Here is a 115,343-nt window from a genome sequence, read left to right as displayed (position 1 = left end):
AGCCGACAAGCACAACCACATCACGGCAAGCAGGATGCTCAATTGCGCGGCGATTCCCGACAAGCTGGCCGTATGCAGCAGTAATCCCGGCGTAGCCAAGCCGTGCAGCACGAATACCTCCGCAAGGGATAAGTAGGCCAGAGCCAAAAATTCGACTTTAATATTCCGCAGACGATAGCCGGTAATGCCGACGGCGATCGCCAGCATTATGGCAAGCCCTGCAATGATACTGACAAGGTAGAAATGGCCGGTAGGTGAAGTAACCGCGATGTCAGCCTGCTGCGAGGTGCGAAGCAGCTCGTAGCCAATAATGGGCAATGTCGTTATCAGGACCGGTCCAAGCAGCGACCTTCCTTTTCCCAGCATGGAAGTTCCTCCTGTTCGAAAATATGAATCTGAGATGACTGACACCAATTCAACACCATATCGATCATCAACCAACGCAAGTATGACGAATCTCATTCTTTTTATCGGCGGAGGCAGAGGGAATATTTAGTGCTAAAGTAGCGTATTCGACAGGAACTGCTAAGAAATATGAAGCATTATTTGGGTACACGGTCAAAGTTCTATCTGCGCGAAAAAGAGGGTGCCTACCCGTTATTAGGTTTGGCACCCTCTGTCTATATGTCGTTTCCGGACGGCATTAACGCCGGTCAAGCGATAGATTGCCGGATCCGGTCTCTACCTCGACGATCGTCTTGCCGTCGCCGAATACGATCGTCTCGTTGTCGTCCCCGTCTCTAGAGGACGGATTATCCCGCCAGCTGTTCTTCAGATCGCCGGATCCCGAATTGTAACGGATCTGCGCGGAGTCCGGCTGCCGATCGGTCTCGATCGTCACATTGCCGCTTCCGGTGCTCAGCGTCATGGGATGCGCGATAGCTGCAAGACTGACCGTAATATTGCCGCTGCTCGTATCGGCCTTCAGCTTCGCATCGGCATCCATCAGTTCGATATTGCCGCTGGCGACATCGACCGACAGCTCATCCGCCTTCGACTTATCCAGTTCAATGTCGCCCGAGCTTGCTTTAAGCTTGATTTGCTTCCCGGTCAGCTTGCCGAGCGTGATGTTGCCGGAAGAAGTTGAGATGGACATCTCGTCTCCGGTCAATTCTTTCAAGTTCAGATCGCCCGACTTCGCCTCAATAACCATTGTACCCGCCAGCATATCCCGCATTTCGATATTGCCGCTGCCCGAATTCAGCGCGAGCTCACGGAACGCCCGCTCGGGCAGCTCGATCTTCAGATCCAGGTTCATAATGCTGATCCCGAAGGAGAAGCCCGAACCCGCTTCCGCCTTGATCGTCACCTCATCTCCGTCCCGATCGAGGCTCAGTTTAATATTATCTACAAACTTCTGGCTCACGTTCCCGCTCAATTCCGCCTTGATCTTGCCGGAGGAGCTCGGTACGATCGTGACATCGGCACTTTCGTTCTCGATGCGGACAAACTCCACGCCTTCGCCTTCCGTCTCCTTCTGCTGCTTCTCAATATCGACCGTATTGAACGTGAAGTTAGTCCCTTTGAACGTTACGCCTACTCCGATTAATCCGACAACCAAAAGTATCAATCCAACGATGATCCAATTTCTCATTAATTTCTCTCCTTATTCATGATCACTCTCGTGTTAAACCGCAAATATTTCAACGTCATCTTGAAAACGCCCCTCGTCAGCTTATGCGTGCCTGCACCTAGCAGCATCCCGACCCCTATCGCAGATATGGCGATAAATGAGGCTTGCATGCGCGTTACCGCATCCCCGAAAAATCCCTCGTACATCGCGCCGATTGCCAGGATGCCGCATGCTCCGGAAACCACCCAAAGCGACAACAGCACGCTAAGGAGAGCGATATAAGGCCCGAGTACGAAGACGAGGTTGAAAAATCCTAGACCGGCGGTTGCGAGCACAGCCTTCGAGAGACGAACGACTCCGCCGCTGTTCTCCGCTTCTTCAACCCGGTAGCCAAGAAGCATCTCTCTGGCGATCATCTGCGGATCGCCAAGCTCCCTGGCTGCCTCTTCCTCACTGCGTCCAAGCTCAGCTGCGATTCGAAAGTGATCCTCATAATCGAACATGATCTCCCGCCGCTTCGGCTCCGGGATCTTATCCAGATGCTTCCACAGCTGCTGCAGGTATTGCTCTTTGATCATTTTCCTACACCATCCTTAATCAATTCATTAACCGCATGCGTGAACGTATTCCATTCACTAACCAGCTCCATAAGATGCGTATGCCCCTTCGGGGTCAGCTTATAATACTTGCGCGGAGGCCCCTCCGGTGATTCACGCAAATAAGTTGAGAAGTAGCCTTCCAAGGTAAGCCTGTTGAGCAGCGGATAAACACTGCCGACAGCCACTTCAAATTTGGAGGAAATCGCCACAGCCAGTTCATACCCGTATCGATCCTCCCAAGCCGTTAACGCCAGGACGCATAAGTCCAGCACGCCTTTCTTAAACTGCACATTCATCAAGCAGCTCTCCCTATACCCTATCGTTTAGTATTCAACAATACAGAATAGCTTGTTAAAAAAAATGAACCTTGCAGCTATAGTATATGACTTACTATTCATTTATGCAATATAGTGATGAAAAAAATTACATTTCCCCCACTCTCGGCGTGTCCGGCTCCTGCTCGGAGGCCCTGCCCACGGAGTGGCCGTGATTGTGCAGCGCGAGCGGGGAGCCCACCGTAAACGCAGTCAGTTTCATCGCTAACCTCCCTTCACTTCATCGCGATCACGCCACCGCTATATGCTGTCTTGCCGTCATGGACAAACTCCCCCCGCTATTCGACTCGGACAAGTCATCTCTCTTCTGCATATGCTGTTATACCAACATAAGAATGGGGTGATCTATATGAACCAGCAGCGACTCACTATTGCGCTTCTGGGCAGCGGCGGCGGCGTCGCGAAAGCCGTTCTGGCGCTTCTGAACCGTTCGGCCGGCGATTCAAGCAGTCCCCTGCACAGGCATCTGGCCCATTGCCGCATCCATTGCGTCGACCTTAAGCAGCGCCCAAAAGCCTACTACCGCGAGCATTGTCCTCTTCTGTCCCGGGACATGTCCTTGCATACTCTTGATGCGAACGATACAAGTCTGCTGAAAAAATTATTGAAGCGAATCGGCGCCAGCCTTGTCATTGACTTATCCTGGGCCGATACGGTATCCGTTTTGTCGGTCTGCGACGAGCTGGGCATTGCCTACGCCAATACGGCGCTGGAGAATAAGGAAGTCGATGAAATGCAGGAGCTCGAAGGATTTACGCTGATCGAACGTTTCATCCGGTTCGAAGAAGCGCGCGGCGGGTTTACGCGAGCGAAGGCTATAATCAGCTCCGGTATGAATCCCGGGGTCGTCCAGTGGATGGCCTTGAAGCTGAGGAACGCGTACCCTGACGAACAACCGATTGGCTGTTATATTGTCGAGTCGGACGATACCTTCTATGCCGATCCTAAGCTTGCTGAAGAGCGGACGATTTACAGCACATGGGCCCCCGAATGCTTTCTCGATGAAGCGTTATTGAATTATCCGATGCTCGCCTCAGGCGGAGTCCCGTTATTTCTATACAATCATGTCTATGATCTCAGATTCCGGGTCAAGCTGGGCGCCCATCTGTTTCACGGCTGCCTGATGCCCCATGAGGAAGCCTTGACCCTCAGCCGTCTCCTCGGCGTAGAATCCGGATTTTTATACAAGGTGAGCAACCCGGTAACCGCCATTCTTCGTCAGCATAGAGAAGATTCCGACGAGCTGTGGTCATGGAAGCATCAATTACTCGATCCGAACGATGCACCGCTAGACGGAGCTGATCTGGTCGGTGTTCTGCTTGTCTATCCCGACAAGGAACGCTATATGTATAACGTTATGCGCAGCGATGAAGTCGCCCCTGTATACGGTACGAATGCGACCTACTTGCAGGTTGCGTGCGGCGTTTACGGCGCAGTATGCGCGCTGCTGCTTGACGAAATCAATACCGGCGTTTATTGGGTAGACGAGCTGCTTCTGAACCAAGAGAGCCGATATGGGGACTATCTCTCGTATTATATGGCCGAATTCGTAACCGGCGAGAACGACACCTCCGACGGGCTGCTGCTGCAGCGGATGCGCGATTGGCCGGAGGGGTGGAGAACCAGTGAAAGCGAGTAACGGCAGTCGATCATCCGCACCGCTTTCGAGCTGCCGGGCTTTATCCAATCCTCCTATCCACGCAAAAAAGAGATCGGGTCTGACCAATGCCAGACGCGGTCTCTTCCTGTGAGAGCGAAAAAGTCGTTTTTTATAGACGAATGTCTACATTCCCGCCGAGATGCGGCTGCACGCTTTGCTCCATCAGCTGTGCCAGCATTTGACCCTGCAGCTGCAGGTTATCCAGCGATTTGCCTAGAACGGCAATACCCGCCGCCTGCTTCAGATTCGCCATTGCCATGCCGGAAGCCATTGCGCCAATGCTTTGAATATCCATCGTATTTACGTCCTCCTCTGCCTTTGTCTCTTTCATCGGTTGTTCACAGGCCGCACTTTAGAGCTGCGGACGAATATGATATGCTGGCCTTGAGTAACTAAATGGACAACCATCGTTGGAGGTAGGATATGAAGCAGTATGAAGTGCTTAAGCACGATTCGACGTATACCCTTTATACATTAACGGAAGCGGCGACGGATTCCTCCGTTACCATCTGTCCGGAACGCGGCGCCATCGCGATCAGCTGCCGTCTGAACGGCGAGGAGCTGTTCTATTTGGATGAAGCGACGTTCATCGACCCGGAGGCGAATATACGCGGCGGCAATCCCATCCTATTCCCTATCTCCGGCCAGCTGGTGGACGGACGCTACGAATGGGACGGCGTGACCTATTCGATGCGCAACCATGGCGTCGCGCGCAACCGGCCGTGGGAGGTCGTCTCCCTGTCCGAAGAGGGCGAGGCTGCTCTGACACTGCGTCTGCGCAGCAGCGAAGACACCCGGATCGAATATCCATTCGACTTCGAGCTGCTCTTCACCTATGCCCTTAAGGACGGCTCGCTGCAGATCCGGCAATCGTACCGGAATCGATCCGAGAGCAGCATGCCGATTTATGCCGGTTTTCATCCCTATTTCCGCATAGGCTCCAAACGTATCGCGTATGGAACGGATGCTTCCCGGTTCTTGGACTATAACGATCATGTCATCAAACCGATCCATGACGAAATCGACTTGGAAGGGCTGAAGGAATCCGTTGCCCTGCTTGATGCCTCCGAGAGGGCGATCTCATTCCCAGGGCCTGAGGGGCAAGGCGTCGTGCAAATGACATACAGCGACGTGTTCAAATATGTCGTGCTGTGGCAGGTGGACGGCAAGCCCTTCATCTGCGTCGAGCCATGGATGGCATTGAATGCGGAGCTGAACCGCAAGGAAGAGCTGCAGCTGATTCCTGCCGGAGAATCTTTGGAGGCGGAGCTCGCCATTCGCTACAGCCGCGCGTAGATGGCTGACCGGTACGGGCTGCTCTTGGCAGCTCCCCGTTCATACGAAAGACGCCTGCTCGTTAAACGAGCAGGCGTCTTTTTGTATGAACAATATAAGAAATGGTGGTCTTATTGCTGAACTTCGTAAATATCGTACAATTCGTCGAGCATCAGATTGGCCGCTTTAATGCCGCCGGCCGTATTCCAGATCGCGTCGTCGACCTTGTAGGCTTTGCCTGCCTTAACGGCGCCGAGGCTGGTCCACAGCGGGTCGCTTGTCCATGCTTCCTCGGTCTCGTTCGCCTTGCCGTCGCCTGTATCGTAAGTGAAGTAGAACAGACGGTCCGCATCCGCTTCCGGCAGGCGCTCCTTCGTAATTTCATCGACGAACTGCTCCTTGGCATTAAGCGTCATCGGGTTGCGCGCAATACCGATTTGGTCGAAGATGATGCCGGAGAACGTATCCGTGTGATAGACGCGCGTTTTGTCAGCCATGAAGCGAACGACCGATACCGTCTCCTTCAGCTTGTCGCCGGCCTTCGTCTTGAAATCCTCGATCCGCTTGTCGAAAGCGGCGATCAGCTCGTCGCCCTCCGCTTGCTTGTTCAGCGCCTCGGCATACAGCTTGAAATTAATTTTCCATTCGCCGCGCAGCGTCTCGGATTCCACCGTTGGGGCGATGCTCTTCAGCGTTTCGTAAATTTTCTCGTGACGCATCTTGTTGGCGATGATCAGGTCCGGCTTCAGTCCGGCAATCAGCTCCAGATTCGGCTGGCCTTCTTCGCCCAGCTCCGTCACGCCTTCCATGTCCGCCTTCAGGTGATCGTACCACGGGTCGCCCGTCCAAGACTTCACCGCGCCGACCGGCTTCACGCCCAAGGCGAGCACCGCTTCCGTGCCCTCGTTCGTCAGAACGACGACGCGCTGCGGCGTACCCTTGATATCGGTAGTGCCCATAGCGTGCTTGACCGTACGCACCTGCTCGTTATCCGCGGCTTCCTGGCCGCCGTTAGCCGCGTTCCCCTCCGTATTCCCGCTATCGTTCGACGACTTATCGGTATTCGCATTGCCGTTGCCGCAAGCGGACAAAACCATAACCAGCACCAGAGCCAACATGCCCCATGTCAGCGTTCGTTTGTTTCGTTTTCCTGTGTTCACCTTTAACTTCCTCCCGAATGATCGGACCGCATCGTGCCGATTCTTAAGTAGTCAATTGAAAATAATTATCACTTCCGTTAAAAAACTATACGTGATAGGCACCGAAGCTGTCAATGAAAATTATGAGAACGATTCTCAAAATCATTGACACTCCCGCTTCATTCCTCTAAAATTCATAGCGTACTTTCCTTATTATTCGAACGGAATCAGTCCATCTTGCAAAGGCAGGCTATTATGAAACTATTAGGTCTTCTGCTCTCCACATGCGTACTCGTACTCGCTATGGTCTGCAGCATCGTGTTTGGCGTGACGGATATCCCCCTGCCGACGGTATGGGATTCCTTCTTTCATTATGACGGCTCGCGAGAGCATCTCGTGATTCAGACGACCCGACTGCCCCGCGCGCTTATCGCGGCATCCGTCGGTGCCTGCCTCGCGGTTGCCGGCGCGATTATGCAGGTCATAACACGTAATCCGATCGCTTCGCCAAGCACGTTCGGCGTCAATTCCGGGGCCGCCTTCGCGATCATCATGGCTTCGGTGCTGCTCGGCATCAGCGGCTTGCAGGCATACTCCATCGCTGCCTTGATCGGAGCCGCCGTCAGCGGCGGAATCGTATTTCTGCTTGGCAGCATCGGACGCGACGGCATGACCCCGATCAAGATTACATTGGCCGGCGCTTCGATGACCGCCTTCTTCTCCGCCTTGACGCAGGGGATTATGCTGTCCAACGGCAAGATGTTCGACCAGCTGCTCTTCTGGCTTGTCGGTTCGGTAGCGGGCCGGGATCTTGGCATGCTCGTGACGGCCATTCCTTATATGATTGCCGGTATGGTTCTGGCGCTGCTGGTCTCCCGCCATCTCAACGTCTTGGCTATGGGGGACGATGTCGCGCAAGGTCTCGGCCAGCGCACCGCAACCATCAAATGGATCGCAGCCGCAGCCGTCATCCTGCTGGCCGGCGGCTCCGTTGCGGTAGCGGGCCCGATCGCTTTCGTCGGCATCATCGTTCCTCATATCGTGCGTTATTTGATCGGCATCGATAATCGCTGGGTACTGCCATACAGCGCGTTGTTGGGGGCCATCCTGCTCGTATCGGCGGATATCGGCTCGCGTTATATCGCAATGCCCAAGGAAGTTCCCGTAGGCGTCATGACCGCCGTGATCGGCGTCCCATTCTTCGTCTACATCGCACGGAAAGGAAAGCGTCTTACATGAGCAAATTCATATCCTTACGTTTCGATAAAGCCAAACTGTCACTGCTGCTGGAGAAGCGGCACGCGTGGATCACACTTGCCCTGCTGGCGGCGACGATACTCATTATGATCGTCAGCACCGGCATCGGAAGCCAGTATATCTCCCCGGTCAATGTCGTTCGGGCAGTGTTTGGCCATGGCAGTCCGATGAATGATGTGATCGTGAATCAGCTCCGTCTCCCGCGCATCGTCATTGCCGTTCTTATCGGCGCTTCACTGGCCGTTGCGGGAGCCGTTCTGCAGGGAATCGTCCGCAATCCGCTCGCCTCGCCCGACGTGACCGGCATAACGGAGGGCGCCTCGCTAGGCGCCGTCTTGTTCATGTTCCTGTTCTCGGATACGGTATCGATTCATTGGATGCCGCTCATGTCGATCGCCTGCGCGTTTGCCGTAACCTTCCTGCTCTATATTCTGGCTTGGAAGGAGGGCGTATCGCCGCTAAGGCTCGTCTTGATCGGTACCGGGTTATCCGCCGCGTTCAAGTCCATCTCGTATATGCTCATCATCTCCGGCCCGCTCATTCTGGCGAGCAAATCGCTTACCTTCATGACGGGCAGCATATACGGCGCTTCTTGGAGCAATGATGTCATGAACCTGATGCCTTGGGTAGCGGTGCTGCTGCCGCTGACATGGCTGCAAGCGCGCCATGTGAACGTGCTGGCGCTGGGCGACGAAATCGCAACCAGCGCCGGAGCCCGCGTACAGCGCCACCGGTTGATCCTGCTGCTATTGAGCGTCGCCCTCGCAGGGGCTGCGGTCGCCATCGGCGGAGCGATATCCTTCATCGGCCTGATGGCGCCGCATATGGCACGCAAGCTGGTCGGCCCGTCCTTCGGGAATCTGCTTCCCGTAAGCGCGCTGATCGGAGCCATACTTCTCCTGCTGGCCGATCTGATCGCCCGCACCGCCTTTCTGCCGCTGGATGTACCGGCGGGCGTCTTCACCGCCGCAATCGGCGCCCCGTTCTTCTTATACATGCTGTACCGGTTCCGAAATCAAGCCTAAACTGGGAGGGAATATAGATGAGCACACTTAAAGCGAATAAGCTGACTTTGTCCTACGGAGGAGCGAATATATTCGAGGACTTGAACCTGACGATACCTGAGGGCAAGATTTCGGTATTCATCGGGAGCAATGGATGCGGGAAATCGACGCTGCTGCGGTCGATGGCCAGGCTGCTGAAGCCCCAAAGCGGCTCCGTCATCCTCAATGGCGCAGATATCGCCCGTCTCTCGACCAAAGAAGTGGCCAAACAGCTGGCGATTCTTCCCCAAGGGCCGACGGCGCCCGAAGGACTTACCGTACTTCAGCTTGTGAAGCAGGGGCGCTACCCGTACCAGAGCTGGCTCCAGCAATGGTCGAAGGAGGATGAGCGCTGCGTACAGCAGGCGCTGCATGCAACGGGAATGACGGAGCTGGCTGAGCGGACGGTAGACTCGCTCTCCGGGGGACAGCGCCAGCGCGCTTGGATTGCAATGACGCTCGCACAAGATACCGATACGATACTGCTTGATGAGCCCACGACCTATCTCGACCTGACGCACCAGATTGAAGTGCTCGATCTGCTGTTCGAGCTGAATCAGAGCGAGCGGCGGACGATCGTAATGGTACTGCACGATATCAACCTGGCCTGCCGTTATGCCCATAATATCGTCGCTATACGTAACCAGGCTGTATATGCTCAGGGACAGCCGGAACATATCATCAACGCCGAGTTGATCGAAAAGGTGTTCCACCTGAAGTCGCACATCATTCCCGATCCGATATACGGAACGCCGCTCTGCATCCCGCATGGCAAAGGACATCGGGCTGGCGAAGCGCCTCTCGAGGCGGTAGCGCTCTAGTCGGCAGCCTGCCGGCAGTCGTTCATGCCCAGGTCATCGTCCTGCCCGAAGTCGTTCGCGGCTTGGTCTTCAGCCCTTTTCGCGCTGCCGTGCACCAGGACATGGAAGCCATTATTGGAGCTTAAACAAGCTATATCGCTCACCTATCACGCTATAAGCGAAATGCAATCAAGGTCGCATTTGTCATGCGGCCTTTTCTTTCGTTATGATGAGAAGAGATCCGATTCATTGATGCTGGAAAGTGAGGGAAGATCATGAAGAACGGTATTCAGCTTCGCCGGCTTGGCAATTCTGATTTACAGCTTTCACCGCTCGGATTAGGCTGCTGGCAGTTCAGCAAAGGCAGCGGGATCGTAGGCAAATTCTGGCCTGTGCTCGGAGACGATGCGATTCAGGATATTGTCCGCACCAGCCTTGCGGGCGGTATCAATTGGTTCGATACCGCCGAGATCTATGGCGGCGGACAGTCGGAGCGGATGCTTGCCGATGCGCTGAACGCGGCCGGAGAGCTGGCCAAGAGCGCCCATGTCGCGACAAAATGGTGGCCGATCATGCGTTCCGCACCCAGCATATCGGGAACGATCGAGGATCGACTGCGCTGTCTAAAGGGCTGGCCGATCGATCTCCATCAAGTGCACCAGCCATATTCGTTCTCGACCGCGGCAAGCGAAATGCGCGAGATGGCCAAGCTGGTGAAAGCCGGTAAGATCAAGCATGTGGGCGTCAGCAACTTCTCCGCTGCCAAAATGCGCGAAGCCGACCGGACGCTGCGCGAGTTTGGACTCCGCCTGACGTCGAACCAGGTGAAATACAGCTTGCTCGACAGGCGTATCGAGCGCAACGGCGTTATGGAGACCGCCAAGGAGCTTGGGGTCGCGATTATTGCGTACTCCCCGCTCGAGCAGGGACTATTGACGGGCAAATTCCATGGCAATCCGGAGCTGGTCAAGCAGCTTTCCGGCCCCCGCAAATGGGCCGCGGCATTCAAGCCGGAGAGACTGAAGCGGACACAGCCCCTTATCGATCTCCTGCACCAGCTGGCTGCGAAATATGATGCGTCGCCAGGCCAAGTCGCGCTGAATTGGCTTATAAACGCACATGGAGAAACGGTATTCGCTATACCGGGCGCATCCAAGCCCCATCAAGCGCTGGAGAATGTGAAGGCGATGCGCTTCGCGTTGGATGCGGACGAAATCGCAAAGCTCTCTTCCATCTCCAGCCTATACGCCCGTTAGGCAATATCTGGCCATACGATGGCTATGCCTCGGAAGGAGAGCATACGAGCACCTGACGTTCGAACCGGCCTTTGCGGACCGCACAGCGGTCGCGGATAACCAATCCGGCTTGATCGACATCATCGTCTATGACTTCTGTCGTTATGATGACGATACGTCGGGCGAGACGTCTCGCGCTGCTGAGCATGTCCAACCTCTCCTCCGGCGGCATAACCGAGCATAGATTGTACGGCAGGTCTACGATAGCCGTATCGTAATTCCCCTCAAGCGACCGTATATCCGCAATGCGGACAACGTCCGGCATACCATAATGAGCGAGATTGACCCTTGCCCCGCGCACCGCTAACGGATTCAGATCGAACCCTTCGATATTCATTCCCATCGACAAGGCTTCGATAATAACCGTTCCAATCCCGCAGCATGGGTCGACGACCCGCACCCCCTCCGGCTCCGGCACGGCAATATTGACGACTGCCCGCGCCACACGCGTACCGAGCGCTGTCGAGTAGGGCTGCGGCTTCTGTTTATGCTTCAGCCATACCGCCTCGCCCTGCCGGCACTCGCCGAACACCCATCTCCCTCTGATGCGCGCGATGCCGAACACGGCCTCCGGCTTCCGCATTTCCGCTTTACCGGGTATTTGCATGCCGATTCGCCTTTCAATCCCTCGCTGTTCACCATATGGAATGCCACCGTCCGTTTCGACAAATACAACCTTAAACGTCCGTCCGCCGAGCTCGATGGCGCCTGCCTGTTCGGCAAGCTCCTCCGTCGTTGCTCCTTCGTAACGGATGGCGATTTTGTATTTGATGAACGGACTCCGGCTTGGGTCGACATTCTTCCCGCTTATGACGCCGTTCTCCTCCGGCTCGCTGCCCAGCATCGTCCTCATCTCCAGCCGGCACAGCTCAAATTCATCCTCGTGACATGCAACCGTGTACAAATAAGAGGGCGTCTGTCCGTATTCTTGGAATGCGCTCATTAAGCCTTGCCCCCTCCCATCCGCTTCCCCGGTTGATCACGATCATTGGACCGCCGGTATGTACGGAAGACGATGTCCTGATTATAATTGCCGAACCCTTCCCCGTATAACGTGACGCCGCCGACATGTTCCGCATCCTTCGGGACTCCGATCCTTAATGTCCAGTCGTTGCGCGTTACGGCAATATCGGCAAGCCGCACATCCGACAGCCGCTGGCCGTCAATGAACGTGCCTGAATCGGTTACGCGCAGCATTTTGAGCCATCCGTATTGATTAACGGTCCACCAGGAGGGTGTCAGCAGGCCCCGCCCGTCTCCGGGATCGCCCGGGCTCGTCCATACGCCAAGCAGCGTATCGTTCAAGTAAAAATGAATATCGGACGGCCAAGTCTCGGAGGTTCCCGGCGCCTCTGAGCCCGCCTCGAGCGAGATTTCGATTTCCTCCAAGATTTGGCCTGGCAGGACGTAGTTCGGAATCCGGTATTCCACGAATCCGCTGCCGAACCACAAGATCCGGGCATGCATCCGCTCCGGCTCGAAGAAGTAACGCGGATCGTCGAATTGTCCAATGATACGCTCCGTTGTTGCCAGACCGCATGTGGGGTGAATGTCAAACCGGGTGTAGTGACCCACCGGAATCGATACCTCATGAAATTCGCGGGGCTTATCGGCTTCCACCGGAATCGTGAGCTCGACGCGGCTTACGGCAAGCGAGCATATTTTGTGCGTGCCGCCGTTACGGCGGATCAGCTCCGTCCGGATGAGGCCGCCTGTCTCCAGCTTCTTCGTATGCATCGTCACAATCGCACTGCTCAGCCCGAGCGCGGACGCCAGATCCTTCACATTCATCGGCTGCGCGGCCAGCAGCTCCAGAATATGCAGCCGCACCTCGCTGGCCAGCGCCTCGTATAAGGGAAGCCATTGGCGTTCCGTATTCGCTTTGATCATCATTGTGTCGATCTCCCCTGCCGATTCATCATTAACAATTATATTAATTCAAGATAGCCGATAAGAAAAGCTTGCCAGAATGATGCTTATCATGTTTACTATTCTTGAAAACGTTATCTCATTAACCAGTTAATACTATTATTAATTTAAGGGAGAGATGCGCTTTATGTCAAATCAGGCAGCCATGATCGTGGATAAGGATTTTCGGATCGGGGAAGTCGATAAACGCATATACGGCTCGTTCATTGAGCATCTTGGACGGGCGGTTTACGGCGGTATCTATGAGAAGGAGCATCCTGAAGCGGATGAGCAGGGGTTCCGCACCGATGTGCTCCAATTGGTCAAAGAGATTGACGTGCCGATTGTCCGCTATCCCGGCGGAAACTTCGTCTCCGGTTACAACTGGGAGGACGGTGTCGGACCGGTTGAACGGCGCCCGCGCCGGCAGGAGCTTGCATGGCGCACCATCGAGCCGAACTGGGTCGGCTTGAACGAGTTTGTCGACTGGTGCCGCAAGGCAGGCTCCGAAGCGATGATGGCCGTCAATCTCGGCACCCGGGGACCGGAGGAAGCGCGAAACTTGGTTGAATATGCGAATTTCCGCTCCGGGACGCAGTGGAGCGACCTGCGTATTCAGCATGGGTACCGACAGCCGCACGGCATCCGGACCTGGTGCCTTGGCAACGAAATGGACGGCCCTTGGCAGATCGGCGCCAAAACCGCGGTTGAATACGGGCGCATCGCGGCGGAAGCTGCCAAAGTGATGAAGTGGACCGACCCTTCCATCGAGCTGGTCGCCTGCGGCAGCTCCGGTATCGGCATGCCGACCTTCCCGGAATGGGAAGCCACCGTGCTCGATTTGACCTATGATCATGTCGATTATATCTCCCTCCACACTTATTACGGGAACCGCAATAATGACTCCGGAAACTTCCTCGCCCAATCGATGGGGATGGACAAATTCATTCACACGGTCATCGCGACGGCCGATTATGTGCAAGCGAAGAAACGGAGCAAGAAGAAGATCAACCTGTCTTTCGACGAATGGAACGTCTGGTACCACTCTAACGAGGCGGACGGCAAAATCAAACCGTGGCAGATCGCCCCGCCGCAGCTGGAGGACGTCTATACGCATGAAGACGCGCTCGTCGTAGGCTGTATGCTGATCAGCTTGCTGAAGCGGGCCGATCGGGTACGAATGGCTTGCATGGCCCAGCTCGTCAACGTCATTGCGCCCATTATGACCGTTAACGGAGGCGCGGCTTGGAGACAGACCATCTTCTACCCGTACATGCATGCGAGCGCGTACGGCCGCGGGACAGCGCTCGTACCGCTCATTCAATCGCCGAAATACGATTCGAAGGATTATACCGATGTGCCTTATTTGGAGGCGGTCGCCGTACACAACGAAGAACAAGGCGAAGTTACGATATTCGCCGTCAATCGCGATTTGAACGGAGCACTGCCGCTCAGTATCGATCTGCGCAGCTTCGGCCCCTGCCGCATTCTGGAGCATATCGTGCTCGAGCATTCCGATCTGAAGGCGGCCAATACCGCTGACGCGCCGGACCGGGTCAAGCCGCATAACGGAGGTAACGCGACGGTAACGGACGGCAGCCGTATTGAAGCGGCGCTCGCGCAAGCCTCGTGGAACGTCATCCGCGTCAAGCTGGGATAATGATGCTCTGCCTGGCAGCAAACGAAAGAACACCGAAATGATATTTGGTTAGCCATTCGAGATACGGCGCCCTCCCTTCCCCTCGGGTAACGGGTTCCGTTTTAAGCTGCAAATACTCGAAATGAAAGTAAAAATGACAAGTCAATTGCAATATAATTGGCTTGTCATTTTTCATTAGTCTACGTTATACGGAGGTTACCATCTAGAACATAACTCTACAGTTTTTGAAATCATTCTTTCAATCTCCCCATAATTATGGTGTTATAGTATTCAAAACCAAAGTTTTATTGGATATGGTTAAGGCTTTGTAATCATGTATGTTATACAACACTGGTCGGATAAAAACGCTGATGATGCAGAAATTGTTGCACATTCTACAAGAATTCCCCCTGCATAGCGGCTAATCCATGATTTCATAACCACATTCCTGTATCAAGTACAACAATTCGGCCAATGGCGGATAAATGATGAATTGATGTTGCACATTGTACAACATCAACATCCATACATCTGTATCGATCGAATGATAGAAAAGATAGCATGCAAGGTAATCCGGCAACAGCCAGCTGGTCGGAGAAATACGCTAGCTCCTCCGGGCTAAGCTCCAGCAAAGTGATGCGATCGTATGGGTCCCAATCAGATAGACACCGTGCTGGAACAGCGTGCGGCGATAGCCAAGGGCTGTCCCGCTGCCAGTCGAAAGACTGGCTAAGCGCAGCTAATCCTTCCTATCGCAGCCCGGCCGACCGTCACGCGAAAATCAACCGATTCTTGAAGCGTCTTCCAGGAAGGGGCCAGCGGATGATCATCTCATAACGCTTCTCACGATCACTCGCTAACTTCCCGCATCGTATAATCCACAGGCACGTATTCCCGGTCCCGCAGGTCAAACCGGACGGATATCTCCGCAATTACGGTACCCGGCGACACGAAGCCTGCCATATCCGCCCATAATCGGTTCTCTTCATCCAATCGATACGAAATCACCGAACCGAGGCCGAGCTTGTCGAACCAAATTCCCGCATCGGATTCCTTGAATTGTTTGGTGATCGTCTGCCCATCCAGCGTAACCATGGCGTCCACCTGGCCATTGCTGACCTTCACCTCGGACACTGCAACACCGAGCGTCTCTTTGATCGGATTGCGCACAGGAATTTCCGTCATATTGTTCCGGATAATATGCGGTTCCGTCACATGGACGCCGCTTCCGTATGCCGTAGTCAGCACGATGACCGCATCCTTGGCCTTGTCTTGATCCATATCGGCGAAGTACACCTCCGGCGCATAGGTCTCATTCGTTACCGAGCGCCAATAGAACTCGCGGCTTCGATCGCCCCATACCACCTTGATCCGTTGATACAGGCCTGTGTCTAGGCTTCCCTCCGGCTTAGCTGCAAGAAGACGAAGATCGTCTTTATTGTAGAGCTCCACCCAATCCGTATCTTGCTCAGGAGCCGTCTTCGTATAGCCGACTGCTTTGCCCAGAATCATCGATCGATCGATACCGCCGGCCGCCTGGCTGTCATTGTAGCTGTGCCCCCACATGTCGCCCAGCAGAAAATATTGCCCTTCCCCAAGCTTCACCTCCTCTGCCATGCTCGTATTCCAGCTCTCCAAGTCCTCCCTGCCTCTAGGCGCCGAGCCATAGAAGGCTTCGAGCTTCCGTCCGTTAATGTACACCTGCCCGTCACGAAGACGAACCGTTTCGCCCGGCATCCCGATTACCCGTGAGAGATCGTAGGGTTCATAGACGGAATTACTGCCGCCAGGCTGAGTCTTGAAATAAACCACATCGCCTCTCGCAGGCTCCCGGGAGTCGTAATAATCCGGATCGATCACGATCGGCGTCGGCATGACCATTGTAGATGACCGAGCCATGCCATCATTAGCCGCCACATGGATAATCTGCGAGAACGTAGGCTCCCCGGCAAGCGGGAGGTCCTCCGGCGTAAGCTTGTCTACGATCGGCGACCGGTCTTCGAACAAGCTGGCCAATTGGCCGCTGCCATAGGGCCGCAGAGCAGGCACATCCAAGAAGCCGACAAGCAGAACCAAGCCGGCAATAAGTGCCGCACATCCGGCGTATAACCCCTTCCGTACGGATCGTCTGCGGGAGTTAGCCGGCGACTGAAGCCGCTTCTCCACCTGATCCCACATCTGCGCCGTAAACATCCGCTCGCCATAAGGCCGCTTCCGAAGCAGCCGGTTCCAGTCCGGTTCAGCTTTCTTCATCGCTTGTCTCCCCTTCCTTCAGCGCGGCGGCCGCCATCCTTCTTGCCCGGCGCAGACGCGACTTCACCGCCGTCACCGACAGATGGAGCAGGTTAGCCATCTCTTCCATCGTCAGCTCGTAATGGGCCTGCAGAATAAGCACCTCTCTATATTTGACCGGCAGCGCCAGAACGATTTGCCATACGTGATCCGCCTGCATTCTCTTCATATAATCCGCCTCTGCCGACGGCATGGCTTGCTTCGTACTATTAAAACCGACCAAAACAACTTTCCGCACAAATGCTGTCCGCCGGTGGGTGTACCACGTATTTCGCACAATTGTCATCAGCCATGTCCGCACGGAGGCTTCCCCTCGGAACGAGTCCAGCCGCCTGAACGCCTTCACGAATGTTTCCTGGGCCAGGTCATCGGCAGCTTCCTTCTTCTTCGTCAAAAAATAAGCATAATGCCACACATCCTCCGCGTACTCTTCCATCACTCTGCGGAAATCCGGCGGACTTAAGGCGGTCAAATGAATCAAGCCATCATCCGGCAATGCGCTCCCCCCTTCTTCACGTGAAATAGACTAAATGAATTCGAAAAAGTTGCAAGCTTCCCAGAAAAACAAAAAACCGGCTTCCATCTAAGGAAACCGGCCGATCCGATCTATGATCCTCTGTCATGCCTTTGAATCTTATATTAACGGCCTTTATCTTCAAGCACCATAATCATTAACCATGCACTAAGCGCGAGGCTGCTTCACCAGTTCTTCCTGAGCCAGACGGATCATCTCGCGGACCATCGTTCCGCCGATGCGCCCCCCGACATGCCCGACGGATTCCGTCGTCAGCTCTCCGTTATCGCCGCCTGGTTTAAGCGGCACGCCCAACGAGCGGGCGACCTCATATTTCACGTCGTCCGGCCGACTTGGATCGACCGTAAACCCTTCCCGGCGCATCACTTCCGCCTTGAATGCGCTCATTCCCTGTTCCGCGCCCGGAACGACCAGCCTTCTCCGTCCTCTTCTTGCCATCTTCGCTCTGCCTCCTTATGCTCCTGCTGCGTTATTGTTGTTCATAACGTACCCCATCGATCCGGGATTATGCAGGTTGGAAGCGTGAAGGCGAAGGATGCTGTCCGCCTGTCTGTCACTCGAACCAGCCTTTGCGTTTGAACCAGATAAACATGCCGCCACCGAGCACGGCCATCAGGATCAATACGCCGAAATAACCGTAATGCCACTCCAGCTCCGGCATGTTCGTGAAGTTCATCCCATAGATGCCGGCCAGGAACGTCAGCGGCATGAAGATCGTCGTAATGACGGTCAATGTCTTCATAATCGTATTCATCCGGTTCGAGCTTAACGACATATAATGGTCCCGCATATCCGAGGTCATATCGCGGTTGGAATCCAGCATCTCGGACAGCTTGAGCAGATGGTCATGAATATCGGCATAGAAAATATGGTAATGGCTCAATCCGTCAATACGCTGGGAGCTTATGATCCGGTATAAGAGATCCCGCATGGGCACGATGGTTTTCCGCAGCTTCAGAAGCTTGTTACGGATTTCGAAGACGCGGCTCATCATTTTGGACGCCGTATGGCTCCCCGGACCGGTTTCATAATCGAGCAGTTGATCTTCAATCGCATGCAGCGCCGGAAAATAATAATCAACCAGCTTGTCGATCACATTATGCGCGGCCTTCACATAACCGTATTGTTCGAATCGCGGCATCGCCGTCGTTTTGACCCAGGCTTCATCCAGCTCCTGCAGCCGCTTCTGATGGAAGGTCACCACAAACCCCGGCCCAATAAACAGGTCGACTTCTTCGGATTTGAGCGTATGCTCATGAAGCGCATGTAGGACGAAGAAGTGCACATTCTCGTAATGATCCAGCTTAGGGCGCTGCAGAAACATCAGGCAATCCTCGATAGCGAGCGGGTGAAAATGAAAGTAAGTCTCCAGCAGCTTCGATTCTTCATCGGAAGGCTCGCAGAAATCGGCCCAGAACCACAGCGTCTGCTCCCGATCGATTGTCTCAAGCGGACAATCGGTCATCACCTGATGATCTTTGGTCACAACAAGCGTACGAATCATGCTAGGGTGCTCCCATCCATTTTATAAATATTGAAATGTGATTGTAATGACGCCGTCACTGCCCAGCGAATACGAATAGCAGTTCACCAACGGGTAACGAAAGACGATTGCGCTAAGGCCTTCAACGCCATCTCCGTCCGTATACATCCGCTTTACCGTAACGGAATCCGCTCGCATCTCGATCGCTTTGGCGATACGGTCTTCAAACTCGGCCAAGCTCCCTACGGTCAATCCATTGAACACATAATAATTATACTTGTCCGCTGTCGCTAAGGGCAGCTCGTCCTGCCAGCTGTGATCGATGCGAAGCTGCTTGTCCGTTACGTTGAAATAGCCGTAAGAGACCTGCCCCGGCACGTCGGGCACCGGATCATCCCATGTAACGTCGAGATTATAATACTCCCCGCCGATACGGACTTTATTCCAGGTGTGCAGCTCGCCCTTCACTTTTCCCGTTACGATATGAGCTTCAATGCCAGCCATATTCAGCAGCAGCTTGGCGGTGTTCGCATAGCCTTGGCAGACGGCGATGCCGTCTATAAGCGTACCATAAGCGCTGTAAGATGCATCCGGTACTTTCCCCATACTGTAGTTATCGTAATCGTAAGCGACATGGAGCACCAGATAGTCGTGAATGGCCAGCTCTTTCTCATAATCGCTCATGCCGGGCTTAATAATATCCGTCAGTACCGACTGCGCCTTGGCATAGATCTGCTTCGTCTGCTCGTCAAGAATGACGAATGACACGCCCGTCTCGACGGCTTCCAGCAAATCATACTCATTCTTGACGAAGAACGTCCCATACTGCTTATTGATCCGGTTGACCAGAACAATGGCCTGCTCGATGGATGTCGTCTGCTTCGGCATGAACCAGACGTTGTTCTTATATTCGCTGCCCTGCATGAGACCGCTTGCGGCGAGAATCCCGACCGCATCCTCGGACCATGCGGCGATCTTCTTGCTGTCGGCGAACGTCGGAATGCCGCTGGTCTGCAGCTTATCCCGGAATCCGGCTTTAATTAGCATATTATAGACCATGACCGCCAGCTGTTCCCGCGATATCGGAGCGCTGGGAGAAAAGGTGTTCCGGCTCGTTCCTTTGATCACCCCGAGCTCATAGGCCTGACCTACATAGTAGTTCCGGGTATCGCGAAACGGGTTACTGCCGGGATCCGGCAGCTCCCGGCCCGTCACGGCTTCATAGAGCAGGACGATCATCTCGGAGAATTGCGCTCTCGTAATGGCCCCTCGGTAATGGCCCTCGACCCAGCCCGGAGCGATACGGCTTTCTTTCGCCTCTTGAATATCTTTAACGGCCCAATAGCTAGGAGGCTCGTTTGCTGCGTACGTACTGCCAGGGAAGGCAAAGATAACAATAATAGCTATGCTGATGGTTAAGCAAAGACTCCCTTTCATTCCTCTCATCTCGCTATGTATCCTCCTATCGACTGCGGATAATCTGCTAGATTATAGCATGAACCAGCCTCCCTTTTACAAATTTTGCTGAAATCTAAGAGTTACCGTCCGCAGCGTTAATCCAACCACCCGTTTTTGCCGGCAATCGCGATCGCGTCGATGCGGTTCTTCGCCTCCAGCTTCTGGAACGCTTCGGACAGATAGTTCCGCACTGTACCCGCGGTCAGATGCAGACGCTGCGCGATTTCGCCCGCCGGAAGCCCTTCCGCCGCCAGCTTCAATACTTCGCGCTCCCGTTCCGTCAGCGGGTTCTCCGCTTCCCAGAACGTCAAGGCGAGCGCGGGGCTAACCGCACGTCCGCCTCCCTGAACGGTGCGCAGCGCGTCCGCAAGCTCCCCGATCGGCGAGTCCTTGAGCAGGAAGCCGCGGACACCCGCTCTCATGGCGCGCTGGAAATATCCGACGCGCGAGAATGTCGTCAGGATCACGATTTTGCATGGCGAGCCTTGATTCTTCAATTGTTCCGCTACTTCCAAGCCGCTCATGTGAGGCATCTCGATATCGAGCAGGCATAGATCGGGCTGTAAGTCCCGCGTCATCGCAAGCGCCTGCTCCCCATTCTCCGCTTCCCCGATCACCTCGATGTCGTCCTCCATATCGAGCAAGGCGCTCATCGCGCTTCTGAGCATCGCCTGATCTTCAGCCAGTAAGATTCTCATCCCTCACGTTCCCTCCTTCACGATCGATTTGGCCACCAACGGCACGATGAACGTCAGCCGGGTGCCGCCGCGGCCGCCGTCCTGCGCGAATTGAAGCTCGCCCTCCACGAGCTTGAGTCTGTCGCTCATCCCTTTAATCCCGTTGCAGCCCGTACGGTCCTCCCCGGCAGCCGAGGCGTTTCCGATCCCGTTATCGGATACGGACAGCAGCATCCGTCCGGGCTCTTCGGCCAGCTCTACCGTGCATGTTTCCGCCCGGCTGTGCTTGACCACGTTCGTGACGGCTTCGCGCAGGCACATGCCCAGAATATTATCGATCACCGACGAAACCGCCGGCTTGCCGAAATCCCCTTTCGTCTCCAACACGATCCCCGCAGCGGCAAGAATCTGCTTCGCATGATCGATCTCATCGCGAACTGTGACGGCATTCATGCCCGATACGAGCTCCCGCACCTGATTGAGCGCGGCTCGCGATGTAGCTTGAATATCTCTCACTTCCTTGGCTGCCCGCTCCGGATTCTTCACGATCAATCTCTCCGCCAGCTCGCTCTTAAGCGTGATGAGCGACAGCGTATGACCGAGCGTATCGTGCAGATCTCTCGAAATACGCTGCCTCTCCTCGTTCTTCGACAGCCGTGCAATTTCTTCATTAGCCAAGGTCAGCTTGCCGCGCAGCTCGCGCGACTTCCAGCCGAAACGCATCGCTACAGGCATCAAAAGCATGACGAGCATGGCCGGCAGCAGTGACAGCAGTTGATCGCTATCGTTGAAGATATCATAATACAGGAAGACCGAACCGAATAAGAGCAGCATTCCGCCCATTGCAAGAAGCATACGTTTTACCGAAGGCAATGTTCCGATAACAGGCGACGGATAGAAGGCCATATAGAGAAAATTCACATGATAGCGGAGACTAAAAACCGCCACGATAAGAAGCTGTACGATAATAAGAGCAAATCTTCCCTTATAATACCGGAAGCTGACGATATAGCTGGCCGTGAAGACGAGTATTAGAATAAAGTCGACCGCCATTTCGCCGATCGGCTGCTGAAGGATGGTATGCAAAGGGAAAACCAAATAAAAGAGCCAGACGAACGTAAAGACAAAAGGCGGCCCTTCCCGCGGCCGCGTTTGTTTATTCTTCATTCTCGTTACACCGCTTCCTGCTTACGCATAATATACGTAGATAGTATCATAAACACGGCGACATAAGCAGCCAAAATTGCCACGCCTAACCATTCGACCGTCCTTCCGCCAACGATGCTCCATGCACCCTGGCCAAGCTGGTAAGTCGGCATTAGCTTCGCTATCTTCTGCATCAGATCGGGCATTGTAGCCGTCGGCATCCACAATCCCCCCACGATGGACATCGCCATATAGACCAGATTGCCGACAACCTGAACCACTTCTACATTGCGAATCGTGCCAAGAAGCGTGCCGAGCGACATGAACGCGAATGCGCCCAGCCATATCCACAAGCCGCTCTCAATCCATTGCAGCGCAGACAGCCGCACGTCCTTGACCAAGGCGCCCATCAGGAACATGAACAGGATCACGCCTAAATTCAACAGCCCTTGCCCGGCTACTTTGGCCGTGATCTGCGCCCATCCGGGGAGCGGGGTAATCCGCATCAGCCTGTTCCAGCCCTGCGAGCGTTCCCGCGCGAAACGGATCGCGAGTGAGGTGACGCTCGCCCCGATAACGCCGTAGGTCGTCATGGACATTAAGTAATAGGCTTTCCAGTCCGTCCCTCCAACCTGCGTGTTATCCCCCACCGTGCTGGTGAAAATGAAATAGAATACTGCAGGCATGACAATCGTGAAGATAACAAACCGCTTGTTCCGGATCGTTCGTAAAATTTCCGCCTTGATCTGAGCCCATGTGGCTCTTATCGTCTTATTCATTAAATATCGCCTCTCTTCAATAGATTATTTATTTACGAGTGCTTGGAAGGCTTCCTCAAGCCCGCCGCTTACGATTTCAATGTCTCTCATCTCAATCCCATGGTGGATGAGGCTGGCGATCAGCCGGTCCGTATCCGCGCTCTTCAGCTTCACCCGGTTATGGTTCCACTCGATCTCGCCCACTCCGGGGATCGTCCGCAGCAGCTCAGTCGTCACGGATGACCCGGCTGTGAAGGAGATGACCCTTCCGTTCGTGCCGGCTTTAATTTCGCTCGGCGTGCCGTCAGCGACCAGCTGGCCATTGTTGATCACGACGATGCGGTCGGCGACGCTGTCGGCTTCCTCCAAGTAATGGGTCGTCAGCACGATCGTACGGCCCCGGCCGGCCATAGCCCGGACGGTCTCCCAGAACAGCTGCCGGCTTGTAACATCCATGCCAACCGTCGGCTCATCGAGAAACAGCACGTCCGGATCGCCGGCCAGCGCAAGAGCGAAGCCGAGTCTGCGCTGCTGGCCGCCTGAGAGCGCGGACGCCAGCTTATTGCGTTCCGCCTCCAAATTGGATACCTGCAGCAGCCGCTCAAGCGGCAGAGGATGATCGTAATAGCTGCGGAACAGATTAATCGTCTCGGCCACCTTCAGACTATCGACCACGCTGACTTCCTGGAGCATGGCGCCGATGCGATTGCGTACGCCCGCATCCTGCGGGTCGCCGCCGAGCAGCTTCACCGTGCCCTCCGTCGGCTGCTGCAGCCCCAGGATCATCGATACGGTCGTTGTTTTGCCCGCGCCGTTGGGGCCAAGCAGCGCGACCACACTTCCCTGCTCGATGGTAAGCGACAAGCGGTCCACCGCTTTCTTGCTTCTGAACGATTTGCTCACGTTATCCAATTGAATGGCTGCCGCCATGGTTCCTCACTCCTTGATTCGATGTGTCCTAATCGTACCGGAACGAAGCCTCCTCCAGTACACATGAATAACACCTCTTTGAGATGACAAACGTCATACTCACGATTAACTTGATCGATCATTTGACAAATTGGGCGTATTCATGTAATATATTTGTTTGAAGTAGATGTAACCCCTTGTTTTTTCCTCATATTTGGTAAGGATTTACTCTCCCATCCAACCACATTGATTTCCTTTATCCGGCTGCTTGAAGGAACACGGGATCATTCTGGCGCGGCCTCGGAGCCGCAAGGACGATTGAGAGGTTAGGGCTTTCGTTGTTTTCGTGTATTATTTTCATGAATGAAAATTTGGAATACATGAGCGGTTACACGCTACCACATATACGCGCGAGACATGCGCGACACACAAAGACCCTCGTTTCGATTACGAAACGAGGGTCGTCCAATTTTATACGAACCGATTCCATTCACCTACGCGGCGTTCCCGCTACTTCTTCTTACCCGCCAGCTCGAGCAGCTTCTGAACGCCTTCCGCCACCTGCTTCGGGGTTCCGCCGTGATCCGCCTGCGCGCGAATCTGCTTGATCGTCTTTACCGCCTCTGCGCTTGTAACCTTCAGCACCCGCACTTCGCCCCCCATGAACGACTTCATCCGGCCTTCCGCCTGATCCAAATTATCGTCCATCGTGTTCCCCGTTCCATACGTGCCCGGTTTGCTGCCAGGCTGTTTGCCATGGCCCGAGAATCCGGCGGTTCCGCTAAGCACTTTCTCCTGCATGGGATCGTATTGCATCGCCGTTGTCTCACGCTTCTCCGTCGCGAGCACGACCATATCGTCGATGACGAAAACCGTCACCCCATCGATTCCGGCGTCGCTCAGCCTCGACTCCAGATGCGATGAGAATCCGCCGCTGTTCAGTCCCGAGCTGCCAATCATGCTGTATACCGTCGTTCCCATCCCCGAGGTCGTATGCCCGTGTACATTGGTCGTCCGGATCTTCATTCGATTGACGCTCGGGATAACGCTGGCATCGCTCAAATTGGCGGTATGACCGCGATACGGGTCCTGGTTTTGGCGGACAGTCTGAACCTTCACCTTCGCTTTCGCTTGACCATTATTTGCCGCACAGCCGGTTAACGCCATCGAGCCGATCACAATCGCTGTTAAGACTAAGGTTGTCCTCATGACGATTCCTCCACATCGCTTCAGATAGAACGAACTTGTCGCTATTTCGTCTATCGCTGTCGCATTCAAATTTGCCTTTATCTTCTCCCTCTCTTGATAAATGTATAAACGTCTATTATTGGAAAAATAATAACAGGGATTGATCTACAGGAGGTGAATGATTTGGATAACAACGGCGAGCATAAAAATCCCGATAAAGGAAATCACGATGTCCAGGAGCCTTCCCGCAGAAAATTCCTCGTCAATACCGGGTTTGCGTTAGGCGGCGTCGTCGTCGGCGGCGCCTTGGGCGGCCTCCTCGGGAGGAAGTCCAAAGAACCTGCGGCCCCCGCACCTGCCCCGGAGGCAGGCAAGCCTGCCGGTCCGGCCAACTATAACCGTGCGCTGATGTTTCTCACCCCGGACCAGTTCGCGATCGTGGATGCCGCGACCGAGCGGATCTTCCCTAAGGATGACAACGGGCCCGGCGCGAAGGAACTGGGAGTCGCTTTCTTTATCGATCACCAATTAGCCGGCGACTGGGGCTTCAACGCCAGAGAATATATGTCTCCCCCTTATTTCAAGGGCGAGAAGGTACAGGGCTACCAAGGCCATCTGAAGCGGCGCGAAATGTACGATATCGCCCTGCAGGAGATGGAGAATTACAGCCAGTCCCAGTACCAGAAGGGCTTCGTACAGCTGACGGGCGAGCAGCAGGACGAAATATTGAAGGCATTCGAAGACAATGCGGTCGAGCTTGGAACGATATCCCCAAGCGGATTTTTCAGAGTATTGCGGAGCAACACGCTGGAAGGGGTATACAGCGATCCGCTGTACGGCGGCAATGCCAATATGGACGGGTGGCGCATGCGCAATTACCCCGGCAACCAAATGAGCTATACGTCGATTATCGATAAAGATTTCCAAACCATCGCCCCAAGCAGCCTGCAAGATCACATGGCAGCTCATTAGCGAAACGAGGGATTCCACACATGGCCACCAAGCTACCGAAAACAGATGTTGTCATCGTAGGCGTCGGCTGGGCCGGCGGCATTATCGCTTCCGAATTGACCAAGGACGGCTTGAAGGTCGTTGGCTTGGAGAAAGGCAAGTCGCGCAAGACGGAAGATTACTTTATGGTCCATGATGAGCTTCGCTACGGAGTTCGCTACGACCTGATGCAGGATCTATCCAAGGAAACGGTCACCTTCCGCAGCAATGAGAAAATGCGCGCGCTGCCCATGAGGCAGTACGGTTCGTTCCTGATCGGCGACGGCTTGGGGGGCGCCGGCGTGCATTGGAACGGGCAGACCTACCGGTTTCTTCCGTATGACTTCGAAATCCGCAGCAAAACGATCGAACGTTACGGCAAGAACAAAATCCCGTCCGATATGACCATCCAGGACTGGGGGATCACGTACGATAAGCTGGAGCCCTATTACGACAAATTCGAGAAAATGGCGGGCATATCCGGCGATGAGAATCCCCTCGGCGGCAAACGGTCCAGTCCCTATCCAACGCCGCCGATGACCAAATCGCCTGCCATGGTCAAGTTCGTCAATGCCGCGACGAAGATGAAGCTTCATCCGTATATGATGCCGTCCGCCAACCTGTCCGAGACCTATACGAATCCGGACGGCATCTCCCGCGCCGGCTGCCAATATTGCGGCTACTGCGAGCGCTTCGGCTGCGAATACGGAGCGAAGGCCGATCCGGTCGTAACGGTCATCCCGGTCGCCAAGAAAACCGGCAATTTCGAAATTCGGACCCACTCGCAGGTGCGGCGCATCCTGCGCAGCGGGAACAAGGTGACGGGGGTCATGTACACCGACGTCACGACGGGCAAAGAATATGAGCAGCCCGCCGATATCGTCGTCCTGACGGGTTATGTATTCAATAACGTCCGCCTGCTCCTCATGTCCGGCATCGGCAAGCCTTACAACCCGAGCACGGGCGCGGGCGTCATCGGCAAGAACTATGCCTATCAGGTGATCAAGGGCGCTTCGGTCGGCTTTTTCGAGAACGAGCAGTTCAACAATTTCGCCGGAGCCGGCTCACTAGGCGTCAACCTGGACGATTACAACGGCGATAACTTCGACCATTCGGACCTGAAGTTCATCCATGGCGGCTCGATCTCGCTCAGCCAAACCGGTCAGCGTCCGATCTTGAATAACCCGGTTCCCGGCGGGACTCCTACATGGGGGCCTGATTTCAAGAAAAATTCGCTCAAATACGCGAACCGCGCGCTCTCCGTCGGCGGCCAGGGATCGTCCATGTCGTTCCGGCATCACTTTCTCGACCTGGATCCGACCTACAAGGATGCGTTCGGCGATCCGCTCATGCGCCTGACCTTCGACTTTGAAGAGCAGGACCGCGAGTTGGCCAAGTTCCTGGCCGGGAAGTGCGGCGAAATTCTGAAGGAAATGGGCGCCAATCACGTCGATTCCTTGAAGGAGCTCGGGCCCTACGATATCGTCACGTATCAATCGACGCACAATACGGGAGGCGCCATCATGGGTACATCCCCCGACATATCGGCGGTAAACTCTTACTCCCAAATGTGGGATGCGGAGAATCTGTTCGTCGTCGGCGCCAGCTCCTTTCCGCAGAATGCCGGCTATAACCCGACGGGAACGGTAGGCGCGCTTGCCTACAGAGCCGCGGAAGGCATACTGAAATACCGCACCAAAGGCGGACTGGTGGAATAGCACCCGACAAAGTGGCAGCCCTGAACGTGAGAACGATGTTCCGGACTGCCACTTTTCATGTTTTTTCACAGGGATTGGAAATCTTGTTCTTTATTAATCAAGCGGCACTAGCTTGGCTTCGATTTCTGTCCGCCGATCTTCTAAGAACGGCGGCAAATCCAAAGCTTTGCCAAGCTCTTCGACCGTTGAATCTGCGGTGAAGCCTGGCCCGTCCGTCGCGATTTCAAATAAAATACCGTTCGATTCACGGAAATATAAGCTATGGAAGTAAAAACGGTCGACAATCCCCGTCGACCGGAAGCCGCGGTTCTTAACGACCTCATCCCAATAACGGAGCTCGTCTTCATTTCTAACCCGGATTGCTAAATGATGAATGCTTCCTTTGCCGGGCTTCTCGCTCGGCCCTTCTTCTTCTTTGACGGCGATCTCTCCAAACGATTGTCCGGCAACCGACTGGTAAACGGCTTCCGTACCGGAACGAGACGCTTCGACATAACCGAACAAATCCGTAAGCGTACTCGCTAAGCTCTCCAAGTTCCGCACCGTCATTTCGACTGTTCCCATTCCTAGAATACGATGCTGCGATTCAACGACGGAGTCTTCCCAAGCCGACCAATTGCCCGGAACCGCTTCGCCATTATTATTGAGCAAAATCATGCGCAAGCCTTCGGAATCTTCAAAATGCAAAGCATCCCGGCCGGCATAGCTTGTGAGCTCGCCATGCTGCACGGCTAACGATTCGAAGCGTTTTTTCCAAAATACCAGACTTTCATAGGACGGAACAAGCAGCCCGATTCCCGTGATTGCATTTGTACCCCGAACCGTACTACCCGCTCTGGGCATTTCGAAAAACGACAGCTCCGTTCCCGCACTGCCTGTTAAATCTCCATAAAAAAGGTGGTACATCGAGGGATCATCTTGATTAACCGTTTTTTTCACTCTGCGCAGCCCTAAGACATGTTGATAAAATTGATTATTCGATTGAGCGTTTTTGGTAAGCATCGAAATATGATGGTGTCCGGGAATGGTATGCATGGTTCCTCCCATTTACTTGATTCATCACTCGATTCATCAGAGAATATAGTGTTTGTTGTTCATCTGCAGGTCATACATCGTCAAAATCTGCTAAAAAAGAGGCCGCCCGGCTCGGGGTTGATGGTTCCCATGCCGGACGGCCTCTTTAGTTCCATATGCAACAGCCAGCCCCTTAGAGCAGCTTCTTCTGCTCTTCCTTCTGGACTTCGATAAGATCCTCTTCGACAATGCCTTTCGTCGAATTGCGGAATTCCCGCAGCGTATCGCCGAACGCTCGCCCCAGCTGGGGCAGCTTGGCCGGACCGAACACGATCAGCGCAATCAGCAAAATAATCACGAGCCCCGATATTCCGATATTATTGAACATCGTACATTCTCCTTTCGTTAGCCGCCCGACGGCAAGGGAGCGGCAATTCTGCGGTTGTAATACCTCACGGATATGAGGACGCTCAATTCGAACAGCAAGATCAGCGGTATGGTAACGGACAGATGCGAGACAAAGTCCGGCGGCGAGATGCAGGAGCCGACGATCGCGAGTCCGACATAAGCATACTTTCTCGTATGGCGAAGCCTGCTTGGCGTAAGCAGTCCGAGACGTGTCAGAAACAAAATGACGAGCGGCATCTCGAAGGCAATCCCCAGCGGAAAGACGACGTTGAACAAAAAGCTGAAGTACCTATCGATACCGTAGGTTTCGGCAGCGCCGATACTTTGATTCATCCGCATCATGAAACGCAGCATCATCGGGAAAACAAGCAAGTAGCTGAATGAGATACCGGTTAAGAACAGCAGGAACGAGGCCGGAACGTATGCTAGCGTTCCCTTCGCCTCCCTCTCCGTCAAGCCGGGACGGATGAACGCCCACGTATGGAACAGCAGCACGGGAAGCGTGAACAGCACCGCGAAGACGAAGGCGCAGCGGAGGTAGACGAACAGCCCGTCGGTGAAGGAGAAGACGTTCCATTCGATCGGCACGGCCGCAGGCTGCGATTTGATGTAGAGCAGAATTTGCGGCGAGACGTACAGGCCGCCACCGAGCGTAAGCCCGAACCAGCACAGGACGATAATCAATCGCTTGCGGAGCTCCGTTAGATGCCGGATCAGCTCGTCATTGTTTTCCATGCCAGGCAAGCCTCCCGTGATGAATAATATAATGCGGTAATCCCAACATTTTCATGAAGGTTACGCTTATTTTATCCAATGGGCCCCCTCTTATACGCGTTCTGGAGGTTATGTATTGACGTGTGCATGCCAGTAAAAAAAAGGGGGAATCTAATATCGAAATCACTTTGAAGGGAGTTGCTGATACGTGAAGAGAAGAATGTTGTTTATCATGATTGGCGCGGTCTTGCTTCTGGTTCTTGCCGCTGCTTGCGGCACCAATGCCAATAAGAACGCTCCTGCGAACAATACCGCGGGGAATGCCGGCACCGCGGGCAATGCCGGGAATGCAGGCAATCAAGGAACGGTTAATGCCGCCGCAGAGACGGTCTATAAGCAAAATTGCGTCGGCTGCCATGCAGCAGATCTCGCAGGAGGAGTCGGGCCTAATCTGCAGAAGGTCGGCGGCAGTATGAGCACAGAGCAAATTCATGCCAAAATCGCCAACGGCGGCGGCGGTATGCCCGGCTTTAAGAGCAGTCTAAGCGAAGCCGATATCACCGCTTTGACCGAATGGCTGGCTTCGCATAAGTAAGCGGCTGACAAAAAAGGCTGAATCCGTGCAATGCGCGGATCCAGCCTTCTTTAATGGGTTCGATTCATTCCGAATTGCGAGCGGCCGCCTTGTTCGGGCGGATTTCAGCTCATCCTTGTTCCGTCAGGAGCTCCTCCACTAACCGGTGGCTGCGGAGCACCTGATCGGCACGAACCGTACACTGCTGCGGATCGTTCAGCGATGCGAGCACATGATCCACGATTCCGGCGAATCCCCGCCGCTGCAGATGGGAATCCCATCCTCCGAAGGCCAAGGTATGGCCCCCGCTGCCAGGCTCCGACAGCACAGCCTGCTCCAGATTGTGCACGATAGCCGTCCGGCCGCTGCCGTGCCATTCAAGCCGCTCGACGTCGGCACCCGAGCGCCGTTCCATGGAGAATGCGGATACCGCCCTCTCCCCCCGGAGCATGCCGAACACGGATAGCAGCTGCCCCTTCTCATTGCTGCGGACCGCACCTGCCGATAGCTCCAGCTGGTCATCCGCCCCGCAGGCAAGCCACCCGGCCAAATCAATCGCATGGATCGCATCGTCATACAAGGATTCCTTGGCGGAATGCCCCTGCAGCTTGATCCGGTTTTTCTGAACGAGTATCGTTCCTCCGCCCCCGGCCTCTGTGATCCATTCCTTGGCACGGAGCACCATGGGAGCAAATCTTCGGTTGAAGCCTACCGCGAGCAGCTTGCCCTGCCGCGCCGCTTCCGCCGCCATTTCTTCGGATTGCACGATATCGTAAGAAAGCGGTTTGTCCACATAAACATGGAGTCCGCGCGCCAAACAGCGCATGACGATATCATAGTGCGCTTCCGTCGCGCTATGTACGAATACCGCTTGAATATCCTGCTCCAACAGCTCTTCCATTCGAGTAAACCGTCCGTCAATCCGGTATTGCTCCGCCACCTGGCTGACCTTGTCCGGGTTGCGGCTCATCAAGCCTGCTATATGGATATCACGGTGCACGGCCAAGAGCGGCAAATAAGCTTTCTGAGCGATATCGCCTATACCAATTACGCCGATCCTTATTCTGCTCATAGCGGGGTTCTCCTCTCGTTATCTTAGCTGCGCAGACCTTTCCCATCGTTCCATCATCTGCACATACAGCTCCCCAAGCGGCATGGTTACCCCTTGCTGGCTAATATTGACCGGCGCCTTCACCATGCCCCGATTCAGCTTTATCAGTACTTTCTTCAGACCGCTCTGCTGCGTCAAGAACGCCTGCGTATCCACCAGCTTCAGCCCGATGAACCGCTGGCCCATGAAATCGTACAGCATGATCTCTTCGATCTGATCCCACCGCAGCAAGCCTCCGCCGATGTAAGACGAATCGTCCATAATTCCCTGATCATCCAGCACAATAGACGGCTTCTTGTTCAACAAGCGATAGAGCACATAGATAAGACATAGCCCAAAAAAAAGGATGCTTATGAGCCCGATCACCAGGATCGGAACGGACGAATCCTCCTCGCTCAAACTGATGGCAATCATTCCTCCGCCAATAAGGACGAAAATAATCGAAGCTGCGCATAATCCGAGCAGCTTCCGCGGCGACGGATAAACAACCAGCTCTTCATCCCTTGTAACCATCTTCGATTCATCACCCTTTCTTCCCTTTACTCTAAATAGAAATGAGCTTCCCGGCAAGGAGATGCAGCAATTTTACCGAAACACCCGGACGCAATAAAAAAAGCCCATTCCCCATCTATGCCAGGGAACAAGCTCGATGTTCTATTCCGCTTCCGGAAGGCCGCGCTTTGCCGTAAACCAGGCACGCTGCGTTTTTTCCAGCCAGTCCACGGCCATGAGCAGCAGCGTCAGCCCGGCAAGCGATGCGCCGACAAACAGCGGAATATGCCATGCAGCGGCTCCGCCTTCTCCGGCGAAGAACGGGATGAACGAGACGCCGAGCACGGGAGGCGCATTCAGCCGGAATTTCTGAATCAATCGTATATTAACAAGCGTGTTGATGAACAGAGCAAGAATGCCCGGTATGAACGTATAGATGATGGTGCCGATGATCGAGGCGCCGAAGGCACCCAGTGATATTTTCCCGATCCCCTTATAATCCGTGCGCGACATGAATAAGAAGCAGAATGCGCCTAACGTGGGGTAGAAGAGCATCTTCAACGGAGATATGTGAAGAGAAATCCAGTAAACAAAAGCAACATAACAGCAAATAGCCCATAATCGCATGTTCATAGCGGTTCAGCAGCACACTCCATGACCTAGTATATACATGTGAAAAGAAACCTTTGTTCATTCTACTCCCCGCTCGAATTGGCGTCAATTTGTTTTTCGCTATATTCACCTTTAATCTGGTAAACACAAAAAAAGCCAGGGCATTATCCCCGGCTTCTTCATCACCTATTCTCGTCCCAGCACCTGCATTGCCACGGGCGTCAACCGCCGCTTTCACTTCAGATAGCTAGCCTCTGGCAGCCGGAGCCGCCGCGGGAATCCCCTTCTGCTTCTCCAGCGTGATCCATACAAGACCTGCGGCCATGAAGAAGGTACCGAGCAGCTGCCAGCCCGTAATGGACTCATCGAACATCAGGTAACCCGCTGCGACGGCGGCGGCGGGAACGACATAGCGGAAGAAATTCGCGCGAGCGGCCCCGACCTTGAACATCGATGCGTTCCACACGATGAAGGCGAATACGGTGCAGATCAGCACGTTATAGGCGATAGCCATATAACTGCCGGCCGATAACCCGCTCCAGTCCACCTTGCCCCAGGAACCGAGCGTAAGCGGATACATGAATAAACTGCCGAACAAAGCAAGCCACGTGCTGACCCGCAGCGCGGAATAGCGTTTCATCAGCGGCATGCAGGCAACATTGTACAGGGCGCCGACAATACTGATGCCGAAAGCAAGCAGGTTGCCGATCATGTTGTCCGAAGAGAGATTAAGACCCTCCCCGCCACCGAGAATAATGAAGCAGACCCCTACGATAGCGGCCCCGCCGCCGCCGATCAGCCGGGGAGAGATCGGCTCCCGCATGAATAATGGAGCGAATAACGCCGCGAATATCGGCCAAGGCGCCACATTAAGCAGCGAAGCATTCGCTAATGTCGTCATTTTGATGGAATACATGCATGCGATCTCGAGTCCCGTCACGCCGACCAGACCGATGACGGCCAGTTGGAGCGCGGCTTTGAGCGGTATTCCGACGCTTCCCTCCTTCAACTTTAGCAGCAGGAAGAAGAACGGTACAGCCAGGCCGAATCTCAGGAAGGTGAACAAAATCGGGTCGAACGTATCCATGGCGAGACGTGACACGCCGAAATTGGCCCCCCATATGACCGCAACTGCAACGAGGCCTGCGTAATAAATCCACTTTTTGTCCATAGCGACCTATAATCCCCTATCGGATGCATCTTTTTCTATAATCCGGCATCATCATATCATGAAATCGATGCAAGCGGTTAGATGAAAATATTCGCCATTATTTCACCTCGACGAACGCCCCGTCCTTCCAGCTCAGCGCCTTATGAACGTACTTTCCCTCATCCTGCGAATAAAAGGAATAACGGAGCAAGCCGTCTCCGTCCGGTTTCAGCTTAATGGAGTATTTATCTCCTTCCCCGCCGCTAACATAAAGTCCCGAGCCGGGGACGGGAAGCTCTGCAATGCTGAAATTCTGCTGCACGCTGAAGATCCGGTACTCATTCCCGCTGCTGTTCGAATGCTGACCCAGCGTAAAATCGGGCAGGCCATCCCCGTTATAATCGGCCATGGCTAGAGGGAAGAGGCGCGTAAAGGTAAGCGGGCCGTCATAAAATCGGCTTAATTCCGTCGTTTCAATCACATTGCCCACCTCGTCCTGTACCTCAAAGACGAATGCCCCCTCGTATACCGTCCCCCGATAAGCGCCCGGCTGCCAATCCTCATAGTAGCTGCCTTCCACGAGCCGAAGCTTAAGCGTGCTGTTCGAGCCAGGAATCGGCGTATTGGAAACCGTCATCGGCGACTTCACCGACAATAGGCCTGCCGCAGGGGCTAGGCCGGCTTCCGCTTCCGAATCGGTATCTTCCCGTCCGGCCATAGCCTCGCTCGCTGCATCTGGTTGAGCATTCTGCAGCGTGTACGTACGGCCGTACCCTCTCCGGCCATAAGCTGCAAAATATTCGCTTCCCACCTCCAGCAGGCTCCACGCCGCTTTGTCCTCGACCTTGATTCGGAATGCTTGCTCCTTCTTCTGATTATTCGAATCGTACACTTCGATCCAGCGCGCTTTTCCATCCCGGTCCGTACCTTTGTTCACGATATGTATCGTTGATGCCGTTAAGGATTCCGACATGAGCGCGAGGCTGATCACGACCGCAGCCATAATGCCGCACAGGATGAGGGGAATCCCAATTTTTCGGTTTCTCATGGAGGCTCCTTTCGAACGGTCATGGTTCGACCAGAATCAATTATGCCTGCTCCGCTTGTTGCTTACGTACCTTCTTTCATGCCATCCAGCAGTGGAATCAGCTCGCTTAGCTTGTCCACACGCCCGATCGGCCGGACGCCCCGCTCATGCATGATATCCAGCGGCGTCCTGTAGCTGATAAAGGGAATGCCCGCATCGGCTGACGCTTTCCCGTCGATCCACGCGTCTCCCACTGACAGCCATTGATCCGCGCCGATCGTATGCAGCCTCTCTTTCACGACGAGAAAACCAGCCGGCGTCGGCTTCATGGATGTCATCTGCTCCCTGCCGACGATCAGGTCGAAGTAATGGACAATACCCGTGCGTTCCAGCGCGGTACGGGCCGCTGCAATCGAATTGTTCGTTACGACCGCAAGGCAATACCGGCGGTGCAGCGCTGCAAGAAGCTCGCCCGCTCCCGGCTCGAGACCCGCACCCTCCATGCCTCTTACCTCATGCTCCGCGGCGATCTTCATAACCGCTTCGTATAACGAACCGGTTAACTTGCCCGTTTGCCTGATATGCTCGATCAAGGTGGCGGTTGTATGCTCCTCCACCGGAAAGCCTTCTTCCAATACGGCGCTTCGGACCAAATAGCGGTATATGCCTGCTTTCATCATACCGAAGTCGATACGCGATTGGAGCAGCGTATTGTCCATATCAAATATAATCCCTCTAATGCCGCTAACGCGCATGTGCTTCCCTCCCCGTCCCATCCTTCATGCCATAAATCTAACTTATAATGCCAGCGGTTTACAACCTGAAGCGCAAAAAAGCGGCCGGAGCGAATATTCACCCTAGCCGCTTTCTCCGGACATGCCTATTATCCATGCAATGCCCGCTATTCGGATTTGAACTTAAAGCTTCTCGCAATATAAAGAATCGGCGTCGATGCCGCGGTAATAACGAATTTAATGGCATACGTCGTCAGGAAAATTTCAAACCAAACCTGCCACGTATAGCCCGCTCCCCCGAAAGCGATCGTACAGAAGATAAGGGAGTCGACGAGCTGGCTAATCCCTGTGCTGCCGTTATTGCGGATCCATAGCTGGCCTGGTTCGGGAAACACTTTCTTGAGGAAGGTGTAGATCTTCACATCGAGGAACTGGCTGACAAAGTAGGCCGTCAGGCTGCCGAGCGCGATCCACGGCATCAGACCGAAAATAACCTCCATCGGCTGCTGGCCGATGTCCGACGACTGCGGCTGAAACTTCAAAGCCATCTGCATGATGATGATCGTCATGAGGAGCGTGAAGAAGCCGAACCACACCGCCTTCTTGGCATCCTTCTCGCCGTACTTCTCGTTCAGCAGGTCGGTGGTCAAATAAATCGTACCGTACATCGTATTGCCGAGGGTCATGACGAAGCCGAACATCTCGATCGTCTTCACCACTTGAATATTGGCCAGCACGGTGGCGATCCCTACCCACGCGTACAGCCCTTGCTTCCCGAATGCGCGATAGCACACGAGAAATAGCGCAAAGTTCACCATAACGAACAATACGCCCCATACAAAATTAGACATATTAAATAAGCCTCCTAGTTTTGATAACGCGGGAGTTTTCGAACCGCGGCCCCTTTGCGGAGCTCGTTGCATTATAGCATAGACAACCTGGCATGTTAACCGCCTTATTCTTCCGCCGGGCCGGCACCGCTTAGGCGCCGGCCCTATTCAATGCGGCGGCCTTATGGCTGCCGGATTAATTAGCGCGTTCCGAGCAGCTTTACAATCCGATCCTCGAATTTCATCGGCCGGGTTGTCGGCGAGAACCGTTTCACGACATTCCCGCTGCGGTCGATGAGAAATTTCGTGAAATTCCACTTGATCTTCGAGCCGAGCAATCCGGATGCTTCATTCTTGAGATAGACATACAAGGGATCGGCATCCTTCCCGTTCACGTCGATCTTCGCAAACAGCGGGAAGCCGACGCCGAAGTTCAGCTGGCAGGACTGCTCGACCTGACTGTTCGTTCCGGGCTCCTGCTCGCGGAATTGGTTGCAAGGAAAGCCCAGTACGGTGAACCCCTGCTCCTTGTATTTCTCATAAAGCTGCTGCAGCTCTTTGAATTGCGGAGCAAAGCCGCATTTGGTCGCCGTATTCACAATCAGGAGCACCTGGCCGCGGTAATCGGATAAGGATAATTCATCGCCCCGTATCGTTCGGACACTAAAATCGTGCACGTTCATCTGGATTCACCTCTCTATTGTTCTACATCATTCCTATTTCTATTGTAAACAAGTCCTTCCTATTTGAACATTCATCCCATGAAACTCGCCTTGCCATGAATTCGCTTTCTTGTTAAGATGAACACAATACAAGGTTCCCGCCGTATGACACGGGACAGTGCTCCTGTCACCGGTTATGCGGATAATGAGGTCATGCAATGATGAACAAGCTTGAAGCCGAATTTTGCAACCTGGTCAAGGCGTACCGTAAGCGCCATATGGGCAAAGGCCCTGCACGGATTACAGCCACCTTCTGCAAGAACTGGGCCATCTGCGAGATGGAAGGCAACCTCTCTCCCGTAGAGAAGTTCATTGCCTCCGCGAATGAAGGCAAGCAGATGCTTCGCGAAGCGCGAACGCAGATGGTGAAAGACATGTACCGCACCCACCCGCCGGTCGAGCTGGAGGAATTGCTCGGAGCGAAGTTTGTCGATCTGTTCGTCGATATCGATATCGACAAGGATCTCGGCATGTCCATCTTCGTATTCGACCGGATTATTCAGACGCCTTCACTTACCGAAGAATCATGAGCGTTTGCAATCATACCTGTTGGAACTTGGCAGCGTACCTGCGAGAGACTAACCGTTTGGAGACGATAATTTTTCCTTGATGAGAAATTATTGCTGCCGGACGGTTTTTTTATTTGGAATAGAGGAGGCTCTTACCATGGGCACAACCAAGCATTCCGGGCGCATTAAGCTGCCCGGCAAGCCTGATCCGAAGCTGTGGGTCAGCAAAGTACCGTTCGGCCTGGGACGCATTAAACCGCATCATATCCGCGATACGCTGAAGGTGGTGGCTGAGAATCGCGATAATCTGCCCTACGCCTACCGCATCCTGACCCAAGGCGTCTGCGACGGCTGCGCGCTTGGCGTATCCGGGCTCTACGACCAGACGCTGGAAGGTCCGCATCTGTGCACCACCCGCCTGAACCTGCTGCGGCTGAATACGATGCCTGCGATCAAGCCGGAGGTCCTCCATGCCGATATCGATGAGCTGCAGAAGATGAACAGCTCTCAGCTGCGACAGCTTGGCCGCCTTCCTTATCCGCTTCTCCGCCGCAAGGGGGAACGCCGGTTTAGCCGCGTATCCTGGGATGAGGCCTTGAATCTGGTCGCATCGAAGATCCGCGGCATCGCCCCCAAGCAGCTTGCGTTCTATTTGACGGCGCGCGGGATTACGAATGAATCGTATTACGTGGCAGCCAAGACCGCCCGTTTTCTCGGCACGAACAACATCGACAACGCTTCGCGCATTTGCCACTCGCCCTCCAAGACCGGGCTGAAGCGTTCGGTCGGCATCGGCGCCTCCAGCTGCAGCTACAAGGATTGGATCGGCACCGACGTCCTCGTCTTCTGGGGCAGCGTGGCCGCCAACAATCAGCCGGTATCCACCAAATATATGTACGCGGCCAAACGCAAAGGAACCCGCATCCTTGTTATTAATCCGTACCGCGAGCCGGCGATGGACGGGTACTGGGTTCCGTCCATTCCGGAATCGGCCCTATTCGGAACGCGCATCGCCGATGACTTCTATCAAGTGAACATAGGCGGCGATATCGCGTTCATGCATGGCGTCATGAAGCACTGGTTCGCAATGGAAGCCGAGCGGCCCGGCTCAGCCGTGGATCATGCGTTCGTCGAGGCGCACGTGAACGGCTACGAGGCGCTTAAAGCGCATGTGGAGCGGCAGGAATGGGAGCAGCTGGAGATGTCCTCCGGCCTGTCCAGAGCGCGGATCGCCGAATTCGCCGAGATACTTGCCCATGCAAAGTCGGCGGTATTCGTCTGGAGCATGGGGCTGACGCAGCATCGTTTCGGGACGGACAATATTTCGCAGGTCGCGAACTTGGCACTGCTGCGGGGTTTTCTCGGCCGCGAATATTGCGGGCTCATGCCCATCCGCGGGCACAGCGGCGTACAGGGCTCAGGCGAGATGGGCGCCGATCCGTTCAGCTTGCCCGGCGGCGAATTCAAGGGAGACGACATCCCCCGCATCGAGAAGGAATGGGGCTTCGAGCTGCCGCGGTGGCAGGGCGACATTATCGGGGTATCGCTGGAGAATGCGCTCCTTCCGGACGATCATGAACGGAAGCTGAAGCTCTTCTATACGTCCGGCGGCAACTTTCTTGAGACGATGCCGGAGCCTGATTTCGTCCGCAGCTGTCTGGAATCCGTCGATATTCGGGTGCACCAGGATATCGTCCTCAATACATCTACGCTCGCCGATGCCCGCGAAGCCGTCCTTGTCCTGCCGGCCATGACGCGCTACGAGCAGCCGGGCGGCGGCACGTCCACCTCGACGGAGCGGATGGTCTATTTCTCTCCGGAGATCGACGGTCCGCGCATGCCCGAAGCGCGGGCAGAATGGGAGATCTACATCGATCTGGCCGCCCGCGTCTTTCCGGAGCGCAGCGAGCTGGTCGCCTTTCCGGATGCGCAGGCGATCCGGGACGAAATCGCCCGGGCGGCGCCGAATTACGACGGCATCCAGCAGCTGCGCGGCAAGGGTGACGTGTTCCAGTGGGGCGGGGCTTGGCTGTGCGAGGATGGCCAGTGCCCGACACCGGATGGGCGCGGTACGCTAATCCCCGTCGAGGTGCCCGATCTGCGCAAGCCGGAGGGCCACTTCTATGCCACGACGCGCAGGGGCAAGCAGTTCAACTCCATGATCTACAGCGATACCGATCCCTTCACGGACGCGGACCGCTACGATGTGATCGTCAGCGAAGCGGATACCCGGGCGCTCGGAATCGCCGATGGCGATGCCATTGTCGTCTATAACCGCAACGGCGTGTTCCACGGCAGAGCGAGGACCGGCGAAGTTGCGCCGGGCAACCTGGAATTGTTCTGGCCGGAGGGCAACGTCCTCTTCAAGAAGGGGGTCTACGAGCCGATGGCCGGCATACCGGAATATAACTCTGCCGTCGTCCTCGAGAAAGCCGAAGCGTTCCATGCGCTGAAGGACAAACGATACGTAGAGAAAAGGATCGATGAACTCGAGACGGATTTGATCGGAGGGTAACCGATGAGCTTAGAATCGACGACCAACTGGCGCACATGGAAAATAGACGGCGATGCCGCGGCAGAGACCGATGACGATATTGCGGCCGAATATCCGCTGACCTTCCAGCTGGACGGCGAAGAATTCGCCACGATCGTATGCTCGCCATCCGCACTGGAAGAGATGGCGGTCGGCTTTCTCGCTTCGGAGGGCGTCATCCGTACGATCGACGACATCGCATCGCTGCGGATCGATGAGGATCGCGGCTACATCTATGCGGAGCTGCGGCATAAGCAGTCGACGGCGAAGACGAATGTATCCAAACGCTTCATCGGCTCCTGCTGCGGGAAGAGCCGCCAATTCTACTTCATGAACGATGTCCAAACCGCCCGTACCTCCACATCCCGGATACAGGTAACCGCGGGCGAAGCCATTCGATTAATGCGGATGCTGCAGCAGAGCTCAGCGGAATTCCAAGCTACCGGCGGCCTGCATAACGCAGCGATCTGCACGGCGGATTCCCTGCTGGCCGTTCGCGCCGATATTGGGCGGCACAACGCGCTCGACAAGCTGCTCGGTTATTGCCTGCATAACCGGGTTCGCACAGCCGATCTTATCATCGCCTTCAGCGGCCGCCTCTCCTCCGAGGTTATCCTGAAAGCGGCCAAGATCGGCGTCGGCATGATTCTCTCGAAATCGGCGCCGACCGATCTTGCCCTCCAGCTTGCGCATGATCTGGGCATTACCAGCGCCGGCTTCATTCGGGGAGAGAAAATGAATGTGTATACCCATCCGCAGCGGATTATGGGTTCATCAGCAAGCTCATCTTAGAGATCCGCAAGCAAGTTAAGCGGCGCCGTTCAATCGCGAAAGCCCGCTCCTCGATCCGAGGGCGGGCTTTCACACCATATGCGTCCGTATCATGTTCAGTCTCTCTCCACCAGATCCCGTTGCAGGTAATGCTCCAATGTGTTCGTAATATCGAATACCGTGTGCGCCAGATCATAATTCTCAAACGCATGCTCGCATGACGATTGATACGCCATTGCCATCTCGTAATACTCCAGATGATCGGCAATGACCGCTTCTTCGATTCCCTGCTTCCGTTCACGGCTCTCAACGGTTGCGCGGTCGGCATAGATAAAGATCCGGATGACATGATCACCGTACATCTGTTTCAAGATCTCTGCGCCCTCGGGATTCACGACCAGGTAGATGCACCCTTCCTTCTGGAAGCTCTGCTCGATGTCGCTCCCCTTCAGCCCGTACCGGTTGTTCTGAAGCGCAACGCTCTCAATAAACTCGCCGCCGTTATCCATAAGTTCGTACAATTCCGGAGTGATGAAGTGATAATCCTGCCCATTCACTTCCCCGGGTCTTGGCATCCTCGTCGCATAAGAAAGCACCTTCGGCATTCCGAAGGTCGTGCCGACGCTGTCCGCTACCGTCTTGCGGCCGGAGCCGTCCGGTCCGGTAAACACGAAGATCAGTTCTCGATCGTTAAGCTCAACCATTCTCACAACCTCCTAGAGCGTTCCGCTAAGCTAGAGGAAAGGTATAGATGGGAACACGAGTATGCAATTATTATACTTAAAAAATAGCAAAATCGTCAATATTCGTTCATATTTATGAGTAAAAATAAATAAATCCATCACTACCGCCTATTTTCGTCAATTATCGCCCAATACCGATCAATTTCATAGTTTAAAAGCGTCTTCTTGATGGATTGAGGCAGCAGTAATCATTTCAATTTTAGCCCGGTCGGCTCCTTTCGAACTCCGCTTTGATCGGATTGCGATTTCGATATCCTCTCAGTAGTTTAGGTTCAAGTCATCCGCTCATTGACATCTTATTCAAGCATCACTTATGATGTTTATACGATTATGATAATCATTCTCAATTTGTAGCGGGGCTGCTCTTCAGCCTACTGATAAGGAGGCTTACCTCTTTTGGATCACTCCATGGACTTATCGCTTTTGGAATCCTTCTGCAGCATGTCTGCCAGCGGCGCGGCTAATCCGGCCTATTCCATACCGGCTGCAGACCTGCTCTTGCCCGAGCGTATGGAACAGACCCTTATACGGAGCAACGAGCTGCTGAAGGCCACCTCCCCCGAGCTTCCGGCCTCCTTCATGGGCTTGTCGATCTATAATCTAGGTGCGGCGGTACAATTGGTTCTTGCCCAGCATAACCGGCTGCTCGATCTGTCCCTCTCCAACCTGACGTTCCAGATCGTGCCTTACGGCAATTACGCGCTGGCCCATTCTCACATTCATGAAATACGGTGGACCGATGTGCCGGACCTGAATGAGCAGCGGGAGGCATTTTTAAAGCGTGAGCTGACCGCTCTCTATAAGACGGTTATCGGCCCCCTGATCCGCACCGCCGCCCAATGCGCCGGGGTCATGCCAAGCTTGATGTGGAACCAGTTTGGATCCCGAACGCTATCCATGCGGGAATATCTGCTGCAGCGCGATACCCGGCCGATCGTCAGGGAGCGATTCGACCATGATTACAAGGTGCTGACCGAGCTCGACGGTCCGGACGTATTCGAGCGCCGAAGAAATCCGTACGTTCATCGCCCCCGCTATGCCGCAAGTCCTTACGAACCGGGGAAAGAGGTCCTTATCCGATCCTCCTGCTGCATGTATTACTGCCGGGTCGACGGCGAATACTGCTACACCTGCCCGAAGCTGACCGCAGAACAGCGGAACGCGAAATTCGACGAGCTGCAGAAGAAAGCCACCTAAATCATCAGGGAAGGCGCATCGCTATCGTCGTGCAATCGAGAAAGGCTGCATCCCGGCGGTCCATCGCGGACTGCTGCTGCAGCCTTTTTCTGTCGCCAACACCCCCTTAGGCATGACCGGCGCGCTATGCCCATCTGTCCAAAGTCCCGAGTTTCTAATCCCTTCCATAATAAACCAGTTCGCTCTTCCCCTTCACACGGGGCCACCCCCCGGTTCATTCGTCATGGCAGCGGCGCTATAATGGCCTGCATATTCGGGTCTTCCTTGGTTTGCGCGTGCTTTTGGACCTAAATGATCATGACTGACTTCCCCATTTTACAATAGTCATCAGGACCGTTCTCAATGGGCAGGAATTGTGGTTATCTAGACAATGTCGTACTTATATCGCCATGACTAACAGGGGGAAACATATGAAGCGATTGGTTAGTTTTGCAACTATTGTCATGCTGCTCTGTACCGGGTCCGGGATTGCATCCGCATCCGCATCCGCTTCAACAGCAGCATCATCAGCAACAGCATCCGCGGAGCGCGCGCAAGTCCGAACCTTTAAAGACATTAACGGCCATTGGGCGGAGAAAACGATCGTCCGTATGGTCGAGCGGGGAATTTTGGACGGCTATCCGGATGGCAGCTTCCGCCCGGAAGCGCCGGTGAAGGTCGATGAATTTATCAAAATGCTCATTCTGTCCTACACCGACCTTCATCAGAACGGGGAGCGCAGCTGGAACGCACCTTTCCTGGCATCGCTCAGCAGCGAGAATCAAACGATTCTGAAGCAGGATTACCGCTATTTCACGTTCAAGCCGAGCACCACGGGATACTGGGCCAAGCCTTATATCGACGTGTCCAGCGATCTTCATTTTCTGAATAAAAGCCGGTTTACCGATTATCAGGCCGACATGACGCGCGAGAACGTCGCGGAGGTCCTCTACTATACGCTGCAGGAGACCGAGTTTCTGGAAGACGCCCCGTTCAGCCTTAGCGTGGCCGGAGCTTACGGCGATCTGATGAGCGCTACGGAGCGGGAGCAGCGGTTTATTGCGGAAGTGCTTGTGAAGGGAATCATGCAGGGCTATCCGAACGGCTATTTCGGCGTCGGCGATCCTGTCACCCGCTCGGAGGCGCTCGTAATTCTGAACCGGTTGACGGATAAACTGCAGCGGATTCCCGTGAAAGCCTCGCCGGATAAGCTCCAGCGAACCGTCCAGGCGGGAACCCCGGTCAGCAACAAGCAAGCGACCGTCGGCAGCGACAAGATTACGATTATGATCGATTCGGCAAACAAAACCGTCATGTTCTCCATCGCCAAAAAAATATAATCCCCGTGTCGCGCACCGTCCGCGTACAGGGAAACAAGCATAGAACCGTCAAGGCAGTTTCAATGAGCCTGGACGGTTTTTTCATGGCTTCATGCCGGCCATCCTTCCCCTCACATCCGCAGGGATGATGTGGCAGTTTCTGCTGAAGGGCGATGGCGGCTTCGTCAATAAGATTCTGGAGCTGATGGGACGGGCTGCAAATCGCCAAATCTACGCCCGTGGTCTGAGGTCGTACCCATTCCCCGCCTTAAGCCTAGCGTCAAGAACAGTCGCGGGACCGTTTCGACAACGATCGTGCCCCTGTACAATAAAGTCATAAGCAAGGGCGAGAACGCACCCGAGAAAATTCAAATCAAACATCTGCATATAAAGGAGAGAGTGGTTATGAATAAATTATATCGCTCAAGAACGGATAGCAAACTGACTGGTTTGTGCGGAGGATTGGCCGCTTACTTCGGTATCGATGCGACGATCATCCGATTGGCAATGGTCCTTGGCGGATTCTTCAGCCTTGGCACGGTATTGTTGATCTACATCATTGCCGCGGTCGTTGTTCCGAAGGAGCCTGGAATAGAAGAGTATTACTCCGACAATCCTTATCGCTATTAACCTTCGCCATCGCTGGATGATCAACGGATTGATATGCACAACGAACAAAAATAACCTATCGAGGAGATGTCCAATATGAGTATTTTAAACAGAATGATGAACATTACGAAAGCTGCCGCGCATGAGCTGCTGGAGAAGCTGGAAGATCCGGTTATGATGATGAATCAATACGTTCGCAACATGCAGGAAGAGATTGAAGGATTGCAGCAGGAAATCGTCAAGCAGGATGCGGCGGTAAGAGGATTGAAGCTGCAGTCCGAGGAAAGCGCAAGAATGGCCGCGCTATACGAAACGAAGGCGTTCGAGGCGTTGAATGCCGGCCGTGAAGCCGAAGCCCGCGAAGCCTTGGCGGTCAAGCTGCATCACGCAGAGAAAGCCGCCGCTCACCAGGAATGGTACAACAGCGCCGTTATCCGCTCCGCCGAGCTGGCAAGCAAGCTCGAGGCAGCTAAGGCCGAGTTCGAGATCATGCAGAAGAAACGCAACGATCTGGTTAATCGCGCACAGCAAGCCCAAGCGAAATTGAGAAACGCCATGCCAAGCTTCTCGAGCGATCATACGCTCGACGGCGGATTGGCTGCACGCGGATTTCAGCGGATGGAAGAGAAAATCATGCAGTGGGAAGCCCGCCTCGATCTTGCGGGACAAGGCCAGCCTTACGCTTCTTCGTCGGCATACCCTTCCTACGGGACGACGTCTCCGGCTGCCGCACCTGTCGATCCGGCGAAGGAAAAGCTGATTGCCGAGCAGATGGAAGAGCTGCGCAAACGGATGCCATCGGAATAATCAGAAGTACAGCCTCACTGCAGCCTATGAGCTGCAGTGAGGCTTTTTGTTTACGCAATAACGTACAAAAATGGAGCCGCCTTATTTAAGGCCGGCTCCATTCTTGGCTCGCGTTCAAACCGTTACTTTACGCTGTATCCTTGATCCTCGATCGCTTCTTTAATGGCATCAAGAGATACTTTGGAAGAATCATAATCAACGGCTACCTGCTTGCCGGCCAGGTCGACCTTGGCGGAAGCGCCAAGCTTCTTGACCGCTCCTTCAACCGATGCTACGCAATGCCCGCAGGACATGCCTTCTACCTTCAATGTTTGCTTCTCCATTGTTCATCATCCTCCTGATCATTTCATTAATTTCTTGACTGTTATGAGCAGTTCGTCGATGACTTCTTGATCGCCCGATTGAATGCGCTCTATGACACAGCTCTTCATGTGGCCTTCCAACAGCAGCTTGCCTACGCCGTTAAGAGCGGATTGAATCGCGGAAATTTGGTTGAGCACGTCATCGCAGTAGGTATCCTTCTCGATAAGCCCCTTTACCCCTCTGATCTGCCCTTCAATCCGATTCAACCGCGAAACGAGATTGCTCTTCATCTTATCGGTATGATGGCTCATTCTAACACCGGCACCGGCATCAGAGCTGTCGCAGCAAGCGGGTTCGGTTCGTTCGCTGACGTGATCTGTTACCATAAGTTGCTCACCTCATGCATTAAATATACAATACCCCCGGTGGGTATGTCAACTAGGTATTCATCTTATTATTTCCGTCCTCCGCTTGATGTTGAAAGCCTCGCAATTCTGATACAGTATATCCCTCGCCATAGTCGGTCATGCAGATTTCCCCGTTTGCCGGGAGAACGCTGCCGCTTGTGCGGCGGTATTGCATCCATTCAACCATTCAACCATTCAATTGATATATTGACAGCATAATTTGATGGATGGTAGAATTCACTAATCATTTCATACATATTCACTTGGAATTAGAACATTTTCATTTATGGAGGGACTGCTTATGTTTAAAATGATTTCCGCGCCAAAAGGACTGCTCGCAGCCGCTTTATCCGTTTCCCTGCTGCTCGCAGCGCCGGCTCCGGCCGTATTGGGCGCTGCCGGACAACCATCCGTCTCTTCCGCTGTGCTTGATCAGACGACGAATGAATATGCGCTGTTTCTTCAGGAGAAGTTCGGCGTTCAATTGAAGGATTCGCCAACGCGTGGGGACTTCATCCAAGCGGTTGCGCGCATGCTGGTCTTTCCGCCGGATGGCGGGAAAGCGGAGGTTGCCTTCAGCGACCTGAAGCCTTCCAGCCCGTCCTATACGGCGGCTGCCACGCTGTTCCAGCAAGGCATTCTTACCTCTTCAAGCGTTGCTGCGGACCAGCCGCTCACCTCTCTGCAGGCTGTCTTTATTGCCGTTAAAGCGGCGGATCTGAAGGAGCTGGCCTACTCCTATCCGAAGGAGAAGGTCGCACAATCCCTGTCCGCGATTGCCCTGCGCATCGAGGATTTCACATCGCTTACGGCCGCTCAGGAAATCGCCGCCGCCAAAGACGCGGGACTTATCGACCCGGCGTTCTATGCGGAGCTGAAGCCGAACAAGCCCGCCTCGAAGGCATTTGCCGAGCAGCTGCTCGGCCGTGTGCTGGAAGCCAAGGGGCAATACAAACATTTTATCGCAGCGACCTCGGATCCCGCGATTTATGCCAAGCTAACCGATGCGTACCGGACCTCCGACATCATCGCGGCGCCTGAGCTGGAAGCGGTCGTGAACGGCGCATTGGAGCAAGGGCTTGTCACCGGCTACAACTTGAAGGACAGCCGTTACGACCCCAATTTCGTGGACTCGCTGACGATCACCTACGGCCATTCCGATCTGAAGCATGCCATTCAATTGATCGGGCTGCTCCGCAGCGAAGGCATCGAAGCTAACGTACAGTTCGAGCCCAAGACGTCAGCCTTCGTTCATCTTCGCGAATGGGGCGAGCCGACGCCGTCCAGCGACTACCAATACAAGAAGCTGGCGAACGGCAATTATATCGCTTCTGCGAGAGAGTATGACATCGCCTTCGAATTCAAGAGCGCGGCCGATAAAGAGCGGTTCCAGCCAATTGTTCTGAAATATGCGAAGAAGAACAGCGACGACGTATCCGGACTCATCGCCGGCTCCTGGTGGCAGCCGCTGTACTACTCGCTTACCGAGCTGAAGGAATACGACGTCATTACCAACAACAAGATTACCGGCAGCGGATCGTATTACGCGCAGTCGTTCTCGCTGAATAAGGATTCGGAGGCGATCGTCGCCGGCTTCAAGAAACTGGATCCGGAGGTCAAAATCAGTACGTACACATTCTGGGTCGACCGTCCTTTCCACAATTACTTGGCGGGCGACGACTTCAAATAATAGTTGAGTATACTAGAAAACCCGGCCATCGCTTGGCCGGGTTATTTCATTGAGCGTCTGGATGATCTAACTCTTCGATAATAGCAGAGATAAATCTCGGCCATGCGAGTGGATGATGTAATTCGCGCCGAGCCCTTTGTAGACGAGCCGCGGCTGCATGCTGTGCGTAACGACGTAGACCGGATCCGATGTCCAGCTCCGGCAAATTTGAAGGTAGCGGCAGCATAAATTCAGGCTTTTCTCGAATAGGTAGATGCTCCCGATCGCTATTTCCGGTACGATCCACGTTTTCTCCTCGTTCGTGTTTACCGTTACGATCTGCGACACCCCAAGCTCCAGCATGCGATCATATTCATTGCGATTATTGACGATCGCCACAAACGGAATTCCCCTGCATTGCAGCAGCTTAATAAACGCTTCACCGGCCGCATTAGGCGCCGATACAAGTATCGCTTCACGACTATTCATATTCTGTCCGCCTCTCTTCATACGCTTACGAGGTTAGCTGACGGATTCGGGCGCGAGAGTCGCCCTATCCGAAGACGCACGCTGCATATGCGCATCTTCGGAATTCACCCCTCATGAGAATCGGCCGTGCCGCCACGGCCATTCCCACTGTATCGGTTCCCCCGTTTCCCTGTACGGAAACTCAGCGATTTGAAACTTATCATTTATTGATGGATACTCAATACTCGTATCGTACGCCCGGCGAATATCGTTGTAAAGATGCGGTTAAATGATTCTTATTGGAATTTTCCATCTCTACGATTGCTTTCTTTCGATTTCTCTCAATATCTCGGTCATTCTCTTATTTTCTTATTATGTCAACTTATTGAATTAAGCTGCGCCTGAGGGAGAACGGTCCCGCTGCGGTCGAGATAAACCTTCTTTTTCCCCCTTCCATCCGCATTAATCGCCTTTAATTGGCTTAAATCAACGGCAAAGTTATTTTACAAACCTTGCACGGTAGCGTATCATTCGGAATATGCTACCACCCGGACTGGCATTGACCCGGGTATACAAGAATGAGGAGAGAATGACCTGATGGACGATCGATTGTATGGGATTGAGCTGTTTCAATTCGATATTCAGCGCTGCTATCATCAAGAGAGAGGCGAGCTCGAGAACTGCCGCTACGGCCTGCTAAAGATCACTTGCGGCGGTCAAAGCGGCTGGGGCGAGGGCATCATGTCGGTCGGCAGCCCCCGATTCGATTTCATGCATTGGGCTTCTTTTCTGTTTACGCTAAGAAGGATGCCGATTCAAGATGCGCTGGCGATGCTCAGCTCCCCTCACTTGTCATGGGAAGCGTCTCAACTCGAGCTGGCGGCGCGGACGCTATCGGAATTGGGCGCCCGGCTGCAGATGCGGCAGCTGGCGGGGATGGCTCAAGACAAGGTCTCCTACCCCATTGCCATCGGCTCAGGCATTCTCCCTGACGCCGGCTTACAGGAATTTTATCGCGACAATTATCCGCCGGGCGGATACGAATCGGACATTCAGACGCGGCCGACGATACTCAGCAAGCACTTGGGCTGCAAATACGGCACTGGCTCTCAGGAGGATGTGGACCGTCTGTTTCATGTCTCGCGTGCTTATCTAGCCGTGCTGTAACGGTCAGCTGTGTCTATACATAGACGTTAGCGGCAAAGAAGAAGAGGAATCCGGGCGATCGGATTCCTCTTCTTCTTCCTTGCCGCATCTCACCTTAGGCTTCTTCAAAATCCAAATTCACCGGATGCAGCGGGAGGGACTCTTCAGCCTCGCTGTCCGTGGTCGGCACCCGTTCATCTACGATGTCGAACCGGAAGCCGTCCACCCATACGCTTCCGCCTCCATGGAGCAGAACGCCGAATGCTATCGCGCCGCTCTCAGCGGGAACATCCAGGATCACTTCATACTGATTCCAATCCAGCGTTCCTTTGATCGGACGGTTCCCCATATTATCGAAGCGCAGCATGTCTCCGTTCTCATGATCGATACGCATCCACAAGCCCGCCCACCCGCTCACTTGATCCGATTTGACGAATGCCGTGCATTTGAGCCGCTTGCTTCTATATTCCTGGGCCTTGAACATCTGCATTAAAGTAACGAAACCTAGGCTGCTGCCCGTCTTCGAACGCAAGCGTCCGGCAGCGCGGCCTTGATGCACGACCCCACGATCGGCAGTCACCTCGTATTCTTCGATATTCTGTCCGGTTACGGTCCAGCCTTGGGGTACTGATTTCATGAACATGCGGGTTCCTCCTTCGCGAATTAAGGTTGCCGAATACTTCCGGTATTCACCGGGCGCCATGGCAAACATTTTTTTGAACGCCCGGGTGAATGCTTCTTGAGACTGAAAGCGGTACTGAAGCGCGATATCGAGTATCCGCTTGTCCGTATAAATAAGATCCAGCGCGGCACGCGTCAATCTTCTCCGGCGCGTATAGTCCGCGACCGTAAATCCCACCATGGTGTTGAAGATGCGGTAAAAATGGGCGCTGGAAAATACGGCCTGCTTCGATAGCTCCTTCACTGTGATCCGCTCGGTCATGTGCCGCTCGATATAATCGAGGGACTTGCGGACCATGCTGACGTATTGGCTGTAGCTCACTTCCGCTCTCCCCTCCGCTTGTTTCGGCTTGTTATAAGCATAACAGGCCTGTTTTCGTCTGTTTTGATCTTTTTTATCGTCTTATCCATACCCATCCGATCGTCGGCTCACTGTATGTTCTACGTTCCGGCTTCATTATGGACGCATTTAATACGGTCGGTATGCTTAAGAAGCAACCATGGCGAAGAGGCCGCCCGAATGATCGGCGCGGCCTTCTTGGTCATTTTTATCGAAGATGGAGTCCCTTGAAAACGGCTTAGATGGTATAGCTGGCGTACGGACTCTCTGCATCTGCCCGCGTCGTCAGGACGCGGTCGAGAATAAGCTTCTTGTAGCGGGCAAAGCCGCTGTCATGCTCTCGCGGGCGTGCCAGCGCGATGCCGGTATCCAGCGTAATCCCGCCTTGCTCCACGAGAAATAACCCAGTCAGCCAACGTTACGGCTTCGCTGACGTCGTGCGTGACCAGCACTGCGGTAATCCCTCGCTCCCGCCACAGCCGTTCGATGAGCTGCTGCATCTCGATCCTGGTCAGCGCATCCAGCGCGCCAAGCGGCTCATCCAGCAGCAGCTTCGGGCTTTAGTGCGAGCTAGGCTGGGAAGCTTCTAGACCGATAAGGCGAAGTGAGGTGCGCCATCTGCTTCACCCTTGTCTATCACGAGCTAATGGGCCTTCGGGCTTCCTGAGATAATCACTGCTCTCGGCATACTTATCACCTTCCATGAATCGGATCTATAAATAAAAAGAGACCTCCCGCCGCTCCGTGTTAAGGAATGGGGGAATATCTCCGGTTATCCAGTCGTCCATCCTGCCTATTGTGTCGCTGTGTATGAGAAGATCGCGCTTAAACGCGTGTCTCTTGAGGTTGTTGGGGGTTATGCTTCATAGATGCGGAATGCGGAGGAAGCCGCCATGTACAATCTTCCTTGCGGAAGTATCGGTATAACGGCCTCCTTCTCATCGGTCAAGACCGTGGTCCGCATGCCGGACTGTTGATGAACTGAGTATATAATAAGTATTCATATCTGTCAACTATGAATTGATGTGGAGCTGCATCCAGCTGCCGCATGCCGCGTGCCGAATTCCAGGGCGCTCGCTTCTTTTTCCATGCCGCAAGCGTTTCAGGCTCTAGTCTCTAATTAAATCGGTTAGGGCGGAGCGTAATGCAGCCGTTCATTGTCACAGTTGCACAGGCAGCACTGTCCCATGATATGACAAACAGGAATGGGGTAAAATAGAGTTAATTGATTCCGTTCGCCAGCACTGCACGATGCGAGAAGAAGGAGCGTGTCTATTCTGTCTATAACGTCCGATGCAACCCAACGTCTGTTTGTCGCCGTTCCATTGTCAGCCGAATTCAAAGCCGCCGTGTCTGTATGGTGCGACACTAAAGTACGGGAGCTGCCGTTCAAGAAATGGGCTCATCCCGACGATCTTCATATTACGCTGCATTTTCTGGGCGACACCCCAGGCGAGCGTATCGCGGCAATCGAGCAGGCGGTTCGACATGCTGCATGCTCAACGGAGCCTTTTTCGCTTGCCATAGAATCACCCGGCACTTTCGGACGCCCTGACAAGCCCTCCGTCCTATGGGCCGGAATCGGCGGCGAGCTTGATGCGCTGCATCAACTGAACAAGCGGATCTTAAGCAGACTTGCTCCACTCGGATACGAGCCAGAGAACCGCCCCTACCATCCCCATCTGACGCTGGCCCGCGATTACAGGAGTCCTGTTCCTTTCGAGCCATCCATGCTGGAAAGCTGCAGAATACCCCTTACGGAAGACGGCGCTCCGCTCCGCTGGGCCGTTAACGATATCGTGCTGTACCGGAGCCGACTGCAGCGTCAGCCATTATATGAAGTTGTATCCCGCTTTCCTCTTGATTGCGATGCTGATGATATCACTTAACAGCCTCTCTAGATCACGGAAGCCAATAACGGCATAATCGCCGCGCCAACGTTAACAAGGCCGATCGTAATCCATAGAATGACGAACCGGCCCCGAATGACCTTCTTATCCGCGCAATAAAGCACGCAGCCTAGAAACAAACTACTACCGACAAGAAAAGCTCCCTGCAGCATGATAGGTTTCCCCCATTCGTAAGTACATGTACTAGATATTATTACTGTACGCGGGAGTCCTTAATCATTTGACTCTATTATTCTTATCATTTTCTTAAAAAAGATGGCTCAGGCCTAGTCGCGGACTAGGCCTGGGCGAAGGCGCTCCGCACAGGAGGGCGTTCGCGCGGGGCGTGCGGGGGCGCTGTAACGCCGTTTTTCGGTCTTACAGACGGAGCGCTAACTTGCGGTGTATCTCTGTCAAGAAAGTGGACACAGTTTTTAAGCGATCTGGAGTTGCTCATAGTACCTTTTCTCGGACTGATGCGGGGTCAGGTAGTGAATGGACGAATGGATCCGGATACGGTTGTACTCGAGTTCAATGTACTCGTAAATCGCATCGTATGCTTGCTTGCGGGTCTTGAAGGTGGTTTGGTAGATGAGTTCTTTCTTAAGGACACTGTGAAAGGCCTCGATGCAGGCGTTATCGTAACAATTTCCTTTTCGACTCATGCTTCCAATCATCTCATTCGCCGCCAGTCGCTCGCAGTATTCCGTCGAGGCATACTGTGAACCTCGGTCCGAGTGGTGGATTAACCCTTTCGGCGGCTTTCGATGTAAGACAGCCTTGTCAAAGGCGTCTAGCACCAGCTCCTTGGTCATGCGTTCGCCAAGTGACCAGCCCACGATCTTGCGAGAGTAAAGATCCATAATACTCGCTAGATATACCCAGCCTTGCCGCGTGGCAATGTAGGTGATGTCGGCTACCCAAACTCGATTGGGTGCATCCGGTTTAAACGCACGATTCAGCACGTTTTCAAACACCGCCATGTTGTGCTTCGAGTTCGTTGTTGCTTTTTGCTTCTTCACTGTAATCGAGCGAAGTCCCATGTCCTTCATGTAACGACTCACCGTTTTGGTGGAGACTGTCCAGCCTTCTTCGCGCAGCTTTTCAGCGATCTTATCGCTCCCATAACGTTGCTTGAAGCCATCGAAGTGGTGCCTGATGCGTTTCTTCAGCTTCTGACGGCGTTTCTCCTGCTCGCTTGGTTTTCGCGTGACCCACTTGTAATAACCGCTTCGGGATACATTCATGACACTGCACATCTTCTCAACACGAAACTGGAAGCGGTGTTTATGAATAAATGAGTAAATCAGTCTCGGTTTTTCGTGAAGAAGTGCATTGCCTTTTTTAGGATTTCATTCTCTTCTTGCAACTCGCGATTCATTTGTTCAAGTTTATTCAAACGCTCGTAGTCGACGAATAACTGGGACTTCTCCCCAGTATCGGCAAACTTCTTTCTCCAGGCGCGGATGGTACTTACCGGGATATCCAGCTCCTTTGAAACTTCAGACGGGGATTTCCCTGTTTCTTGCATGTGCTTTACGGTTTGACGTTTGAACTCATCATCAAAATGTTGGCGAATATCTCCCATGACACACCTCGACCCTTATTGTTAGTTTTATTGTAACAGGTCGCTACTACAGTGTGTCCACTTTCTAGTCTAGCTGCAGCGGCGCTCCTGTAAGACCCTTTTTGGGCGTTACAGGCTCCCAGGCGCCCAGGCACCGTCTCGGGCTGCGCGGTATGCGCTGTAACGCCGTTTTTCGGTCTTACAGACGGAGCGCTAACTTGCGGCGCTCCTGTAAGACCCTTTTTGGGCGTTACAGGCGCCCAGGCGCCCAGGTGCCGTCTCGGGCCGGGCGGGGCGCGCTGTAGCCGTTTTTCGGTCTTACAGACGGAGCGCTAACTTGCGGCGCTCCTGTAAGACCCTTTTTGGGCGTTACAGACGCCCAAGCTCCGTCTCGGGCCGCGCGGTATGCGCTGTAACGCCGTTTTTCGGTCTTACAGACGGAGCGCTAACTTGCGACGCTCCTGTAAGTCCCTTTTTGGGCGTTACAGACGCCCAGCCCAGGCATTCGCGTGAACCGCGTGGGCCGCGCTGTAACGCCGTTTATCGGCGTTACAGTCCGCCCCCCTGCACTGCTGCGGCGGCATCACCCGCCGCGCCAGCTTACGAAGGCTCCTCGCCCTTGTCCGCCTTCGGGAAGCGGGTCACGAACTCCGTCTGGCGCTTGTTGCTCGTGACGGTAATCGTGCCGCCGTGCAGCTCCACGATGCTCTTGGTGATGGCAAGCCCGAGCCCGCTTCCGCCCGTATCCTTCGAGCGGGACTTGTCCACGCGATAGAACCGCTCGAATACATACGGCAAATCCATAGCCGGTATCGGAGCTCCGTAGTTGCGGAAGGTTACGACGACATCCTGCTCGTCGGACGCGATCTCAATATCCAGCCGTTTCCCTTCCTTTGCATAGCGGATCGTATTCGTGAATAAATTCTCATACACCCGGACCAGCTCGTCCGAATCGGCCTGAATGTAGAGCGGCTCCGCTCCCGCTTTAATATGATAGGTCATGCCCGCCCGCTCGAACATCGGCACGAATTCATCGGCCAGCTGGCGCAAGACGCTGCCCACATCCAGCCGTTCGAAATGCAGCGGAATCTCATTACTTGTCACCCTTGTATATTCGAACAAGTCGTCGATCAGCTTCTTCAAGCTGAGCGCTTTCCCGTAGACGATATTCACGTAGAACCGGTATTCCACCTCATCCCGGCACCGGTCGTTCTCCATATATTCCAGGAAGCCGATGATCGACGTAAGCGGCGTCCGCAGATCGTGGGATACGCCGGTGATCAGGTCGTTCTTGGCCTTTACCGCGCTCCGTTCCTCTTCGATCGATTGCCTCAAGCGCTCCGCCATATGGTTGATAATATCCGCGACGACGCCGAGCTCGTCCGCGGATTTCACCGGAATCCGGTGCGTCAGCTTGCCGTCCGCGATCTCCCGCAAGCCATACGTGATCTCCTCGATGTAAGCGATGATGCTTCTCGAAAAGTAAAAGAAGAGAACCAAGAACAAGATCACGCCCGTGACCGACATCACCGGGATCGACCCGATATTATGAATCACCCAGCGCAGCAGGGTGGTTAAGAACCACGATGAAGTCGGATCAAAGTACAGCAGCAGTCCCGCCGCGTAATAGCCGATCAGCAGCACGAGACCGAGCGCCGACAAGCTGGCCAAGAAGGCAAACAGCACTTTCCACAGAAAGGTGCGCGCCAGTTTTCTATTCAAAACCTAAAACCCCTTCCGCAACCTAAGATAACTTATCGATTTTGTACCCGACGCCCCAGACGGTCTTAATATATCGCGGCTTTCGGGGATCCATCTCGATTTTTTCGCGTATTTTGCGGATATGCACCATTACGGTGTTGTTCGAATCCATGAACGTATCCTTCCAAATCTTCTCGTAGATATGCTCCATGCTCATTACGATCCCTTGATTCCGAGCAAGCAGCAGCAGGATCGCGAACTCGCGTGGCGTTAGTTTGACCGGCCGCTCGTCGACCGTCACCTCATGCGTCGAGACATTAATGACCAAATCGTCGATCTCCACGATATCTTCGCCCTGCGTTCGGTCCGATGGCGCATATTTGTGATACCGGCGCAAATGGGATTTGATCCGCGCGACCAGCTCCAGCGGGCTGAACGGCTTGGTGACGTAATCGTCGGCTCCGATGCTCAGCCCTTTGATTTTATCGACCTCCTGTCCTTTGGCGGACAGAAAAATAATCGGCATCTGGTTGCACTCCCTGATCTTCATGCAAGCGTCGAAGCCGTCCATCTCCGGCATCATGATATCCATCACGATCAGATCGACCGCTTCCTTGTCCAGAATGCTAAGTGCTTCTACACCGCTGCTCGCCGTATGCAAGGTATAGCCCTCGTTCAGTAAATAAATTTTCATCAATTGGATAATTTCCGGCTCATCGTCCACCAACAGGATGGTTTCGTGACTCATTATGCTGTCCCTTCCCTTACTCGTTCTTCTATCGGCCATCCCGGCCTCTCGTTCGCCTATTGCGACACTCTCTCTATTGTATATCGTCAAGCCAAAACAGCCTAGCCGCCTTCCAAGTGAAAAAAATACCGATATGCGGTCAATCAGCCGCCTCGCCGCGCACCGCGTCCATCGCAACACCGCGCGCCGGGAGCAGCGCGCGGTGCGAGCTACCGGGTTCCACGCATGATTGCAGCGAACATCCGGGCCGCCACAGCGCTGGAATCCGTCAAATAATTGTCACGGTTGCTCTGGTCGAAGCCCATCCATACCGCAGCGGTCAATTCGGAGGTATAGCCTGCGAACCAGAGGTCCCGGTTAGCCTTCTCCGTCACGCCGCTAAGCCCAAGCTGAGTCGTGCCCGTCTTGCCCGCGACCCATCTGCCCGGAAGCTTCGCCTGCTTCCCGGTCCCGGTTTCCACCGCGCTTCGAAGCATAGCCGTCATGGACGCAGCCGTCCCCTGGGACATAACCTGCTTGGCACGCAAGGGATGCTCATACACGACCCGTCCATGCGAATCCTTAATCATGCGGACCGCATGGGCTTGAACGAGCACACCGCTATTGGCGAATGCCCCGTAGGCCTGCGCCATCGCAAGCGGCGAGACGCCCTGGTGCAGTCCCCCGAGCGCCAAGCCCAAGCTCTCATCCCGGTCCCCGAGTTCGATCCCCAGCGCCCCGGCAAACCGCATCGCCTTGGATAGCCCCACTTCATGAAGCAGCCACACAGCCGGCGAATTGATGGATAACCGCACCGCCTCCGCCATCGTGACGGAGCCGCGGTACACGCCTCCCCCGTTCTCCGGCTGATACGAACGATAGGTCATCTTCTTATCCGGGAGGATCGTGTCCGCTCTGAACTTCCCCGTCTCCAGCGCAGGACCATAAACGATGATCGGCTTGAATGCCGAACCGGGCTGCCGCAGCATACGGTCCGCCCGATTATAATCGCCAGCCGCGTAATTCCGGCCTCCCACCAGCGCCCGAAGCTCCCCGGTGCGATGATCCAGAACAACCGCGCTGCCCTGTACGATCTGATCCTTCCCGTCCTTAGGAAAATGCTTCTTGTCGGCGAATGCCTCTTCCGCCGCCTGCTGAGCATTCTGGTCCAATCCCGTTTCGATCGTATAGCCGCCGGTAAGCAGTTCATCTTGCGAAATCCCTGTTAGATCGGCGGCCTCCCGGATCACATAATCGGTATAGGCCGCATAACGGTTGATTCGGCCGCTTGACTGCGGAGGAACGTAATCCACCGCAGCCGCTTCCAGCTGCTGCTGGCGGCTGATCAGCCCCTGCTCATGCATCAAGGCAAGCACGACCTTCCGCCTCTCCTTGCTCTTCGCGTAGTTATCGACCGGGTTGTAACGGGAAGGCGCCTTCGGTATGGCCGCCAATGTCGCAATCTGCCAAAGCTGCAGCTGGTGCAGATCGCTTATGCCAAAATACCGCCGAGCCGCCGCTTTGACCCCGACCTGCTGCCGGCCGAAATAAATATGGTTGAGATATAGCTCCAGCAGCCTCTCCTTCGACAGGCTTCTCTCCAATGCCATCGCAATGCCCGCTTCGTTAAGCTTACGAATAAAGCTCTTGCGGTTGTCCAGAAATACCGTTCTGGCGAGCTGCTGCGTAATGCTGCTGCCGCCTTGGGACAAGTGCCCCTCCGACAGATTGCTGCGAATGGCTCTGGCGATTCCGATCCAATCGATGCCTTCGTGCCGGTAGAACCGGCGGTCTTCGGTCGCTACGAAGGCATCCAGCAGCAGCCTCGGCATCTCGGACAGCTTTGCTTCCTCTCGGAAGCCGGTATCCGCCCCGGCCATTACCGCAATTTCGCTGCCATGCCGGTCGGTAATGATGCTATTGCTGCCGACGCGGAGCTTACCGGCATGCTGCTGCGCGACGGCTTCCCCGGCAATATGGGCATACAAAGCGGCAGCCAGCGCGATTAACGCGCCGGCCACAGCCAGATCAAATACCGTATAACCGACTCTTCTCAAGCCCATGGGTCAGCTCTCTTCCTTCTGAGGATGAGGCTCTTCGCCGTGCCGGGCAATCGTTGATTGGCTCAATAGCCGCATCACATCGTCTTTAATTTTGGCTGAGCGGTAATAGAAGAAGAGCAGGAACAGCAGTCCCCCGCCCAGCAGTCCCGCAGGGATTCTGCCGATATGATTAATCACCCCGTTCACAAGCTGCACGTACAGCGCCTTCCCCGGAAGATCTGCCGAAGCGTAGACGTATGCACCCGTTCGATAGAGAGCATACATGATCAGGCTGCTGAGCAGAGCGCTGCCCGCGCACACATAAAGAAACTTGAAGCGAATCTTCCTGAATGCATCCGCCATCTTACATGCCTCTTTTCTGATATCCGTAATTGAGATCAAGTTTACAAGGGAGTTCTTAAGTGAAATCCGTCGAAATCCTTAATCTTTTCTTAACTTTAACCAGGCATATATGCGGGCAGCAGCTTGAGCCAAGAAGAAACGGTTTGCTTCATCTTTGACGGGGATGTTCGTTTACGAAAGGAGTGGATGTGAAGCTTATCCAAGGTATACGATGAAAAAGCTGCAGGAGCCTCACCCGCCCCCTTCAACGGAAGTCGCGTTAACGATGCTCTTGCAGCCATTGCAGCTATTGCCGCTAGCCCCGCTTGCCGGGCAGCTGGGCCATCCGGATGATTTTTTCCAGGCCTTCGATGTAACGTTGAAACATGCTCATTCCCAGCTCGGTCGCGCTGCAGATGGTTCTGGGCCGCTTGCCGGCAAACGTCTTGACCACATCAATATAGCCTGCCTGCTCCAGCACTCGTATATGGCTGCCCAGATTGCCCTCCGTCAGCCCGAGCTCATTGCGCAGAAAACCAAAGTCGCACTGTTGATGGACGGCCAGCAGACTCATAATGCCAAGGCGCGCTTTAGCGTGTATCGTCTCGTCGATGGCATCAAAAATATTCTCAGCCATGCCGCTTACTCCGACGGTGCAGGATCCATCCTGCAGCAATGTTACCTCCCCCACCCAGCAGCCCTAAGATGAGGAACTGATACTCCTGGAAGAACAAGCCGGTAACCATCGCCAGCAGGATACACCATAATCCGAGCATAACCGGTCCTCTTCCTACCAGCGCGCCCAGGGAAGCATACGCCATCCCCAGCAGAAGGAACCAGAACACCGATAAATCCTCAGCGCGAACGATCTTTGTCGCCATCATAAACACACCGGTTATCATCATAAACAGGAACGGCACCCAGAACATCCATCCGTATGAGCCGCCCTCCTGCACGTTGCCGCTGCGGGATTGTCGAATTCCGACTATGGCTGACAGCACCATGCCAACGACGGCCCCGATTGGCCAATACCAGGCGGGCCACAGCGTGAGATTGAACTGCATCCCGATATACCCCACCATCAGGTTGGCGCCCCATATATATAAATACGGAGAAGATTGATCGAGCTTCCGCTGATTCTTGGCCATCAGCTGTTTTATAAATTCAATGTCCTTCAATGCTTGCTGCCGCGGCTCCTGCTGCGCCTTTATCCGTCCATTCGATACCGGCGATCTGGATAAGTCGTTATCATTCTCTCTCAATTGCACCACTCCTGTGTTCACCTGATGAGCCTGATTACCGATTTTCCCACCGGAACAACCGTAAAGCAAGCGCGATGCATACGGCTGCGAAGATCGCAAGCACCACCAGCCCTTGACCATAGTTTAACAACGAATGGCCCTGCCATACCCCTTGCGCCATCTCCACATAGTACGTCATCGGAATCCAATCGCTTAATGCCTGCATTACTTTCGGCAAATATTCCAGCGGCATGGAGATTCCGGATAGGAACAGCATCGGGAAGAAGATGGCCATGGCGAGCCCGCTCGCGGCGCCAGGCGTACTCGTAAGCCCTGACAACGCAAATCCAAGACTGAAGAATCCGATGCACCCGATCAAGATGCTGCAGATCAGCAGCAGCAGCCCTTGAACCGTGATTTGAATATCCCAGACCAGCTTCCCGACGATAATCACTTCCGCGGCTCCGGCAAGAACCAGCAGCAGCCCTTGAACCGCATGGGAGGTAAGCACCGCCGATTTGCGGATCGGCGTCACGCGAAAGCGCCGCAGTGTGCCGCTTTCCCGAAGCGTAATCATATTAATATTTAGCGTGAATACAGAGACCGACATCACGTTCATGACGCACAGCGCCGGAACGTAATAATCGATGTAGCGGCTGCCGGGCGCGCTGCCGGGCTGATCCCCGTACATGGAGCCGAAGATGAGCAGCATAAGAACGGGATAAATGAGGACCCAGAATATTGTAATCCAATCGCGCAAATACATGCGCAAATCAAACGAAATCAGTTTTAAATAGGCATTCATCCGATTCCCACCTCTTGCTGCAGAGTCAATTGATTAAACACATCGTTCATCGACGCTTCCTCCAGCTTCAGCCCGCGTACCATCCAATCCTCGCCCTCCGCCAGCTGAAACAGCTCCTTCAGCGTCTGGTCCAGATCCGTAGAATGCAGCCTGACCACGGTAGGCTCCCATTCGATGCTGACCACATTCGTCAGTGCGGACAGACTTTCCTTCCGGATCGCGTCCGATCTGCTGAAGCTGATTCGCTTCACTCCGCCCAGCATTGAGATAAGCTGCTTAGGCGCATCCAATGCAATCAGACGTCCGCTGTCGATAATCGCAACCCGGTCGCAGAGCACCTCGGCCTCCTCCATATAGTGCGTCGTCACGACGATCGTCCGTCCCTCGTCCCGCAGACGCTTGATCGTATCCCACATCTCGCTGCGCGCATTCGGATCAAGACCCATGCTTGGCTCATCGAGGAATACGATATCCGGATCGTTGATCAGGGACAACGCCAGCGAGACGCGCTGCTTCCATCCGCCGGACAGCGACTTGAAATAAGCGTTCTGCTTGTCGGCCAGCCCGAATATGCGGGAGATCTCGCTCACATCCGCCGTCCTCTCATAGAAAGAAGCGAACAGGCTGAGCACCTCTTTCACCTTCGCCTTCCCCGGAATCGAGGTCGACTGCAGCAGCACGCCAATCCGCTGCTTGATGGCTTCCGCCTGCTTGCGGATATCCATGCCGAGCACCAGCGCCGTCCCGCTGTCCGCCAGCCGCAGCCCTTCGATAATTTCGATTAGCGTTGTTTTGCCCGCACCGTTGGGGCCGACGATGCCGAATATTTCGCCTTTGTGAATCTCCAGTGAAATACCGTCCAGCGCAACCTTGGCGCCGTACTGCTTACGCAGCTGATCCACCTGAATAACCGTCGTCATGAGTCACTCTCCCTTTAAGCTCTGAATTACAGAGTAATTTCTTTAGCAGATTATGTCAATGGGGAGTCTCATTCAATAGAGACATGGGAACCAGCTGCAACCGCTGCGCAGACACGGTCCTTGCGACGCCGTCGTTCATCGGGCAGACGCCAACGACTGCCCGGCTCGCTGCCGCTCTCTTTCGATCCATCTTAACGAAAGGCACAAAAAAAGACTGCGGGAGCTCATTCCTTCCTTGCGGAAGGAAAATGATCTCCTGCAGCCTTCTATATCGCGCGAAGCTTAACCGCGGCTTGCTTGCCGCTGACTTGAATGCCCGTCTCCTTCGTTCCGGCGGCGGATAGATCCTTGACCAATCGTTCCAACAGCTCCTTGGCTTGATGACCTTCCTTGGAGCCTTGAAGCCGAACGACCAGCTGTACGGCATGGCCTGAGCTTAGCAGCTTCTCGGCCTGCCGGCGCTTCGTCACGTAATCATGGTCCTCGATTTGCGGAGTCAGCCGAATCTCCTTCACGGCTGCCGGCTTCTCCTTCCGGCGCTCCCCTTGTTTGGCCTGGAGCGCTTCCTGCTTCGCCGACCCTCGCGGGGTCAGCTTGCAGGGAGGCGGACTGCTCATCAGCGACGTGCAGACCAAATCGACCTTCAGCTTCTTCGCTAATGCGAGTGCCTCGTCACGCGATACGATCCCCATATCTTCGCCGTCCGGACCGGTTAGCCGGACTTCGGACGCTTTAATTTTCTCATTGATAATCATGGTAAAGCTTCCCCCGGTTTCTTACGTATCATCCTCATGAACGTACCGCTTGCAGATTAATGCCGGCTGTTGTGATTGACTAGCGAGGGGAGCGTCTTGGTACTGCTCACCATGGACGACGAACAGAGCGGGCAAGCGGGCTCCGACTCAAACGCGAAATTATCTCTCATCCAACCGTTGCACCCGTCATTGGTGCATGACCAAATTGCGGTAACCTCTTCCGGAATTTCCTCTAACGGTTTTTTTCGTGAATACATGGAACGTACCCCCTTAGTCTTAATTTGGTTGGATCGGCCCTAGAACGAGCGAGTCGCCAGCGGCTGACCGGGATTACAGAAAAGGTTGCTTACAGGAAGCGCCATCCGCGATTTAGGAACAGGTCCTCCTATGTTGTAAAAAAACTGCCCCTAACTTGGTGTTAAGGGCAGTTCTTATATGTTTGTCTTACAGCTTAACGACGTTCTCAGCTTGTGGTCCACGGTTGCCTTGAACAACGTTGAATTCAACGCGTTGGCCTTCGTCAAGAGTTTTGAAGCCGTCGCCAGTGATTGCGCTGAAGTGTACGAATACGTCATTGCCGCCTTCAACTTCGATAAAGCCAAAACCCTTTTCTGCGTTGAACCATTTAACTGTACCTGTTTGCATCTGTAAACAACCTCCGAAAAATATTATTCCTCTCCAGTAAACAAAAATTCACATATTGAAAAAGGTAATATCGAAAAAATATTAACCCTTTACAATATGTGAATTCAGGTCTCCATTTCGATTACTCGAATCATACCACAAAACAAATTAAAGCACAACTCATTTCCAACCTTTTGAAAATTTATTTAAAGAATAGTTCCCTTCTCCCATCATACGATTTATTCTGAAGGCCGCCCGCTCCCGGCAAGCATCGCGATACATGCATGGCCTGTTTCCGTCCGCTCGGGTGAATGCTTTGTTCATATGGATACGCTAAGGCGCTTCTCTGCCTCCTCCCGCTGCTCCCGCATCCCGGTGTCAAAGAAGGTTTTTCGTCCTCTAAACACGAATAGAACAGGATACGAACATAACTAGCCGCAGCAACGGCTTCACAGAGAAAGGACGAGATCCCATTGCCGGACGATCGTGATCAGAGAGAACGCCCCAAGTTGAAGGTCATTTCATTCGATAAAGAAAAGCAATCCCTCGTCGAGGCCGAGCAGCCTTCGATTACTTTCGCCGATGTGGGCGGAATGGAAGACGTGAAGCAAAAGGTGCGCATGAGCTTCATACTCCCGCTGCAGCAGCCGGAAATCTTCCAGGCTTTCGGCCAGCAGGCTGGCGGCAGCCTGCTTCTATACGGGCCGCCGGGCTGCGGCAAGACTTTCCTGGCCAGAGCCGTCGCCGGCGAAATTAACGCAAATTTCATCCATCTGGAGCTGCAGGCGATTCTGTCGATGTATATCGGGGAAAGCGAGCATAATCTGCACGATCTCTTCGAGAAGGCGCGTGCGGAGAAGCCCTGCGTACTGTTCATCGACGAGCTCGACGCGCTTGGCGGCGCCCGTCAAAATATGCGCCAGCACCATGAGCGGATGCTGGTTAACCAGTTGCTGATCGAGCTCGACGGCCTGCATTCCTTCAACCAGGAAGTATTCGTAATCGGCGCGACGAATACCCCGTGGTATTTGGATACCGCTCTCCGCCGGCCAGGGCGCTTCAATCATCTGGTGTTCGTCTCGCCGCCCGAGAAGGAAGAGCGCGAGACGATTCTGCGCTTGAAGGCGGCCGGCAAGCCGCAGGAGGAAATCAACTTCCGCAAGCTGGCAGAGCTTACGGACAATTTCTCCGGCGCCGACTTGAACCAGCTCGTCTCGGACGCTTCGGAGAAAGCGCTCCTGCGCTCGCTCCAAGCCGGCAGCATCCAGCCGCTGACCGCGATCGATCTTCAGTCGGCGGTCAAAGAGCGGAAGCCGTCTACCTTGGAGTGGTTTCAGACTGCTAAGAATTATGCCACCTTCAGCGACTCCAACAAGGACTACCAGGCCGTGCTCGATTACATGAAGAATCATCGATTGCGCTAATCAGGAGGCTTCCCCATGGATGCAATGCAACAGCCTGCCCATCCCAACTACCACAGCCGGATCGACCAGCTTCTGCACTGGGATCGCTACGATGACGCGCTGAAGGAAGCGGAAGCATGGATCAGAGAGGATCCGGAGAATGCGGATGCTTATGGCGCTCTGGCCGTCGTCTACCAGTTTATTGATGCGGACAAAGCCCTCTACTGGAGCGGTGAGGCTCTGAAGCGCGATCCCGAATTGGAAAGCGCCTGGCGAGTTCGCCTTATCGTCGCTTACGAGCGCAAAGATTGGCCGACCTTCGAGAAGGTGATCGCCGAGATGCTGCGTATGTTCCCAGACTACAGCTATCTGTACCGGATGCAGGGCCAGTACTTGCTAACGAAGAACAGGTGGCAGGAAGCCCGTGAATATTTGGAGCAGGCTATCTCGTTGAATCATTCTTCTATTAATTATGCCGTATATGCGTATGCGCTTGCCCTGCTTAATAAAGATGAAGAATCACTCAATGCCGAGCAGGTTGCCCTGCATGACGACCCGGAGGACGACCAGGCGCTCCTCTATCTGGCTTGGGCGGCCGAACGCCGGAATGATCCGCGGAAGGCAGCCGAGTTCATGGGCTCCGCGATTCGGCTGGATCCAAACAACGCGCAAATTCGCGAGGAGTATCTGGAGATTCTGCAGAAGTCCTATTGGTTCTACCGGGTCATGCTGTTCCCGAATTATTTGCGCAAACTGAAGGGCTGGCAGATCCTCATCATCTGGATCGCCTGCTGGATTCTGTTCAAGCCTCTGCTCGTCCTGTTTATCCTGCTGTATATCGCTTCCTACTGGGCAAGCAAGGCGCTCGTCCATGTCAAGGTATTCGGCTGGACGCGCCGGCGGTGATTTGCCTTCATGCAAGACCAAATGAAAAGACAGGTGAAGTCGAAAGTGAAAAAGATTTTATTTACAGGCGGTGGCTCGGCCGGTCATGTAACGGTTAACCTTGCCCTGATCCCCCGCTTTCTGAAGGAAGGCTGGGCAGTCTCGTATATCGGCTCCCATGACGGCATCGAGAAGCAGCTTATTGCCAAGCTGCCGGATGTCCGCTACTCCGGCATCTCGACCGGGAAACTAAGACGCTATATGGATTGGCAGAACGTGAAGGATCCCTTCAAAGTCATCGGCGGAGCGATGCAGGCCTACCGGATCATACGGAAGCTGAAGCCGGATGTCGTCTTCTCCAAAGGCGGCTTCGTCTCCGTACCCGTCGTATTCGGGGCCTGGCTGAACCGGGTCCCGGTCGTGATTCACGAATCCGATCTGACGCCGGGTCTCGCGAACCGGATTGCCATCCCCTTCGCAGCCGCGGTATGCACGACCTTCCCCGAGACGGAGAAGCATCTGCGCTCTGCCAAGACCCGCTTCGTCGGGGCCGTCGTCCGCGACGGTCTGGACGCAGGCAGCGCCAATCGCGGCAGGGTCTTCTGCCGGCTTGACGGTTCCAAGCCCGTGCTCCTTATCATGGGCGGCAGCCTGGGTGCGCGCAAGATTAACGAGACGGTCCGCTTAGCCTTGAGCCGGCTGACTGCCGAGTTTCAAGTTGTGCATCTGTGCGGTAAGGGTCAGCTCGACCCCGAGCTGGACCTGCCCGGCTACCGCCAATTCACCTATATTGGCGATGAGCTGCCCGACATATTGGCGATGACCGACGTCGTCGTGTCTCGCGCGGGATCGAACTCCATCTTCGAGTTCCTGGCGCTGCGCAAGCCGATGCTGCTCATTCCATTGACGAAGGAGCAGAGCCGCGGGGATCAAATCTTGAATGCCCGCTCATTCGAGGCCTCCGGCTACTGCGAGGTGCTCGAGGAGGAGAATCTGACGGCGGATACGCTGGCAAGCGGCGTGTCCCGGCTGTACCGCGACCGGGAAGCTTACATCGGACGCATGGAGCAGACCGGGCAGAAGGATGCGCTATCTGATCTGTTTCATTACATTAAACAAACGGTCCGTTCGTAACCTTCCCTCCCGCTCCCCTAGCGCAACAACCGCCCCGGCAAGCATGTGCCGGGGCGGTTGTTGGTTTAGGTCACGAAATATTCGCATCATGAACATCGAGCGTTTCTATCTGTGATCCATGCCTTCCATCATATCCTTGCTCTGTTCCCAGGAATGCGAAGCCAGCTGATCGGCCGTCATTAGCGTCCCTTTCTTCTCCCCGTCAATGAACGCTTGCGCCGACGGCTTGTCCTTGAACGCATATACGCCGTCCTTCTATCGTCGCTCCGCTGGAGCGGATGCGAACGGCCGGACGGCAGCAGGGTTGGCCAGACGCGCGCCCGGCTCCCCTCTTAACGTAACCGGCTTATCGATGACAATCGCACCTTCGTACTCCCCTGCCGGTACGGTTATGATGTCTCCCTCCTGCGCTGCGTCAATCCGCCGCTGCAGCTCGTTTGCCTCAAGTGCCGTCTGCGGTGCCGCTTCGGCGGGAATGCCGGTAAGCGCCATAGCCAGCAGCACAACGGCCACGACCCACCTACGGCATCCTATTCCTTTGCCCCGGCTCGAGCCGGATCATTGGACAGTAAGCGGCCTTTTCTTCGTAATGTGCAGCTCCCCTTGGTAGAGATGAATGTAAATGGCGTATTCGCCCGGCTTGTCGAACGTCGTCTCCGCCGTGTAACGCCCTTTCCCTTCGGCCTTCGTCTCCAGAAACTCGGGAAGTCCTTCATTATTCTCCCTCCGGACGTCGAATTGCACGTTCGCGTCCTTCTCCGTTATCAGCCCCGTTATTTCGGCAATCAGCTTCGTGTTCTGCTTGACGCTTGCCGGAGACGGGTCGCTGACCAGCTCGATCTTCACCGCTGCGGGATCTTGTCCTTGCCCGCCGGCTCCTCCCGATCCGCATCCGGACAGGATCCCCAGCATCAACACGGCTGCGGCGACGGCGATCATAAGCTTGTTTTTCATTACCTTGCTCCTTCCTACTGCATGCTTGCTCCTTTCTATTTCACCCTTCTCCCTCTCTTTCAATATGACTCGATCGGGCTAGTCAGCGGATGATTCTATGAACGCTTCGTGAACCTTCGAGCCGCGGAACGCCGGAAAATAGTGAAGCCGCGGAGACGAATCTCCGCGGCCTGTGATTGTGCGCATATTGTTATGATCGCTGCATTGCCCTGTGTTGCGTTGTGCTTATATCGTCGGCATTACATTGCCGCCGCTAACCGGGATATACGCTCCCGTAATATAGCTGGACAGGTCCGACGCCAGAAACGCGACTACATTCGCAATCTCTTGGTCGGTTCCCCGGCGTTTCAGCGGCACCTTGCTCTCGTATCCTTCGCTGCGCTCCGTATTGTTCGTACGGTCCCGTTCGCTGATCGTCCACCCTGGCGCTACCTGGTTGACCGTTATGCCATGCTCCCCGATTTCGCGGGCCAATACCCGGTACAGCCCGTCCATTCCGCGTTTGCCTGCGACATAAGCAGACTGGGACGGGAAGTTCTGCATGGCGCATTCCGTATTAATGCCTATAAAGCGGCCCCGTTTCCGCTCGATCATCGCAGGAGCAAACGCTTTGGACAGATATACGCTCTGCATGACGCAGGATTCGAACTGGCTGGCATAGTCCTCGGCAGATTGCTCTAATACCGAGGTCCATTGGTATTGCACAACGGCGTTGGCTACGACGATATCGACCGGCCCGAGCTGCTCGGTTATCGCATCCTTCATTGCGCTGACGGACTCCGCATTCGTCACATTCGCTTGGACGGTTATTGCCCGGCGCCCCATATCCTCGACTTCGGCCAACAGCTCTCCCGCTTTCTCCGCATTCTGATTATAATGGATAACCACATCGGCGCCGGCCTTCGCCAGCGTCCGCACCATTACGCGTCCCAGTTCACCGGTCGCCCCGGTGATCAGCGCCACCTTGCCCGTCAAATCTATCGCTATCATAGTCGTTACATCCTCCCTAGCATTCAAGATGATTGCAGCTACCTATTCATCTTCACTATACCATAACGATCTATCATGGAGGACGGCCTTTTAATCATGGATACGCGCCGCATAATCGCCACCTTTCGCCAATAATCCCAACCCTAGGTCCAGTTACATGGGCAGTGTCATCGTTTACAATAGAATTGGTTGTCTCTACCAATCCATTTTTCTATGAGCTCATTCATTCGGCAAGAGCTCGCTCAATGACGTCTCAGCGGAAGCGGAGAGCTCACTAATGAGAGTCTTGTTCGATCCCGCCCCTTCGGAGGCGGAGGGCTCACTAAACTTTGAGGAGGTTTTAAATTGAAGACACGATCACGACGACCTGCCCGTATTTGCACCGCTGCTGTACTCGCCTTGAGCTTAACGCTGCCGGCCAGCGTTTTCGCCGCTGATTCACCGGCCGCTTCCCTGCCGTACTCCGTTGCTGCGATTTCTCCCTTCCAGTCCGCTCCTGCCGCCAATGCCGCCGGTAATACGGATGCCGTTCCCGTAACGCTGCCTGCGCTTACGTCAGGCCCGCAAGACCCGAAGGAGGTCGAGGCGTTCCTCGACGGACTATTCGCCAAGGACGAAATAAAGCGAAAAGCAAGTGCCGCAACCGTCAGCATTGTACGTGACGGTAAAGTTCTTGCAACGAAAGGCTACGGCGTCACCGATACGGAATCCAATACCCCGGTCGATCCGGACAAGACGGCTTTCCGCATCGCTTCGGTCTCCAAGGTGTTCACGGCTGCGGCCGTCCTGCAGCTTGTCGATCAAGGGAAGATCTCGCTGCAGGACAATATCGAGAAGTACCTGGACGGTCACAAGGTGACCAATCCATTCGACAAACCCGTAACGATCGAAATGCTGCTCACGCATACAACCGGGTTTGAGGTTCGCGACCCATCAAGCGATAATTTCCTGTTCGATCCTGCACAGACGCCGATGTCCTTGAAAGACGCGATCTTCGCCGATTTCCCGCCCGTTGTTCGCGAACCGGGAACGTCCTATATGTACGATAACTTCGCTTCGGAGCTCCAAGGCTATATCGTGCAGCAAGTAAGCGGAGAGAAGTTCAGCGAATATGTCGAGAACCATATATTCAAGCCGCTTGGGATGAACGCATCCAGCTTCAGTATGCCGGACAAATTGGCGGAGCGCCTGGCAACCGCTTATGATCCGGCAGGCAATGCGATTCCGGTTTACCGCTTGTCTCCCAGCGATCTTCCGGAAGGAAGCATGATCTCCACTTCCGGCGACATGGCACGCTTCATGAACGCTTTCCTTACCGGCGGCAAAACCGAAGACGGCAAAGTCATTCTATCGCCGGACGCATTGAAAGGCATGTCCACGTACCACTCGTCGATTCACAACCAGGTGCCGGATACGACTTACGGCTTCGAAGCCCCTTTCGTTCCGGGCAAAACAAACGGACAGCATATCATTGCCAAGGGCGGCGACATCCTCGGCTTTAGCTCGCTCATGTGGCTGCTGCCGGATCAGAAGACGGGCGTATTCATCTCCTATAATACGAATCAAGACTTGCGCGATGATTTATACAAGGCATTCATGGATCACTACTACTCGGGCAAAAAGGATTCATTCGGCAAAGAGGGCTATAAACCGCAAGCCGCCGCCGAGCTCGCCAAATTCGAAGGGATCTATGCCGACTTGCGGTCTGCCACGATCCTAAGCAATCTCACCGTATCGGCAGATGGGATCCTAACGATGGAGAACGGACTTACCGGCCAGCATAAGCTCACGCAAGTCGACGATCTGCTATTCATCGATGATAAGGGCGCGCCGCTGGCTTTCCGTGCCGATACGCAAGGAAACATCCTGTATCTCAAGTATGGCAATCCGGTCAGTTATGCAGCCAAGAAGCCCGCTGCGGCAGGTTTCCCGGACATTCCTAGCGACCATCCGTACGCCAAGCCGATTCATAACCTTCAGTCACTCGGCCTGTTGACCGATGATGCGAGCAAGCCGTTCGAGCCGCTTCAAGCCGTGACGCGCGGAGAATTTATTCATGCGCTCGCGGTGGAGCTGGGCTTACCGGCTTCTGAGAATCCCGCAAAGCTGAGCGATATTGCGGACTCGAAGTATAAAGCTCATATCCAAGGCGCGCTGGAGCTCGGCATCATCACCGGAACGAATAAAGGCACCTTCGAGCCCGACCGTTCCATCAGCCGGGAGGAAGCCGCTGTAATTATCGCACGGATTCTCCATCTGTCCGGCTACCCGGAATCGGAGAGCAAGGTGAAGCTTGCGCCAGGAACCGTGCAATGGGCGGAGCCCGCAGTCAAGATGGTGGTCGAAATGAAGCTGCACGGCCCCGAAGTAACCGTCAAGGACGGCGTTACCGAGTTCAACTCGAAAGCCGCCATGAACAAACAGGAACTGGCCGCGCTCATGTACGCCCTCTTGCTTCCCTTCTAATCATGACGCTTAAACGGCTATTCTAGATACGAAAAAGAGGCTGCTCAAAAGTTCGTTACTTTTGAGACAGCCTCTTCGATTGTTCCAATACAATTGTTATTATCCGCGGTTGACAGCAGCTTCCTTGACGCCGCCTTGCGAATTCGATTCACCCATCTGTTCCTCCCCCGGCATCCGGTTGGAAGTACGAAGCGGAATTTCACGCAAGAAGGCGACAAGCACAATCGCTACGACAAGCAGCGCGGCTCCAGATAGAAAGACGGTCGTCAGCGAGTCGGCCAGAGCGCTGCGGAGCATGTCGATCATCTTCGCGAACAGCGGCTGAATGTCCGCCGGCAGTGTCGTTTGCAAGTGCTCCAGCTTCGGTTGATCGAGCAGCATCTGCGGATTCTGGAATTCAGCCAGCTGCTTCGCGACTTCCGGATCGACCTTGGACAGGTCGACGCCGCCGCCGGATTTCATGACGGAGGTCAGATTGTTCTTCAAGCTGGTCGCCATAATCGTCCCCATGACCGCGATGCCGATCGTACCGCCCATGTTGCGGAACAATTGGTTGGACGCGGTAACAACGCCGAGCTGATCGGGCCGAACGGCATTCTGAACCGTCAGCGAGAATACCGGCATGCCTAGGCCAAGACCGATTCCGAAGACGATCATCGCCAGAACAGCTACCCAGATCGTGCTCATATACGCCATCATGACCATCCCAATAATCATAACCGGTAGTCCCAGCATGGCATAACGTTTATATTTGCCCGACTTTGTAATCCACTTTCCTGTGAAGGCGCTAATAACGACCATCGTGATCGACATTGGCATTGTCACATAACCGGAGTATGTCGGGGAGATTCCTTCAACCCCTTGTACGAAGAACGGCAGGTAGATTAGCGCACCCATCATCCCTGCATTCATCAGGAACCCGGCTAAATTCGATATGGTTACAATGTCGTTGCGGAATAGAGATAACGGAAGCGCAGGGCTTTTGGCCTTAAGCTCGGCGAAGATGAATAAGATCAAGAATACAACCGCGGCTGCGAACAACCCGATGATTTGCTCGGAGCCCCATGCATATTTGGTACCCGCCCACGAAAAACCGAGAAGAAGAGGCACAATCGTCAAGGTAAGAAACAGTGAGCCCCAGTAGTCAATGGATTCCGATTCTTTACGTGGCACTTTTGGAAAGAGCACAAGAATAAGGATAAAGGCGATGATGCCAAGCGGCAGGAAGATCCAGAAGACCCATTCCCAGTTCATATGATCGACGATCCATCCGCCAAGAGTCGGGCCAAGCACGCTGGAGAAGCCGAAGACGGCCATCATGACACCCGTCCATTTGCCGCGCTCACGCGGCGCGAACAAGTCACCGACAGCCGTGAAGGCCGATGACATAATAATCCCGGCACCAATCCCTTGAATACCGCGATACGTAATCATTTGAATAATATCTTTGGAAAAGCCGGACAAGAACGCACCGATCATAAAAAATACGATACCTATCAATATGAAGGGCTTCCGTCCATAAATATCGGATAACTTTCCGACAAGCACGGTTGCAATGGTCGAAGTCAACATATAGATCGTAATGACCCATGTGTAGTAATCCATTCCCCCGAGCTGCGCGATAATTCGCGGCATTGCCGTACTTACGATCGTTTGGTTGATTGCGGCAAAGAACATCGCGGCTATAATGCCGACCATGATGGTCACTTTCCGCTTATGAGATAACTCATCCACCTTATAATTCCTCCTTATCGTGAACCTGTTCTAATAATGTGGTTAAAATACGTCTTAAATGCTCGACATCTTCTTCCGGCAAGCGATTGAAGAAATTGGAGATGACCTGCTTCCGCTTTTCAATCAGAATCTCGATATATTGCTCGCCGGCTTCGGTAATCGCGAGACGGACAACTCTGCGGTCCTCACTGTCACGATGACGGACGATATACCCTTTTTGAATCATCTTATCGACGATTCCGGTTATGGCGCCAGGCGTTACGCCGAGCGACTCCGCTAGCTCATGCGGCTTGCTGAGGCCCGCAACCTTAAGTAAATAAAGCATACGAAATTGTGTCATTGAAAGCTGATCTTCGACTTTGCAGTTCCACTCATGCGTCATTTTTTTGACTAGACTTTTGAATAGTGCAGGGAGCTCGACCAGTTGAGCATTAACCTGCATGCCCCCGCCTCCTTATTTACTGATAAATATTTTAGAACTAAAAGATTAAACAATGAAACATTTAGAACTATATCGCATTTCAGCCCATCCGGTCAAATGGATAATTCCGCAAAAAAGCCGAATAATAAACGTTATGAAGCGAAATCGCGAAATCTTTGAGCTATTTTAACCTTTTATTCAATTTTTTATGAAGTTATAGAGGAAAGGACCCGCTAAACATAGCGAGTCCCCTGCACCGAGCCTTATTCAATATCGTCGATCCACCTCTGCCTCTGCTTGGCATTGCTCTCCAATATTCCGTCAATTAATACCATGATTCGATGCCGTCGGCTATTGTCACAAACTGCGGATTGCCGGAGATATCTTGTCCTCTTCTGAGCTTCACTTCATCAAAGACATCGATGAGCAGGTTCTTTATGCCATCGGGCCATCTTTCCTCGTGTCCGCCTGGAAAATGCGTCCTGCAGATAGCTCCCCGGCCAACGCGGCCAGCCCAGCCGACGCTTGCTGTCCATGGCGAGCGGCTTCTCCGACGGCAGGTGTTTACCCGTGAGCATCGCCGTTCCATTAATATCATCGTGCAGATGATTGGGAGTACAATTATGGATGATCTGGAGATAAAGTGATTATCCGGCATGTTGTAGGCAGATCGGTCTAATTTATATTATTAGTAAGATACTTAATATTAAATGAATGGATCGTATAGCGAGAGTCGGCGTTCTAGAAGCAGCCGTAATTTGAGATAGCGGAACGGGCAGAGATCAGCGTACCGGACAGGCGATCGGCGATCGGCTAAACCATAGGCCCGCAAGCTCGATCATTCATGAGCGGATAAATCTAAGCACTCTGGGATTGGCGTTCCTATAGCTGAATTATTGCAAGCTTCGAAGGGGCATTTCCAAAATAGCCGTGTCTTCGGCCTTTAAGCCGGTTTTCTGCTACAATAGAGAAAATGACGAAACCAAGGAGGGGGACCTGGACATGGCGCAAATTCGATTGCTGACGGATCAAGATTTTAATGAAGCGATGGAACGTCAAACGAAATTACGCGTGTTTCAAGACGATCATGTCGTCGATATGGGAGGAGTCATCGTCCGCTTCGACGATCAGACGGTCGTCGTGCAAACCGGCGTAAGCGAGATCTCCTATCACGATAGAAGGAAATGCGAGTTTTTCGAGATGAGAAGGAGGTAGCGGATCAGCTGCCCCTCCTCTCGTTGACCCGCTGCGCAGGAGGGCTTTGCCGCCCAAGGAGAAGTAGGTCCACACACGCAGCACCCTCTCCACAGGGCCGAACTTATATTTTTTCAAATAATAGGCGCTTGCTGCAGCCTGCAGAGCATAGATCAGCACCGAGAGCCCAATGCCGGCCAAAACTCCGATACGCCCGAACCAACCCAGCCCGTACCTGCCGGCTGATTCAGGCTGATTATCCGGTCTTGCTGGAAAAAATTATCGTTTACTTTTCCCCTGAAATAGAGAAACTAATGTTATAATCATTTTTTCTGCTATATGATATTTTTCAGGGGGTAACTATGGTTGATTTTGCGCAAATCAATTATGTGGCGGTCATTCTCGCAACGATAGCCACGATGATTCTAGGATTCTTGTGGTATACGCCGGTATTATTCGGTAACGCTTGGATGAAGCAGCTCGGAATGAAGCCGGAGGAGATGTCCGGCGGCGGACCGATGACGTATATCCTCACGGCCGTAACCGCCATTGTCGGGGTATTCGTATTGGCGCTGCTGCTGACACTCGGCGAGGAGACAACCGTCTGGTCCGGATTATGCGTCGGATTGCTGATCGGCATCGCCGTCTCGGCCAAGATCGGCATGAATTATTTGTTCGAAGGCCGTAAGCTCGGTCTCTATCTCATTACGATCGGCTATCATCTCGTATCCTTCATCGTCTCGGGCATCATTATCGGTGCCATGCAGGGATAAGAGGGAACGGAATTCAACAACGAAGGAGGCGCAGACCGTGTTTACACGGTTTGCGCCTTCTTCGTTTACGGTCTCCCACACATAGAAAAAAGGCACAGACCGTATCCACTCACACGGTTCGTGCCTTCTTACATTCGTTAGGACCAGCCCCAGAAGAATCCGTCTCTCTCCCAGGCCGCCCGTCCGCGATGCAGCTTCTTGAATGCTTTCTTGACTTCCTTGTCGATCGAACGGTTGCCGTTCTCGTTCACATAGACAAACGATTCGCCAAAGTGCTTCGAGATGTAATCCACGGCCTGTTCCTGGTATAACATGCCCGTCTCCTGCAGCTCCTTAAACATCCACTGCGCAACGGTGTCCGCTGTATATTCCACTGCCTTCACTCCTATTTCCTCAAGCTGTCCCGGCAGGTTGAATGCCAGGAGGCGAGAGCGAGCGCCAATGCTGCCGGATAATCATTCATCCTGCTGCCAGCGCCTTGCTCCAGTCCCTTCTATATAGCATACCGTTTCCGTTAGGGACGGCACAACCCGACGTGGGCCAATGGCGCTGGCTGCGGCTGCTTATGAGCTTCACGCACACGTACCCATGCACACAGCATGGGCAAGCCAGCCAGCGCTTATGAGCCGAATTGGCGGAACGCCCAACCGGAGCTGCCGAGGACGCCGGCATCCTCATTGCGCTGCGCGGCAGCCAGCTCAAGGCGTTCGCGGTAGATCGGCATGATGCGTTCGAACAGCGTCTCCCGGACGGGCTTCATGAACCGTTCGCCCGCATGCAGGACACCGCCGCCCAATACGATAATATCCGGGCTGAGAAGCGGCACTACGTACGAGAGCGCCTTGCCCAAGGTGACGCCGGTCCGGTTCATGATCGCAATGGCTACCTCGTCTCCGGCATCGTAAGCGGTGGATACATCCGCCGCCTTCAGCTGCTCTGGATCCTCCTTCAGATCGGCTAACATCGTCCGCTTCCCCGACAATACCGCCTCTCTCGCTTGCCTGGCCAGGCCGGTCGCGGATACCACCGTCTCCAGGCAGCCGGTCAGCCCGCAGTTGCAGCCGTACTCGATTCCCTCGATCGGAACATGCCCGAGCTCGCCGGAGAAGTCTCCTCCGCCCTGGTAGAGCTTGCCGTCGTTCACCATGGCGGTCGCGAGTCCCGTGCCGACCGTCAATCCGAACACATGGCGCCGGTTGCGCCCTGCGCCTGCGACAGCTTCCCCATAAACATACATGCGCACATCGTTCTCCATGCACACCTGCATGCCGGTCAGTTCCCGCAGCTTGGCAAGGACGGGATAATTGCGAAAATGCAAATTGGAAGACAGAACGCTGATGCCCCGCTCCGGATCGACCAGTCCAGGCATGCCGATGCCGATGCCTACGATATCATCCTTGGCGACTCCGGACTCCGAGAGCCCTATCTCCACACAGGAAGCAACTACCGCCATCACATGGTCGTTCCCCTTATCCGCCTCTGTAGGCACCTTGCGCCCCCAGACGATTTCACCCTCTCTGTCGACCAGCCCGCAAACGATATTCGTACCGCCGATATCGAATCCGAAAGCATAACGCTTCATGATCTGTCCCTCCGTCATCGGAATAGTGATTTTCTTACCTTAACTATAGGAGCAGACATCGAAAAAATCAACGAAATTATGAAATTTCCAATCATAACGTGATTGAAAATTTCAATTTACTGCGTTATAGTGATAACAAAATGAAAGCTTTAAGGATGATGATCGTATGACAACCCCGCCACTGCCGAAGGCCGAGGCTAGACGGCAGCAGCTTCTTCAACTGCTGAAGCTGCACAAGAAGCTCAGCATTCACGAGATGATTAACTATATGAACTGCTCGGAAGCAACCGTCCGCCGCGACCTGGATCTGCTGGAGCAGACCGGCGAAATCTTCCGGACGGCCGGGGGCGCCCGCTATAACGACCCGCTCCGGGGAGTGAGCTTCCACGAGAAAGAACAGCTGTATTGGAAAGAGAAGGAGTTTATCGCCGCCAAGGCGGCATCGCTCGTCCAGCAGGGCGATATCATCGGCTTGACCGGGGGCACGACGACCTTCCTGATCGCCCGGGCGCTGAAGGACCGCCATGAGATAACGGTCGTCACGAATGCCGTCAACATTGCCATGGAGCTGGCCGAGAGCCCGAAGGTCCAGGTCGTGCTTACCGGCGGCGTCATGAGCAGCGAAACGTTCGAGCTCTCCGGCCCTCTCGCCGAGGCGAAGCTGGAAGGACTGTATATTAATAAAATGTTTATCGGCGTCGACGGCATCCACTCTTCGACCGGGCTGACGACCCACTCCGAACTGGAAGCCCGGATGGCGCAAATTATGATGAGCCGTTCCGATAGCGCCATCGCGGTATTCGACGGATCCAAGGCGAACAAGAGCTCCATCTTCCCGATCAATCCCCTTGGGATGCTGGAAGCCATCGTCTGCAATACGCCGCTGACAGGAGAACTGCTGGCCGCATGCGAGCAGGAAGGCATTACCATGCATATCGCCGATACGAATCCGGAGCCGTCCATGCCGTCATTGCATTTCACAGGAGGTAACTAAATGCCACTGACCAGACATATCACGACCGTCACCTTGAATGCGGCCATCGACAAGACGTATTTCGTTCCCGATCTCGTTCCCGGCAAAGCCAACCGCGCCTCCCGCACGATTGCACAGGCAGGGGGCAAAGGCATCAACGCCGCCCGCGTAGCCCATGCGCTCGGCGAGCCGGTTATCGCGACCGGCTTCGCGGCCGGCTTGAACGGCCAGATGATCCGCAGCGGGCTTACGCAGGAAGGCATCCCACACAGCTTCGTGGAAGCAGCCGGCGAATCCCGTACCTGCCTGAATCTATTGAACGAAGCAACCGGAGAATCGCTGGAAATACTCGAGGCCGGCATACAGATCGGGGAGGACGACTGCGAGCGGCTATTTACGCATGTGAAGGAGCTGGCCGCGACCTCTTCGGTCATTGTCATGTCGGGCAGCATTCCATCGGGCGGAAGCCCGGATATCTATCGGCGGTTAATCGAGGCTGTGAAGGAATTCCGTGTGCCAGTCATTCTCGATACAAGCGGCGAAGCGCTGCTGAGCGGCATTCAAGCCGCTCCCTTCATGATCAAACCGAACAAGGAAGAAGCGGCGCGCCTGACATCGGAAGCAGCTAAGGACGATGCCGAAGGCGATGAGCGGCTGCATGAAACCATCCGTTATCTCGCGCAGGCCAACCAAATTCCATGCATCGCCGTATCGCTCGGAGAGAAAGGCGCCGTCGCCCTCTATCAGGGCAAGCTCTATTCCGTCAGCGCCGCCAAGGTACAAGCCGTCAATCCGGTCGGCAGCGGAGATGCGTTCGTGGCCGGATTCGCCGTCTCGCTCCACCGCGGGTACGACATCGCTTCGTCGCTCATGCTGGCTTCCGCTTGCGGTGCCTCCAATTCCCTTCATTCCGCGGCAGGCATCGTGCTGCCCGATGAAGTCGCCGCCCTGATCGAGCAGATCGAGGTTCGCGAGCTGGCAGACCTGTAATACGGCCCGCAGCGCACTTCCAGCCTCCTAATCTCCCTTCCAGGGATGAGTAGGAGGCTATTCTTGTTCGTTGACTTTAGACGCGGGCGATGACGGACCGGGCGTACTCGGAGGGACTCATGCCCGTCCATTTCTTGAAGGTTCCCGAGAAGGCGTGAATCGAGCTGAAACCAAGCATATCGGCAATTTCCGTAAGGCTGCCGGTTTTCTCCCGTATATACCGCTTGGCACGCTCCATCTTCAGCTTATTGAAATATTCCTTCATCGAGTGACCGGTATTGTCCTTGAAGATCTCCGTTACCTGCGTCCGGCTAATGTGAAAATGATCGGCAATGCCTGCGACAGTCAGATTCTGGCCGACATTGGCTTCCATATAGGCGATAATCTGCTGCGTCAGCTCGTCCCTGCGTTTTTCGCGTGCGATCGTGGACAAGCCCTTGGGAGCATCCCGGAATACGTTACGTCTCAGCAGCCGGATCAGAAAGATTTCCAGATAGTTCTGCATCACCTGCTCGCTGCCGACCGGCGCATCCTCCCGCCGCCGCAAAGGATGATCGAACGGATAATGGAAGGCATTCTGCCCTTCCGCAATAATTTGCGCGAGCAAATTCCGTTCCTCGTCCTCGAGCCGGATAATTTGACCGTCGAACCGCCTCATCGCCTGCGAATCGCAGTCGAACGTCATGACGATAAAGTTCGGCGCAGTCCCCTTCGCCGCATGGAACCGGTGGAATTCATTCGGCTTATGGAAAATAATGCTGCCCTGCGATAAGCTGTGTACCGTATCATCGGCTGTGACGACAATTTCCCCTTTGTCCACATAGAGAAATTCCCAGAAATCATGAAACTCGCCATGAAACTCGTAGTCCTTCTCCCGCTCGGCATAGAACATGGTAATGATCTTATTGATGACAATCGTCTGCTCGAGCGACGTTCGTTTCATGTTGTTCAATTCGGTGTATGATGGCATCCGCACGACCGCTCCTTTTTGCTTTTTTGCGCGCCTAATTTATCCATGAAACCCCATATTGTTATCATACCTCAAATGAGGCTCGGAGAGGTGAATCCCCACGTTCCATGGGAGCAAAAAACGCAAATATTCCGGCTTTTTGAATAAAGAAAACGCGCTCATGTTCCCGTATACTGACGATACATCCATCCTAACACGGACAAAGGAGAATCGAACATGAGATTAGGTGTAATCGGCTACGGCAACCGCATTCGGCACATGATTAACGAGGTTATCCGGCAGGATCCAAGCTGCGCGTTGACAGCTATCGTCGATGTCAGACAGGACGCCCTCCGTCAGGAGCTTCGCGATCAGAATGACGGTATCCAATACTTCTCGACACCGGAAGACATGCTGGACTCCGGCGCCGTTGACGGCGTGTTCATCGGCACCCGCTGCTCGCTGCACACCCCTATGGCGCTCAAAGTGCTGCCCACCGGACTGCCGCTCTATCTCGAGAAGCCGGTAGCGACGAACATGGAGGATCTGTACCGGTTGAAGGCCGCATACGAGGCATCCCAATCCGGCGTCGTCGTATCCTTCCCTCTCCGGCTGACGACGATCGTGCAGCTCGTGCAAGAGATCGTAGCTTCCGGCAAAATCGGCACGATCGAGCATGTTCAGGCCGTTAATAATGTGCCGTATGGCAACGTTTATTATCAGAGCTGGTACCGTGACGAGCAGGAAACCGGCGGATTGTTTTTGCAGAAAGCCACACATGATTTCGATTATCTTAACGCCATTCTCGGCCAGAAGCCGACGGACATTTGCGCGATGGTATCCAAGCAGATCTTCAAGGGAACCAAGCCCGCCGGCCTAACCTGCTCGGCATGCGAGGAGAATCAGACCTGTCCGGAGAGCTCGCTGCTCCGGAAGGATTATACGAAGCATGAATGGACGCAGTGCTGCTTCGCCGAAGATACCGGCAACGAGGATTCCGGCAGCGCGCTCATCCGTTATGAGTCGGGCATGCATGTTTCCTATTCCCAGAATTTCTTCGCACGCCGCGGAGCCGGGGCCCGGGGAGCGCGCTTCATGGGATATAAGGGGACGATCGAATTCGATTTCTATACCGGCATCGTCAAGGTCCATATGCACCATACCCCGCGTGTCGAAACCTATGAGCTGACAGCAGGCGACGATCACTTCGGCGGAGACCCGCTGCTGGCCAAGAACTTTATTGATATTATGCAAAATGGCTCACCTTCCCTGTCCTCCCTCGATGACGGGCTAACAAGCGCATTGATGTGTCTGGCCGCCAAGAAATCAGCTGAAACCGGCACATTCCAGCCGGTATCGTGGACAGCTCAAGCAAGTAAAGCAGCATCCGTATAAGGAGTGTGTAAATATGCAATTATCCAATGACCAGAAACAATTCGAAACCCGCAGCATAAGCTCGCTTATTAAAGTGTTTGCAGACGAGGACCTGCAGGCGCCGCCATTCACCCGCGCTTCCGCGTTAGCCGGCGAGACGTTCTCGTTCCAAGTGGCTTTCCGCTCCTCGCTTACGGCTAAATATGTGATACGCGCAGAAGCGGAAAGCGGCATAGCAGCCGATCTGTCGGTCCGCTCGGTCGGACTGGCCCCTTCGGAGTTTCCGATATACGGCAATCACGACGGCAACTTGCTGCGCAGCACGCCCGGATTATATCCGGATCCGCTGTTTCCGCTGGATGCGATTGGCGAGCTAGTGGCTCCTCCACAGCAGTGGCGCGCGGTATGGGTGACCGCCCGGCTTCATCAGAATGCGGCAGCGGGCATTCACCCGATTCATATCCGCTTTGTCGATGCCGAGAATAATCGGATTGGCGAGGAAACTTTCGAACTGGAGGTGCTGCCGGCCGCGCTGCCGGATCAGCGGCTCATCCTGACGGATTGGTTCCATACCGACTGCTTGGCCACCTATTACGGTGTAGAAGTATTTAGCGAACGCCACTGGCAAATCATTGATTCCTATGTACAAACGGCCGTGCGCAATGGCATGAACATGATTCTGACGCCAATATTCACGCCGCCGCTCGATACGCTGGTCGGCGGGGAGCGCCCGACGGTTCAGCTCGTCGACGTCGAAGTAACGGAATCGGGCTATCGATTCGGTTTCGAACGGCTTGCGCGGTGGATCGATCTTTGTACCCGGGCGGGTATCCGCTACTTCGAGATATCTCACCTGTTTACGCAATGGGGCGCGAAGCACGCGCCGAAGATCGTCGGCATGGTGAATGGCGAAGCGCAGAAGCTCTTCGGCTGGGAGACCGATGCGACAGGCGAAGCATACAAGGGCTTCCTCGCCGCGCTGCTCCCCGAGCTGACCGCTTTCCTGGAGGCCCGGCAGCTGAAGGGGCGCTGCTACTTCCACATCTCGGACGAGCCGCACAGCTCGCAGCTCGAAGCATACAAGAGCGCAAGCGACTGGGTTCGCCCGCTCATCGAAGGGTGGCCGACGCTCGATGCCTTGACCGATTACCCGCTGTATGAGCAGGGTCTCGTGCAGAAGCCGATTCCGTCCTCCGATCACATCGGACCTTTCCTGGAGAACCGGGTACCCGGTCTATGGACTTATTATTGCTGCGCGCAATATCAGAAAGTATCCAACCGCTTCTTCGCGATGCCATCGGCCCGCAACCGCGTGATCGGCCTGCAGCTGTACAAGTTTGAAATCGAGGGCTTTCTCCATTGGGGATATAATTTCTGGTACTCGCAGTATTCGGTGAAGGCTATCGATCCATACCGGGTGACCGATGCCGGCGGCGCATTCCCTTCCGGCGACGCGTTCTTCGTCTATCCGGGCGAAGACGGAACCCCGGTGGAATCGCTGCGGCTCGCGGTATTCACCGAAGCGCTGCAGGATTTGCGCGCGCTAGAGCTGCTCGAGGGCATGGTCGGAAGAGAGCGGACGCTCGCGATTATGGAGGAAGGCTTGGCTGAGCCGCTCACCTTCGACAATTATCCGACAGACGATATTTGGCTGCTTGCCTGCCGAGAGCGGATCAATGCCGCTATTGCGGCACATGCCCGCCAGGCTGCCGGCGCCTCGTAGACCCGTCGTCAACCCCTCCCGCGGAAGCTGTCGTTGACACCTCGGGAACAGGTAAGGTATAGTGAACGAAACGATAACGGTTTCTAGTCTCTCACACGGAAGCACCGTAAGTATCAGGCGTCATGAGCGCCTGTACTTGCGGTGCTTTTTTTGCGTCCGGCCGGCATAACGGGACCGGAGATCGTTATCGATCAACCATTACAGGAGGAATCACACGGAACATGAGACACAAGACGCGTTGCACCATTGCCATGATCATGGCGCTTCTTCTTGCCGCTTCCGTATCGGCAGGCCCTGCAAGCGCCGCAATCAGCATATCCAGCACGTTCCAATCGTCGCTGGATAAGACGCTTGCCGCCGCAGACGGCACGATGAGCAGCAAGATTAGCTCTCAGTACAAGGATTTCGCGTCGCTCCAGCAGGAGGATGCCCGGTGGGATGCGAGCATTAAGGCCATCCACTACCAGAATGAGGAAGCTGAATCGCTGCTGCGCAAGCAGATCAAGCTGATTGACGCCGCCAAGATCGACAAGCTCGAGCTTCAAGTGAAGCAAACACGCGAACGTAACAAGAAGCTGCTTGATCTCTATGCATCGTTGAACCGGCAAATTGCCGCGTCACGGTCAATCGGGACCAAGGAGATGACATCCATGCTGCGCTCCCAAGCCGAAGCGTTGAAGCCCGCCGTTCAGCTGGCGCGCCAGGATATCCGGAATAAGGAAGATGCTCTCAAGGCTGCCAAGGCCAATGCAGCGCGAATGATGAAGAAAATTCGCGCCGCTTTGGACGAAACCGATCCGCTCGTCATTCGAATCAAGGCAGAGCGCAGCTCGACCGACATTCCGAAGAAGAGCTTGGCCGCAGAATGGAAGAAGGCCGGCAATGCGGTGAAGAAGCGCGACGCCGCCGCCACCTTGGCCTCGCTCACCACCTCCGTGTCGCTCACTCGCCAAATCATTGAGCAGAAGCGCAAAATCCATACGCTGGAGACGAAAATCGCAGCCGTTATTCAGCAGGCCAAATCCCAGCTTCCCGCATCGTAAGATCCACTGCCGCCAGAGCAAGCTTTGGTAATCTTAAGCCTAATCCGCTCCCGTCATTTGATCGTCATCTCAGATTAAGCTATATTTAAGGTGAAGCCTGTACAATAGAAGCAGATGCATTTCGAAAGCGACACCCGGAATCATCCGTCGTCTGGAAGACAAGCTGCCCTTACTTAAGTAGCCCGTCGATCATGTACAGTATGACTATAATCTCTGTGAAGAGAGGATTAGCCTATGGACCCAAAACGTCTTATCATTATGAGCACCTTGGCATTCACCATTGCCTTCGGGATGTGGAGCGACGAGAAATCGGCCGCTGCGGCCGGTTTAGCACCGAAACCCGATGTACGGCCCCCGCTAGCCAAGAATGCATCATCCCAAGAGGATCGATTCCTGCAAGCTCTTGGAGCGCCGTCGGACGAAGCCATTCAGGAAGCATTATACAATGGAAAGTCACTTGCCGATATAGCCGTAAATAACGAAGTCGACGTGCAGAGCATTATCGATCTGCAGGTTGCAGAATTGACCAGCCAGCTGGACGAGCGGCTGAGCAGCGGAAGTCTTGCCCTGCACGAATATGAATCGCATAAGTCGGAGCTTACGGAAATTATAACTAGAAGCGTCTATGGCTAGCCGTTCTTTCCACAGCGCAACCAAGATTAAACAAGCGAAACCCACCGTTAGGGAGAACCTAACGATGGGTTTCGCTTGTTTAGCTTCTTTTTTTTCATCCTCTTATTCAGCGGGAAGAAGAAACGAATCGCCTGTACGTTCGATCCAATCGCCGAGCTTGCCAAGCAGTTCCTTTCGTTTACCCGCATACAGACTATTGTGGGCCATGTTTACCAATTCGTACGGGTCTTCATTCAGATTGAACATGAGCCAGGAAATGCCTTCGAAGCAGACATACTTCCATCCGTCGTTCGTGACGATGCCTCTCCATGGCTTGTCCACGCTATGTCCGTGTCCTGTCGGAATGACCGACTGCAAATAGGCTGAATCCGGTTGGCGCACGCTCGCCTGTTCCGGAAGCCGGTGGGACGAATAATCCGTGCCATCCATCCAGCTTGGTGCTTGTATGCCGCATAGTCCGAGCGTTGTCGGGGCCACATCCACATGATTGAGAAGCGCCGGCGATATCCCGGTTTTTCTCCCGTAGAATGGGCGTTCTCCTCCAATAATGAAGGGTACGCGTATGGCCTCTTCCAACGGGCTCGTCTTGTTGAATTGACCATGGCTGCCGTGCAGATCGCCATGATCGCTGAAGAATACGATATGCGTGTTGAAATCAAGGTCGGCTTCGCGCAAGCTATCCCGGATCCGTCCCAGATTCCAGTCCAGATTCTCGATCATCGCATAATATCCGGCAAGATCATTCCGCGCCTGGCTTCGAACCCCTTCAATCGGCGGTACGTTGGGACGCAGCTCTACTTTTCCCGGGGTATGCTTGCTTCGAAACGCCTCCGGAGCCATGTAAGGATTATGGGGCGGCTGCACCGACAGAACCGCGAAGAAAGGCTGGTCGCTGCCGGATTTTCGCTGTGCGCCGCGCTCCTCGATATGCTCGATCAACAGATTCGTCAGCTCATCGGTTTCGAATCCGGGGAGCCTGTACTGGAAGGCCCCGTCTCCTTCTCCGCCATGGACCCAACAATCCCACGGGCTATTATTGTTCTCATAACCTACCCAATGCCGGAACCCGCCCCTGCGCTCCGGAGGGATGATATGAAAGGCGGCCCTGCCGTTTCGTTCCTGGTAGCCGTCGAGATGCCACTTTCCGAAATACGCGGTCGAATAGCCCTCCTCGTTAAACACATCGGCGATGGTCGGCTGCCCCTCCGGAAGGCGATGCTCATGTCCGGGGACGCAGCGATGCGGATAACGTCCCGTCAGCAAGGAACCCCTGGTCGGACAGCAGAGCGGGAATCCCGATAACGCACGGTTAAAATTCACGCCGCTTGCGGCCAGATTGTCGATATTCGGCGTATGAACGTTCGGATCGCCGCTGCAGCCCAGCGCTTGCGCCCGATGCTGATCGCCGAATACCCATATTACATTGGGTCGATCGGTTTTATTCGTATGGCTCATGGTCGTGATCGCCTCCTCCATAAATGCTGTTACCCTTTCACGCCTGAAGTTACGATACCTTGCACATAAAAACCTATACACCGGGTGAATTCCTTTTTATTTCGACTTCAGATACCGCCGGTATTCGGAGGGCGACAGGCTCATCAGCTTGCGGAAGGTGCTGGAGAAGTGATACAAGCCCATCCCCACCGCATCCGCAATTTCGGTCACGGTCAGATCGCTCGTCGCAAGCAAGAGCTGCGCTTTCTCCATCCGTTTTCTCGTAATGTAGGCGATCGGCGACACGCCCATGGTCGATTTGAACAGCTGGATGAAGTAGTTCGGGTGAAAGTGCAGCCGGCCGGCCAGTTCGTTGATGTTCATTTTCTCCGCCAGATTCGCCTCGATATAGCTCACGATCGTATTGATTTTGGTCATGGCCGGCGTGACGGCCTCGATTCCCCAATCGCCCTCGTTCTCATGAAGCAAGGCCTGATCCAGAAATTGCGTCAAAATCTCGTAGAGCACCGATTTGATTTGCAGCGGGGACGTTAACGACTGGCTCTGGGATAGCTCGATCAGCTTAAGAAATCGCGCTTCCAGCCACTCGCGGTCGGGAACCTCGATGAAACACGGAATGTGAAACAGCTGAAAGAAGTGGATCTCCCCGATGGTCAGCGTGAAATGGCAGAAATATTTGCGGAACGTGTTTTCTTTATCGGTGAAGAAGGCTTGTTCCACATGGGCGGGCAGCAGAAACAATTGGCCGGGGCGCGGCGAATACTCGCGGCTCCTGATCCGCACCTTCCCCGCTCCCTCCATAAAGTAATACAACCGGTTGACTTCCGGATCCTTCAGATGATAATCCCAATCCGGGCCAAGCTTGACATGATGGACAGCGTAGAGCTGCAGCTGCGCATTCGCAAGATAGCTCCGCATCATATGCAACTGGTCCTGATCCATGCGATCACCCCGCCTCAAACACCGTAGAATATCACAACTTTATCTTACTATTATATATCCCGTCTTGCTGCGGCGTATATTACGATAGTAATGAATTCATAGCGCCTTAGGGAGGGAAGAGTCACGATGAGCAAAACAAGACAGCAAATCTTAATCTTACATTTGGCCGATTCCAGTCTGGAATCGCCTACCGTCGCCTGGGCTCTATACGATGGGGCGAAATCCAAGGATGAGCTTCAAATGAATACGGGCGATTCGCAGACGCCTCTGTACCGGTCCGTATTGGATGCCATGAGAGACGGCTGGAACGTTCTCCAGCTGCCGACGATGCCGCTGTACCGCTCCGGCTATGAGCATGAACTGGGTGCACTGCCTTATGAATACGTCCTCGAAAGGAAGGTAACGATCGATGAGTAGGATTGAGAAGCATCACTTGTTAACTGCCCGCCAGATGGCGCAGTTCGCCGTGAACGGCTATATTCAGCTCGAGAATCTCGTCCCTCAAGAGCTGAATGAAGCCGCACATGCCGAGCAGAAAAATTGGAAGGGACCCGGCAGCTATTGGTCCAATTCCAAGGTAATTCAAGAGATCTTCGAGCTTCCCCAAGTAAAAGGGGTGCTGCAAAGCCTAGTCGGTTCAGAACCCGTCTACGACCATTCGGCCTTGCATGTCGTACCCGCCCAATATCATGTCGGGCAAGCCTATCATGCCGATTCCGTTATCGACACGCGCCCGTTCGCCTTCGACATCCAGGCCTTCTACTTCTCTCACGATACGCCCGAAATAATGGGACCGACGCTCATCCTGCCAGGCTCTCATCTGCACAATAAAGTCAATACCGCCAGTATTGCCCGCTACAAGAACATCATCGGACAGCGTAAGCTTGTGTCCAAAGCAGGAACGATCGGCTTCCTGCATAATGATATCTGGCACTGCGCTCAGCCGAACTACACGGACGAGACGCGGTATGTGTTCAAGCTGCGGCTGCGTCCCGGCCAGGAGCAGCGCGGTCTGTTCAATATGGATGATTATAAAAGTCCTGAAGTCGCGTCCGAATTCAGAAATTACCATGCCTTCGCAGGTAACGACAGCCGATTGACCCAGATCGCAGGAGCCAAATTTTATCGCTACCTGTGCGGGGACGACCGCGTCGATTTCTCGTTCGAAGGCGTCTTGACACGCATGGGATTATAGATTGCAGATTGTAAAAAAAGCGAAGATACAGCCCTTGCGGTCGCCCGCTGTCACACAGCGCCGCTTCAAGCCGTATCTTCGCTTCTTGATCAATACCGATCAGCGTCCGCCGCTGCGCTGGGCATCCCGCAGGGCCCGCCAGCCGATCACGCGAATCCCTTCATCCTCCAATACTTGCCGGATAACCGGATCGCGGAACAGCTCGAATTCCATCCTCCGTTTCTCCCAATGCGGCATGACCGCTTTCAGCTCGTCGGTATCGTGGAACGGATGGATGATCATCTCCGTAATGCCGGCCTTCATGGAACGCAGCTTCTCGGCCATCGTCTCCCTCGCCTGTTCATAATCTTCGCCGGGCTCCAGATGGAATGACAGCCCCTCGAGATGGTCAATCAGCATAACGCCTCTCTTCTCCGCCGATTTCAGGCGCTCCCGATAGCGTTCCATCAGTGCCGGCGGCATATGCTTCTCACGATCCCCAGGCGACTTCGGCAAGCGGAAGGGCAGTTGAAAGTGCTCGCATACCTCAAGGGTCTCCTCTAGAAAATCTCTTCCCGTCGCCATCCCGTACACGCTGCCCATATGATTATCGAGATGAGTCGGATCGATGCCCATCGCCATTCCCCGCCGCACTTGGGCAAACAGCTCCTGCTTCACCTGCTCCGAATCCGATTGCTGCTCGACGGTCTTGCAATCGGGCGGGAACCAGCCTTCCTTCGTAACGAGCGTATCGACGGGGCCATCCTGCCGTACAGGCCCCCATTTGTACGGCCCCCACTCACAGGTCAGCGTGAGGTGAATGCCGATATCATAAGCCGGATTGCTCGATGCGATCGCCGCGGCTTCCGCCGACCATGCGCACGGAATCATGACCGTCGCCGATGAAATAACGCCTTCCGCCAGCAGCTGTCCAATCCCCGCGTTCGCGGCATGACACATCCCGAAATCGTCGCCATTGACGATCAAGAGCCGCTCCTCCGGGGAGAAGCCCAATCGTTCATTCAACTCCATCTTTCATCGCCTCCTTACTTGTTATTATAACGGGTGTCCTCCGGCCGGATAGAGAGTCCAAAGTAGGTTAATTCGACCTCGTGATTCCATATTTGCGCTTCAAAATAGGGGGCGACGTCTATTTCCTCAGTCTATAGCATGATAGACCGTTTTGAACCCTTGCCAATTACAACAGCAGAGCAATTCTCCCCCGTTCAGATCCTCGATGTTTATCTTCTCCACCTCTCCAATTCGGCAGCCCGTGCTGTAGAGAACTCAAGGAGAGGATCAAAACTTAGAAATTCGCTTACCACCGGTACTATGAAAAATTGGTACTTTTTGGATGATAAATATTATTCCATAATGATGGAGTGTTGCAACCACAAGAAATCATTATTTGGAGGGTTTTATGATGAGAACATGGAAAGGTTTATTGTTAACGTTTATGCTTGCCGCTTTTACCCTGCTTGCTGCTGTTCCTGCCATGTCAGTCTCGGCGCGGATGTCGGAAGATCCGGTCGATGGCGGCGGTTATAATGGTGGAACAGGAGGAAGCACGGGCGGAAGCACTTCATCTTCATCCACGATCCAAACCATTCCTTCTTTAACGGCAGAGTCTACCTGGCAAAGCTCCAATGGCGGGCGTTACATGTATACACGGGCTACGCTGCAGCGCTCGGGAGCACTTGCCGGCCAGCTTGATGTCGTAACCCGTACGAAAAACAACGTCAAATTAACCGGATTTACTGGCGGCGTCTTCCTTTTGCTGAGATCGGCGGACGGAGCCGTCATCGGTGTAACCGATCAACAAAAATTCGGCGTAGACGGACAATGGATCGGCCGTTATGATCGGACGGATTATTGGTCCTGGTCCTTCGATCCGCAAGTCGCGGCAGCTACAGCCTACATCGAAATCATTCAACAGCATTCTGCGAAAGATCTGGATGATCAGCTGGCTTACTGGCAAAGTACGGTATGCGGCAACTTAGACCGCCTAGGCTTGCCTAAACCCCCTTATGGCTGTGGCTAATCAAATAAGTGGATTGCCCTAGTTTCATAAAGTCTTTTCGAAGCTCGGTACTTTGCTTCACCCATGCAGGTAATCTTATGTCATCGTGTTGCCTCCTAATATGCTAAATAAGAAATTACAAAACGGCCCTGCCCGCGATGGATGCGGACAAAGGCCGTTTTGTGGTTTGAAACCGGCGCGTCGATTTCTCGTTCGAAGGCTTACCGACATCAAAAAAACACCGACGCTGCAAGGTCAGTGTTTTTCATCCGGACGGGGTTACCCCACTATGGCTTCAATCTCGCTTTTGAGCAGCAGGTATCGATGCACGCTTCTCATAATCGGAACCTTGGTCAATCCGTGCTTATCGACGTAAGCCTTCATCTGATCCTTCGTCAGGCCGAGCAATTGACCGGCTTCCATTACGGTATAAACCTCTTCTTTGCTGGTCGCCTGAAAGGTTTCCTTCGCCTTCTGATTCCAGTCTGTAAACTTATTCATCTGTATGCAACCTTTCTTGTGCCGCTCCGTTAGCCCGAAGCATGTTACTCATTATGATAGTATAACATGAAGTTCATCCTTCGAGGGCTGCACAAATATGGTCAATACAGCTTTTATTAATAATTATTAGCGGTATGGTTCAGCTCTTCGGCCGAACTGGCCACCTCGTCTGTAGCCGCTCCAACCTCTCCAATTCCACTGACCAGGCCTTGAATTTCGATCTCAACGAGATCCAATTCATCCAGCCCGCTCTCCAGCGACCTCAGAATGAGGGCAAACATCTCGTTCATTCGCACCGATTCCTGCTGCCCGGCTTGGACATGCGTTTGAACGGCATCAATCGAATGAACGACTTCGGCCGTATACGCGTTCGACTTTTTAATGAGCTCGCTGATCCGGCTCACGGCTGCTCGCGTCTCCTCCGACAGCTTCTTCACTTCTTGGGCGACGACCGAGAACCCGGCTCCATACTCGCCCGCTCTTGCCGCCTCGATAGAAGCATTGAGCGACAACAGCTTGATCTGGCTGGAGATCTCCTCCACGATGGTTACAATTTGCTTGATTTGCAGCGAAGAATCCCGAAGCTGGACGACAGCCCCCTCCATTTGCATAGAGCTGCCATGTATGGCATCCATGCTCTGCTCCAGCTTGGCCATATTCTCCGATCCCTTCAAAGCAAGCGAGCGGGACTCCTTCGTCTTCTCCGAGCTGCTCATGAACGAGGCCGCCACTTGATTGCTTGAACCGATCAGCTCCTGCGTCGAAGTGTTGGTCTGTTCCGTCAGGAGAGCCAGCCTCTGGCTAACCGAGATGATCTTCTCCTTCAATTGCCGCTTAATCAGCTCGTATTGGTTCTCCTGATGCTCCACGTTCATCTTCTCGTAGGCTTCCAGGACAAGCTGCTGCTCGAAATTGAGCAGCTTCGTGATTGCCTTGCTCAGAGCCAGGCCTTCGGCTTGATCATGCAAATAATTGTGGATGATGCCCAGCATCGTATTCTGCAGATTCTGGAAAGCGCCCATATACCATTTGGGCTCCAATCCGATCCGTTGATGCACCGATGCGATCTTCAATCGCTTCTGAACGAAATCATTGTCGATCCTGCCGTCGAACATTTCGATCAGATGGTCGCGAAGGGTAAGGCGCAGCCTTTCGATCGAGCTGTTCTTCATGATGATGGCTTGGAGTCCCGGAACATGGAGAACCTTCATATAGAAGGATTCTACAATTGAATCCGAAAACTCCACCACGATCGGCTGATATTTCTTGAGCATATTCAAATCTTCCACCGTCAGGCCGATCATATCGAGCTGCACCATGAATTCGTCTTCAAGGGATTCGATACTAGCTGGAGCATAAACGTTACCGGAATGAGCGTCGGGTTGGGGCGATAGCGTCGAGATTGCATTGGCATTTCTCCGGAATAGCGACGTGAAGGCATGATAGGGGCATTTTCCCATGTGATTGGCTCTCCTCAACTTGCGAATCGCAAACAGAATGACGGTCACTTTTGTATAATCTTTGTATAAATGACTATAGTTCTCTACGCCTATAAAGGCTATATAATTATCGCATTGAAATGGCGCATTTTCCATTTATTATATATTAGTTTCTTGGAATTTTGTCGAATCCAGTCTCTTTTTTTGGGTCAAAGCACAAAAAAACCTCGTGCCGGACACGAGGTTGAAACGATTAATCTTTATATAGATGACACGCCGTTGCGTGATTGCCGGAAACCGTCTGCAGTTCAGGCCGTATGGAGCGGCATTCGGGCATCGCCATCGGGCAGCGGGTATGGAACGCGCAGCCTGGCGGCTGATTGCGCGGGCCGGGTACGTCTCCAGCCAATACAATCCGCTCCCTGCGCTTCGCCGGATCCGGCTCTGGGATGGCTGAGATGAGCGCTTGCGTATAGGGATGAAGGGGATGGCTGAATACCTCGTCGGTAGGTCCTACCTCCACCATTCTGCCCAAGTACATTACACCGATCCGATCGCTTATAAACCGGACGACCGACAGGTCATGAGAAACGAACAAGTAGGTCAGCGCCAGCCGATTCTGCAAATCCTGCATCAAGTTCAAAATCTGGGCCTGGATCGATACATCGAGCGCCGAGACCGGCTCGTCGAAGACGACGAACTTCGGCTCCAGAATAAGCGCTCGGGCGATGCCGATCCGCTGCCGCTGTCCGCCGGATAATTCATGCGGATACCGGTCGCCATGATGAGGCGTCAGTCCGACGACCTGCAGCATTTCATCCACCTTGGCACGGATAGCGTCGCCGGATAAGCGCAGATGGGTCCGAAGCGGCTCCTCCAGCGTCTTCCGTATCGTCCACTTCGGATCTAACGATCCGTAGGGATCTTGAAAGACGATCTGCATGTCGGTCTTCAACCGCCGCATCTCCTCCGCGTTCAGCTGCGTGATGTCCGTTCCCTCGAACCGAATGCTGCCGGCCGTCGGCTCAATAAGCCTTAGCAGCGTCTTGCCCAGCGTTGTCTTGCCGCAGCCGGATTCGCCCACAACGGCGAACGTTTCGCCCTTGCCGATCGTCAGGGAGACGCCGTCAAGCGCCTTGGCGGTTTCTTCCGATTGGCGGAAGATGCCCTTCCGGACCGAATAATGCTTTTTCAAATCTTTTATTTCAAGCATGGGCATTGCCGTCATCGCGATTCCCCCCTGTACAGATGGCATTTGCACCGGTGCCCGTCTCCGAAATCGAATGAACCCGGCTCGCTCGTCTCGCAAACCTCCATCCGGGACGGACAGCGCGGCGCGAAGCGGCAGCCTGCCGGATAATCCGCGGGCTGAGGCACTTGTCCCGGAATCGAGTACAGCCGTTCCTGACCGCCGGAGAACTGAGGCAGCGAATTCATTAATCCGATCGTATACGGATGCTTCGGCTCCCGGAACAGCGTCTCGACGTCCCCTTCCTCGACGATCTGCCCTGCGTACATGACCGATACCCGGTCGCACATCTCGGCGATAACGCCCAAGTCATGGGTAATGAGCATAATAGCCGTACCGCGTTCCCGCTGCAGCTTCCGCATTAAATCCAATATCTGCGCCTGAATGGTAACGTCGAGCGCCGTCGTCGGTTCGTCTGCGATCAGAACCTCCGGATTGCAGGCCATCGCCATCGCAATCATGACCCGCTGCCGCATTCCGCCGGACAGCTGATGCGGATACACATTGATCATCTGCTCCGGCATCGATATGCCGACATCGCTTAATAAGTCGATGGCTTCCTTGCGGGCGGCCCGCCGGCTTTTGTCCGAATGCTGCCGGATTGCTTCTTCCAATTGCCGGCCGATCTTGAACACGGGATTCAACGCCGTCATCGGCTCCTGAAAGATCATCGCAATCTTATTGCCGCGAATCTTGCGCATCTCCGATTCCGTCATGCGGGTCAAGCTCTGACCGTTCAGACGGATATCGCCGCCTGCAACAGCTGCCTGCCCTTCGGGCAGCAGCCCCATGATCGACAGGGACGTCACGCTTTTCCCGCTGCCGGATTCCCCGACGATGCCTAACGTTTCGCCAGGGCTCAGCGATACATCGATGCCATCGACCACCCGGACGGGAGCAGCCGCAGTTTGAAACTCCGTTCTTAACCCGCTCACTTCCAACAGCTTCGTCATAGTTGCCTCCCCTGAAACGCTCTTGTTCAATGTTAAAGCCGAAGCCGCCTTCCCCCGTAACAGCTGTGCGACATAATACCCGGTAAGCCGCGAAGGATGCGGCAGTCGGGCTAAAACCCCCGAATATGACTCGGGGGCTTCGCTATTATTTATAGATCGAGACAAAACGGAGGATTTCGTCCGGATAAAAAATGTACCCTTGGACATTCTTATTAAAACCGGCAATCAGATTCGTTTCATACAGATAAGCCCATGGCGAATCGGCGGAAACTTGATTCTGTACCGCTTTGTACAGCTCCAGCCGCTTGCTTTCGTCCGGCTCGGCGTTCGCTTTGGCCAGCAGATCGTCCACCGCCGGACTGTTGTAGGCCGCATAGTTGGAAGCGCCCTTGCTGTCGAGCAAGAATCCGTAATGATACGACGGATCGTTCACAAGCGATGTGTATTTTCCGAGGAATGCCGCTGCTTTCTTATTGTTCACAAGCTCACGGTATTGTGCAGGCGCCACTTTGTTAATGTTCAAGGTCACGCCAACCTTCTCCAGCTCGGATTTAAGCAGTACCGCAATGTCCTCATAGTCCTGCGTGGAGGAGTTCACGGTCAGATCGAACGTGAAGCCGTTCTCCAGTCCCGCTTCCTTCAACAAGGCTTTGGCCTTCTCCACATTGTATTCATAGACATAGCCCTCCGCAGAGTGGGCAGGCGACTTGCTCGAGATCGAGCTCGTCATCGGTGCGCCTTGTCCATACACGACATCTTGAATGAGCTTGTCCTGCGGGATTAAATAATGGATCGCCTGTCTTACCTTCAGCTGGTCAAATGGCTTGAATTGCGCGTTCATTCCCAAGTAAACGATCCGGTTCGTCGGCTCCGAGCTGATCACCAGATTTTCTTTCTTCGCAAGGCTGGCGACGTCCTTCGGCGGAATGTCCATCGCAACGTCGACATCCCCGTTCTGCAGCAGAAGCTCGCGGTTCGAAGCTTCCTTCACAAATTTGACGATGATTTTGTCCGCTTTCGGAGCGCCCTTCCAATAATCCTTGTTCGCTATGAATACAGCCTCGGTGGCCGGATCCCACTTCTCCAAGGTGAACGCTCCGGAGCCTGCGGAATTTTGAGTCAAGTAATCATCCGGGTTCTTCTCGGCTACGGAAGGATCCACAATCGAGAACGTGAAGGTAGCCAGATATTTCAGGAACAAATGATTGGGTGCGCCCAATTTGAATTCGACGGTCTTTTCGTCGATTTTCGTAACGGATTGAATGTTCGCGAGCTTATAGAGGCTGCCGCCCTCACCCTTGGATTGCAGGCGCTCGAACGAGTACACGACCGCGTCCGCGTTCACCGGCTCTCCGCTATTGAATTTCACCCCGTCCCGCAGCGTAAAGGTATAGGTCTTCAAATCGTCGGATATCGTCCACTTCTCAGCCAGAGAAGGCTCGATCAAATCGGTGCGTCCGACCGTCTTGCCATCCTTCTCCTCGGTTCCGCTCGTCACCAATTGATCATACAAGGCGAATACATAGCTGCCCGATGTCAGGTCGGCCGCATCATGCGGATCCATCGTTTGGCCGGCGCCTTGCGAGAAGGCGATCGTCACCGTCTTGCCTTGCGCATCGGATGAGCCATCGGACTTGTTGTTCTGCGTCTGATCGCCAGTGCCTGCGTTATTCTTCGGATTCGCGCTGTTCGTGCAGCCGACAATGATGCTCAATATTAATAAGGCCGAGATGACCGCCAATAGCTGTTTCTTTTTCATTCGAATCCACTCCCCATATCGTTTATTTATTTATAACTGTGAACGAAATGGAACGTTTCGTTCATTCTACTTTCTAGAGGTTCGGGCATGCGGATCCAGAATGTCGCGCAGACCGTCTCCAAGCAAGCTGAAACCGAGAATCGTCGTCGCGATGGCAACGCCCGGGAAGACCGTCATCCACCATTCGCCCGACAAAATATAATCCCGTCCATAGGAAATCATCGCGCCCCATTCCGCTGTCGGCGGACGGACGCCAAGGCCGATAAAGCTCAAGCTCGACGTCGTCAAGACGGCCGATCCCAGTCCCAATGTAATTTGCACAAGCAGCGGGGCGAAGGCATTCGGCAGCACATGCCCATATAGGATGGCGCCATGCTTGACCCCGAGCGCCCGGCTGGCTTCGATGTATTCCTTCTCTTTAATGACGATGGTTTGTCCGTACATGAGCCGGGCAAACTCCGGTATGCCGACGATTCCGACCGCGAGCAGCGCCCCGAGAAGCCCTGGGCCGATGGATGCCGCAAGCGCCATGGCCAGAATCAGCGACGGGAAAGCAAGCAGCGTATCCATTACGCGCATGATAATATTCCCTATTCTCCCACCGAAATACCCGGCAATAGCGCCGAGCGGAACGCCGATGAAGAACGCAATGCCGACGGCTACGAAGCCCGTCCAGATCGTAACTTGCGCTCCATATAGAATACGGCTGAAGATATCCCGGCCGAAGTTATCGGTGCCCAGCAAGTGCGCCGCGCTCGGCGGCAGCAGCTTGTCTGCCGTATTGATCTCATTCGGCGGATATGGCGCGATTAACGGCGCCAAGCAAGCCAGCACGACCCATACCAATACGAGAAGTAACCCTACAAGCGCTAAACGGTTACGGACTAACCTGCCAACAACATTTTTCCATGTACTCGTTCTATTCATAACGCACCCGCGGATCCAACGCTCCATAGAGCAGTTCAACGATAAGATTGATAATGCCATAAAGTACCGCGCTGATCAGGGTCATCGCCTGAATGGGCGCATAATCGGCGGCGAGAATGGATTCCGTTACATAGTTGCCTATGCCCGGCCATACGAAGATCGTTTCCGTAATGACCGCCCCGCCGAGCAGATAACCGAATTGCAGACCGAGAACGGTCAGTGTCGGAATGAAGGAATTGATCAGACCGTGCTTGTAGATCACCGCTCCTTGCGACAATCCTTTGGCCTTGGCCGTCCGCATGAAATCCTGCTTAACAACCTCCAGCATGCTGGCTCTGATCATCTTGGTCACGACAGCCATCGTCCCCATGCTTAGACATAAGGCCGGCATCAGCAGGTGAAGAAGCGAATCCTTGAGCGCCACCATATCCCAGCTCAGCAGGCTGTCCACCACATACAGTCCCGTCACATGCGTCGGCGGATTAATATCCCCGCTGATTCGCCCCACAGGCGCCGGCAGCCAGCCAAGCTTCGAATAGAATAACGTAATAAGCAGCAGACCGAGCCAGAAAATCGGCATCGAGGATCCCAGAAGCGAGAGGAGACGCGTCGAATGATCGAACAGCGAATCCTTGCGGGATGCCGCCAGGACGCCCATAGGCAGCGCGATGATAAGCGCAATGAAGATGCTTGCCAGCGTCAGCTCGACCGTTGCGGGGAATCGCGAGGCGAAATCGGATGCAACTGAATGTCCCGTATGCCACGCAAATCCAAGATCTCCCCGGGCAAGCTGCTTGATATATTCCCAGAATTGAATGTACAGGGGCTGATCAAACCCATATTGCTCGCGCACCTTGTCCACGAACTCGGGGAGCGCTTGTTCCCCCGTTATCATTAAAGCCGGGTCACCCGGTAAAACCCGCGTCAAGATGAACGTCACCACAACGATTCCGATCAAACTCGGAACCATCATCGCCATCCGCCGGAGTACGTATCCCAGCAACTTTCTTCACCCTCTCTCGATGCCAGCCTGACTTAGTAGGAATGGGCTTCTGTCTCGATACGGACCCCGACCTTCAAGGTTGTGCCGATCGTACACACGCGCTCCGCCTCATGGATGAGCTTGTCTGCGTAGTCGGGGCCTATAATACCCGGAAGCGACACAATAATCTCGAATCGCTCGACACGGGAAGGCAGGCTCTTCGCCTTGAAGGCTTCAACCGCGACGCTGATCTTGCCCGCATCGACGGAATCCTTCTCCATCAGCTTCACGAGCGAAATCGATACGCATAACGCAAGCGAGCTGGACAACAGCTCGATGGGCGACAGCCCGTCTTCTCCAGGCGTGAGCCGTCCAATCCCCTTGTAGCCTTGATCGTTCGATATTTCATATTGGGAGCCGTTATCCCAATTCACGGTTACCTTATGACTCATATGACCGTCCCTCTCTCACTCTTGATCTCATTAAATGCCCAGCAGTCCGAAAAATTCGAACTGCACCGTTTCCGCGGCCAATTGCTCCGCCGACCGCTGCGCCAGATCCGATTCCGGATGGACCGGACCGAACAGCCATCTGGCCATGACCCCTTCGATCAGACTCATCAGCAGCGCCGCTCGCATATGCATATCGCTTGATTTCGGCAGCATGCCGAACTCGATCGCCCGCTCAATATTCCGGCGGAAGGCTTCTTCCATCGCAATGCGGGTATCCCTTACGCCTTGACGAATCGTCTCGTCCGCGCCGCCCTCTGTCAGAAGAAGCTCCATAAAGTATCTGTTTTCTTGCCCAAATTGAAAAATGTCCTTCAACAGCCGCTGCGAGCCTTGAACCATGATCTGCACCGATCCGTTCTGGGTGGGATAGCCCCTCTCAATGACCATCAGCAGGCCTTCCCTCCCGACGCGGATAATCTCCAGCGCGATCGCTTCTTTGCTCTTGAAATACCAGTAGAACGTTCCTTGCGCTACTCCGGCTTGGGCTACGATATCCGAAATCTTCGTACTATGGTAGCCGTATTTGGCAAACCGCTCGACTGCGACCGCCAATAACTGCTCCCGGCGCGTGTCACGCAGCAGCACCTTGTTGTCGGAGCTAATGGCAATCACAACCTCTCGATTGATTAGTCAGTCAGTTTTGATAAAATATATCTTATCGGGTAACTCGGAATTTGTCAATCCTTCTTTCGCGCACGCTTACAGCCCATTGGGTACGCGGTTCTTGGCATCATAAAGAGCCTTGACCCGGTACGGTCAAGGCTCCTATTTCGACTGTAAGCGGATAGGCTTACAGCTGCACGCACCATCTCGGGCGGCGGCTGTAACGCCGTTTTGCACCGTTACAGCTCTCGGCAATCGAGTACTCGCATACTCGAAGTGCAGCGCCTCACGCCTATCCTACAGCTGCAAGCTACTAGATAAATCCGCGGCCCTTATAGTCTTGAGCGCCCGAGGCTGTCAGCTGCTCCAATTCCTGAAACAATCCCTCATCCAGCCGTTTGAAATTGAAGCACGACTTCCCCTGCATCCTCTTGCGCAATTCGGTTGAAATGCCATCCAGCAGCGAAGGATTGACATATACCGGCATGAGGTGAAAGCTCACATAGTTCTTCTTCCATGTGACCGCTCCGAAGAAAATCGGCAGCTTGTTAGCCGGATAAATGGTAAAGGTGTCTAAATAGTAGTTGATATCCGTATCCGCCTTCACATCCAACGAGGCTTCATACGGCAGCAAGATTTGTTTAAGACGCGCAAAGATAGCCGCAAATTCAGTATCCGACATTGGATCCGCCTCCTATTCCCGATGGTACGCAGCCGATCGTCTCCGATCATCCGTTCCATGTATCGTCATTTTGTAATCAGAGGTTTCTTAACTGACCGCTGCCTGTGACCGCTACGCTGTTGGTCCGGCATGATGAAGGAAACGGCGGTGCCTGATCCCTCCTATAATTGTTTGATTACCTTCGCAGGGTTCCCGCCTACGACAACGTTATCGGGTACATCTTTTGTAACGACTGCACCGGAAGCGACCACGACATTATGGCCGATTTGAACGCCAGGATTTATGACGGCTCTCCCGCCTATCCAGACATTATGACCGATTGTTACCGGCTTTCCGTATTCTGCCCCCGTTATTCTCTCCTGTGCATCCAGGGGATGTGTTGCGGTATAGATGTGTACGCCAGGTGCAAGAAAAACATTATCACCAATCTTAATTTCACAAACATCCAGTAATACACAGTCGAAATTAGCATAAAAGTTCTCGCCAACAACATTTTCTCTTTCTCTGTTTTCATTCTGAACAACTCCTAAGATCTGTTTCATTAATATGTCAAAGCAACATATGATTAATATGATGTACAATTCGATTTTCTATCTTCAAAAAAACCATTCCTCTTCAAGAAGCCATTCAATCTTTCTGAAAACAAGAGCACGCTGCAGCAGCAACCAGCCGAATAATGGCTTCGATACTATCAGAAATTCCAGGCTATGACTAGAATTTTTCAAAGTTCAACGAGAAAAACAGCCTTGCTGCAAATAATTGCGAACAAAGGCCGTTTGTATGCATGCATTGCCCCTTTACAGGGAAAACCGTGCTGGCGGCGGCTTGCGACTCAACTAATCTCTAATGGTATAGGTGTAATTGAACCGGCCGTCCGGAGCCGTATCCCCGTACAAATAAAAGTCGAGAATGTCGCCTTCGAGCGGAACGTTATCGGCCCACTTGAAGGAGACCCGAATTTCCCCGCCTCCGGATGCTCCCGCCGCGAGCCATTCTCTTGGAATGGCCAGCATATATTCATTGCCCTCCGCACGATGCGCGAGCTCGCCCACAGGACGCCAGCTCCAGCCGCCTTCGCACGCCTCCAAAGCTGCAGCCGGCCCGCTGCCGGAAGTCCGGTTGACGATATAATGATATCCTTCCCACGCCGGCTGATCCGAGCCTTGAATACGCAGCAGCAGCGTCATCCATGACGGGCCGCCCGGCGGCGTCAGCTCGTCCTTCGTGCGGGCATAGAAATAGAGGAAGCGCTCGTCATGGGCAGCCTTCATCGTGACGAAATCGTTGCGGCCCGACCGATTCACGTATCGCCCTGCAGTCCCCCAGCCGTCGTGATCGCGATGAACCGTGTCGCACGCATCATCCTTGTATTCCAGCTGAGTCTCCTTCCATTGCGAGAACGGCCCTTGGATATCGATCGATAACGGCGGCGCGGAGGTTTGTTTATCGCGGACCCCTTTGAATTTGCGGATATACGAAATCAATTGATAATAATAGCTGTCTCCGTGGCCACCCCGCATCGGCTCGATATCCCGGCTGTTCTCGTGATCGAACTGATCCACGAACATGACCGGATAACGCACGCCGTTAAACTCGTCATAGCGGGAGGCGATCCATTCATTCCAGCCCGTCACGAACACGAAGCTCGGGTCAAGCTCGAGCGCCCGTTCCCACTGCTCCGCGAAGTTGAGGCCGTACGGCGTATCTTCCGCGCGGCCTGAATGCTTCCCGCCGGAATAGCTGCGCCCAAGTGCTCCAGGCTCGCTTAACGAGCCCAGCCGCCCGTCGACGGCATTCTGCGCGACGCCGACCGAAACCTGTTCCACCTTCCCTTCCGAATCGTAGAATGCATGCTGCGGGTATACCTCGAGCCACGACCATTGGTCCGGACCGGACGGTCCGACGAAGTAGGACGGCTCCGGTTTGCGGAAGGTGAAGAACTCGCGGTGCTCGGGGAGCACCTTATCCGGATCGGCCAGAATAAGCGGCTTGCCCTTCCACGGAAACCACAGCTCCGGATGCAGATTCGGCTCATACAAGTCGCGGAACAATTCGGCGACCACCCGCGACGGATCCCAGAACGGCGTCAAGAAAGCGATCTGGGGCGTTCTGGCCCCCTCTTGTCTCATCTCGGCGTAGACGCTTAATAACGTCATGTAACAATGCTTGTAGGTGAATTGATTCGTGACGTCGAAAATAATCGTGTCCACGCCCGCGTCCGCAAGCAGCTGTGCATGCTGCCTGATCACGTACCGGTCATCCGATAAGTAGTAGCCGGTCAGCGGCTCACCCCAGTGATGAAATTTCGTCATCGGCCCCCAGGCCGGATGGGAACCGTCATGAATCGCTTCCGGATGCTTCTCCAGAATGGCGCTCACATCGAACGGCCCCTCCGTTCCGTGCTGTCCCATCCACAGAAAATAGAACATCCCTACGAATTTATCCGGCTTCGGAGGTCCGACTTCCGCGTAACCCGGCAATTCCCGGCTTAGCCCGTCTATAGCCGTCCATGTGTCGCTCTCGTTATCGATGATTGGCACTGCATCCTTATTCTCCATCCCTGCACCTCCATGAGAATAGACCCGCTTACGTATTCATCACATACACACATACTGCCAGTTGATTTCAAGAACCAGATCGAAAGCATGGATAGCGCTTACAAGATGAGTCCATTCGCTCGCCTTACCTAGTTGTCTTCCATACCGACTACACTATTTCCTTTTTCATTATACATTTTTTATAAAAGGTATACATTTTGCCGATTTTATTCGTTTTGGTATACATCACTCCAGCGGCGCCCATCAAGGGAATAGCTCCCCCGCAGCCGATTTCAAGATGTAGATCCGATTGTTCTCGATCCGGAACATAGGCTCCGTTACGCCAGAAGACTCGCCGTCTGCGATCAGCACAGACTGACCGTCGGACGGGACAAGCCTGATCGATTTACCCTCAAGCTGAAGCAGCGCTTCCCGCGTGACCGAATTCCACTCCACCGTCCCTTTGTCGTCGACCCATTCCCGGAGCGACAGCCACTCCTCGCCGGAACGCGCCTTCTGAATCGCTTCTTTCGCTTGTTCATGCTGGCTTTCCGTCCAGCTCCGCTTCCATTTCGACGGGCCCATAGAGAAGGTTACCGGCTTAACACGATCCGTCAAAATAGCGAACTGGTAGCCCTTATCCTTAAAATATCGGATGATTTCAGGCAGCGCCTTGACGGACTCGCCATGCCCGCTCCCGTCGTGCATCAGCAAGACAATTTCGTCCTTCAGCTTCGCCTGCTTTACGTTCCTGACGATCTCTGCGGCAGGCACATTCCGTCTCTTCGAATCACCCGAATCCATATTCCAGTCGAATATCGTATAACCGGCCTCGCGTATATACTTGAAATAGGACGCGTCGAAGTTCGTGTGCGTCCCTCCTGGCGCACGCAGCAGTGCCGTATGCTTTCCCGTTATGCGGGTTAGAATATCGTCGGTCCGCTTCACCTGATTCCAGAACCCCATAAAATCTTCATACAGCTCTTTATAGACATGATTGTACGAATGATTGCCTATCGCATGCCCTTCGTTCACGATCCGAAGGACGGTATCTTCGTAACGATCTGCCGATTCTCCCAGCACGAAGAAGGTGGCAGGCACGCCATTGCTTGCGAGAATATCGAGCACCTGAGGCGTCAGCTTACTCGGGCCGTCATCGAACGTCAAATAGACCGTGCCCTGCTTCTTAACCGGGGATTGTGCGGCCTTGGAATCCTGCGCATCCGCTTCATGCGGCCGCGCCAATCCGCATACCATTACAACAAACACCACAGCCAGCCAAGTCCAGTACGTCCGATTGCCCTGTCTCTCTATCATTCTATCTTCATCCTCCTACCCAGGAATGGTTTGTTGATAGAGTATATGGCCATAGCGGGGGAAATAGACGCCCTTCCCGACGAACTTCCGGCTTGAATACGCCAAGAGGGCTGCCCCGCTGATAAACAGCGAAGGCAGCCCTCTTGACTGGCGTATCCGTAAAGTTGTCACCCGCGGCCCGAGCGGATAAACAGCGGCTTAATAAATGTATTGACCGTTTGCTCGGCAATCTGTGCCGATGAATATCCGGAATCCCGCAAGTAAAGCATCAACTCGGGTCTTATCGAGGAAGCCATTACACTGGAAACGAACATCGGGTCGAGCGCGATGAGGTCCCCCTTGGCCGCCGCTTCCTCCAACAAGCCTTGTATCGTTTCGCGAAAAAATATGAAAGGAGGGATCTGGAACAAGCAATCTCTCGAATCCTCGAGCCTCTCGCAATGGAACACGGTCTTGACCCATTCCAAATCCTCATTCAGAAATTCAACCAAACTCGTCATAATCCGAGAGAGCCGCTCTACGGCCGGAGCGTCCGCATTCTCCTGCAAATAATCGACGATCGACTGCTTAAACCGATCGAACTTCGTTTCCATCAAACTGAGACATAGACTGCTCTTATTCGGATAACGACGATATAACGTTCCTTGGCCGATGCCGGCCGACTTCGCAACCTGATGCATGCTGACGGCTTCAACGCCGTGCTCGTCGAACAGCTGCTGGGCTGTTCTCATAATTTCCAAGCGAAGTCTATCCGTACCCTTTTCCATCTTCGTCCCTTCCTTTACAAGCTGCTGGAAACGTCTGAATCACGCCACTTCTTTCTTCTCCTGCTCAGGCGACACGTTCACGCGTTTGATAAACAACCCGATCACAAGTGCAATGATACCGACGAGGAATGCGATCAAGAAAGCATCCTGCAAGCCGGCAACCAAGCCTTCGGCTTCTGTAGCCTGCGGATTGGAAGCAAAATAGTTCTTCGTTCCCGACGACATGATGCTGATGAACAGCGCCGTGCCGATTGCACCGGCTACCTGCTGCAGCGTGTTCAGAATCGCCGTTCCATGCGGATACAGGTGACGGGGGAGCTGATTAAGCCCGGTCGTCTGCGCCGGCATCATGACCATTGAAATTCCGATCATCAGTACGATATGAAGCGTGACTACGTAACCCGCTGTCGTCTCGACGGATATGTCTTTGAAGAAAAAGATCGATATCAGTACGAGCACCAGACCCGGGATGATGAGCACCCTTGGCCCGAATTTATCGAACAGCTTGCCGGAGATCGGCGCCATAATTCCGTTCACGACCCCGCCCGGCATGAGCGTAAGACCCGCCTTGAAAGCCGTCATCAGTAGAGCGGTCTGCAGGAATAACGGAAGCAGAATCATCGTGGAGAACAAGGTCATCATGAGAACGAGCAGAAGCACGGTCACGATCGAGAACATCGGATACTTGAACGCACGAAGATCGAGAATCGGCTCCCGTACGATAAGCTGCCGGATAATGAACAATATCAGCCCGATGCCGCCGGCAACCAGCGTCCATACGACGGCCGGATCGGACCATGAGCCTTCGCCCGCTTTACTGAAGCCGTATACGATCCCGCCAAAACCGATGCTCGACAGGACGATGGACAGAATGTCGACCTTCGGTTTCGTCAGGTCCGTCACATTCCTCAGAAACATTGAGGCAAATAGGATCGAGAAGATCGCCAGCGGAATAACAAGGATAAACAGCCAGCGCCAGCTGAGATGGTCGATGATGAATCCCGACAAGGTAGGACCGATTGCCGGTCCGAACATAATAACGAGACCGATCATCCCCATCGCCGCACCCCGGTTCTCCGGAGGATAGATCACGAGGATCGTATTCATCATAACCGGCAGCATAAGCCCCGTACCGAGGGCTTGCACGATCCGGCCGACTAGCAGCAGCTCGAATGATGGCGCCGCGGCGCATATGACCGTTCCGGCCAAGAATAGAATCATGGCCGACAAGAACATCTGCCTGGTCGTAAACCACTGCTGAAGCAGTGCGGTTACCGGCACGAGTATGCCGATTACGAGCATATACACGGTGGACAGCCACTGAATCGTGGAAGGCCCAATGCCGAATTCTTTCATTAAATCTGGAAAAGCGATGTTGAGCAGCGTTTCATTCAGAATCGCCACGAACGCCCCAATAATTAGAGCGGCTACGATCGGCCCTCTCTTGATCCCGCTCAAATCAACGGGGGCCTGTTTCTCTGTGCCTGCAGCATTCAAGTTTCTCTTCCTCCTCCGGCCTGCGGACAATTGTCCGCATCCAACAAAAAAATGACCGGACAACTGTCCGGTGTTCTGATTCTAGCAGAAAGCCAACCAATTTGTCAAAAATAATTTCAGTCGGCTTCCTCCTCCTTCACCTCGCCGATATCCTCCACGGCATCGAATACGTCTGCCGGCGGGACATTCGTTATCTCATCCTGCCGGATCGCCTGCTCGCGGATTAGAGCCGTAATATACGCCAGCTCCGCTTCATCTGTGACATTATCATCACGCCCGGTATTCATGCTTCTGCCTCCTTTTATGCCTATTGTATGAAGCTATCGCCCATACTTTATGCGGATCGGCACCTTTCTATCCCTGATATGTAGATTGAACGTATGTATGGCAAGCAAGCCATTGCGCAGGCAGATTATTATTACGGTCGCCATCGTTGCCGGATTTCCTTGTGAAATCCAGTAACGATGGCGGCCGTTAACGCTTCTCCAGAATCATTCTTCCTGCTCCACTCGTTGTTGCCTCCGTTGTTCCCACCTTCTATATAGAAGGTGGGAACACCCTAGTATCGTCAGTCTTGACGGCTAAACGGCTCCAATAGAAGGCCAGCGCAGCTCGATACCCGCTTGCACGAGCAGCTGCTGGAAGGCCTTCAGGTGCTTCCCGTCGTTCCGGACCGCTCTCGGCTCGATCCCGTGTTCGATACAATAGGCCGCCAAATACCCGGCAGACTCGCCGATGTTCCATTCGACCGGATGCAGTCTGTAGCATCCGTTCGTAATATGGGTGGTGCCGATATTCTTGCAAGCTGCCAGCAGATTGTTCGTTCGGACGGGAATCAGACTGCCCAGCGGAATTTGGAACGGCAGGCTCGGCACGTCGATGTACGTGCGAAGCCCGGTGCTCGGATGGAGATCGATCCGGTAACACCCTACGCCGACGGAGTCGAAATAATCCATCGCTTTGCCTTCCGGGCGGCTAGCCGGACTGAGATGCTGCTCCACTACCGTACATTCGGCGGCGATCCGGCGCGATTCCCGGATGTACGGGCTCTTCGCCAGCCCGTCGGCCGTGCCGGTCACATCCGGACGAAGACGCAAGCCCGGATACCCCTTCCCGCCATCCGGACGGGGGGCCTCGGTCTGCATCCAATACAGCAGCGAGAGGCTCAGCTGTCTCGCATTCTCAAGATGCTTCTCCCGCTCTTCCGGGCTGACGTCAATAATAGAGCCCAGCCAATAGTCGTTCTGCGGCCAATTGACGACCGTTATATCGCTGTCGAAGCTTCCTTCGGCAAACTGTGAACGATCGATGAACCGCCGGTATTGCCATAAGGAGAACGATTGCCCGTCAGGGAACAGGCTGTACCGGATCGGCTCGAGCGTATGCGGCACAAGGCCCGTCCAGCTCAACTGCTTGTCCGGCCAGAAGTCCGCGCGATACTGCTTCCAGAATTCATACTGCGCCGGTTTTGCGATCGTATGATCTTCGCCTTCGATATGATCGACGACGAAGCACCATGTGAACGCCTGCATGTCCGCCGGATCCGCCTGTCCCGGCAGCGCATGCGGTTCCCCGGTTTGCGCCGCGGATTCCGCCCCCGTCACATACTCCGTCCCCGTGATCGGAAGAACATCCCCTTCTTCCGTTGCGTCGAGGAAATAGGCTGCGGTCAGAACCGATATCTCACCCGATGCCTCATCACTCACATGGATGGCACGGACGCTGTCGCCCTCCCTCTCGGCATGAACGGCCCGGTGACGGTCCATAATCGTAAGCTTCCCGCTGTGGATATACGGGGCCAGCATGTCCCGCAGAACCGCCAGAGCCACCCTCGGCTCATGGGAGATGCGGCTCACCGTCGCGCTGCCCGGATTGAATTGCAGGCGGCTTCGCGCCTCCTCCGTAAGCGGGAAGTTGCGCTTGTAATACTCCCTTACCCGGCTGCGGTATTCCCGATAACTGGACGTACACCCGAACTGCTCGATCCAAGGATGTTCATCCGGCGGAACCGCTTGGCTGGTCAGCTGCCCGCCGATCCAATCCGTCTCCTCCGTCATAATAACGCGTCTTCCTGCTTTGGCCGCAGCCAAGGCGGCGGCACAGCCGCCCAGGCCGCCTCCGATAATGGCGATATCCGCTTGCTTGTAAGCCGTCATCCCGTTACCCTCCATACTTCAGCAGCGTTCCCATCACGCCCGGCTTCACACTGTAGTTCTCGTACGCTTCCGCGGCGCGCTCGAACGGGAAGATATCGGAGATGAGCGGCGCTACGGCAATGCGCTTCTCCGCCAGCAGGTGAATATAAGCCCCGATATTACGGCCTTCCGTCCATCGCACGAACCCGATCGGATAATCCCGGTTATCCCTTTCGTAGCCTGTATCGTACCGTCCCGGGCCTCCCGCGCGCGAGATGAGCACCTGAACTTCCTTGCCGAACATCATGTTTCTGGAAAATGAGGTCGTCAAATCGCCGACGATGACGATCTTCCCCTTATCCCGGATCCAAGTCATCGAGCGGTTAATCAATTCTTCGCCCGGGCCGCCTGCGCACAGAAGCACGCAATCCGCGCCTGGACCGCCCGTGACGTCAGGAAGCCGCTCTTCCAGCTGCTCCTGCGAGGCGTAGGCATGCACGATTCCCTGCTGCTTCAACAGCTCTACCCGGCCGGCGTTCACATCTAAACCCGCCATGCGGAACGCCGCAGCGGACGCAATCTGCGCCGTAATCTGGCCGAGGATGCCCAGTCCGACGATGACCGCCGACTCCCCGAACCGGATATCCGCCGTGCGGAGTGCATGAATCGCGATTGCGCCCAGCCCCGCGAAGGCGGCTTCCTCCGGACGCACATGATCCGGCACGACGGCCGTCAGATTGGACGGAACCGTCATCCATTCGGCATGACGCACATAAGGCGCGCCGTAACAAGCCACACGCTGGCCGATCTCAAGGCCCGTGACGTTCGGGCCGATCCGCTCGACAATGCCGACGGCGCTGTAGCCGAGTACGACCTCCTGCTCCGCGGCCCGCTTCAGAAACGACATCTCCGTACCCGGACTAATCGCGGAATATTCGGTCCGGATCCGCACATGGCCGGCCGGAGGCTCGATCAGCTCCGTTTCCGCTATGACAATCTCGCCTTTAATCGCTGCTACCGCTTTCATAACCCGCTCCTTCTGGCTCAATCCCCCGGATTTTTACGGTACTCGCTCGGGGAGATCCCATAATATTTTTTAAACGTCGTCGTAAAGGTCGATGAATTCATATAGCCCGTCTTCTCGCCGATTTCGGCAATGCTCAGGTCCGTATGCTTCAGCTGTTCCCTGGCATGCGACAGCCGGACCTTGTTCAGGTATTCCACGTAATTGACGCCGAAGGTTTTCTTGAAATAGTTCGAAAAATATTTCGGGCTCGTATCCAGCACCTCGGCCATATGGTCGAGATATAAATTTTCCATATAGTGCAGCTCGATATACTGCGAGATGAAGGCCGGATTCAGCTTGCTCTTCTGGTCCTGGCTGCGCTTGCTTGCCACGTATTGCACCGCCTCCAGCAGCGCATCCTGAATGTCCTTGTAACCGTATGCGTTCTCCACCTTCTGCAGAAAGTCGGCTTCCAGCCGGTAGAGCTCCTTGGCGAGCGCAGGCGAAACCTCGATCTGCTTCATCATGTGGGACAAGATGCTTCTGGCTGCATGCACAAGCTGATGATGATGGATGCCCCGGTCCGCATTTTCCTTGATCAGGTCGGTAATAATCCGCACGCCCTCGTTCGTCTTCCCGCTGAGCATGCAGTTGGACAACTTCTCGATTTTCTCGAACGGAAAATGCATGTCAGCCACGAAACGGATAGACGTTGTGTCCAGGACCGCTCCGGCCGGATTGACATTCCGGTACTGCATGCCGTTCATAATCTCCTGATAGGCCGCGCGGCAGTTTCTCATATGGGAATCGTAAACTTTGCTGATGCACGCCCAGAGCATGAAGCCCTTCAGCTCCTCTTTCTCCGCCCGTTGAACGAACGCTTCCAGACGGCCGATGACGGCTGCCCGTTCGGACGAATGGCCGATGCCGATCATGGCCAGAAACTGCAGCTGACTCGAATGGAAGACGACGACATGGCCGGCTTCCACCTGCAGGCCGGCTCTTATCGCCTCGGTCATCTCCTCGATGGACAGATCCGTCTGCTCCTTGTCCGCATGAAGCCCTTTCAAATGGATGGCTGCCATGACGAATTGGCGGTCCCGAAAGAAATACGGGTAGTACTTCTGCATCTGGATTTCATATTCCTGGGAGTGGTTATGCGAATCAAGCGTTTGCAGGAACACGCCTCTGCGGATTTCCAGATCGACGAAATTCATCTGCTTCTTGAGCGATTCGTTCTCGGCCTGCACCTTCACGATCCCGCTATGGATTTTGCGGAAATCATTGCCCTTGATGCTTCCCCCGCCAAGCAGCTTCAGAATCCCCTTCACCGGCCGGTATAAGTATATGCTGAGCACGGCGGACAAGATGACCGCGCAAATAATCGCCATGATCATGATCGTCCGGCTGGCGTTCGTGACCGAATCAATGTTCTTGAATTGATACGGAACCTTGTCGATATAAACAAAGCTGTTATAGTCCGACTTGTAGAAGTTGTACTCGAAATTGTTATGGGTCAGCGAAGCTTCGCTGGATGCATTGAAATAGACATCGTTCAGCACTTCGACCAGATCCCAATCCTGCTCCGTACTCAGAATGATTCTGCGCGCCGGATCGAGCACGATGAGGGAGGCCCCCGGCAGCATCGCCTTCATGTCGACATGGTTGAGCAGCTTATCGACGTTAATCATGACCAGGATGTTCTTATCGGACATCCTGACCTTGTTGCCGTCGAGGATCGGGATCAGCCGCCTGCTCTTCTTCGTCATCGTCTCTCCCTGACTGACGAACGTATCGGCCGGGAACACGGTGGACGGATGCTTGGACCTCGCGAATGTTTTCCAATACCCGGTGTTATAGATGTCATGCTTGAATTTCTTATCGAACAGGACCGACATATCGCTCGTACCCTTGGAGGTGATCGCCAAATCGTGATTATCGAAAAAAATGATAATATCCTCGATATAATCGACCGACGAGGCAAGCGTTGTGATGTTATCCTGCAGCGAATACACCTTGGCCATATCGATGCTCCCGTCTGCGGAAGCGAAGAGGTTGTCGTAAGGCAGCCCATGAATGGTGAAGATGAGATTATTCACGGTCGTAAAGCTGTTATTGTAGGATTGAATAATATTTTTGACCACCAGCCGGTTGTTCTGCGCCACTTTCTCGTAAATACCGGAGATCGAATTTTTATAGACGACGTAGTTGGATACGAACATGATGACGATAACCAGCAGCAAAGCAAAAAAGATTTGCAGCAAGCCTCTGCTTGCGATCAACCGATTCATTGGGTGCCACCTCTCATGATGTCATCCCACTAATTTCAACAGGCCGTCTGCTCATCCCTTCTCGGAGCCGAGCATAACCCCTTTGGCAAAATATTTCTGCGCGAACGGATAGATCATCAGCACCGGGATCATGGACAGGACGATCGTCGCATTCTTCATCGCTTGCGGAGCAAGCGCAGCGGCATCCACCAGACTCGGATTGTTCCCGCCTTCGTTGAAGATCAACATATCCCGCAGCACAACCTGTAGAGGATACATCGCCGCATCGTTCAAGTAGATCATCGGGATGAAGAAGCTGTTCCAATGCCCCATGAAATAGAACAATCCGATCGATGCCAGCGCCGGCTTGGAAAGCGGAATGACGATATTGAACAAAATCCGGTATTCCGACGCCCCGTCCACGACGGCGGCCTCCCGCAGCGAGCCCGACATGCTTTCGTAGAAGCTCTTCAGAATGAGCAGCTCGAAGGTCCAGATCGCATTCGGCAGCACGAGCGCCCATACGGAGTCGAGCAGTCCCAGGTTTTGAACGATGACGTAGTTCGGAATGATGCCCGGGTTCAGGAACATGGTAATGATAATCGCCAGCATGAAAAACTTCCGGCCGAAGAACGTTCTCCTCGAGAGCGGATAAGCCGCGACCGCCGTCATCAGCAGGTTAATGACCGTGCCCAGCACCGTATAATAGATTGTATTCAAATATGCTCTAGGGATGCGGTTATCCATGAGCACCTCTTTGTACGCTCCGAAGTTGAACCCTTTCGGAAGCAGCGTCACTTCACCCCGGACGACGTAAGAGGTATCGCTTAGCGAAACCGCCGTAATGTACAGAATCGGGTAAATCGTCGCAACGGCAAGGCATACCAGGAGAATGGTATTGATGATCTGGAACAGGGATATGCTTCGAAGGCCTTTTGCTACCATAGCCCGTTACCCCCCAGTCGCTTGCTGATATAGTTGGCCGACAGCAGCATCGTCATCGCGACAAGCGCCTCGAATAGCCCGACGGCTGCGGCATAGCTGTAGTTGCTTTCCAGAAGCCCTTTCCGGTACACGTACGTGGAGAAGACATCGGCTACTTCATAGGTCATCGGGTTATAGAGCAGGAGCACCTTCTCGTAACCGACGCGGATCATCGAGCCTGTCTTGAGAATGAACATGATGATAATCGTAGGCATGATGCTTGGAATCGTAATCGACCAGATCATGTGGCGCCGCTTGGCCCCATCCACCTTGGCCGCCTCATACAAGGACGGGCTGATGCCGGCGATCGCCGCCATGTAGATGATCGCCTCGTATCCGACCGTAGCCCAGATGTCCGATAGCACGTAGACGGGACGGAACCATTCTGGCTCGATCAGAAAATATATTTTCTCAAAACCAAGCGCAGCCAGCAGTTGGTTGAATATGCCTTGGTTAGGGGACAAGAAGTCGATTATCATGCTGCTTATAATGACGACGGATAAGAAAGCCGGAAGGTAGCTGATCGTCTGGACCGATTTCTTGAACCATTTGACTCTGACTTCATTTAATAGAATGGCGAGAATGATCGGAAACGGAAATCCGAAAACGAGCGTAAGCGAACCGAGTAACAGCGTGTTCTTGAACAGCAGCCAGAAGTCGGCGCTGGAGAAAAACTTTTCGAAGTGCTTCAGCCCCACCCAGTCGCTTCCCATAATACCGGTAAATACGCTGTAGTCCTTGAATGCGATGATCATGCCGTACAGCGGGCCGTAACGAAAAATAGCATAGAAGAGCAGACAAGGGATGAACAGCATCAGCAGCTGCCGGTCCCGCCTCATATGCCGGAACACCGAGACGATTCTGCCTCTTAAGGATCGCGATGGTGCTTGGACAGTCTCAGTGTTAACGTGCGCCATAATGGTTCCTCCTTAAAGTTTTTGTGAGCTCATCGCTTCAAGGAAGCGATATCGAGCAAAAACTTACTTCGTAAGCATAAACTTAGTTTTTGCGTGGGCTTCGCCCGACGCCAGTCGAGCAAAAACTTACTTCGTAAGCATAGGCTTAGTTTTGTGAGCTTATCGCTTCAAGGAAGCGATATCGAGCAGAACTTACTTCGTAAGCATAGGCTTAGTTTTGTGAGCTCATCGCTTCAGGGAAGCGATATCGAGCAGAACTTACTTCGTAAGCATAGGCTTAGTTTTGTGAGCTCATCGCTTCAGGGAAGCGATATCGAGCAGAACTTACTTCGTAAGCATAAGCTTCGTTTTTGCGTGGCTTCGCCCGACGCTAGTCGAGCAAAAACTCACTTCGTACATAAGCCTAGTTAAGTTGAACGAAGGAACCTTCGATCGTGTCTCGTACGGCACGATCCTTTGCGGACATACAGTCCTCTATTTAGCAGGAAACCCGATTATTATAGGTGTTGCGGACCCTGTATCCGCTATTCGTCCACATGAGGGGGAAAGAGGCCGTTTAGCAGCCAATAGAGGACTGAGGGTCCGCAAGTGCAACAATAAAGGGCCAACAAGGCGAAATAGCGGACTCACGGTCCGTAACAATCGATACGCTCGCCAATGCGGGTCGCCGCCGACGAACTCATGCCAGTTTTCCGTTCGGCCAAGCGAAAATTCCGTTCAACTTGTATAGTTTTGCGTGGCTTCGCCCGACGCTAGTCGAGCAAAAATTTACTTCGTAAGCATAGGCCTAGTTTTTGCGTGGGCTGTTCAGCCTGGATGATTGGACAGCGCCCGGAAACCAACCGTTTCCGGGCGCATGCCGATCACCGTTTTGATGGTTTTATTTCGAATGAACGCAAGATAGGGACAGCTGGCGGAGCAGGAAGAATGATTCTGAAGAAGCGTCAGCGGCCGCCTTTGTTCCCGGATTTCAACCTATTAGTAATAATTCAAGAAAGTCCGGGAACAACAGCGATCGGAAGAATATTCTGCCTGCGCAGCAGGTTGTGCGTAATCTTTCGATTCAAGCCAACACAGTGACTTGTGCATCAAATCTCCGTTCAATCATCTTGTCATTCGTTCTTCGTCCCATCATTGGCGTTAAACTTACGTCACATTAATTATTTGCGTCGTAACGCTGTTGAGCGGCGTTGAAGATTTCGATGAGCTTGGCCGCGCCTTGCTTCTCCGCGTTCTTCTGCCAATCCTGCCACTGCTTATCCCCATAAGACTTATCGAGAATATATTTGGCATTGAACTCGCTGGCGGATTTCAGCAGCGTCGTATGAATTTCGGCGATTTGGGCCGTTTCCTCGTCGGTGAAGTTCAGAACCGGATCCGCCGGTTCGAACGTGTTGGCATTCAGGCGCTTGTCTTGCGCCTCCTGCTCTTTCTCCGTGAAGTTATAGTACACGCTGCGGCGGTCGGAATTGACGTACATGCCCTGCAGCCACAGACCATAACGCTCTTCCAGCACGCTGATGTCGACGAGCGGCACATCCGTCAGCTCCGGATAGACGGCTTTGTCGTTATCCATCATGAACGTCTCGCCTTCCACGCCCATCGTGACAAGCGTTGCGCCGGACGGGCTGGTCAAGTAGTCCAGAAGCTTCAACGCCGCTTCCTTATTCTCGTTGTTGGAGACCGCAATGCTGAAGTTCGGGTCGATCTTAGGCAGCGTCGCTCCGTTGCCCGTCGGTCCGACCGGCGTGCCGTAGCGGAGGTCATACTCCGGATTCTGATCTTTAATCTGGTTATAGAACAGATCCAGACGGCCGATCCAGTCCCATGTTACGAATGCTTTATTGTTCGTCGTCATCTTGGCTGTCCAAGAATCCGTCGTATCGGTAATGAACTCAGGATCGAGCAGTCCTTCGTTGTACATCTTCTTCATGAAATCCAGCATTTCTTTATGTTCCGGCTGCGTAGTGGCGTATTTCCATACTTTCGCATTCTCGTCGTAGTAAGCCGGGTAGCTGGCACCGCCGATTCCCCAGCCGTAAGACCAGTCGCGGAAAATAAAGTCCTTCGTCTTGGAAGCATAAGGATAAGAATCGGGATAAGCCTCTTTCAGCTTCTTAAGCGCTTGATAGAACTCTTCGGTATTCGTCCATTCCTTAATGCCAAGCTTGTCGAAAATATCTTTGCGGTACATAAAACCATGGTTAACGTCGCGGTTGATGTTGGCGACTGGCCAGGTGTAGATATTGCCGCCCTCGTCGGAGTACGATTTCATGACCCAAGGATTCTCATCGACGTACAGCTTCTTGAAGTTCGGCAGCATGTCTAAGTATTC

At 54.1% G+C, this 115,343-nt stretch carries 113 protein-coding genes, 3 pseudogenes and 1 riboswitch (2 of these 117 only partly in view); of the genes and pseudogenes, 35 read left to right on the top strand and 81 right to left on the bottom strand.

The window, feature by feature from the left end:
• The 4 genes from L1F29_RS02865 to L1F29_RS02850 all read right to left on the bottom strand — a co-directional run.
• Positions 1-366, bottom strand: partial view of an HD-GYP domain-containing protein gene (locus tag L1F29_RS02865; RefSeq protein ID WP_258386897.1) — the 5' end (the start) only. Its footprint begins 1,095 nt before the window's first position; only the first 366 of its 1,461 coding nucleotides appear in the window; it begins with the start codon at positions 364-366; its stop codon lies beyond the left edge, outside the window.
• A 277-nt stretch (positions 367-643) separates the two neighbouring features.
• Positions 644-1,594, bottom strand: coding sequence for a DUF4097 family beta strand repeat-containing protein (locus tag L1F29_RS02860; protein ID WP_258386896.1), 951 nt, complete (start codon positions 1,592-1,594; stop codon positions 644-646).
• Positions 1,594-2,151, bottom strand: coding sequence for an HAAS signaling domain-containing protein (locus tag L1F29_RS02855; protein ID WP_258386895.1), 558 nt, complete (start codon positions 2,149-2,151; stop codon positions 1,594-1,596). The genes L1F29_RS02860 and L1F29_RS02855 overlap by 1 nt, the downstream gene beginning before the upstream one ends.
• Entirely contained in the window at positions 2,148-2,468 is a 321-nt protein-coding gene (locus tag L1F29_RS02850; protein WP_258386894.1) for a PadR family transcriptional regulator, read from the bottom strand. The genes L1F29_RS02855 and L1F29_RS02850 overlap by 4 nt, the downstream gene beginning before the upstream one ends.
• Before the next feature lie 388 nt (positions 2,469-2,856).
• Between L1F29_RS02850 and L1F29_RS02845 the strand changes: the two genes are divergently transcribed.
• Positions 2,857-4,146, top strand: a complete 1,290-nt coding sequence (locus L1F29_RS02845) for an S-adenosylmethionine decarboxylase related protein (RefSeq protein ID WP_258386893.1) — start codon at positions 2,857-2,859, stop codon at positions 4,144-4,146.
• 130 nt (positions 4,147-4,276) lie between these two features.
• On the opposite strand, the gene L1F29_RS02840 is transcribed toward L1F29_RS02845, so the two are convergent.
• Positions 4,277-4,462 (bottom strand): YjfB family protein, encoded by a 186-nt coding sequence (locus L1F29_RS02840; protein ID WP_258386892.1) that lies wholly within the window; start codon positions 4,460-4,462, stop codon positions 4,277-4,279.
• 128 nt (positions 4,463-4,590) lie between these two features.
• Between L1F29_RS02840 and L1F29_RS02835 the strand changes: the two genes are divergently transcribed.
• Positions 4,591-5,463 (top strand): aldose epimerase family protein, encoded by an 873-nt coding sequence (locus L1F29_RS02835; protein WP_258386891.1) that lies wholly within the window; start codon positions 4,591-4,593, stop codon positions 5,461-5,463.
• Between the two features lie 110 nt (positions 5,464-5,573).
• Here the strand turns inward: L1F29_RS02835 and L1F29_RS02830 are convergent, their stop codons facing one another.
• Positions 5,574-6,602, bottom strand: coding sequence for an ABC transporter substrate-binding protein (locus L1F29_RS02830; protein ID WP_373876472.1), 1,029 nt, complete (start codon positions 6,600-6,602; stop codon positions 5,574-5,576).
• A 234-nt stretch (positions 6,603-6,836) separates the two neighbouring features.
• On the opposite strand from L1F29_RS02830, the gene L1F29_RS02825 reads away from it, so the two are divergent.
• The 4 genes from L1F29_RS02825 (at position 6,837) to L1F29_RS02810 (ending at position 10,937) form a co-directional block, all read left to right on the top strand.
• Positions 6,837-7,820 carry a FecCD family ABC transporter permease gene (locus L1F29_RS02825; protein WP_258386890.1) on the top strand — a complete coding sequence of 328 codons (984 nt, stop codon included), beginning with the start codon at positions 6,837-6,839 and terminating at the stop codon, positions 7,818-7,820.
• Positions 7,817-8,863: a FecCD family ABC transporter permease gene (locus tag L1F29_RS02820; RefSeq protein WP_258386889.1), complete on the top strand. Its 1,047-nt coding sequence runs from the start codon at positions 7,817-7,819 to the stop codon at positions 8,861-8,863. The genes L1F29_RS02825 and L1F29_RS02820 overlap by 4 nt, the downstream gene beginning before the upstream one ends.
• A gap of 17 nt (positions 8,864-8,880) precedes the next feature.
• A complete protein-coding gene (locus L1F29_RS02815) occupies positions 8,881-9,702 on the top strand; it encodes an ABC transporter ATP-binding protein (protein ID WP_258386888.1) in 822 nt (273 codons plus the stop codon).
• A gap of 254 nt (positions 9,703-9,956) precedes the next feature.
• Complete coding sequence (locus tag L1F29_RS02810) at positions 9,957-10,937, top strand: aldo/keto reductase (RefSeq protein ID WP_258386887.1); 981 nt, start codon at positions 9,957-9,959, stop codon at positions 10,935-10,937.
• A 22-nt stretch (positions 10,938-10,959) separates the two neighbouring features.
• On the opposite strand, the gene L1F29_RS02805 is transcribed toward L1F29_RS02810, so the two are convergent.
• Positions 10,960-11,919 (bottom strand): TRM11 family SAM-dependent methyltransferase, encoded by a 960-nt coding sequence (locus tag L1F29_RS02805; RefSeq protein WP_258386886.1) that lies wholly within the window; start codon positions 11,917-11,919, stop codon positions 10,960-10,962.
• Positions 11,919-12,869, bottom strand: a complete 951-nt coding sequence (locus L1F29_RS02800) for an ArsR/SmtB family transcription factor (RefSeq protein ID WP_373876471.1) — start codon at positions 12,867-12,869, stop codon at positions 11,919-11,921. The genes L1F29_RS02805 and L1F29_RS02800 overlap by 1 nt, the downstream gene beginning before the upstream one ends.
• Positions 12,870-13,032: 163 nt before the next feature.
• Here L1F29_RS02800 and arfA point away from each other — a divergent pair, with 163 nt between their 5' ends.
• A complete protein-coding gene (gene arfA, locus L1F29_RS02795) occupies positions 13,033-14,544 on the top strand; it encodes an arabinosylfuranosidase ArfA (protein WP_258386885.1) in 1,512 nt (503 codons plus the stop codon).
• Positions 14,545-15,372: 828 nt separating this feature from the next.
• On the opposite strand, the gene lepB is transcribed toward arfA, so the two are convergent.
• From lepB to L1F29_RS02745, 10 genes are all read right to left on the bottom strand, one after another.
• Positions 15,373-16,776: a signal peptidase I gene (gene lepB, locus L1F29_RS02790; protein ID WP_258386884.1), complete on the bottom strand. Its 1,404-nt coding sequence runs from the start codon at positions 16,774-16,776 to the stop codon at positions 15,373-15,375.
• Positions 16,763-17,311, bottom strand: a complete 549-nt coding sequence (locus tag L1F29_RS02785) for an RNA polymerase sigma factor (RefSeq protein WP_258386883.1) — start codon at positions 17,309-17,311, stop codon at positions 16,763-16,765. The genes lepB and L1F29_RS02785 overlap by 14 nt, the downstream gene beginning before the upstream one ends.
• 186 nt (positions 17,312-17,497) lie before the next feature.
• Positions 17,498-17,788 (bottom strand): alpha/beta-type small acid-soluble spore protein, encoded by a 291-nt coding sequence (locus L1F29_RS02780; protein WP_258386882.1) that lies wholly within the window; start codon positions 17,786-17,788, stop codon positions 17,498-17,500.
• A gap of 115 nt (positions 17,789-17,903) precedes the next feature.
• Complete coding sequence (gene corA, locus L1F29_RS02775) at positions 17,904-18,854, bottom strand: magnesium/cobalt transporter CorA (RefSeq protein ID WP_258386881.1); 951 nt, start codon at positions 18,852-18,854, stop codon at positions 17,904-17,906.
• A 21-nt stretch (positions 18,855-18,875) separates the two neighbouring features.
• Positions 18,876-20,279, bottom strand: a complete 1,404-nt coding sequence (locus tag L1F29_RS02770; RefSeq protein ID WP_258386880.1) for an S-layer homology domain-containing protein — start codon at positions 20,277-20,279, stop codon at positions 18,876-18,878.
• A gap of 107 nt (positions 20,280-20,386) precedes the next feature.
• Positions 20,387-20,989, bottom strand: coding sequence for a response regulator transcription factor (locus tag L1F29_RS02765; protein ID WP_258386879.1), 603 nt, complete (start codon positions 20,987-20,989; stop codon positions 20,387-20,389).
• Between the two features lie 3 nt (positions 20,990-20,992).
• Positions 20,993-22,135: a sensor histidine kinase gene (locus L1F29_RS02760; protein WP_258386878.1), complete on the bottom strand. Its 1,143-nt coding sequence runs from the start codon at positions 22,133-22,135 to the stop codon at positions 20,993-20,995.
• Positions 22,136-22,140: 5 nt separating this feature from the next.
• On the bottom strand, positions 22,141-22,893 hold the full coding sequence (locus L1F29_RS02755) for an ABC transporter permease (protein WP_258386877.1): 753 nt from the start codon (positions 22,891-22,893) through the stop codon (positions 22,141-22,143).
• Positions 22,894-22,917: 24 nt separating this feature from the next.
• Positions 22,918-23,802 carry an ABC transporter ATP-binding protein gene (locus L1F29_RS02750; protein ID WP_258386876.1) on the bottom strand — a complete coding sequence of 295 codons (885 nt, stop codon included), beginning with the start codon at positions 23,800-23,802 and terminating at the stop codon, positions 22,918-22,920.
• A gap of 489 nt (positions 23,803-24,291) precedes the next feature.
• Entirely contained in the window at positions 24,292-24,990 is a 699-nt protein-coding gene (locus L1F29_RS02745) for a hypothetical protein (protein WP_258386875.1), read from the bottom strand.
• A gap of 162 nt (positions 24,991-25,152) precedes the next feature.
• On the opposite strand from L1F29_RS02745, the gene L1F29_RS02740 reads away from it, so the two are divergent.
• Together L1F29_RS02740 and L1F29_RS02735 are read left to right on the top strand one after the other, a co-directional pair.
• Positions 25,153-25,941, top strand: coding sequence for a gluconate 2-dehydrogenase subunit 3 family protein (locus L1F29_RS02740; protein ID WP_258386874.1), 789 nt, complete (start codon positions 25,153-25,155; stop codon positions 25,939-25,941).
• A 20-nt stretch (positions 25,942-25,961) separates the two neighbouring features.
• Positions 25,962-27,677: a GMC family oxidoreductase gene (locus L1F29_RS02735; protein WP_258386873.1), complete on the top strand. Its 1,716-nt coding sequence runs from the start codon at positions 25,962-25,964 to the stop codon at positions 27,675-27,677.
• Between the two features lie 93 nt (positions 27,678-27,770).
• On the opposite strand, the gene L1F29_RS02730 is transcribed toward L1F29_RS02735, so the two are convergent.
• The 3 genes from L1F29_RS02730 to tatC all read right to left on the bottom strand — a co-directional run bounded on the left by L1F29_RS02730 (position 27,771) and on the right by tatC (position 29,834).
• Positions 27,771-28,712, bottom strand: coding sequence for a ring-cleaving dioxygenase (locus tag L1F29_RS02730; protein WP_258386872.1), 942 nt, complete (start codon positions 28,710-28,712; stop codon positions 27,771-27,773).
• 172 nt (positions 28,713-28,884) lie between these two features.
• Entirely contained in the window at positions 28,885-29,079 is a 195-nt protein-coding gene (gene tatA / locus L1F29_RS02725; RefSeq protein WP_258386871.1) for a twin-arginine translocase TatA/TatE family subunit, read from the bottom strand.
• A gap of 17 nt (positions 29,080-29,096) precedes the next feature.
• Positions 29,097-29,834 (bottom strand): twin-arginine translocase subunit TatC, encoded by a 738-nt coding sequence (gene tatC / locus L1F29_RS02720; RefSeq protein WP_258386870.1) that lies wholly within the window; start codon positions 29,832-29,834, stop codon positions 29,097-29,099.
• Between the two features lie 187 nt (positions 29,835-30,021).
• Here tatC and L1F29_RS02715 point away from each other — a divergent pair, with 187 nt between their 5' ends.
• Positions 30,022-30,408 (top strand): c-type cytochrome, encoded by a 387-nt coding sequence (locus L1F29_RS02715; protein ID WP_258386869.1) that lies wholly within the window; start codon positions 30,022-30,024, stop codon positions 30,406-30,408.
• Between the two features lie 109 nt (positions 30,409-30,517).
• On the opposite strand, the gene L1F29_RS02710 is transcribed toward L1F29_RS02715, so the two are convergent.
• The 8 genes from L1F29_RS02710 to L1F29_RS02675 form a co-directional block, all read right to left on the bottom strand.
• The gene (locus L1F29_RS02710) at positions 30,518-31,459 is read right to left on the bottom strand and encodes a Gfo/Idh/MocA family protein (protein WP_258386868.1); all 942 of its coding nucleotides are present in this window, start codon (positions 31,457-31,459) and stop codon (positions 30,518-30,520) included.
• Positions 31,460-31,477: 18 nt separating this feature from the next.
• A complete protein-coding gene (locus tag L1F29_RS02705; protein WP_258386867.1) occupies positions 31,478-32,011 on the bottom strand; it encodes an STM3941 family protein in 534 nt (177 codons plus the stop codon).
• 141 nt (positions 32,012-32,152) lie between these two features.
• Positions 32,153-32,623, bottom strand: a complete 471-nt coding sequence (locus L1F29_RS02700) for a hypothetical protein (RefSeq protein ID WP_258386866.1) — start codon at positions 32,621-32,623, stop codon at positions 32,153-32,155.
• Positions 32,624-32,849: 226 nt separating this feature from the next.
• The gene (locus tag L1F29_RS02695) at positions 32,850-33,773 is read right to left on the bottom strand and encodes a DMT family transporter (protein ID WP_258386865.1); all 924 of its coding nucleotides are present in this window, start codon (positions 33,771-33,773) and stop codon (positions 32,850-32,852) included.
• 97 nt (positions 33,774-33,870) lie between these two features.
• Positions 33,871-34,800: a hypothetical protein gene (locus L1F29_RS02690; protein ID WP_258386864.1), complete on the bottom strand. Its 930-nt coding sequence runs from the start codon at positions 34,798-34,800 to the stop codon at positions 33,871-33,873.
• Positions 34,801-34,862: 62 nt separating this feature from the next.
• Positions 34,863-35,534, bottom strand: a complete 672-nt coding sequence (locus L1F29_RS02685; RefSeq protein ID WP_258386863.1) for an HAD family hydrolase — start codon at positions 35,532-35,534, stop codon at positions 34,863-34,865.
• Between the two features lie 146 nt (positions 35,535-35,680).
• On the bottom strand, positions 35,681-36,364 hold the full coding sequence (locus L1F29_RS02680; RefSeq protein ID WP_258386862.1) for a queuosine precursor transporter: 684 nt from the start codon (positions 36,362-36,364) through the stop codon (positions 35,681-35,683).
• A gap of 179 nt (positions 36,365-36,543) precedes the next feature.
• Positions 36,544-37,026 carry a glutathione peroxidase gene (locus tag L1F29_RS02675; RefSeq protein ID WP_258386861.1) on the bottom strand — a complete coding sequence of 161 codons (483 nt, stop codon included), beginning with the start codon at positions 37,024-37,026 and terminating at the stop codon, positions 36,544-36,546.
• A gap of 200 nt (positions 37,027-37,226) precedes the next feature.
• Between L1F29_RS02675 and L1F29_RS02670 the strand changes: the two genes are divergently transcribed.
• From L1F29_RS02670 to fdhD, 3 genes are all read left to right on the top strand, one after another.
• On the top strand, positions 37,227-37,595 hold the full coding sequence (locus tag L1F29_RS02670; RefSeq protein WP_258389582.1) for a Na-translocating system protein MpsC family protein: 369 nt from the start codon (positions 37,227-37,229) through the stop codon (positions 37,593-37,595).
• 136 nt (positions 37,596-37,731) lie between these two features.
• Positions 37,732-40,089, top strand: coding sequence for an FdhF/YdeP family oxidoreductase (locus tag L1F29_RS02665; RefSeq protein WP_258386860.1), 2,358 nt, complete (start codon positions 37,732-37,734; stop codon positions 40,087-40,089).
• Between the two features lie 3 nt (positions 40,090-40,092).
• Positions 40,093-40,899: a formate dehydrogenase accessory sulfurtransferase FdhD gene (gene fdhD, locus L1F29_RS02660; RefSeq protein WP_258386859.1), complete on the top strand. Its 807-nt coding sequence runs from the start codon at positions 40,093-40,095 to the stop codon at positions 40,897-40,899.
• Positions 40,900-40,994: 95 nt separating this feature from the next.
• Here fdhD and L1F29_RS02655 read toward each other — a convergent pair whose 3' ends face one another.
• Positions 40,995-41,582: a guanylate kinase gene (locus L1F29_RS02655; RefSeq protein ID WP_258386858.1), complete on the bottom strand. Its 588-nt coding sequence runs from the start codon at positions 41,580-41,582 to the stop codon at positions 40,995-40,997.
• A gap of 435 nt (positions 41,583-42,017) precedes the next feature.
• Here L1F29_RS02655 and L1F29_RS02650 point away from each other — a divergent pair, with 435 nt between their 5' ends.
• From L1F29_RS02650 to L1F29_RS02635, 4 genes are all read left to right on the top strand, one after another.
• Positions 42,018-42,818, top strand: coding sequence for a hypothetical protein (locus tag L1F29_RS02650; protein ID WP_258386857.1), 801 nt, complete (start codon positions 42,018-42,020; stop codon positions 42,816-42,818).
• A 410-nt stretch (positions 42,819-43,228) separates the two neighbouring features.
• Positions 43,229-44,137, top strand: a complete 909-nt coding sequence (locus L1F29_RS02645) for an S-layer homology domain-containing protein (RefSeq protein ID WP_258386856.1) — start codon at positions 43,229-43,231, stop codon at positions 44,135-44,137.
• 384 nt (positions 44,138-44,521) lie between these two features.
• Complete coding sequence (locus L1F29_RS02640) at positions 44,522-44,746, top strand: PspC domain-containing protein (protein WP_258386855.1); 225 nt, start codon at positions 44,522-44,524, stop codon at positions 44,744-44,746.
• 75 nt (positions 44,747-44,821) lie between these two features.
• Positions 44,822-45,532, top strand: a complete 711-nt coding sequence (locus L1F29_RS02635) for a PspA/IM30 family protein (protein WP_258386854.1) — start codon at positions 44,822-44,824, stop codon at positions 45,530-45,532.
• A gap of 122 nt (positions 45,533-45,654) precedes the next feature.
• Here L1F29_RS02635 and copZ read toward each other — a convergent pair whose 3' ends face one another.
• Complete coding sequence (gene copZ, locus L1F29_RS02630) at positions 45,655-45,855, bottom strand: copper chaperone CopZ (protein ID WP_258386853.1); 201 nt, start codon at positions 45,853-45,855, stop codon at positions 45,655-45,657.
• A gap of 18 nt (positions 45,856-45,873) precedes the next feature.
• A complete protein-coding gene (locus L1F29_RS02625; protein WP_258389581.1) occupies positions 45,874-46,146 on the bottom strand; it encodes a metal-sensitive transcriptional regulator in 273 nt (90 codons plus the stop codon).
• Positions 46,147-46,543: 397 nt separating this feature from the next.
• Between L1F29_RS02625 and L1F29_RS02620 the strand changes: the two genes are divergently transcribed.
• A complete protein-coding gene (locus L1F29_RS02620) occupies positions 46,544-47,932 on the top strand; it encodes a hypothetical protein (protein ID WP_258386852.1) in 1,389 nt (462 codons plus the stop codon).
• A 66-nt stretch (positions 47,933-47,998) separates the two neighbouring features.
• On the opposite strand, the gene L1F29_RS02615 is transcribed toward L1F29_RS02620, so the two are convergent.
• The gene (locus L1F29_RS02615; RefSeq protein ID WP_258386851.1) at positions 47,999-48,400 is read right to left on the bottom strand and encodes a hypothetical protein; all 402 of its coding nucleotides are present in this window, start codon (positions 48,398-48,400) and stop codon (positions 47,999-48,001) included.
• Positions 48,401-48,406: 6 nt separating this feature from the next.
• Positions 48,407-48,597: riboswitch (cyclic di-AMP (ydaO/yuaA leader) on the bottom strand.
• Between the two features lie 379 nt (positions 48,598-48,976).
• Between L1F29_RS02615 and L1F29_RS02610 the strand changes: the two genes are divergently transcribed.
• Positions 48,977-49,546 carry a hypothetical protein gene (locus tag L1F29_RS02610; RefSeq protein ID WP_258386850.1) on the top strand — a complete coding sequence of 190 codons (570 nt, stop codon included), beginning with the start codon at positions 48,977-48,979 and terminating at the stop codon, positions 49,544-49,546.
• Between the two features lie 94 nt (positions 49,547-49,640).
• On the opposite strand, the gene L1F29_RS02605 is transcribed toward L1F29_RS02610, so the two are convergent.
• Positions 49,641-50,528, bottom strand: a complete 888-nt coding sequence (locus tag L1F29_RS02605; RefSeq protein ID WP_258386849.1) for a helix-turn-helix domain-containing protein — start codon at positions 50,526-50,528, stop codon at positions 49,641-49,643.
• A 256-nt stretch (positions 50,529-50,784) separates the two neighbouring features.
• Positions 50,785-51,097 (bottom strand): annotated as a pseudogene (locus L1F29_RS02600) (P-loop NTPase family protein); the annotation flags it as partial.
• Positions 51,098-51,814: 717 nt separating this feature from the next.
• Here L1F29_RS02600 and thpR point away from each other — a divergent pair.
• The gene (thpR, locus tag L1F29_RS02595) at positions 51,815-52,435 is read left to right on the top strand and encodes an RNA 2',3'-cyclic phosphodiesterase (protein ID WP_258386848.1); all 621 of its coding nucleotides are present in this window, start codon (positions 51,815-51,817) and stop codon (positions 52,433-52,435) included.
• A gap of 8 nt (positions 52,436-52,443) precedes the next feature.
• Here thpR and L1F29_RS02590 read toward each other — a convergent pair whose 3' ends face one another.
• The 13 genes and pseudogenes from L1F29_RS02590 to L1F29_RS02525 all read right to left on the bottom strand — a co-directional run bounded on the left by L1F29_RS02590 (position 52,444) and on the right by L1F29_RS02525 (position 63,180).
• Positions 52,444-52,608 (bottom strand): hypothetical protein, encoded by a 165-nt coding sequence (locus L1F29_RS02590; protein WP_258386847.1) that lies wholly within the window; start codon positions 52,606-52,608, stop codon positions 52,444-52,446.
• A gap of 261 nt (positions 52,609-52,869) precedes the next feature.
• Positions 52,870-54,023, bottom strand: a pseudogene (locus L1F29_RS02585) (IS3 family transposase).
• A 579-nt stretch (positions 54,024-54,602) separates the two neighbouring features.
• Positions 54,603-55,724 carry a sensor histidine kinase gene (locus L1F29_RS02575; protein ID WP_258386846.1) on the bottom strand — a complete coding sequence of 374 codons (1,122 nt, stop codon included), beginning with the start codon at positions 55,722-55,724 and terminating at the stop codon, positions 54,603-54,605.
• A gap of 22 nt (positions 55,725-55,746) precedes the next feature.
• Positions 55,747-56,451, bottom strand: a complete 705-nt coding sequence (locus L1F29_RS02570; protein ID WP_258386845.1) for a response regulator transcription factor — start codon at positions 56,449-56,451, stop codon at positions 55,747-55,749.
• A 209-nt stretch (positions 56,452-56,660) separates the two neighbouring features.
• A complete protein-coding gene (locus tag L1F29_RS02565) occupies positions 56,661-58,493 on the bottom strand; it encodes a transglycosylase domain-containing protein (RefSeq protein WP_258386844.1) in 1,833 nt (610 codons plus the stop codon).
• A 3-nt stretch (positions 58,494-58,496) separates the two neighbouring features.
• Entirely contained in the window at positions 58,497-58,835 is a 339-nt protein-coding gene (locus L1F29_RS02560; RefSeq protein ID WP_258386843.1) for a hypothetical protein, read from the bottom strand.
• 295 nt (positions 58,836-59,130) lie between these two features.
• Positions 59,131-59,451: a winged helix-turn-helix domain-containing protein gene (locus L1F29_RS02555; protein WP_258386842.1), complete on the bottom strand. Its 321-nt coding sequence runs from the start codon at positions 59,449-59,451 to the stop codon at positions 59,131-59,133.
• Complete coding sequence (locus tag L1F29_RS02550; protein WP_258386841.1) at positions 59,444-60,076, bottom strand: hypothetical protein; 633 nt, start codon at positions 60,074-60,076, stop codon at positions 59,444-59,446. The genes L1F29_RS02555 and L1F29_RS02550 overlap by 8 nt, the downstream gene beginning before the upstream one ends.
• Positions 60,077-60,110: 34 nt before the next feature.
• Positions 60,111-60,860 (bottom strand): ABC transporter permease, encoded by a 750-nt coding sequence (locus L1F29_RS02545; protein ID WP_258386840.1) that lies wholly within the window; start codon positions 60,858-60,860, stop codon positions 60,111-60,113.
• On the bottom strand, positions 60,857-61,780 hold the full coding sequence (locus L1F29_RS02540; RefSeq protein ID WP_258386839.1) for an ABC transporter ATP-binding protein: 924 nt from the start codon (positions 61,778-61,780) through the stop codon (positions 60,857-60,859). Before L1F29_RS02540 ends, L1F29_RS02545 begins: the two co-directional genes overlap by 4 nt.
• Positions 61,781-62,046: 266 nt before the next feature.
• A complete protein-coding gene (infC, locus tag L1F29_RS02535) occupies positions 62,047-62,535 on the bottom strand; it encodes a translation initiation factor IF-3 (protein WP_258386838.1) in 489 nt (162 codons plus the stop codon).
• Between the two features lie 56 nt (positions 62,536-62,591).
• Positions 62,592-62,792, bottom strand: a complete 201-nt coding sequence (locus tag L1F29_RS02530; RefSeq protein WP_258386837.1) for a cold-shock protein — start codon at positions 62,790-62,792, stop codon at positions 62,592-62,594.
• A gap of 187 nt (positions 62,793-62,979) precedes the next feature.
• On the bottom strand, positions 62,980-63,180 hold the full coding sequence (locus L1F29_RS02525; RefSeq protein ID WP_204820473.1) for a cold-shock protein: 201 nt from the start codon (positions 63,178-63,180) through the stop codon (positions 62,980-62,982).
• A 452-nt stretch (positions 63,181-63,632) separates the two neighbouring features.
• Here L1F29_RS02525 and L1F29_RS02520 point away from each other — a divergent pair, with 452 nt between their 5' ends.
• From L1F29_RS02520 to murG, 3 genes are read left to right on the top strand one after another with little or no spacing between them, the layout of a single operon-like run.
• Positions 63,633-64,583, top strand: a complete 951-nt coding sequence (locus L1F29_RS02520) for an ATP-binding protein (protein WP_373876470.1) — start codon at positions 63,633-63,635, stop codon at positions 64,581-64,583.
• A gap of 15 nt (positions 64,584-64,598) precedes the next feature.
• Positions 64,599-65,468 carry a tetratricopeptide repeat protein gene (locus tag L1F29_RS02515; protein WP_258386836.1) on the top strand — a complete coding sequence of 290 codons (870 nt, stop codon included), beginning with the start codon at positions 64,599-64,601 and terminating at the stop codon, positions 65,466-65,468.
• 45 nt (positions 65,469-65,513) lie between these two features.
• Complete coding sequence (gene murG, locus L1F29_RS02510; RefSeq protein WP_258386835.1) at positions 65,514-66,581, top strand: undecaprenyldiphospho-muramoylpentapeptide beta-N-acetylglucosaminyltransferase; 1,068 nt, start codon at positions 65,514-65,516, stop codon at positions 66,579-66,581.
• 255 nt (positions 66,582-66,836) lie between these two features.
• Here murG and L1F29_RS02505 read toward each other — a convergent pair whose 3' ends face one another.
• The 3 genes from L1F29_RS02505 to L1F29_RS02495 form a co-directional block, all read right to left on the bottom strand.
• Positions 66,837-67,094 (bottom strand): hypothetical protein, encoded by a 258-nt coding sequence (locus L1F29_RS02505; protein WP_258386834.1) that lies wholly within the window; start codon positions 67,092-67,094, stop codon positions 66,837-66,839.
• Positions 67,095-67,139: 45 nt separating this feature from the next.
• Positions 67,140-67,535, bottom strand: a complete 396-nt coding sequence (locus tag L1F29_RS02500) for a FixH family protein (protein ID WP_258386833.1) — start codon at positions 67,533-67,535, stop codon at positions 67,140-67,142.
• 225 nt (positions 67,536-67,760) lie between these two features.
• Positions 67,761-68,525, bottom strand: coding sequence for an SDR family NAD(P)-dependent oxidoreductase (locus L1F29_RS02495; protein ID WP_373876469.1), 765 nt, complete (start codon positions 68,523-68,525; stop codon positions 67,761-67,763).
• A gap of 345 nt (positions 68,526-68,870) precedes the next feature.
• On the opposite strand from L1F29_RS02495, the gene L1F29_RS02490 reads away from it, so the two are divergent.
• Positions 68,871-70,991, top strand: a complete 2,121-nt coding sequence (locus L1F29_RS02490) for a serine hydrolase domain-containing protein (protein ID WP_258386832.1) — start codon at positions 68,871-68,873, stop codon at positions 70,989-70,991.
• Between the two features lie 99 nt (positions 70,992-71,090).
• On the opposite strand, the gene L1F29_RS02485 is transcribed toward L1F29_RS02490, so the two are convergent.
• Positions 71,091-72,725, bottom strand: a complete 1,635-nt coding sequence (locus L1F29_RS02485) for an MDR family MFS transporter (RefSeq protein ID WP_258386831.1) — start codon at positions 72,723-72,725, stop codon at positions 71,091-71,093.
• Position 72,726: 1 nt separating this feature from the next.
• Positions 72,727-73,167, bottom strand: coding sequence for a MarR family winged helix-turn-helix transcriptional regulator (locus tag L1F29_RS02480; protein WP_258386830.1), 441 nt, complete (start codon positions 73,165-73,167; stop codon positions 72,727-72,729).
• 981 nt (positions 73,168-74,148) lie between these two features.
• On the opposite strand from L1F29_RS02480, the gene L1F29_RS02475 reads away from it, so the two are divergent.
• Together L1F29_RS02475 and L1F29_RS02470 are read left to right on the top strand one after the other, a co-directional pair.
• Positions 74,149-74,361, top strand: a complete 213-nt coding sequence (locus L1F29_RS02475) for a hypothetical protein (RefSeq protein ID WP_258386829.1) — start codon at positions 74,149-74,151, stop codon at positions 74,359-74,361.
• 341 nt (positions 74,362-74,702) lie between these two features.
• The gene (locus tag L1F29_RS02470) at positions 74,703-75,113 is read left to right on the top strand and encodes a DUF1761 domain-containing protein (RefSeq protein WP_258386828.1); all 411 of its coding nucleotides are present in this window, start codon (positions 74,703-74,705) and stop codon (positions 75,111-75,113) included.
• A 137-nt stretch (positions 75,114-75,250) separates the two neighbouring features.
• Here the strand turns inward: L1F29_RS02470 and L1F29_RS02465 are convergent, their stop codons facing one another.
• Entirely contained in the window at positions 75,251-75,487 is a 237-nt protein-coding gene (locus tag L1F29_RS02465; RefSeq protein ID WP_258386827.1) for a DUF6953 family protein, read from the bottom strand.
• Between the two features lie 245 nt (positions 75,488-75,732).
• Positions 75,733-76,695, bottom strand: a complete 963-nt coding sequence (locus L1F29_RS02460; RefSeq protein WP_258386826.1) for an ROK family protein — start codon at positions 76,693-76,695, stop codon at positions 75,733-75,735.
• Between the two features lie 166 nt (positions 76,696-76,861).
• Here L1F29_RS02460 and L1F29_RS02455 point away from each other — a divergent pair, with 166 nt between their 5' ends.
• Together L1F29_RS02455 and L1F29_RS02450 are read left to right on the top strand one after the other, a co-directional pair.
• Positions 76,862-77,689 (top strand): DeoR/GlpR family DNA-binding transcription regulator, encoded by an 828-nt coding sequence (locus L1F29_RS02455; RefSeq protein WP_258386825.1) that lies wholly within the window; start codon positions 76,862-76,864, stop codon positions 77,687-77,689.
• Positions 77,690-78,658 carry a 1-phosphofructokinase family hexose kinase gene (locus L1F29_RS02450; RefSeq protein WP_258386824.1) on the top strand — a complete coding sequence of 323 codons (969 nt, stop codon included), beginning with the start codon at positions 77,690-77,692 and terminating at the stop codon, positions 78,656-78,658.
• Between the two features lie 76 nt (positions 78,659-78,734).
• On the opposite strand, the gene L1F29_RS02445 is transcribed toward L1F29_RS02450, so the two are convergent.
• Positions 78,735-79,628, bottom strand: a complete 894-nt coding sequence (locus tag L1F29_RS02445) for an AraC family transcriptional regulator (RefSeq protein WP_258386823.1) — start codon at positions 79,626-79,628, stop codon at positions 78,735-78,737.
• Between the two features lie 216 nt (positions 79,629-79,844).
• On the opposite strand from L1F29_RS02445, the gene L1F29_RS02440 reads away from it, so the two are divergent.
• From L1F29_RS02440 to L1F29_RS02425, 4 genes are all read left to right on the top strand, one after another.
• A complete protein-coding gene (locus L1F29_RS02440) occupies positions 79,845-81,002 on the top strand; it encodes a Gfo/Idh/MocA family protein (protein ID WP_258386822.1) in 1,158 nt (385 codons plus the stop codon).
• 13 nt (positions 81,003-81,015) lie between these two features.
• Complete coding sequence (locus tag L1F29_RS02435) at positions 81,016-82,704, top strand: DUF4091 domain-containing protein (protein ID WP_258386821.1); 1,689 nt, start codon at positions 81,016-81,018, stop codon at positions 82,702-82,704.
• Positions 82,705-82,925: 221 nt separating this feature from the next.
• Entirely contained in the window at positions 82,926-83,747 is an 822-nt protein-coding gene (locus L1F29_RS02430) for a hypothetical protein (protein WP_258386820.1), read from the top strand.
• A 234-nt stretch (positions 83,748-83,981) separates the two neighbouring features.
• Entirely contained in the window at positions 83,982-84,380 is a 399-nt protein-coding gene (locus L1F29_RS02425; RefSeq protein WP_258386819.1) for a hypothetical protein, read from the top strand.
• A gap of 102 nt (positions 84,381-84,482) precedes the next feature.
• Here L1F29_RS02425 and L1F29_RS02420 read toward each other — a convergent pair whose 3' ends face one another.
• Both L1F29_RS02420 and L1F29_RS02415 read right to left on the bottom strand, forming a co-directional pair.
• Positions 84,483-85,835, bottom strand: a complete 1,353-nt coding sequence (locus L1F29_RS02420) for a sulfatase family protein (protein WP_258386818.1) — start codon at positions 85,833-85,835, stop codon at positions 84,483-84,485.
• 96 nt (positions 85,836-85,931) lie between these two features.
• Positions 85,932-86,777, bottom strand: a complete 846-nt coding sequence (locus L1F29_RS02415) for a helix-turn-helix transcriptional regulator (protein ID WP_258386817.1) — start codon at positions 86,775-86,777, stop codon at positions 85,932-85,934.
• Positions 86,778-86,903: 126 nt separating this feature from the next.
• Between L1F29_RS02415 and L1F29_RS02410 the strand changes: the two genes are divergently transcribed.
• On the top strand, positions 86,904-87,194 hold the full coding sequence (locus L1F29_RS02410; RefSeq protein WP_258386816.1) for a hypothetical protein: 291 nt from the start codon (positions 86,904-86,906) through the stop codon (positions 87,192-87,194).
• Positions 87,187-87,972: a phytanoyl-CoA dioxygenase family protein gene (locus L1F29_RS02405; protein ID WP_258386815.1), complete on the top strand. Its 786-nt coding sequence runs from the start codon at positions 87,187-87,189 to the stop codon at positions 87,970-87,972. Before L1F29_RS02410 ends, L1F29_RS02405 begins: the two co-directional genes overlap by 8 nt.
• Before the next feature lie 99 nt (positions 87,973-88,071).
• Here L1F29_RS02405 and L1F29_RS02400 read toward each other — a convergent pair whose 3' ends face one another.
• Positions 88,072-88,983 carry a polysaccharide deacetylase family protein gene (locus tag L1F29_RS02400; protein WP_258386814.1) on the bottom strand — a complete coding sequence of 304 codons (912 nt, stop codon included), beginning with the start codon at positions 88,981-88,983 and terminating at the stop codon, positions 88,072-88,074.
• Positions 88,984-89,374: 391 nt separating this feature from the next.
• Between L1F29_RS02400 and L1F29_RS02395 the strand changes: the two genes are divergently transcribed.
• Positions 89,375-89,992: a hypothetical protein gene (locus L1F29_RS02395; RefSeq protein WP_258386813.1), complete on the top strand. Its 618-nt coding sequence runs from the start codon at positions 89,375-89,377 to the stop codon at positions 89,990-89,992.
• A 258-nt stretch (positions 89,993-90,250) separates the two neighbouring features.
• On the opposite strand, the gene L1F29_RS02390 is transcribed toward L1F29_RS02395, so the two are convergent.
• From L1F29_RS02390 to L1F29_RS02285, 22 genes and pseudogenes are all read right to left on the bottom strand, one after another.
• Positions 90,251-90,472: a DNA-binding protein gene (locus L1F29_RS02390; protein ID WP_258386812.1), complete on the bottom strand. Its 222-nt coding sequence runs from the start codon at positions 90,470-90,472 to the stop codon at positions 90,251-90,253.
• 116 nt (positions 90,473-90,588) lie between these two features.
• Positions 90,589-91,932, bottom strand: a complete 1,344-nt coding sequence (locus L1F29_RS02385) for a globin-coupled sensor protein (RefSeq protein WP_258386811.1) — start codon at positions 91,930-91,932, stop codon at positions 90,589-90,591.
• Positions 91,933-92,164: 232 nt separating this feature from the next.
• Positions 92,165-93,139, bottom strand: coding sequence for an ABC transporter ATP-binding protein (locus L1F29_RS02380; protein ID WP_258386810.1), 975 nt, complete (start codon positions 93,137-93,139; stop codon positions 92,165-92,167).
• Positions 93,136-94,113 carry an ABC transporter ATP-binding protein gene (locus tag L1F29_RS02375; protein WP_258386809.1) on the bottom strand — a complete coding sequence of 326 codons (978 nt, stop codon included), beginning with the start codon at positions 94,111-94,113 and terminating at the stop codon, positions 93,136-93,138. The genes L1F29_RS02380 and L1F29_RS02375 overlap by 4 nt, the downstream gene beginning before the upstream one ends.
• A gap of 145 nt (positions 94,114-94,258) precedes the next feature.
• Entirely contained in the window at positions 94,259-95,872 is a 1,614-nt protein-coding gene (locus L1F29_RS02370) for an ABC transporter substrate-binding protein (RefSeq protein ID WP_258386808.1), read from the bottom strand.
• A 66-nt stretch (positions 95,873-95,938) separates the two neighbouring features.
• On the bottom strand, positions 95,939-96,799 hold the full coding sequence (locus tag L1F29_RS02365; protein WP_258386807.1) for an ABC transporter permease: 861 nt from the start codon (positions 96,797-96,799) through the stop codon (positions 95,939-95,941).
• Positions 96,792-97,802, bottom strand: a complete 1,011-nt coding sequence (locus L1F29_RS02360) for an ABC transporter permease (RefSeq protein ID WP_258386806.1) — start codon at positions 97,800-97,802, stop codon at positions 96,792-96,794. Before L1F29_RS02360 ends, L1F29_RS02365 begins: the two co-directional genes overlap by 8 nt.
• Positions 97,803-97,834: 32 nt before the next feature.
• Positions 97,835-98,233 (bottom strand): OsmC family protein, encoded by a 399-nt coding sequence (locus L1F29_RS02355; RefSeq protein WP_258386805.1) that lies wholly within the window; start codon positions 98,231-98,233, stop codon positions 97,835-97,837.
• Between the two features lie 30 nt (positions 98,234-98,263).
• Entirely contained in the window at positions 98,264-98,905 is a 642-nt protein-coding gene (locus L1F29_RS02350) for a TetR/AcrR family transcriptional regulator (protein ID WP_258386804.1), read from the bottom strand.
• A 304-nt stretch (positions 98,906-99,209) separates the two neighbouring features.
• Entirely contained in the window at positions 99,210-99,578 is a 369-nt protein-coding gene (locus L1F29_RS02345) for a hypothetical protein (RefSeq protein ID WP_258386803.1), read from the bottom strand.
• 161 nt (positions 99,579-99,739) lie between these two features.
• Positions 99,740-99,898, bottom strand: a pseudogene (locus L1F29_RS34310) (DapH/DapD/GlmU-related protein); the annotation flags it as partial.
• A 516-nt stretch (positions 99,899-100,414) separates the two neighbouring features.
• A complete protein-coding gene (locus tag L1F29_RS02335; protein WP_258386802.1) occupies positions 100,415-102,136 on the bottom strand; it encodes a hypothetical protein in 1,722 nt (573 codons plus the stop codon).
• A 243-nt stretch (positions 102,137-102,379) separates the two neighbouring features.
• Positions 102,380-103,432 (bottom strand): polysaccharide deacetylase family protein, encoded by a 1,053-nt coding sequence (locus tag L1F29_RS02330; RefSeq protein ID WP_258386801.1) that lies wholly within the window; start codon positions 103,430-103,432, stop codon positions 102,380-102,382.
• 167 nt (positions 103,433-103,599) lie between these two features.
• Positions 103,600-104,199 (bottom strand): TetR/AcrR family transcriptional regulator, encoded by a 600-nt coding sequence (locus L1F29_RS02325; protein WP_258386800.1) that lies wholly within the window; start codon positions 104,197-104,199, stop codon positions 103,600-103,602.
• 39 nt (positions 104,200-104,238) lie between these two features.
• Complete coding sequence (locus tag L1F29_RS02320) at positions 104,239-105,657, bottom strand: MDR family MFS transporter (RefSeq protein ID WP_373876519.1); 1,419 nt, start codon at positions 105,655-105,657, stop codon at positions 104,239-104,241.
• A gap of 155 nt (positions 105,658-105,812) precedes the next feature.
• Positions 105,813-105,983, bottom strand: coding sequence for a hypothetical protein (locus tag L1F29_RS02315; RefSeq protein ID WP_258386798.1), 171 nt, complete (start codon positions 105,981-105,983; stop codon positions 105,813-105,815).
• A gap of 294 nt (positions 105,984-106,277) precedes the next feature.
• Positions 106,278-107,852: an FAD-dependent oxidoreductase gene (locus L1F29_RS02310; RefSeq protein ID WP_258386797.1), complete on the bottom strand. Its 1,575-nt coding sequence runs from the start codon at positions 107,850-107,852 to the stop codon at positions 106,278-106,280.
• A 4-nt stretch (positions 107,853-107,856) separates the two neighbouring features.
• On the bottom strand, positions 107,857-108,858 hold the full coding sequence (locus L1F29_RS02305; protein ID WP_258386796.1) for a zinc-dependent alcohol dehydrogenase: 1,002 nt from the start codon (positions 108,856-108,858) through the stop codon (positions 107,857-107,859).
• 17 nt (positions 108,859-108,875) lie between these two features.
• Positions 108,876-111,128: a helix-turn-helix transcriptional regulator gene (locus L1F29_RS02300; protein WP_258386795.1), complete on the bottom strand. Its 2,253-nt coding sequence runs from the start codon at positions 111,126-111,128 to the stop codon at positions 108,876-108,878.
• 51 nt (positions 111,129-111,179) lie between these two features.
• The gene (locus L1F29_RS02295) at positions 111,180-112,052 is read right to left on the bottom strand and encodes a carbohydrate ABC transporter permease (RefSeq protein WP_258386794.1); all 873 of its coding nucleotides are present in this window, start codon (positions 112,050-112,052) and stop codon (positions 111,180-111,182) included.
• Entirely contained in the window at positions 112,046-113,008 is a 963-nt protein-coding gene (locus tag L1F29_RS02290) for an ABC transporter permease (RefSeq protein ID WP_258386793.1), read from the bottom strand. Before L1F29_RS02290 ends, L1F29_RS02295 begins: the two co-directional genes overlap by 7 nt.
• Positions 113,009-114,164: 1,156 nt before the next feature.
• On the bottom strand, positions 114,165-115,343 hold the 3' portion of the coding sequence (locus L1F29_RS02285; protein ID WP_258386792.1) for an extracellular solute-binding protein. The gene runs 453 nt beyond the window's last position; the window shows 1,179 of its 1,632 coding nt (coding positions 454-1,632); the start codon falls outside the window, past its right edge — the gene reads right to left on this strand; it ends in the stop codon at positions 114,165-114,167.

The organism is Paenibacillus spongiae, from assembly GCF_024734895.1.
Taxonomy (GTDB): Bacteria; Bacillota; Bacilli; order Paenibacillales; family Paenibacillaceae; genus Paenibacillus_Z; species Paenibacillus_Z spongiae.
The sequence above is the reverse complement of the archived record's forward strand: the minus strand, read 5'-3'. Positions and strand labels throughout refer to the sequence as shown.

What these genes read in the sequence shown, in the direction of transcription:
- L1F29_RS02335 (WP_258386802.1), bottom strand. Translation starts at nt 102,136, where the DNA reads ATGGAGAATAAGGATGCAGTGCCAATCATCGATAACGAGAGCGACACA.
- L1F29_RS02765 (WP_258386879.1), bottom strand. Translation starts at nt 20,989, where the DNA reads ATGAGAATCTTACTGGCTGAAGATCAGGCGATGCTCAGAAGCGCGATG.
- L1F29_RS02700 (WP_258386866.1), bottom strand. Translation starts at nt 32,623, where the DNA reads ATGAACATGCGATTATGGGCTATTTGCTGTTATGTTGCTTTTGTTTAC.
- L1F29_RS02860 (WP_258386896.1), bottom strand. Translation starts at nt 1,594, where the DNA reads ATGAGAAATTGGATCATCGTTGGATTGATACTTTTGGTTGTCGGATTA.
- L1F29_RS02755 (WP_258386877.1), bottom strand. Translation starts at nt 22,893, where the DNA reads ATGAATAAGACGATAAGAGCCACATGGGCTCAGATCAAGGCGGAAATT.
- L1F29_RS02825 (WP_258386890.1), top strand. Translation starts at nt 6,837, where the DNA reads ATGAAACTATTAGGTCTTCTGCTCTCCACATGCGTACTCGTACTCGCT.
- L1F29_RS02635 (WP_258386854.1), top strand. Translation starts at nt 44,822, where the DNA reads ATGAGTATTTTAAACAGAATGATGAACATTACGAAAGCTGCCGCGCAT.
- L1F29_RS02455 (WP_258386825.1), top strand. Translation starts at nt 76,862, where the DNA reads ATGACAACCCCGCCACTGCCGAAGGCCGAGGCTAGACGGCAGCAGCTT.
- L1F29_RS02390 (WP_258386812.1), bottom strand. Translation starts at nt 90,472, where the DNA reads ATGAATAAGTTTACAGACTGGAATCAGAAGGCGAAGGAAACCTTTCAG.
- L1F29_RS02385 (WP_258386811.1), bottom strand. Translation starts at nt 91,932, where the DNA reads ATGGGAAAATGCCCCTATCATGCCTTCACGTCGCTATTCCGGAGAAAT.
- fdhD (WP_258386859.1), top strand. Translation starts at nt 40,093, where the DNA reads ATGAGCTTAGAATCGACGACCAACTGGCGCACATGGAAAATAGACGGC.
- L1F29_RS02415 (WP_258386817.1), bottom strand. Translation starts at nt 86,777, where the DNA reads ATGGATCAGGACCAGTTGCATATGATGCGGAGCTATCTTGCGAATGCG.
- L1F29_RS02780 (WP_258386882.1), bottom strand. Translation starts at nt 17,788, where the DNA reads ATGGCAAGAAGAGGACGGAGAAGGCTGGTCGTTCCGGGCGCGGAACAG.
- L1F29_RS02345 (WP_258386803.1), bottom strand. Translation starts at nt 99,578, where the DNA reads ATGTCGGATACTGAATTTGCGGCTATCTTTGCGCGTCTTAAACAAATC.
- L1F29_RS02760 (WP_258386878.1), bottom strand. Translation starts at nt 22,135, where the DNA reads ATGAAGAATAAACAAACGCGGCCGCGGGAAGGGCCGCCTTTTGTCTTT.
- L1F29_RS02685 (WP_258386863.1), bottom strand. Translation starts at nt 35,534, where the DNA reads ATGCGCGTTAGCGGCATTAGAGGGATTATATTTGATATGGACAATACG.
- arfA (WP_258386885.1), top strand. Translation starts at nt 13,033, where the DNA reads ATGTCAAATCAGGCAGCCATGATCGTGGATAAGGATTTTCGGATCGGG.
- L1F29_RS02590 (WP_258386847.1), bottom strand. Translation starts at nt 52,608, where the DNA reads ATGCTGCAGGGAGCTTTTCTTGTCGGTAGTAGTTTGTTTCTAGGCTGC.
- L1F29_RS02450 (WP_258386824.1), top strand. Translation starts at nt 77,690, where the DNA reads ATGCCACTGACCAGACATATCACGACCGTCACCTTGAATGCGGCCATC.
- L1F29_RS02855 (WP_258386895.1), bottom strand. Translation starts at nt 2,151, where the DNA reads ATGATCAAAGAGCAATACCTGCAGCAGCTGTGGAAGCATCTGGATAAG.
- L1F29_RS02375 (WP_258386809.1), bottom strand. Translation starts at nt 94,113, where the DNA reads ATGACGAAGCTGTTGGAAGTGAGCGGGTTAAGAACGGAGTTTCAAACT.
- L1F29_RS02555 (WP_258386842.1), bottom strand. Translation starts at nt 59,451, where the DNA reads ATGGCTGAGAATATTTTTGATGCCATCGACGAGACGATACACGCTAAA.
- L1F29_RS02820 (WP_258386889.1), top strand. Translation starts at nt 7,817, where the DNA reads ATGAGCAAATTCATATCCTTACGTTTCGATAAAGCCAAACTGTCACTG.
- L1F29_RS02665 (WP_258386860.1), top strand. Translation starts at nt 37,732, where the DNA reads ATGGGCACAACCAAGCATTCCGGGCGCATTAAGCTGCCCGGCAAGCCT.
- L1F29_RS02435 (WP_258386821.1), top strand. Translation starts at nt 81,016, where the DNA reads ATGCAATTATCCAATGACCAGAAACAATTCGAAACCCGCAGCATAAGC.
- L1F29_RS02570 (WP_258386845.1), bottom strand. Translation starts at nt 56,451, where the DNA reads ATGAGTCACGAAACCATCCTGTTGGTGGACGATGAGCCGGAAATTATC.
- L1F29_RS02735 (WP_258386873.1), top strand. Translation starts at nt 25,962, where the DNA reads ATGGCCACCAAGCTACCGAAAACAGATGTTGTCATCGTAGGCGTCGGC.
- L1F29_RS02380 (WP_258386810.1), bottom strand. Translation starts at nt 93,139, where the DNA reads ATGACGGCAATGCCCATGCTTGAAATAAAAGATTTGAAAAAGCATTAT.
- L1F29_RS02405 (WP_258386815.1), top strand. Translation starts at nt 87,187, where the DNA reads ATGAGTAGGATTGAGAAGCATCACTTGTTAACTGCCCGCCAGATGGCG.
- L1F29_RS02565 (WP_258386844.1), bottom strand. Translation starts at nt 58,493, where the DNA reads ATGGGCTTGAGAAGAGTCGGTTATACGGTATTTGATCTGGCTGTGGCC.
- L1F29_RS02710 (WP_258386868.1), bottom strand. Translation starts at nt 31,459, where the DNA reads ATGAGCAGAATAAGGATCGGCGTAATTGGTATAGGCGATATCGCTCAG.
- L1F29_RS02805 (WP_258386886.1), bottom strand. Translation starts at nt 11,919, where the DNA reads ATGAGCGCATTCCAAGAATACGGACAGACGCCCTCTTATTTGTACACG.
- lepB (WP_258386884.1), bottom strand. Translation starts at nt 16,776, where the DNA reads ATGAAGAAAGCTGAACCGGACTGGAACCGGCTGCTTCGGAAGCGGCCT.
- L1F29_RS02620 (WP_258386852.1), top strand. Translation starts at nt 46,544, where the DNA reads ATGTTTAAAATGATTTCCGCGCCAAAAGGACTGCTCGCAGCCGCTTTA.
- L1F29_RS02440 (WP_258386822.1), top strand. Translation starts at nt 79,845, where the DNA reads ATGAGATTAGGTGTAATCGGCTACGGCAACCGCATTCGGCACATGATT.
- L1F29_RS02425 (WP_258386819.1), top strand. Translation starts at nt 83,982, where the DNA reads ATGGACCCAAAACGTCTTATCATTATGAGCACCTTGGCATTCACCATT.
- L1F29_RS02545 (WP_258386840.1), bottom strand. Translation starts at nt 60,860, where the DNA reads ATGAATGCCTATTTAAAACTGATTTCGTTTGATTTGCGCATGTATTTG.
- L1F29_RS02495 (WP_373876469.1), bottom strand. Translation starts at nt 68,525, where the DNA reads ATGATAGCGATAGATTTGACGGGCAAGGTGGCGCTGATCACCGGGGCG.
- L1F29_RS02310 (WP_258386797.1), bottom strand. Translation starts at nt 107,852, where the DNA reads ATGACGGCTTACAAGCAAGCGGATATCGCCATTATCGGAGGCGGCCTG.
- L1F29_RS02315 (WP_258386798.1), bottom strand. Translation starts at nt 105,983, where the DNA reads ATGAATACCGGGCGTGATGATAATGTCACAGATGAAGCGGAGCTGGCG.
- L1F29_RS02645 (WP_258386856.1), top strand. Translation starts at nt 43,229, where the DNA reads ATGAAGCGATTGGTTAGTTTTGCAACTATTGTCATGCTGCTCTGTACC.
- L1F29_RS02810 (WP_258386887.1), top strand. Translation starts at nt 9,957, where the DNA reads ATGAAGAACGGTATTCAGCTTCGCCGGCTTGGCAATTCTGATTTACAG.
- L1F29_RS02470 (WP_258386828.1), top strand. Translation starts at nt 74,703, where the DNA reads ATGGTTGATTTTGCGCAAATCAATTATGTGGCGGTCATTCTCGCAACG.
- L1F29_RS02610 (WP_258386850.1), top strand. Translation starts at nt 48,977, where the DNA reads ATGGACGATCGATTGTATGGGATTGAGCTGTTTCAATTCGATATTCAG.
- L1F29_RS02305 (WP_258386796.1), bottom strand. Translation starts at nt 108,858, where the DNA reads ATGAAAGCGGTAGCAGCGATTAAAGGCGAGATTGTCATAGCGGAAACG.
- L1F29_RS02705 (WP_258386867.1), bottom strand. Translation starts at nt 32,011, where the DNA reads ATGGTTACAAGGGATGAAGAGCTGGTTGTTTATCCGTCGCCGCGGAAG.
- L1F29_RS02835 (WP_258386891.1), top strand. Translation starts at nt 4,591, where the DNA reads ATGAAGCAGTATGAAGTGCTTAAGCACGATTCGACGTATACCCTTTAT.
- L1F29_RS02430 (WP_258386820.1), top strand. Translation starts at nt 82,926, where the DNA reads ATGAGACACAAGACGCGTTGCACCATTGCCATGATCATGGCGCTTCTT.
- L1F29_RS02300 (WP_258386795.1), bottom strand. Translation starts at nt 111,128, where the DNA reads ATGAATCGGTTGATCGCAAGCAGAGGCTTGCTGCAAATCTTTTTTGCT.
- L1F29_RS02695 (WP_258386865.1), bottom strand. Translation starts at nt 33,773, where the DNA reads ATGGACAAAAAGTGGATTTATTACGCAGGCCTCGTTGCAGTTGCGGTC.
- L1F29_RS02370 (WP_258386808.1), bottom strand. Translation starts at nt 95,872, where the DNA reads ATGAAAAAGAAACAGCTATTGGCGGTCATCTCGGCCTTATTAATATTG.
- L1F29_RS02615 (WP_258386851.1), bottom strand. Translation starts at nt 48,400, where the DNA reads ATGAATAGTCGTGAAGCGATACTTGTATCGGCGCCTAATGCGGCCGGT.
- L1F29_RS02365 (WP_258386807.1), bottom strand. Translation starts at nt 96,799, where the DNA reads ATGAATAGAACGAGTACATGGAAAAATGTTGTTGGCAGGTTAGTCCGT.
- L1F29_RS02480 (WP_258386830.1), bottom strand. Translation starts at nt 73,167, where the DNA reads ATGCAGGTTAATGCTCAACTGGTCGAGCTCCCTGCACTATTCAAAAGT.
- L1F29_RS02750 (WP_258386876.1), bottom strand. Translation starts at nt 23,802, where the DNA reads ATGGCGGCAGCCATTCAATTGGATAACGTGAGCAAATCGTTCAGAAGC.
- L1F29_RS02815 (WP_258386888.1), top strand. Translation starts at nt 8,881, where the DNA reads ATGAGCACACTTAAAGCGAATAAGCTGACTTTGTCCTACGGAGGAGCG.
- L1F29_RS02845 (WP_258386893.1), top strand. Translation starts at nt 2,857, where the DNA reads ATGAACCAGCAGCGACTCACTATTGCGCTTCTGGGCAGCGGCGGCGGC.
- L1F29_RS02515 (WP_258386836.1), top strand. Translation starts at nt 64,599, where the DNA reads ATGGATGCAATGCAACAGCCTGCCCATCCCAACTACCACAGCCGGATC.
- L1F29_RS02420 (WP_258386818.1), bottom strand. Translation starts at nt 85,835, where the DNA reads ATGAGCCATACGAATAAAACCGATCGACCCAATGTAATATGGGTATTC.
- L1F29_RS02770 (WP_258386880.1), bottom strand. Translation starts at nt 20,279, where the DNA reads ATGAGAGGAATGAAAGGGAGTCTTTGCTTAACCATCAGCATAGCTATT.
- L1F29_RS02525 (WP_204820473.1), bottom strand. Translation starts at nt 63,180, where the DNA reads ATGCAAACAGGTACAGTTAAATGGTTCAACGCAGAAAAGGGTTTTGGC.
- L1F29_RS02325 (WP_258386800.1), bottom strand. Translation starts at nt 104,199, where the DNA reads ATGGAAAAGGGTACGGATAGACTTCGCTTGGAAATTATGAGAACAGCC.
- L1F29_RS02675 (WP_258386861.1), bottom strand. Translation starts at nt 37,026, where the DNA reads ATGAACGTGCACGATTTTAGTGTCCGAACGATACGGGGCGATGAATTA.
- L1F29_RS02670 (WP_258389582.1), top strand. Translation starts at nt 37,227, where the DNA reads ATGAACAAGCTTGAAGCCGAATTTTGCAACCTGGTCAAGGCGTACCGT.
- L1F29_RS02730 (WP_258386872.1), bottom strand. Translation starts at nt 28,712, where the DNA reads ATGCATACCATTCCCGGACACCATCATATTTCGATGCTTACCAAAAAC.
- L1F29_RS02355 (WP_258386805.1), bottom strand. Translation starts at nt 98,233, where the DNA reads ATGAGTCATAAGGTAACCGTGAATTGGGATAACGGCTCCCAATATGAA.
- L1F29_RS02540 (WP_258386839.1), bottom strand. Translation starts at nt 61,780, where the DNA reads ATGACGACGGTTATTCAGGTGGATCAGCTGCGTAAGCAGTACGGCGCC.
- L1F29_RS02475 (WP_258386829.1), top strand. Translation starts at nt 74,149, where the DNA reads ATGGCGCAAATTCGATTGCTGACGGATCAAGATTTTAATGAAGCGATG.
- L1F29_RS02560 (WP_258386843.1), bottom strand. Translation starts at nt 58,835, where the DNA reads ATGGCGGATGCATTCAGGAAGATTCGCTTCAAGTTTCTTTATGTGTGC.
- L1F29_RS02410 (WP_258386816.1), top strand. Translation starts at nt 86,904, where the DNA reads ATGAGCAAAACAAGACAGCAAATCTTAATCTTACATTTGGCCGATTCC.
- L1F29_RS02400 (WP_258386814.1), bottom strand. Translation starts at nt 88,983, where the DNA reads ATGGAGTTGAATGAACGATTGGGCTTCTCCCCGGAGGAGCGGCTCTTG.
- L1F29_RS02690 (WP_258386864.1), bottom strand. Translation starts at nt 34,800, where the DNA reads ATGAGAAACCGAAAAATTGGGATTCCCCTCATCCTGTGCGGCATTATG.
- L1F29_RS02655 (WP_258386858.1), bottom strand. Translation starts at nt 41,582, where the DNA reads ATGGTTGAGCTTAACGATCGAGAACTGATCTTCGTGTTTACCGGACCG.
- L1F29_RS02290 (WP_258386793.1), bottom strand. Translation starts at nt 113,008, where the DNA reads ATGGCGCACGTTAACACTGAGACTGTCCAAGCACCATCGCGATCCTTA.
- L1F29_RS02445 (WP_258386823.1), bottom strand. Translation starts at nt 79,628, where the DNA reads ATGCCATCATACACCGAATTGAACAACATGAAACGAACGTCGCTCGAG.
- L1F29_RS02460 (WP_258386826.1), bottom strand. Translation starts at nt 76,695, where the DNA reads ATGAAGCGTTATGCTTTCGGATTCGATATCGGCGGTACGAATATCGTT.
- L1F29_RS02640 (WP_258386855.1), top strand. Translation starts at nt 44,522, where the DNA reads ATGAATAAATTATATCGCTCAAGAACGGATAGCAAACTGACTGGTTTG.
- L1F29_RS02395 (WP_258386813.1), top strand. Translation starts at nt 89,375, where the DNA reads ATGAGAACATGGAAAGGTTTATTGTTAACGTTTATGCTTGCCGCTTTT.
- corA (WP_258386881.1), bottom strand. Translation starts at nt 18,854, where the DNA reads ATGATTCGTACGCTTGTTGTGACCAAAGATCATCAGGTGATGACCGAT.
- L1F29_RS02330 (WP_258386801.1), bottom strand. Translation starts at nt 103,432, where the DNA reads ATGATAGAGAGACAGGGCAATCGGACGTACTGGACTTGGCTGGCTGTG.
- copZ (WP_258386853.1), bottom strand. Translation starts at nt 45,855, where the DNA reads ATGGAGAAGCAAACATTGAAGGTAGAAGGCATGTCCTGCGGGCATTGC.
- L1F29_RS02625 (WP_258389581.1), bottom strand. Translation starts at nt 46,146, where the DNA reads ATGAGCCATCATACCGATAAGATGAAGAGCAATCTCGTTTCGCGGTTG.
- infC (WP_258386838.1), bottom strand. Translation starts at nt 62,535, where the DNA reads ATGATTATCAATGAGAAAATTAAAGCGTCCGAAGTCCGGCTAACCGGT.
- L1F29_RS02500 (WP_258386833.1), bottom strand. Translation starts at nt 67,535, where the DNA reads ATGAAAAACAAGCTTATGATCGCCGTCGCCGCAGCCGTGTTGATGCTG.
- L1F29_RS02745 (WP_258386875.1), bottom strand. Translation starts at nt 24,990, where the DNA reads ATGAGGACAACCTTAGTCTTAACAGCGATTGTGATCGGCTCGATGGCG.
- tatC (WP_258386870.1), bottom strand. Translation starts at nt 29,834, where the DNA reads ATGGAAAACAATGACGAGCTGATCCGGCATCTAACGGAGCTCCGCAAG.
- L1F29_RS02800 (WP_373876471.1), bottom strand. Translation starts at nt 12,869, where the DNA reads ATGATGATCAAAGCGAATACGGAACGCCAATGGCTTCCCTTATACGAG.
- L1F29_RS02840 (WP_258386892.1), bottom strand. Translation starts at nt 4,462, where the DNA reads ATGGATATTCAAAGCATTGGCGCAATGGCTTCCGGCATGGCAATGGCG.
- tatA (WP_258386871.1), bottom strand. Translation starts at nt 29,079, where the DNA reads ATGTTCAATAATATCGGAATATCGGGGCTCGTGATTATTTTGCTGATT.
- L1F29_RS02295 (WP_258386794.1), bottom strand. Translation starts at nt 112,052, where the DNA reads ATGGTAGCAAAAGGCCTTCGAAGCATATCCCTGTTCCAGATCATCAAT.
- L1F29_RS02530 (WP_258386837.1), bottom strand. Translation starts at nt 62,792, where the DNA reads ATGTATTCACGAAAAAAACCGTTAGAGGAAATTCCGGAAGAGGTTACC.
- L1F29_RS02850 (WP_258386894.1), bottom strand. Translation starts at nt 2,468, where the DNA reads ATGAATGTGCAGTTTAAGAAAGGCGTGCTGGACTTATGCGTCCTGGCG.
- L1F29_RS02680 (WP_258386862.1), bottom strand. Translation starts at nt 36,364, where the DNA reads ATGTCTAATTTTGTATGGGGCGTATTGTTCGTTATGGTGAACTTTGCG.